Raw genomic sequence first — 115,343 nt, forward strand, 5'->3', positions numbered from 1 at the left:
GGCCTCGCGCCGCGTCGTTTGTGGAGCGCCAGGGCATTACCCACCCTGCTCGTCCAGGTCATCGGTGTCATCCTCATCGGGGCAGGTTGCTCGACGTCGGGTGCCGAACCGGCGGAAACCAGCGCCATTTCACGTCCCGACATTCCGTATTCGACCCAGTGGTCGGCCGCCGCCGGCATCGACGTCCAATCCCGACCAGCCGAGCTGGTCCGCGCCACCATCGACGGCGGCGAAATGTCTGCATGGGCAGGCGTCGACCACTCGTTTCCCGGTTACGCCGACGCCGTCGCCAATGCCCGCGAGTACTTCGGCTACTGGGGAAGCACTGACCAACCACCCACGCCCGGAAACCGGATTCCCGCGGCCGACACCGCGATGTCACGGCACATCGCGTCGATGACAACCTCCGATACCACCATCACCGCCCGCATCTGCACCATCAGACAGTCGATCAAACCCGCCTACCCGCCCCTTGAGAACACGGACGGAAGCTTCATCGGCGGGGCGCAACCACGAACGCTCGAAGTGCATCTCCGAAAATCGACTGACGCCTCCCCCGGAACCGCCGGCGAACGCGATGACTCGCCCACCGAGCACGACCCACGCGCTAGCGATCAGCCGTCCTGGAATGTTTACGGCAACTGGACCATCGACGCCATCCGCGACCTCTACGGCAAGAACAATATGTGGGGCGACGAACCCGAGTGTGTGGCCTGGTGGCACAAGAAGTTCCCAGGATGGTCGGGAACCACATCCCTGGACTTCCAACCGCCCCACCCCGTCAACGGCCCCTGGGAGTGGTACAACCTCCTCGCCCTCGACCCACCCGCACCACCGAGCTACCCCGAATGGATCGCACCCAAAGGCGCAGACGCATGATCGTGACAAGCATGGCCCAGGCATGCTGATCCGCACAGCGCCTACCCGCCCCGCTACAACGCTATTCGCCTGTGTCGTCGTCATCAGCGCATGCTCGACACCTCCACCTCAACCAGCCCCACCCAGTCCTGCTCAGCGACCCACGATTCCCTATTCGGTGCAATGGTCCGCAGCCGACGGCATCAACATCCAAGACCGGCCCGCGGAATTGGTCCGCGCCACCATCGATGCTGGCGAAATGGCCTCATGGGCAGGCACGAAAAACTCGTTTCCAGGGTTTGCGGAAGCAGTAGCCGGCACCCGCGAGTACTTCGGCAACTGGGGGAGCCCCTATCAGCCTCCAACACCGGGAAATCGCATTCCTGTTGCGAACACGGTGATGTCTCGCCACATTGCTTCGATGACTGCCACGGACACAGCTGTCACGGCACGCATCTGCACGCTGCGGCAAGCAGTCAAGCCTGCGTATCCACCCGCCGCCAACGCCGAGGGGAGCTTCATCGGCGAAGCGCGCCCTCGCACACTCGAGGTACAGCTCAGGAAACCTTCGGGCGTTTCTCCAGGCATCTCCGGCCACCGTGACGAGTCAGCTGCCAAACACGACCCCCGAGGTGACGATCAGCCGTCCTGGAATGTCTTCGGCAATTGGTCCATCGACGCCATCCGCGATCTACGGGGTGTGAACGACTTCTGGGGCACCGAACCCGAATGCATCGCCTGGTGGAAACAACTCTTCCCCGGATGGACAAGCGTGACGCGCCCCGGCGACTTTCGACCGCCCCATCCCGTCAACGGGCCGTGGGAGTGGTACAACCTCCTCGCGCTCGATCCTCCCGCACCACCGAGCTACCCCGAATGGATCGCACCCAAAGGCGCAGACGCATGATCGTGACAAGCATGGCCCAGGCATGCTGATCCGCACAGCGCCTACCCGCCCCGCTACAACGCTATTCGCCTGTGTCGTCGTCATCAGCGCATGCTCGACACCTCCACCTCAACCAGCCCCACCCAGTCCTGCTCAGCGACCCACGATTCCCTATTCGGTGCAATGGTCCGCAGCCGACGGCATCAACATCCAAGACCGGCCCGCCGAACTCATCCGCGCCACCTTCGACGGCGGTGAAATGGCCGCCTGGGCCGGAGTCGACCACTCCTTCCCCGGCTACGCCGACGCCGTCGCCCGCACCCGCGACTACTACGACAGCCTCGGCAGCACAACACAACCACCGAAACCACAAAACCTCCCACCCTGGGCATCGACCGTCCGGTACCGCCACATCACCACCCTCAACTCCACCGACACCCACATCACCGCCCGCATCTGCACCCTGCGACGGTTCATCAAACCGTTCGGCGAACCCACCCGCTACAGCGGTGACGGCAGCTTCTTCGGAGTGTCACCCCACACCCTCGACATCGTGCTGTCCAAACCCGCCGACACCTCCCCCGGCGTCCCCGGAGAACGCGACGACTCACCCGAACACGACCCACCCGGCAACAACCAACCCGACTGGAACGTGTACGGCAACTGGACCATCGACGCCATCCACGACCCCTACGGAGACAACGGCATCTTCGGGGATGAACCCGAATGCATGGCCTGGTGGCACGAACTGTTCCCCGGGTGGTCAGGAACCACATCCCTCGAGTTCGGACCGCCCCATCCCGTCAACGGGCCGTGGGAGTGGTACAACCTCCTCGCCCTCGACCCACCAACACCACCGAGCTACCCCGAATGGATCGCACCCAAAGGCGCAGACGCCTAAGCGGCTTCCTGGTTGGCGCGCCGGTCTCGTCGCGCGATCCGCCAGCGCCTCGCCAGGTGGATGAACGTGGGCACGACGATGGTGAGCACCGAGGCGATGATGAAGATCTCGATGTTGTCGCGGATGATCGGGACGTTGCCGAGGAAGTAACCGAGCAGGATGATCCCGGCGGCCCACGTGAAGCTGCCCAGGACGCTGAAGACGGTGAACGTCCGGTGGGGCATCCCGCTGAAGCCTGCGACCAGCGGCGTCAGCGTGCGGACGATCCCGATGAACCTGCCGAAGAACACGGTGAGCGGCCCGAAACGGTCGAAGTAGTGGTTCGTCTTCGCGAGGTATTCCGGCCCGATGGTCCGCATCAGCTTGCCCTCGACCACACTGCGACCCACCCGTCGCCCGATGAAGTAACCGCACTGGTCGCCGATGATCGCCGCCACTGGCACGGCCAGACACAGCAACCACAGCGGCGCGAACGGATCGGGTTGTGCCGCGAACACGCCCGCGGTGAACAACACCGAGTCGCCCGGGAAGATGAACCCGACCAGGATGCCGGTCTCCACGAAGATCAGCACGCACAGACCGATGAGGCCACCGGTGGCCACGAACGACTCGATGTCGAAGGGGTTCACCACGTCCAGAGTAGTGAAGTCCTGCCACTACCTGCGCCTTCCAGCAGCAGGATGGCCGACCTGTCGGCAGACATTCAGACGCCGGTAACCCGTCGGCGCCCGCCCCTGCGCATCCCGGCGAGCATGCCGGCCCAGCATGCGGTTTACTGGCGGGAATCAGCGCGTCGCCGACCGACCGACCCGAGCCAGGAGGAGATCACCCGTGCCGACGCAGACATCCGGGCCCACGACGACCCCGGGGCCAGCACTCCGCCCGGTCTCCGACACCGACGTCCGAGTCGAGTACCACACCATCCACGGTTACCGTCGCGCGTACCGGATCGCGGGTAGCGGACCGGCACTGCTGCTCATCCACGGGATCGGTGACAACTCGTCGACGTGGGACGAGGTCATCCCGATCCTCGCGCAGCACTACACCGTCATCGCGCCGGACCTCCTCGGCCACGGACACTCCGCCAAACCCCGAGCCGATTACTCCGTCCCGGCCTTCGCCAACGGGATGCGCGACCTGCTCGTCGTGCTGGGCGTCAGCAAGGTCACCGTGGTCGGCCACTCCCTCGGTGGCGGCGTGGCGATGCAGTTCTGCTACCAATTCCCGCGGTTCGTCGAACGCCTCGTCCTGGTCGCCGCAGGTGGGGTCACCCGCGACGTCAACCCGGCTCTGCGGTTGTTCTCACTGCCCGTCGTCCCGCAGTTGTTGTCGACCCTCCGCATCCCCGGCGTGGTACCGGGCCTCACCACCCTCGCCAGAGCGGTCGTGGCAGCGCCGGTGCCTCCGCTGTTCCCGTCCTCGGCAACACCGAGGCATCTACTCGCCGACCACGAGGACCTGATGCGCGTGCTGAGCGGACTCGCCGACCCCACCGCATCGGCGGCGTTCCTGCGCACCCTGCGAGCCGTCGTCGACTGGCGGGGTCAGTCCGTCACCATGCTCGACCGCTGCTATCTGACCGAACGCTTGCCTGTCCTCCTCATCTGGGGCGATCGCGACATCGTCATCCCCTACCATCACGGCGAACTGGCTCATTCAGCGATCCCGCACTCCGAACTCGAAACCTTCTCCGGCTCGGGACATTTCCCGTTCCACGACGACCCGGAACGGTTCTGCCGCCTCGTCATCGACTTCATCGCGCGCCACGCTCCCGTCGAGTTCGATCCGCTCAACTGGCGCCACCTCATGTCCGAGGGCGCGCATCCCGAGCAGTTCGTCGGCGACGACGACACCGTCGACGAGGTCCTCGAGGCCTTCGAGGACGAGCGCAACGCCACCTGACCCACCGCGCCATCGGGTGTGCCACCATTGCTGGATGACCCACCCCGGTAACGGCGACCACGGCACATGGCCGTTGCCGCATCAGCCGAACGCGTACGACTCGAGCCCCGGATTCGTGCCCGCGCCGGCCCAATTCCCGGCTCCCGGTGTGTTTCCCGGGCAGAACGCGCCCTACTACGACGCCGGCGCGGCAGCGCTTCCCGAGCCGCCGCTGGTCGTCATCGGCGACATCACCTGTACACAGAACTACGTGATCACGCCGTCGGGCACGTTCCCGATCGCGGGCTCCCAGTGGGAGGTCACCGACATGTCGGTGTCGACCGAACAGATGTCACAGACGGGTCTGGTGCTGGCGCTCGTCGGGTTCTTTCTGGTCTGCTTTCTGAGTCTGCTGTTCTTGCTCATGAAAGAACGTCGCACCACGGGTTACATCCAGGTGCGGGTCCGGGGCGCGGGCGGCGGGATGCACGTCACGAACATCCTGGCCACCTCGCCGTGGACCATGAGCGATGTGTCCGGACGTGTGTACTACGCGCGCGACCTGGCATCCAGGGCCTGAAACGTCCGAACAAACGAAGAAGAGTCGATCACCCACGAGGAGGACCACCCGATGACCAGTCCCGACAATCCCGGGGACAAGCCGCACGATCCATTCGTCAAGAACCCCGCGCCCTCCGACCAGAGTCAGCCGGGCACGACGCCGACCGATCCGACACAGGACTCCGGCAGCACGACCGCATTCGGCGCCGGCCAGGACTCCCAGACCCAATACGGTTCTCAGCAATTCGGTTCTCAGCCATACGGGGGTGACCAGTACGGATCCCAGCAGTACGGGTCGCAGCCGTCCGGCGCGCAGGACTTCGGGACCGGCCAGCCCTACGATGCGCAGCAGCAGTACGGGGCCCAGCAACAGTACGGGGCCCAGCCCTACGGCGCGCCGGCGTACCCCGCCCCGGGTTACGGGGCGCCCCAGTACGGTTACGGCGGAGCACCCGACCCCACCGCGCCCTACGGCCGCGATCCCGCCACCGGTGAACCGCTATCGGACAAGTCCAAGCTCGTCGCGGGCCTGCTGCAGATCTTCCTCGGCAGCCTCGGCGTCGGCCGCTTCTACATCGGCGACAACAAGACCGGCGCGATCCAGCTCGGTCTCACCGTGGTCGGTTACATCACCGCGATCGTCATCGTCGGGATCTTCATCGTCTTCGGCGTCGCCGTGTGGGCGTTGATCGACGGCATCATGATGCTGACCGGCAATGTGCGGGACAAGAACGGTCTCAAGCTCGGCAACTAGCCTCGCCCATCGACACAACCGCCCCTGAGACTCGTCCACCAGAGAGACACGGTTGACATCTCCGTCAGCCGACTCCCGGAGGGCGGATCTCAGGGGCGTTGTGCGTCAACCCCCGCAGCACCCCGTGGCCCCACGTACGTCGCGGGTCACTGTGTTGCGGGCGGCGAGGTCGTCATCGGCGGGATAGTCCACACCGACCAGACACAGTCCGCGCGCCTCGGCGACCGGCACCTCACTGCTGCGCGCCCGCTCCGCGAGAAGACCACGGCACCAGTCGATGTCGCGCCGACCATCGCCAACGCTCGCAACCGCTCCGACGAGCGAACGCACCATCGACCAGCAGAACGCGTCCGCGCTCACCTCACCGACCAGCACGCCGTCGGCATCCCGAGACCAGGAGAAGCGCTGCAGGTCGCGGATCGTCGTCGCGCCTTCGCGTCGACGACAGAACGCCGCGAAATCGTTGAGCCCCAACAACTCCGACGATGCAGCATTCATCGCGTCGACGTCGAGGGGTCGGCGCCACGTCGCCGTCGTGCGTGCCACCACCGGCTCGGCACCCCACCGTGCGTCGGTCAGGCGGTAACGGTAGTGCCGGCGCAGCGCCGAGAACCGGGCATCGAAGTCCGCCGGGACGACACGCACCGCCGTCACCCGGACATCGTCGGGACACATCTTCGCGAGGCGCCCGACGAGCGTCGACGGATCACCGCCGATCGATCTGGTCTCCAATGCCGACCGCGGAACGTCGGCGTGTGCGACCTGCCCCGTCGCATGAACACCGGCGTCGGTACGGCCCGCCACGGTCAGCCGCACGGGTACGCGCAGCACCGTCGACAGCCGGGTCTCCAACTCCTCGCAGACGCTGCGCTGACCGATCTGCCGCGCCCACCCGGCAAAATCGGTCCCGTCGTAGGAGACGTCGAAGCGGAGACGACAGAACCCGTCGGCGCCGGTATCGGCGCCGACGGGTTCGGTCAGCAATTCTCGACTCAGTCGACTACTTCTTGTCACCGTCGACGTCGGCTCCGGCTGCCTCGGCATCCGGAGCGGTCGCCGCTGTGGACTCGTCGTCGACAGCCTCGGCGACGGCCTCGGCGTTGGCGACCTGAGCGTCGGTGGCGTCGGCCTCGGCGGCCTCCACCACGTTCTCCGCAGAGTCGGAGGAGTCGCTATCGGCGACAACCTCTTCGGTGGCGTCGAGCTTGTCCTCGGCAGCCTTCTTGGAGGCGGCGACGCGGGTTGCGCGGCTTGCCTCGCTCGACGCGGTGGTCTCACGCACCAGCTCGATCACGGCCATGGGGGCGTTGTCACCCTTGCGCGGCAGCGTCTTGATGATGCGGGTGTAACCGCCGGGACGATCGGCGAAGAACGGGCCGATCTCGTCGAACAGCGTGTGCACGACGTCCTTGTTGCGGATGTCCTTCAGCACCTCACGACGGTTGGCCAGCTTGCCGGCCTTGGCGTGGGTGATGATCTTCTCCGCGTACGGACGCAGGCGCTTGGCCTTGGCTTCCGTGGTGGTGATACGGCCGTGCTCGAAGAGCGAGGTGGCGAGATTCGCCAGCATCGCCTTCTGGTGGCTGGCCGACCCGCCGAGGCGGGCACCCTTGGTGGGCTTGGGCATTGTCTTCTCCTAGGAGGACTCCGGATCGCTCGATCGTCGGAGTCGGGGGTTGGGCAGTGACAGCTACCGCCGCGTCGAAGCGACTACAGCTGCTCGGTTTCCGCGAAATCCTCACCGGAATCGGCGTCGAAGGACGCGTCTTCCGACCACGTGCCGGTGGCCGGGTCGTAACCCGCGACCTGCGACGGATCGAAGCTGGCCGGGCTGTCCTTGAGGGACAGGCCGAGCGCGTGCAGCTTGACCTTGACCTCGTCGATCGACTTCTGACCGAAGTTGCGGATGTCGAGCAGATCCGACTCGGTCCGGGCAACCAGCTCGCCGACGGTGTGCACACCCTCGCGCTTGAGGCAGTTGTAGGAACGAACGGTCAGCTCGAGATCCTCGATCGGCAGGCTGAACGACGCGATGTGGTCGGCCTCGGCCGGCGACGGCCCGATCTCGATGCCCTCGGCCTCGACGTTGAGCTCCCGGGCGAGCCCGAACAGCTCCACCAGGGTCTTGCCCGCCGACGCCAGCGCGTCACGCGCGCTGATCGAGTTCTTGGTCTCCACGTCGAGCACGAGCCGATCGAAGTCGGTGCGCTGCTCGACACGGGTTGCCTCGACCTTGTAGGTCACCTTGAGCACCGGCGAGTAGATCGAGTCGACCGGGATACGGCCGATCTCGGCACCCGACGCCTTGTTCTGCACGGCCGGAACGTAGCCACGACCCCGCTCGACGACGAGCTCGATCTCGAGCTTGCCCTTGTCGTTCAGGGTGGCGATGTGCAGATCGGGGTTGTGCACGGTGACACCGGCCGGGGGCACGATGTCGGCGCCGGTGACGGTGCCCGGACCCTGCTTGCGCACGTACATGGTGACCGGCTCGTCCTCGTCGGAGCTGACCACGAGGCCCTTGAGGTTCAGGATGATGTCGGTGACGTCTTCCTTGACCCCGGCCACGGTGGTGAACTCGTGGAGCACACCGTCGATACGGATGCTGGTGATGGCAGCACCCGGGATCGAGCTGAGCAGGGTACGACGCAGCGAGTTTCCGAGGGTGTAACCGAAGCCCGGCTCGAGCGGCTCGATGACGAACTTCGAGCGGTTCTCGGCAAGGACATCCTCGGAGAGGGTGGGTCGCTGTGAGATGAGCATTTCTTGGATATCTCCTTTGGCCGACCGCTATATGACGGCCTCGAGGGTGAACCGAACAGCTGTTGCTGTCGGGCGGTGTGTCTTACTTCGAGTGGAACTCGGCTGCGATTACTTCGAGTAGAACTCGACGATGAGCTGCTCGGTCAGCGGGACGTCGATCTGAGCACGCTCGGGCACGCTGTGCACGAGGATGCGCAGGGTCGACGGCACGACCTGGAGCCAACCCGGGACCGGACGATCGCCGACGAGCTCCTTGGCGATCTGGAACGGGACGGTCTGCAGCGACTTCGGGCGGACGTCGATGATGTCGTACTGGCTGACGCGGTAGCTGGGCACGTCGACCTTCACACCGTTGACGGTGAAGTGGCCGTGGCTGACCAGCTGGCGGGCCTGACGACGCGTCCGGGCGATGCCCGAGCGGTAGACGACGTTGTCCAGACGGGTCTCGAGGAGCTTCAGCAGTTCGTCACCGGTCTTGCCGTTGCGACGATTCGCCTCTTCGAAGTAGCGGCGGAACTGCTTCTCCATGACGCCGTAGGTGAAGCGTGCCTTCTGCTTCTCCTGCAGCTGGAGCAGGTACTCGCTCTCCTTGATCCGCGAACGGCCGTGCTGGCCGGGCGGGTAGGGGCGACGCTCGAACGCCGCGTCTCCACCGATGAGGTCGACGCGGAGACGACGGGACTTCTTTGTTGCGGGGCCGGTATAACGAGCCATGGTTTATCTCTTCCTTTCCCGCTAGACCCGGCGCCGCTTGGGCGGACGGCAACCGTTGTGCGGCTGCGGGGTCACATCGGAGATGGTGCCGACCTCGAGGCCGGCTGCCTGCAGGGAGCGGATGGCGGTCTCGCGACCCGAACCCGGTCCCTTGACGAAGACGTCGACCTTCTTGACGCCGTGCTCCTGAGCCTTGCGCGCAGCGTTCTCGGCCGCGAGCTGAGCCGCGAACGGGGTGCTCTTGCGCGAGCCCTTGAAACCGACGTGGCCCGACGACGCCCAGCTGATGATGTTTCCGCTGGGATCGCTGATCGACACGATGGTGTTGTTGAACGTCGACTTGATGTGTGCGTGGCCGTGCGGGACGTTCTTCTTATCGCGACGGCGGGTGCCCTTCTTCGGGCCTGCGCTACGTGACTTCGGAGGCATTACTTCTTCTTCCCGGCGATGGTCTTCTTCGGGCCCTTGCGAGTGCGGGCATTGGTCTTGGTGCGCTGTCCACGCACGGGCAGGCCACGACGGTGGCGCAGACCCTGGTAGCAGCCGATCTCGATCTTGCGACGGATATCGGCCTGCACCTCGCGACGCAGGTCACCCTCGACCTTCACCGAGGCTTCGATGTACTCACGCAGCTTCGAGACGTCTGCGTCGGTGAGATCCTTGGCTCGCAGGTCGGGGCTCAGGCCCGTTCCCTCGAGGATCTCCTTGGAGGTGGTACGCCCAACTCCGTAGATGTAGGTCAGTGCGATCTCCAGCCGCTTTTCGCGGGGGAGATCCACACCAGCAACACGTGCCATGTGGCGGATTTCCTTTTCGATTTCTCAGAGGTCTGCTCCCAGTCCGTCCCGCGAGTGCATGCCGAACCCTGTGTTCGGCCTCGTGGGCTCCGGCCTCTGATCCGGAGGTAGGCGGTGACGCGTCTGTCGCCGCTGGTGTTGGGAGGTCCTTTGTGTGTTCAGTTGTCGATCTTCAGTTGTTCTGACTCAAGCGACCCGGAGGGTGCGCGTGATCAGCCCTGACGCTGCTTGTGACGCAGGTTCTCGCAGATCACCATGACCCGACCGTTGCGGCGGATCACCTTGCACTTCTCGCAGATCGGCTTGACGCTCGGCTGAACCTTCACGTCAATCTCTCCTGCTCGGCTCGCCCGCGCGCACGCCTGATCGGCCGTGCACGTGGGTGTCGGTCTCCTCCCGGACGGATGTCCGAGAAGCCTGTCCCCGGCGGATGTCCGGGAAGTCTGTCCCCGGCATGGCCGGGAAAGTCTTACTTGTAGCGGTACACGATTCGCCCACGAGCCAGGTCGTAGGGCGAGAGTTCCACGACGACCCGGTCCTCGGGCAGGATGCGGATGTAGTGCTGCCGCATCTTGCCGCTGATGTGGGCGAGAACCTTGTGCCCGTTCTCCAACTCAATACGAAACATCGCATTGGGCAGGGGTTCGATCACTCGACCCTCGACCTCGATGGCCCCGTCTTTCTTCGCCATGTCCTCCGCGATTCCTGGCCGTGACCACGACATCTCGACGATGCTGCGACCGTTGGCCGGGTTGAATCAGTGTTTGTCCGTTAGGGTGTTGGCACCGGTCCGCGAGGACCTGTACCCGGTGTGAATCAGCCGGACCCGCGTGCTGACACGCCGATGCCCGGCACGCGATGCGCACCGACGATCCATGTTACGCGAACGGGCTGGCCAGGCCAAATCGCCGCAGCTCGTCCCGGGTGACACCACACAACTGGCGTCCGCCGGGCCGCGTACATCCCGTGGCAGACTGTCGCCCATGCTTGCCTTCCTCGTCCGCACCGTGCTCACCGCGGTGGCGCTGTGGGTCGCGACGCTGATCGTCCCCGGCATCGACTTCGTGGGTGGTTCGACGACCGCCGAGAAGATCGGTATCGCGCTGGTCGTCGCCGTCATCTTCGGGGTCCTCAACGCGATCATCAAACCCGTCGTGCAGATCATCGCCATCCCCTTCTACATCCTCACGCTGGGCTTGATCCACATCGTCATCAACGCGGCGATGCTCGAGCTCACCGCGTGGATCACCCGTAACACCACGCACTGGGGCCTGGAGGTCGACGACTTCTTCTGGTCGGCGATCTTCGGCGCGATCGTCGTCTCGGTTGTCGGGTGGCTGCTCGCCCTCGTCATGCGCGATCCGGCGGATCGATGAGGACCGGGAACCGAACCCGGACGGCAGTGCGGGCGTCGGCACTTGCCGTGATCGCCGCAGTGGCGGTCGTCGTGTCCGGCTGCGGGAGTGACCCGGCCGGAGATCAGCCACGGTCGGTCACCGTGGTCGGGACGGGACAGGTGACCGGCACCCCGGACACCCTGCGCGCCGACATCGGTGTGGAGGCCACCGCCCCCGACGTCACGACCGCGCTGAACGAGGCCAGCGCCAAGGTCACCGACGTCACCGATGCCGTCGTCGCCGCCGGGGTGGAGCGCAAGGACGTCGCTACACAGCAGGTATCGGTGAATCCGCAGTACACGAGCCCCTCCCCCGGCGGGACGAGCGAGGTCGGCGGTTACATCGCGTCCAACACGATCCGGGTCACCATCCGGGACATCTCGAAGGCCTCCGCGGTGCTGAGCGCTGCCGCGACCGCCGGCGGTGACAACACCCGCATCAGCAACGTCTCCTTCGCCATCGACGACGACTCGGACCTCCTCGACCAGGCCCGCGAGGCGGCGTTCACCGACGCACGCGGCCGCGCCGAGCAGTACGCGAACCTCGCCGGCGATTCCCTCGGCAAAGTCCTGACCATCACCGAGAGCACGAGTGGTCAGGAGAAGTCCGCGGCACCCGGCACCTTCGAACGCGATGTGGCGGCGGCGCCGGTCCCGGTCGAACCCGGGCAGCAGGAACTCACGTTCACCGTGAACGTCACCTTCGCCCTGGACTGAGAGCCGACACCGACATGCGCGCCGTACTCCAACGGGTCAGCCGAGCCAGTGTGAGCGTCGATGACGTGATCGTCGGCGATCTCGACATCCCCGAGGGCGGCGCCGGCCTCGTCGCACTCGTGGGCGTCACCCACGACGACACCCCCGACCACGCGGCCCGGCTCGCCGACAAGATCTGGCGGTTACGCATCTTCGACGGTGTCGACGGTCCGGAACGGGCAGCCGCCGACGTCGACGCCCCGATCCTGGTCATCAGCCAGTTCACCCTGTACGCCAACACCGCGAAGGGACGTCGGCCCTCGTGGAACGCCGCGGCCCCCGGCCCGGTCGCCGAGCCGCTCGTCGACGCGGTCGTCGAGGCGCTGCGGACGGCCGGCGCCACCGTGGCCACCGGGCAATTCGGCGCCCACATGAAAGTCGACCTCGTCAACGACGGACCGGTCACCCTCGTACTGGACGTCTGAGACCACCGGGGCGATCGGTCTCACGACTATCGTCGGTGTCGTGGGACGAATCACCGCACGCCGCCGCGTCACCCGCATCCGACGCGATGCGGAACCGACGCAGCGTGCCGACACCCTGGCCGTCGAGGAACCGCTCGAGATCCGGGTCGGCGGAACCTCGGTCTCGGTCACCATGCGCACCCCCGGGCACGACTTCGAACTCGTGGCCGGGTACCTGGTCTCCGAAGGCGTCATCACCGTCGGCTCTGACTATTCGACGGCCCGCTACTGCGCGGGCACCGACGCCGACGGGATCAACACCTACAACGTCGTCGACGTCTCACTCGCCGCGCACGTCTCGCCACCGGCGTCCGGACTGGCCCGCTCCAACACCATGACGAGCGCCTGTGGCATCTGCGGTAAGGACAGCATCGAGTCCGTGCACACCGCATCGGTGCACGATCCCGGCGCCGATCCGATGACGGTCGCCGCGAACGCCGTGCTGGATCTGCCCGATCGATTGCGCGCCGAACAGACCGTCTTCGACAAGACCGGCGGCCTGCACGCCGCAGCGCTGTTCGCCGCGGACGGAACGTTGCTGACCGTCCGCGAGGACGTCGGCAGACACAACGCCGTCGACAAGGTGATCGGGTGGGCGGTGCTCGCCGATCGACTGCCGCTCACCGGCACCGTCCTGCAGGTCTCGGGCCGAGCGAGTTTCGAACTCGTCCAGAAGGCCGCCATGGCCGGCATTCCCATGCTCTGTGCGGTGTCGGCACCGTCGTCGCTCGCCGTCGACGCCGCCGAGGACCTCGGCGTCACGCTCGTCGGTTTCTCACGCGGCGAGTCGATGGTGGTCTACACACGTCCCGACAGGATCAAGACCGCGGTCACCGAACACGCAGCGGCCGCCCCGAGTTGAGTTCGTGGCGGCTCGGATCGTCGAGTGCGACCCCGGTGACCGGATCGAACCAGTAGGTCTCGTCGACGACCGGCGTCAGTCCGATCACGTCGCCGGCCTCGATGGTTCGTCGATGGTCCACGCGTACGACGACCCGGCTGCTCCGGAGCGACAGGTCCGCGCTGCAGTACACGAACTGCTCGGCACCGAGTTCTTCCACGAGGTCCACCGTCGCGGACAGGGTGCCGGGCTGGGGAACCGCGGACACCTGCCAGGATTCGGCGCGCAATCCCACGACGACGTCGCGCGAGGTCAGCGACGAACGCACCGAGCCCGGGACCGGCACCGTCGCGTCGCCGAGGCGAATCGACCCGTTCTCGACCCGGGCGTCGGTCAGGCACATCTGCGGCGAACCCATGAAGGACGCCACGAACAGGTTGGCCGGCCGCGAGTAGATCTCCCGCGGTGTGCCGACCTGTTGCAGCACACCGTGATCGAGGACCGCCACTCGGTGCCCCATCGTCATCGCCTCGACCTGGTCGTGGGTGACGTACAGGGTCGTGATGCCGAGTTCGCGCTGCATGGACGCGATCTGGGCGCGGGTACTGACCCGCAACTTCGCGTCGAGGTTCGACAGCGGCTCGTCCATGCAGAACACCTTGGGGCGTCGGACGATCGCCCGCCCCATCGCCACCCGCTGACGCTGTCCGCCCGACAGTTTCGCCGGCTTACGATCGAGAAGCGCGGTGAGCTCCAGCATCTCGGCGACTTCCGACACCCGCCGTGCGGTGTCGTCCTTGCTCATCCCGGCGTTGCGCAGCGCGAACCCCATGTTCCCGGCCACCGTCATGTTCGGATAGAGCGCGTAGTTCTGGAAGACCATCGCGACATCGCGAGCCTTCGGGGCCACGCCGACGACGTCGACGCCGTCGATGAGGATCGCTCCGGATTCGACCGGTTCCAGGCCCGCGACCATTCGCAGGCTGGTCGACTTACCGCATCCCGACGGACCGACCAGCACCATGAACTCACCGTCGGAGACGGCCAGGTCCAGGGCGTCCACGGCCGGCTTCTGCCCGTCCGCGAAGCGTCTCGTCGCACCCTCGTAGGTCACCGACGCCACGCGTCATCCTTCCGCTCATGCTGAGCCACAACCGATTTGACGCAATCGGTCATCGCGGGAGCTTCGGCTTGATCTGGGTCTCGTAGATCTGGGCGATCTGCCGCTGCGTGTCGGCGAGGGTCGAGGCGACATCGGCGTTCTGCAGACCGATCCGCTCGTACCCGGTGCCGATGATCTTGTCGCCGCCGGGCACGAAGACGCGTGCGTAGTTCTGCGGCTGGGTCCGCGGGAGCTGCTCGATGGCGGTCGCGAAGTTCGGGTTCTTCGCCAGGAACGCGACCATCGACGGGTCGTCCTGAGCTGCCTTGCGCACCGGCATGTACCCGACGTTCTGCGAGAAGTACGACGTGTTCTCGGTATTGGTGATGAATTCGATGAACTTGAGGGCGTTGACCTTCCGGTCGTCGGACAATTTGGCCGGGATGGCGAGTCCGGCACCACCCGTCGGACATCCCGAGACGCCCGGCGGCGCAGGCAGGAATGCCGTGCCGAACTCGAACGCGGCGTTCTCGGTGATCCCCGACAGGTCGCCGGTCGACGCGATCGTCGAGGCGATGATGCCCGCGCTGAAGTCGCCTGCGATGTCGTTGGAGATCTTCGCGTAGCGCTTGGTGTTGATCGAATCGCTCAGGTACTGCGCGGCGGCGACCGTCTTGGGATCGGTGAACTTCAGTTCCCAGTCGCTGGAGTACGCACCACCGAACGTCCACGTCGGACCCTGGAAGGTCCAGCCGAGGTAGTCGACGGCGTTGCCCCACCCGTGAGCGCGTTTGTCGCCGCCGACCACGGTCTGGATCCGGGGGCCCCAGTCGTCGAACTCGTCCCACGTCTGCGGTCCGCGGTCGGGCAGTCCGGCCCGCCGCCACACGTCCTTGTTGTAGTAGAACAGCGGCGTCGAGCGGGCGTACGGCAACGCCCAGGTCTGATCGTTCCACTTGTAGTCGCCCACAAGCGAATCGACGTAACCGGCGGTGTCGACACCGGCGCGGCCGAACAGGTCGTCGAGCGGGGCGATCGCACCGATGAGCGCGAAGTTGAACCACCACACGTCGGACAGGATCATGATGTCGGGCACCGCGCCGCCGGACAGCGCCGCGTTGAACTTCTGCGCTGCTTCTTCGTAGTTCTTGCCGGCGTCGACGAGTTGGACGGTGATGCCGGGGTTGGCCGCCTCGAACCGCGAGATGAGTTCGCGCTCGACCTCGACCGACTTACCCGGGTGATTCGACCAGAAGGTGAGTTTCGAGGCGTCACCCGACGACGAGCCGCCATCGCCCGTGCCCGCGCAGGCCGTGACGAGGGCTCCGGCCGCCGCGGTCGCCGATGCGGCCAGGAAGCCGCGGCGGGACATGTTGATCATTGTCGTCTCCTGTCAGCAATTCTCATGAGAAGGCATGGCGGGTGGGAGGAGCTCGGCGGTCAACCCTTGACCGCCCCGGAGGTCAGGCCCTTGATCATGTGCCGCTGCAACGCCAGGAAGATGGCGAGCATGGGCAGCATCGTCAGCACCGTGGCCGCCATGACCGGGCCCCAGTTGGTGAGCCCGTCGCTGTTCTGCAACTGGGTGAGTCCGACGGGCAGCGTGGCGACGGTGTAGTCGTCGGCCATGAGGAACGGCCACAGGTACTCGTTCCATTCATTGACGAGTGTGATCGTCGCGAACGCGACCATCGTCGGGATGGACAGCGGCAGGACGACGCGGGTGAGGAGTCGGAAGTGTCCGGCCCCGTCCATCCGTGCGGCCTCGATGATCTCGGGTGGCAGCGAGAGAAAATGGTTGCGCATCAGAAAGGTTCCGAAGGCGACACCCGCGAGCGGGAGGATGATCCCGATGAAAGTGTTACGGAAGCCGAGCTGGGCGACGAGTGCGTAGTTCGTGATGACCGTGATCTGATTCGGGACCATCAGCGCGGCGATGATGACGACGAACACCACGTTCTTCCCGGGGAACCGCAGAAACACCAGACCGTAGGCGCTGAGCACACCCAACACGAACTTCGCGACACCGAGAACACCGGTCACGATGACGGAGTTGCGCAGGAAGGTCCAGAAGGGTACCGACGTCGTGGCCTCGGCGTAGTTTCCGGGACGCCACGTCGACGGCCACCAGACAGCCGGTTGCACGTAGATCTCCGACCGGTCCTTCAGCGACGCCAACAGGATCCAGATCAGGGGCAGGGCGATGACGAGCAACACCACTGCCATCGCGGCGTATCCACAGGCGTCGGCCAACCGTCGTCGTGTGGCCGGAGACCACCTCGAGCCGTCGGGATGTCCTCGCCTCGTGTCTGCCGATTGCCGCGACCTTCCGGTGCTGGACTGTGCGGCATCAGGTTTCGTGACCGAACCGGTGGCGACAGGCCTCATCGGGCACCCCGATCCATCAGACGGACCTGCACGACGGTGATGACCAGGAGGACGACGAACATGACCGTTGCGACCGTGGCGCCGTAGCCGGCCCGGAAGTTGACGAAGCTCTCCTCGTACACCTGGTAGACCATGGTCGTGGTGCCGTTGCCCAGCGGACCGCCGCGGGTCATCACGTTGATGATGTCGAACACCTGTAAGGAGTTGAGCAGCACGGTGATCGACAGGAAGAAGGTCGTCGGGCGCAGCTGCGGGAGCAACACCTTGCGGAAATACGTCCACCATCCGGCGCCGTCGATCGCGGCCGCCTCGTCGAGGTCGGCGCGTTTGCCCTGCAACGCGGCCAGGTAGATCACGAACGCGTACCCGAGGTTCTTCCAGATGTAGGTCACCGTGATCATGAACAACGCCCAGTGCGGCTGCTGATAGAAGTCCGGCGCGGAACCGAGTCCCAGGCGACCCATGACGTCGTTGATCAGACCGAAACTGGGGTCGAAGACGAACTGGAAGGCGATCCCCACGGCCGCGCCGGACAGCACGAACGGCGCGAAGGCCGTCGATCGCACCAGGTTGCGGCCGCGCAGCTTACGGTCGAGCAGCAGGGCCAGACCCAGCCCCGCCATCATGCTGCCCGCGACGGCGGCCACGGTGAAGATGACCGTGTTCGACACGATCACCCGCGTATCGGCACGGGTGAACCACTCGATGTAGTTGTCCAGGCCGATGAAGGTGGCCCCGGACTGGGCGATGTTCCAGTCGTAGAACGACATCCGCACGTTCTCGACGAGCGGACGATAGGTGAAGACCCCGAGCAGGATCAGGTTGGGCGCGACGAGCAACAGGAACAGCCCGTAGCTCCGCCAGGGGCGTCTGCCGGTGGCGGGCAGGACATGTTCGTCGACCGATGGCACTGGCGAAGTTTCGCCGTAGGAGACGACCGGATGGTGAACTCAGGCGACGACTCCGGTGAACGGTGCCTTCACAGCCGACGGTTCGCGATCGCCCGAAGCCGTTGCGATGTCAGACTTCTTGTGCTCGGTCCGCGAAAGTCGAAGCTGCGAGCGCCGAGTCGATGACGTTGAGCAGGGAGACGGACCTGTCGTCGCTCGTCAGCCAGCGCTGGTAGGCGTACTCGACGATGGCGAGCACCATACACACCGTCACCCCGGGACGTAAGTCGACGGCCGTGTCGAGTGACATCCGTTCCCCCGCCAGGCTGATCAACCTGGCTCGATCCTCGGCCCCGATGAGCGCAACCCTCGCGATGACCTCGGGCACGTCCGCCACAACCGCTCGCCACTGCCCCATCTCCACAGCGTCGACGTCCGCGGTCTGCGTACGAATTGCGGCGATGAGGGCCTCAGCGACCCCCGACTCCGAGGCCTGCGCGGCGAAGCCGGTGACGATGGCCGCACTGCTCGCGCGAAGCGGGCGCAGCAACAGATCTTCCTTCGTAGGCACGTATCGGTAGTACGTGCTCGGCGAGACACCGGCGGCGCGTGCGATCTCTTCCCCCGTCACCGTCGTGTACCCGCGTTCGACGAAAAGACTCAGTGCGGCGGCGTCGATATCCCGTCGCACCTGTTCCCGCTGCTTTGCACGTAGTGACGACGCCATGACACTCATGGTGCCATCTTGTGCGACCAGAGCTCAAAGTGATAGTTACTGTCATATAGACAGATACTATCAGGAGAATGTATGAGCAACGTAGACGTGGACCTGGTCGTCGTGGGGTCGGGAGCCGGCGGGATGGCCACCGCCGTCACCGCAGCGGCACAAGGCCTCTCCACGGTGATCCTGGAGAAGTCTCGGTTCTGGGGCGGTTCGACCGCGCGCTCGGGGGGAGGCGTGTGGATACCCGGCAACGACGTGCTGCGCGCACACCTTCCGCCCACCGACGCCGAGGCCGCCCGCGCCTACCTGCACGCCATCGTCGGCGACGACGTCGACCGACGCCGAATCGACACGTTCATCGATCGCGGCGGGGAAGCACTACGACACCTGACCGAGAACTCAGCTCTCGACCTGGAGTGGGTTCGCGGCTACAGCGACTATCTTCCGGAGGAATCCGGCGGCTCATCCGATGGACGCTCGTGCGAGCCACGCCCGTTCGATGCCCGACGCCTCGGGGACGACCTCGCGACCCTCCAGCCGTTCTACACTCGGACGCCACTCAATGCGGTTGTGCAGCAGTCGGATTACCGCTGGTTGAGTCTCGGTACACGACACTGGCGGGGGCCCGTGCGAGCGATCCGGGTTGGCGCTCGCACCGCTGTGGGCAGAGCGCGCGGCGCCAGACTGCTCGGCCTGGGCGGGGCACTGGCGGGTTCGTTGATGGTGGGTGTGCGACAAGCCGGCGTTCCCGTCCACCTCGAGACCGCCGCGGAAGAACTCACGATGGTCGCCGGACGAGTGACCGGCGTCCGCTGCGCGGACGGTCGATCGTTCTCGGCCCGTCGCGGCGTCGTGCTGGCAAGCGGAGGGTTCGACCACGACGCGACGATGCGCGCACGTCACCACCGTCCGCCCGCGGGACCTGAACTGTCCCTCGGCGCCGACACCAACACGGGCGACGGCATCCGGGCAGGGATCGCGGCAGGTGCGGCGACCGCACTGATGGACGACGCTTGGTGGGCGCCATCCATCCCATTGCCCAAGGGTCCGTGGTTCGCGCTCGCCGAGCGATCGTTGCCCCGCAGCATCATGATCAACGCCTCTGGGAGGCGGTTCATGAACGAGTCGTTGCCCTACGTCGAGGCGACACATCGAATCTTCGGGGGCCACCATGGCCGGGGCGAGGGTCCCGCCGACAACCTGCCCTGCTGGCTCGTCTTCGACCAGACATATCGCAACCGTTACATGTTCGCAGGCAAACCCGCGCGGACGGCGCTGCCCGCCGCCTGGTTCGACAGCGGCGCAGTGAGTTCGGCGGGGTCGATCGTCGAGTTGGCCACGAGCATCGGGGTACCGCCGGACGCCTTGACCCGGACCGTCGAGACCTTCAACCACTTTGCCTGCGTGGGCCACGATCCCGACTTTCGGCGGGGAGAGTCCGCCTACGACCGGTATTACGCCGATCCCACCAACCGCCCCAATCCCAGTCTCGGTGAGCTCACGACCCCTCCCTTCTACGCGGCCCGGATGGTGCCTGCCGATCTCGGGACGAAGGGCGGCATCGTGACCGACGAGCATGCGCGGGCCCTCACAGCGGATGAGCGTCCGATTCCCGGCCTCTATGCGGTGGGCAACGCCTCTGCCGCGCTCATGGGCCACACGTACGCGGGCCCGGGTGCGACCATCGGCCCGGCACTCGTTTTCGGGTATCTGGCTGCACTGCACGCCGCGCGCTCATCGGAATCAGTCGTGTCCTGATGCCGCCAACCGCACCAACTGGCCGGTCGTCGCGTCCGGAAGATACGCCCTCGAGACCGCGAGACCGATTCGGGGAAGATCGGATTCGTCGCGGAATGCGAGGAAGACCGGCTCATATCGGGGGTTGAACTTCTTCTTGAAGGTGTGCAACGACCGGAACCCGTAGTACGGCTCGAGCGCCGCCCCCAGGGTGTCGAGCAGTTTGTCCAGCGGCTCCGCCTCGAAGTCCCCGGTGCGCGCCAGCGGCGCGCCGGACAGCGAGATGAACTGCGCACCCTCGTCTTTGAAGGCGACCGCCGACGAGGCGATGAGATACTCCACGACAGGTCCGAACCCGTCGGTGCGGCGTCTCATGATGTCGAGCGTCCAGCCGGCCACCTCACCGCCGGGCGCATATACCGGCAGCCACGACAGCACGCCGTGAACGTTGCCCGCCGGGTCGACCGCGAGCGCGACCCGCACGGCCGGGTCCATCGCCTCCTCGACACTTCCCAGGGTGAACCCCATCTCGGGCAACCCCTTGTCCCCCACCCATTCCTCCGAGATCGCCCGCACCTGCGTCTTGACGGCGAACGACTCCTCGGACAGCGAGACCATCCGCGTCGAGATGTCCTGTTTGGTGGCCTTGTTCATCGCCGACCGCACGTGCTGCCAGGGCTTGCCCTTGAACTCCAGTCCCGGCAGGTCGACGATCGTGTCCTCGGCGATCTGCACACTCAGCCAACCGCGTTCGGTGACGATGGCCGAGGTGTCCGACCCGATCGAGAACCAACATGGCATCGCACCCGAGCTCTCGGCGAGGTCGATGAAGGCGCCGACCGCGTCGCGCAGGCGGTCGGGCGCACAGACCGGATCCGCCAGCGCCAGCATCGTCCCGACGTGCTTCCGGTAGGTCACCACGCACTGGTCGTCGAGGTCGCCTGCGTCGCCGATGAACTGGTAGCTGTTGCCGGGCCACGTCGTCATCCACGACATCGTGCCGCCGCCGTGGGTGCGCAACAGTTCTCGGACCCGTTCGACCGGGTCGTCGTCGTCTCCGAGCGAGCCCACCTGTCGCACCCGCCATGGCACGGCGAACGCGAACCGGCCCGGGATGAGGATGGCCAGCACGAGCACCCACAGGAGGGTGGTGCCCAGGGTGACGGCCCCCTCGGTCGACACGTCGGAGAAGATGACGAGGAACACCGCCAGTACGGTCACGATGACGTTGAGTGCGCCGAGAACGACGGCCACCCACCATGCCCACCGTCTGCCCCGCCGCAGTTGATCCGCGATGAGCACGTTGATCACGAGCCCGATCAGCATCGTGAACACCGAGTCGTCCCCGGAGTCGGTGGGACCGAGCGGTCCGCTGCCGGGGAACAGGAACACGAGAAGATTCGCGCCCGCGATGATTAGCAGCGCAGCACAACCCAGCATGCGGACCTCGCGCCGCGTGCGCGGAACCCAGCCGCGCTCGTTGGAGGCGAAGAACTTCTCCCCGACGATCAGCATGATCACGGCCGCGAGGACGTACTCGACCGAGGCGAGTGTCCCTTCGAACAGGAATGCCACCGAGACGATCGCCCCCAGCAGGACCCGCACGCGCAGCCGCCACGGTGAACGCACGGTCGCCGAGGCCACCGCCACCGCCGAGACGACCAACGCCCCGACCCCGGTGGCACGCGAGTCCGCCAGTTGTTCGGCCCAGCGCCAGGACGTGACCTCCGAGGACAGCAGCCACAGCAGCAGAACCGTCACCAAACATGAGATGAGGTGACCACCGACACCGACCAGAACAGCTCTGACGGTGCCCAATTGCCATTCTGCCCAGCCCATTCCGACAACGACCGCCACCACCGCCAGCAGGTACAGCCAGGGGCCGGGTTCGACGAAGGCCGACGTCACAGGCGTCCACCACCGACCCTCACGGATAGCAGGCAGTCCGAAGGCGACCTCGCGATACCAGGACTTGTCCGACGCCCGACCCCACAGCGACCCCGTCGCTGCGCCGACGATCAACAGGGCCGCCGCGAGGGCGATGGTGAACGGGAGCCGGCGCACGACAGTGAGCCATGACACGTCAGAATGCATGGTCAACCGTACGACGACACAGCCGCGACCACACGGTCATCGCGATGATCGCTCACTCCGCGGGCGCCGTACTCCAGAGTTCGTCGTCACGGCGCCAGACGGCAGGTACGTCGTCGATTCGAATGGCACCCGGGTCGAGCCACCACGTGACGTCCGGACCCCAGCCGGCCAGCACAGTCGCACCGTCCCTTGTCGCGAGCGGGATCTCAATCCCCGCGCTGGTCAGGTAACCGTTGACGCTCACATGGATCGCGTCGTACTCCTCGGCGACCGCTTGCCAGTCGGGGATGAACCAGCGACGATGTCGGCCGGTGGTGTTGTACCAGTCCCATCGCCTCGAGGCGGTCACTTCGAGGGGATGGCGGTCGACGAGCCGCCCCCAGTCTTCAGGCGCGCTGATCTCCAACACGCGGGCGGGCTCGCTGACGCACACTCCCCAGACACGGGCCTCGTCCCCGATCGATGTGTCCTCCTCGGCCACGAGTTGCAGTGCGCCGAGGCCGTTACGAGCACGCGTCGTCTGGACCGTTCCAACGGCATATGGCGTCGACCACCACTCACCGGTGAACGCGCGATGCGGATCCCGCTGATACTCCCGCTGCGAGCGCGCCTCACCGGCTTCGACGTCAGCACGCCACTCATCCCAGCGCACCCCCTTGCTGCGATACGGCAGGGTCGACTCGGGAAATTCCTCATTCGGAAACGGATAGGCGATCACGCGCTGGTGCTCTTGGTCGATCGGGTCGTCCCACCACGCGCAGGCCGGATGCCGAAGCACCGCTTCCGCGATCGGCTCGAGCAGGGCGACGACTTCCGGTGCGGCGTAGAGGGTGTCCTCCTCGTCAGGAGGCTGCCAATACCGTGCAAAATCCACCGCGTAGCCGAGTGCGCCCAGGAACTCCGGCTCCTCCGCCCCCCTGAGGTCTTGGACGTCGGCACTCCGGATCGCGTCCACCACCTCCGTTGGTGTCCGAGGCCGACGATACTGATCGACTCGTCCGATCGAGGCATAGCGGAAAGCCATGTTGGCGCAGAGGAATCGTCCGCGGGGCGAAGCCAGGATCCGTCGAGCTCGGGTCACCTCGCAGAGAATATCGGTGCCCGATGGTGCACGCCATGGGATTGCTGCTGGCTGCCCACCGAACCGTCGAACCCGCACACCCGGGTGCGGACCACTATCACACCCCACCGACAACGGGACCTCGCCACTGAATCCTCGAAACCCGTTGCACTGCAGCCAAATAACGAGTACCGTAGAACGTACATTCGAACGACACACGGGGGTGGCAGTCATGTTCGATACCCGACAGGTCGTCGACTCCGGCGCACCTTCGCCTCGTGCGGTCGAATTGGTGGCCGATCTCCACCGCATTCTCGACGAACTGCAGACCGTGGAACTGTCTCCGTGCACCGATGCCGAACTCGTCGGCGTCGCAGCGGATACCGAACGCGCCATCGCACGTCTGACCGTCGCCGGCGACCGACAGATCGATCAGGTCGAGGCTCGCGACCTTCCCCACAAGGCCGGCTGCCGAACGCTCATGCAGTTCATGACGCATCGGCTGCGTGTCTCGAATCCGATGCGTCGCCGCAAGCAGATGGACGCCACCGCCGACCGCACCAGCCTCGGCGGCGACGTCCTACCGCCCGAACACCCCTGCCTCGCCGAAGCTTTCGCTCAGGGAACGGTGGGTACGGCGCACGTCCAGGCCGTACTGGACGTCCTCGACCGCATCCCGGCGGCCGTCGAACACGACGTGCGAGTCGCCGCGGAACGCCAGATGGCCGAGATCGCGACCGACCATACCCCCGCGGACATCGCACAACTCGGCGCCCGCCTCCTGGCGCATCTCGACCCGGACGGCACCCTGTCCGACGACACCGATCAGAAGCGACGCCGCAATCTGTGGATCGGCCGGCAACGCGCCGACGGCACGGCCAAGCTGTCCGGAACCCTCAGCCCCGAACTCGTCGCCCGACTGACGATGATGCTCGCGGTGTGGGGTAGGCCCGGACTGAACAACCCCGCCGATCCCGATTCGCCCCGCGGGCCGGCCGGGCACGCCGACCCCGACGCCGTGGCAGCCGCAGCCGACCGCGACGGTCGTAGCCTCGCCCAGATCAACCACGACGCGCTCGATGCCGCACTCGCCGCAGGCTTCGCGGACGGAACCCTCGGGAAGTCGCACCGCGGACTGCCCGTGCAATTGCTCATCAAGGCCGACCTCGGCGACCTCGTCCGAGAAGCCGGACTCGCCACCACCGCGACCGGAACCCTGCTGCCCATCGGCGACGTCATCGCGCTCGCCGCGGATGCGCAGCCGTGGCTGGCGGTGTTCAAAGACGCCACCACCGTCCCTCTGCATTTCGGCCGCGGCAAGCGCTTCGCCACCCGGCACCAACGTCTCGTGTCCTTCGCCCGGCCCGACGGCGAGGTGTGCTCGGCACCGGGATGCGACCAACCGGCGACCCACGTCGACATGCATCACGCACAGCGGGATTGGGCCGAAGGCGGCCTCACCGACATCGACGACCTCGCACCCGCCTGCCCGCGACACAACCGGATGGTGGGCAAGAAACCCGGCCAGTACACCACCTGGGTGGTGCGCGACGGCCCCGACGAGGGCCGCTGCGTCTGGCGACTCAACTCCGAACCCGGCGCCCCACCCAACCCCGAACACATCAACCGCCGACCCGACATACCCAAGCGGTTGAAGGCCCACCTGGAACAGGTGCGTCGAGAGATCCACGGACGCAGCACGTCCGGCAACAGCCCGCGTCCTGAACCACGCCCAGTGTGGCCCATCATCGACTACCGGCCGGTCGTCATCCCGCCGCTGCGGCCGCGTGAAACCTACACGCGCGTCGAAGCATGTCTCGCGGACCTGCTGACACGAAACTGACTGCGCTAGAACAAGAGCACCGTCATCACGTACTACCCAGAGGCAGCGGTTGGTCAGGCTCCCGCCGGACGAGGAGTCAGAATCCTAGGGCCGTCGGCGGTGACCGCGACGGTGTGTTCCCAGTGTGCGGAGCGGGACCCGTCATCGGTGACGACGGTCCAGTCATCGTCGAGAACCGAGGTGTCCTCGGTACCGAGCGTCAGCATCGGCTCGATGGCAAGAGTCGAGCCGATCACAAGTGTCGGCCCTTTGCCGGGCTCCCCCTCGTTGGCGAGGAACGGCTCCATGTGCATCTCACGGCCGATTCCATGCCCGCCGTAACCGTCGACGATGCCGAACGGACGGCCGAACTGCTTCTCGGCGGCTCGCGTCCCGAGCTCGATGGCATGTGAGATGTCGGTGAGGCGTGCGCCGTCGACCATGGCGGCGATGCCCGCCTCCATCGACAGCCGCGTTGCCTCAGACAGTTCCGCGTCGGCCGTAGACAATTCACCGACCCCGAACGTCCACGCCGAGTCGCCGTGCCAGCCGTCGAGAATCGCGCCACAGTCGATGGACACGAGGTCGCCCTCGGCGAGAACGACATCGGCCGACGGGATTCCGTGGACCACCACCTCGTTCACCGAGCTGCAGATGGAGCCGGGAAACCCGTGGTAGCCCTTGAACGACGGCACCGCGCCCGCTCCGCGGATCACGGACTCGGCCACCTCGTCGAGGTCGAGGGTGCTCACCCCGGGCCTTGCCGCATCGCGCACCGCCACCAGCGCGGCTCCGACGATCGCGCCGGCGGCGGCCATGGCGTCGAGCTCGCCCGCACTACGGAACGGCACGACACGCTTGCGCTTACGAAAACCCATGCGTTACAGCGATTCCCCGGTGTGTCAGGAGACGCCGGCGCCGAGGGCGCTCAGCACGCGCTGGTGAACGCCCTGGATGTCACCGACAGCGTCGATGGTCTTGACCTGGTCGCCGTAGTAGGCGAGCAGCGGCGCGGTCTCGCGGGTGTAGACGTCCATCCGGTTGCGGATGACCTCTTCGGTGTCGTCGGCGCGGCCACGCGCCAGCATCCGCTCCACGACCACGTCGGTGTCGACGACGAACGACAGCACCGCGTCGAGCGAGGCGTCGAGGTTCGCCAGGATGTCGTTGAGCGCATCGGCCTGCTCGGTCGAGCGCGGGAACCCGTCGAGGATGAAGCCCTTGGCCGCGTCCGGCTCGGCCACACGGGCGCGCACCATGTCCACCGTGATCTCCGACGGAACGAGGTTGCCCGCGTCGAGGTACTTCTTCGCCTCGACGCCGACGGCGGTGCCCTGCGAGATGTTCGCGCGGAAGAGATCGCCGGTCGAGATGTGGGGAATCCCGAGTGCTTCGCTGAGGAGTTCCGCCTGGGTGCCTTTACCTGCTCCGGGCGGGCCGAGGATGACAAGTCTCACTTCAGGAACCCTTCGTACTTGCGTTGCATCAACTGACTGTTGATCTGTTTCATCGTGTCCAGACCCACGCCGACCATGATCAGCACGGCCGTGCCACCGAACGGCAGGTTCTGGACGTTGCCGCTGTTGCCGATCTCGAGGAACAGGTTCGGGAGTACGGCGATGATACCGAGGTAGATCGAGCCCGGCAGAGTGATACGGCTGAGCACATATCCGAGGTATTCGGCGGTCGGAGCCCCCGGCCTGATGCCCGGGATGAACCCACCGTACTTCTTCATCTCGTCCGCACGTTCTTCCGGATTGAACGTCACCGCCACGTAGAAGTACGTGAAGAAGATGATCATGAGGAAGTAGACGGCGATATAGACACCGTTGCTGGGATCGGTGAGGTATCGCGTGACGTACTCCTGCCACGTCGACTGCGTCCCATCGGGATTGCGCGTCAGCTCGACGATCAGCTGCGGCAGGTACAGCAGCGACGAGGCGAAGATCACCGGGATGACGCCGGCCTGGTTGACCTTCAGCGGCAGGTACGTCGACGACCCGCCGTACATCTTGCGACCCACCATGCGCTTGGCGTACTGGACCGGGATGCGCCGCTGGCCCTGCTCGATGAACACGACGCCGGCGACGATGATCAGAGCGGCGACACAGACGAGCGCGAAGACCAGGCCGCCGCGGCTGCTGAGGATGGTGCGACCCTCAGCCGGGATACGCGCGGCGATGCCGGCGAAGATCAGCAGGGACATGCCGTTGCCGATGCCGCGCTCGGTGATGAGCTCGCCGAACCACATGACGACACAGGCGCCGGCGGTCATGACGAGCACGATGATGGAGAGTCCGAAGATGCTCGAATCGTTCAGGACCTCACCGCTTGTCGCACACGACTGCGGGAGAAGCTGACCACGATCGGCGAGGGCCACGATGCCGGTCGACTGCAGCAACGCGAGGGCGACCGCGAGATAACGCGTGTACTGCGTCATCTTGGCCTGCCCGGCCTGGCCCTCCTTGCGGAGCTGCTCGAACCGCGGGATGACCACGGTGAGCAGCTGCACGATGATCGCCGCGGTGATGTACGGCATGATGCCGATCGCGAACACCGACAGCTGGAGCAGCGCACCGCCGGAGAACAGGTTGATCAGGGAGTAGACCGAACTCGACTCACCCGACGAGACCTCGTCGAGACACGCACGAACGGCCTGGTAATCCACGCCCGGAGACGGGACCGTCGCGCCCAGCCGATACAGGATGATGATGCCGAGAACGAAGAGGATCTTCTTCCTCAGGTCCGGCGTCCGAATGGCCGCGAAGAGGGGGGAAAGCACTAACTCCTCCTAGGAACGACCACGCGAGGCGTACGTCCCGGGTCGTGGGCGACCCGGTCCCCGTGTGCTCGGCAATCGACGATGATCTTGGGATGCGGCGATCTCGGGCGGATGCGGCGGGACAACGACTGCGACTCTAACAGTCACGCCGAAACGCCCCGGTCGGGCGGCAGCTCAGCTGCCCCCCGACCGCGGTGTGTTCCGTCTAGAGTTCGGTGACGCTGCCGCCGGCAGCGGCGATCTTCTCCTTGGCGGAAGCGGTGAACTTGTCGGCGGTGACGTCGATCTTCACCGACAGGTCCCCGTCGCCGAGAACCTTCACCAGCTTGTTCTTCCGAACGGCGCCGGCGGCGACGAGCTCGTCGACCCCGATGGTGCCGCCCTGCGGGAACAGGCGGGCGAGATCGCCCACGTTGACGACCTGATACTCGATCCGGTTGCGGTTGGTGAAGCCCTTGAGCTTCGGCAGCCGCATGTGGATCGGCATCTGGCCACCCTCGAAGCCGGCGGGCACGTTCTTGCGTGCCTTGGTGCCCTTGGTGCCGCGACCGGCGGTCTTGCCCTTGGACCCCTCACCGCGACCCACGCGGGTCTTGTCGGTCTTCGACCCCGGAGCGGGGCGAAGGTGATGGAGTTTGATGGTCATGCTTGAACCTCTTCGACTGTCACGAGGTGACGAACCGCGTTGATGAGGCCGCGGTTGATCGGCGTGTCCTCGCGGGTGACGGTCTGGCGGATGCCCTTCAGTCCGAGGGTCCGCAGGCTGTCACGCTGGTTGCTCTTGGTACCGATGGTGCCCTTGACCTGAGTGATCTTCAGCTGAGCCATGATCAGACCCCCTGTCCCGCACGAGCGCGGAGCATACCGGCCGGAGCGACGTCCTCGATCGGCAGACCACGACGGGCCGCGACCTCTTCGGGACGCTGCAGCATCTTGAGAGCCGCGACGGTGGCGTGCACCACGTTGATGGCGTTGTCCGAGCCGAGGCTCTTGGCGAGGACGTCGTGGACGCCCGCGCACTCGAGCACTGCACGCACCGCGCCACCGGCGATGACACCGGTACCGGGGCTGGCCGGGCGCAGCATGACCACGCCGGCCGCAGCCTCACCCTGTACGGGGTGGGTGACGGTCGCGCCGATCATCGGCACGCGGAAGAAGTTCTTGCGAGCCTCTTCGACGCCCTTCTGGATCGCGGCCGGAACTTCCTTGGCCTTGCCGTAGCCGACGCCGACCATGCCCTGGCCGTCGCCGACGACCACGAGAGCGGTGAACGAGAAACGACGTCCACCCTTGACCACCTTCGAGACGCGGTTGATGGTCACCACGCGCTCGAGCTGGTTGCGGTCCTGGTCGCGGCCGCCACGGTCGCGACGGTCACGACCGCCGCCACCGCCGCCACGACGGTCGTTGCCGCCGCCCGCGTTGTTCTGGTTGTTGTCGTTACCGGCGGGTCCGTTTCCGCCGTCACGCTGACGTCCGGGCATCAGAGGTTCCCTCCGGTGTTGTGGATATAGCTGGTGAAGATGGTCATCAGAAGCTCAGGCCTCCCTCGCGGGCGGCGTCGGCGAGCGCGGCGATCCGGCCGTGGTAGTCCTTGCCACCGCGGTCGAACACGACGGCGTCGACACCGGCAGCCTTGGCGCGGGCGGCGATAAGTTCGCCGACCTTGGCAGCCTGCGCGGACTTGTCCCCGCCTGCCGCACGCACGTCGGCCTCGATCGACGACGCCGCGGCCAGCGTCTTGCCGGCCAGGTCGTCGATGAGCTGCACGTGGATGTGGCGCGAGCTGCGCTTGACCGCGAGACGCGGACGAGCGGGGGTGCCGCTGACCTTCTTGCGGAGACGGAAGTGACGGTTGGCGGTCGCCTTGCGACGACGCGTCGAGACGTCCTTGCCGACCGGCTTGCGCACTGTCTTGGTAGCTGAATCACTCATGGCTTACTTACCCGTCTTTCCGACCTTGCGACGGATCTGTTCACCCTCGTAGCGAATGCCCTTGCCCTTGTAGGGGTCCGGACGACGCAGGCGGCGGATGACCGCCGAGATCTCGCCGACTTGCTGCTTGTCGATACCCGAGACCGAGAACTTCGTCGGGGACTCCACGGCGAACGTGATGCCCGCCGGGGCCTCGATCGGCACGGGATGGCTGTAACCGAGTGCGAACTCGAGGTCGCTGCCCTTGGCCTGCACGCGGTAACCGACACCGAAGATCTCCATCTTCTTGGTGTAGCCCTGCGTGACGCCGACGACGAGATTGTTCACGAGCGAACGGCTCAGGCCGTGCAGCGCGCGACTGCGACGCTCGTCGTTGGGGCGGGTGACGACGATGGAGTTGTCCTCCTTGGCGACCGAGATGGGCTCGGAGATGGTGAGCGAGAGCTCACCCTTCGGGCCCTTCACGGTGACGTTCTGGCCGTCGATGGTGACGTCCACGCCAGCGGGGATCTCGATGGGGTTCTTTCCGATACGCGACATGTTGTTACCTCCCCCTACCAGACGTAGGCGAGGACTTCGCCGCCCACGCCCTGGTTGGCTGCCTGGCGATCGGTGAGCAGACCCGACGACGTGGAGATGATGGCCACGCCGAGGCCGCCCAGAACCTTGGGCAGGTTGGTGGACTTTGCATACACCCGGAGACCGGGCTTGGAGACGCGGCGCAGGCCGGCGATGGAACGCTCACGGCTCGGCCCGTACTTCAGCGAGACGACGAGGCTCTTTCCGACCTCCGCGTCTTCGGTGCGGTAGTCGGTGATGTAGCCCTCGCGCTTGAGGATCTCGGCGATGTTCACCTTGATCTTCGACGAGGGCAGTGTCACCTCGTCGTGGTACGCCGAGTTGGCGTTACGCAGACGCGTCAAGAAGTCTGCGATCGGGTCAGTCATGGTCATGGGTGACCGTCAACCTTTCTCGTAGCGGTTCCCATACAGCGCCGGACGCGGGGACATCCCCGTGACCTGCGGTGGGCCTTCCACGAAGTGGATAGTTGTTTCTGAAGGTTCTCGCCGCCGATGCCCTTGGCTTTTCGCCGGCACCGGAGACTATTCAGTTGTGTCCCGGACACCTGAGGTGCACAGGCAACCGGTCTAGTGTAGGGAATCCGCAGCGTAGACCCAAATCGGCGCCGGCCGGGCCCCCGCGGGGTTCGGGCACCATCGAGATATGGACCGTCGACAGGTGCTCAGAAGCGGACTCCTCGGAGCGGGGCTGATCGCGGGTGCGGCTCTGGTGTCCGGGTGCACCGAAACCGACCCATCCCGCACCGAGGCGCCCGACGCCGGCTCGCCCGAGGTCATCGCGTCGGGGCTCGAGGTCCCGTGGGCGATCGCGTTCCTGCGCAACGGCGACGCACTGGTCACCCAACGCGACGCCGCGACCGTGGTCCGGGTCTCCCCCGACGGCGACACACGGACCGTGGGAGGTGTCGCCGACGCCGCGCCTCGGGGTGAGGGCGGCCTCCAGGGAATCGCCGTCGCACCGGGCGACGACAGTGCCGTGTTCCTCTACTACACCACCGCCACCGACAACCGGCTGGTGCGGATGGAGTTCGACGGCACGCGGCTCACCGGCCCGCGGACACTGATCACGGGTCTCGACGCCGCCTACAACCACCACGGTGGCGCGTTGCTGTTCGCTGCCGACGGCAGCCTGTTCGTCGCCGTCGGCGACGCGGCGGTACCGGAGGTGGCCCAGGACGTCCGGGCACTCAACGGCAAGATCCTGCGCGTGGACCGCGACGGGCGCCCGTGGCCGGGCAATCCGTTCGACAACGAGGTCTGGTCCTACGGTCATCGCAACGTCGAAGGGCTCGCCCTCGACGCGTCGGGACGCCTCTGGGCGAGCGAGTTCGGCCAGAACCGTCGCGACGAACTCAACCTGATCCGCCGCGGCGGCAACTACGGGTGGCCCGAGGTCGAGGGTGAGTCGGACGATCCGCGGTTCGTCGGACCGGTTGCCGGGTGGACGACCGAGGAGGCGTCACCGGCCGGACTGGCCGTCGTCGGCGGGCGTGCATACATGGCCGCGCTGCGCGGCCGGCGCATGTGGGAGATCCCCCTCGACGGCGAGTCGGTGGGACCACCGACCGCCCGGTTCACCGACGACTACGGCCGGCTCCGCGCGGTGGCGGCCGCGCCCGACGGTTCGGTCTGGTTCGGGACGAGCAACAGGGACGGACGCGGCCGGCCCATCGGGTCCGACGACCGCCTGTTCCGCATGCGTCCGGGGTGACGTGACCCAGGGTCACGCCCACCTGTGCCCGGGTCGGGGAAAGTCGCGAGACAAACCCCTGAACAATGCGACGGGTATAGCACTCGGGCGTGAATCAGCACTGCGTTCGACGACGTTCGGACCCGGTCGTGGATATCTTCGGAACGCATTCGAGAAATCGTCTCTTCACACACGTGTCCGCGAAACTCGTCGACGGCGCCATCCGATTTCCGCAATGGTCGTGTGCGCTATTCCCGGCATCGGAGAGAACCGGTACGGAGAACAACGAACAGGCCTCGATCGACCCGAACGACGTGTCGGCGCCGTCCCGCGATGTCATGGTGGAACAGTGAATTCGACCCACCTGCCCGAACTCGTCGATCAACTCCTCTCGTCGGCCCGTGAGGCGTCGAGCCATCGCGCGTCGCATACGTTGCACGGCAACTCTTCTCGCCATCTACGGCAGACCGTGATCGCCCTCACCGCCGGCGCGGCACTGTCCGATCACGAGAGCCCCACCGAGGCCACACTGCACGTCCTGCGCGGTCGCGTCGTTCTCACCACCGCGGACGGCGATCCGGACGGTTCCTGGAAGGGAGCAGAGGGCGATCTCGTGACGATTCCGTCGACGCGTCACGGATTGACCGCCGAAGAGGATTCGGCGATCCTGCTGACGGTTGCAACCCGGTGATCGGGCCGATCATGTCGATGTTCTGCACATGTGCGCCGAATGTATTCTGCGGAAACAGTCTGCGCCGTATCTGATCGACTTTTCGATTCGCGAAGTAAATTCACCACGCCGTCCGTAGGGTGACGCCTATGGCCCGGTCTGACGACATCCAGGGCACTGCAGCCACAGCCCTGCTGAACATCGGAAAATTCTTCACCCGCTGGGACGAGACGGACGACCGGCGAGCGGTCTTCCGCGAGGGTGGCCGCGCCGGCGACGTGTTCTACCGCGACCGGTGGAGTCACGACAAGATCGTCCGCTCGACCCACGGTGTGAACTGCACGGGATCGTGCTCGTGGAAGGTCTACGTCAAGGACGGGATCATCACGTGGGAGACCCAGGAGACCGACTATCCGTCGGTCGGTCCGGACCGTCCCGAGTACGAGCCGCGCGGGTGCCCGCGCGGGGCCGCCTTCTCCTGGTACACCTATTCCCCCACGCGAGTGCGGCATCCGTACGCGCGCGGGGTGCTCGTCGAGATGTATCGCGAGGCCAAGAAGCGCCTGCACGATCCCGTGCTGGCCTGGGCCGATGTGGTGGGCGATCCGCTGCGGCGGCGTTCGTACCAGCAGGCTCGAGGCAAGGGCGGACTGGTGCGGGTGACCTGGGACGAGGCCATCGAGATGGCGGCCGCGGCACACGTGCACACGATCAAGACCTACGGCCCCGACCGCTGTGCGGGCTTTTCACCCATTCCGGCGATGTCGATGGTCAGCCACTGCGTCGGCACCCGGTTCATCCAGCTCATCGGCGGGGTGATGACGTCGTTCTACGACTGGTACGCCGACCTCCCGGTGGCCAGCCCGCAGGTCTTCGGCGACCAGACCGACGTTCCCGAATCCGGCGACTGGTGGGATGCGACCTACCTGATGATGTGGGGTTCCAACGTCCCCGTCACGCGGACCCCGGACGCCCACTGGATGGCCGAGGTGCGATACCGGGGCACCAAGGTGGTGACCGTCAGCCCCGACTACGCCGACAACACGAAGTTCGCCGACGAATGGCTGCCCGCCCAGGCCGGCACCGACGGCGCCCTCGCGATGGCGATGGGTCACGTCATCCTCACCGAGTTCTTCGTGCAGCGCTCGACCGGCTTCTTCGACGACTATGTGCGGCGCTACACCGACCTCCCGTTCCTCATCCATCTCGACGAGCAGGGCGACGACCACCCTGGGCAGTTCGTCGCGGGGAAGTTCGTCACCGCCGACGAACTCCACGCGGGAGGCCGTGCGCCCGCCGACGAGGACGTGTGGAAGACCGTCTTCTGGGACTCCGAGCAGGACGGCCCGGTGGTTCCCAACGGGTCGATGGGCTTCCGGTACGCCGAGTCGGGTAAAGGTCGGTGGAACCTCGATCTCGAAGGCGCGCGTCCGGCGCTGACCCTGCTCGGCGACGCCGCAGAGCCCATCACCGTGGCCTTCCCCCTGTTCGACGCGCCCGACGGTAGCGGCACGGTGGTCCGGCGCGGCGTTCCCGCGCGGCGCATCGGCGGTCGGCTCGTCACCACCGTCTACGACTTGATGCTCGCCCAGTACGGCGTCTCCCGCGACGGTCTGCCCGGCGAGTGGCCCACCGGTTACGACGACGTCTCGGCGCCCTACACCCCGGCATGGCAGGCCGAGATCACCGGCGTCCCGGCGGCCGCCGCGATCCGCGTCGCGCGCGAGTTCGCCGCGAATGCCGAGGAGTCACAGGGCCGATCGATGATCATCATGGGGGCCGGTATCTGCCAGTGGTTCCACGGCGACGCGACCTATCGCGCGATCCTGTCCCTGCTGATCCTCACCGGGTGCATGGGCCGCAACGGCGGAGGCTGGGCGCATTACGTCGGGCAGGAGAAATGCCGCCCGATCACCGGGTGGATCTCGCTGGCGAACGCGCTGGACTGGACGCGTCCGCCGCGCACGATGACCGGTACGTCGTACTGGTACATGCACACCGGTCAGTGGCGGAACGACGGGTATTCGACGGCCTCGCTCGCCTCTCCCCTCGCCCGCGGCACGATGGACCACGAACACACCGCCGACGCCATCGCACAGTCGGCGCGACTCGGGTGGATGCCCTTCTATCCCCAGTTCTCCGCCAACCCGCTCGACGTCGGTGAGGCCGCGGCGGCCGCGGTCGACGACGGTACGGCCTCCGATGTCGCCGGCTACGTCGCCGAACGTCTGCAGAGTGGTGACCTGACCCCGGCGATCTCCGACGTCGACGCCCCCGAGAACTGGCCGCGGACGCTGGTGCTCTGGCGGTCGAACCTGCTCGGGTCGTCGGCAAAAGGCAACGAGTACTTCCTCCGCACGCTGCTGGGCACCCACCACAACGTCCTCGGGACGGAGAATCCCGACACCCCGCGCCCAGCCGAGATCCGTTGGCGTGAGGACATCCCCGAGGGCAAACTCGATCTGCTGCTGTCCGCGGACTTCCGGATGACCTCGACGACGCTGCTGTCCGACATCGTGCTCCCGGCGGCGACCTGGTACGAGAAGTACGACCTGTCGTCGACGGACATGCACCCGTTCGTCCACGCCTTCACCCCGGCGATCGACCCGCCGTGGGAGGCGAAGTCCGATTTCGAGTTGTTCCATCGGCTCGCGCGCCGACTCTCCGAGATGGCCCGGACCCATCTGGGGACGCGCCACGACCTGGTGAGCGTGCCACTGCAACACGACACACCCGGTGAGACCGCTCAGCCGCATGGACGGGTCGTCGACTGGCAGCGGGAGGGCGCGCCCGGCCACCCCGGCCGCAACATGCCCAATTTCACGGTCGTGGAACGGGATTACACGACGATCGCGGACAAACTGGCGACCGTCGGACCCCTTGCCGACTCGCTCGGCTTCACCGTCAAGAACGTCACCTACCCCCTCGAGGAGCAGACGCGGCGACTCGCGGAATCCAACGGGGTGATGCTGGGCGGGGCAGGCGACGGACGGCCGGCCATCGACACCGACGAGAAGCTCGCCGAGGCCATCCTCACGCTGTCGGGCACGACCAACGGCGAACTCGCGGTTGCCGGCTTCGAGCAACTCCAGGAACGTGTCGGGGTGCGGCTCGACGATCTCGCACGCGGTTCCGAGGAGAAGCGGATCAGTTTCGCCGACACCCAGAAGGCGCCGGTGCCGGTGATCACCTCCCCCGAGTGGTCGGGGTCGGAGACCGGCGGGCGCCGGTATGCGCCGTTCACCGTGAACATCGAGCGACTCAAGCCCTTTCACACGCTCACCGGCCGGATGCACTTCTATCTCGATCACGACTGGATGATCGACATGGGCGAGTCGTTCCCCATCTACCGGCCGCCGCTGGACATGCACCGGCTGTTCGGCGAACCCAAACTCGGCCCCGACGGTTCGCGGGAGATCACGGTCCGCTACCTCACCCCGCACTCCAAATGGTCCATTCACAGTGAGTACCAGGACAACTTGTTCATGCTGTCGTTGTCCCGGGGTGGCCCGACCGCGTGGCTCAGCCCCCAGGACGCGGCCTCGATCGAGGTGTCCGACAACGACTGGATCGAATGCGTCAACGCCAACGGGGTGTTCGTCTGCCGGGCGATCGTCAGTCACCGCATGCCTGCCGGGGTCTGCTACGTCTATCACGCGCAGGAACGCACCATCGACGTGCCGAAATCGGAGGCGACGGGGCGCCGTGGCGGCATCCACAACTCGCCGACGCGGCTGCTCGTCAAACCGACGCACCTCATCGGCGGGTACGCCCAGTTGTCCTACGCCTTCAACTATCTCGGCCCCACCGGCAATCAGCGCGACATGGTCTCGACGATCCGCAAGCGCGCACAGGAGGTGACGTACTGATGCGAGTGATGGCTCAGGTCGGCATGGTGATGAATCTCGACAAGTGCATCGGGTGCCACACCTGCTCGGTGACGTGCAAGCAGGCGTGGACCAATCGGTCGGGGACGGAGTACGTCTGGTTCAACAACGTCGAAACCCGCCCGGGACAGGGTTATCCGCGCCGTTACGAGGACCAGGACACGTGGCGTGGCGGCTGGCGGCTCAACCGCAACGGCAAGTTGCGCCTCCGCGCCGGCGGTCGACTGCAGAAACTGTTGACGCTCTTCGCCAGTCCGGTCCAGCCCACCATCGACGACTATTACGAACCCTGGACGTATGACTACCAGACCCTGATCGACGCACCACTCGGCGACGACTTCCCGGTCGCCCGGCCCAAGTCCTTGCTGACGGGCAAGGACACGAAGGTGACCTGGTCGGCGAACTGGGACGACAACCTCGGCGGCGGACCGGAACTCGCGCCGCACGATCCCGTCGTCGAGAAGCTGCGGCGCGAGTCCGAGGACGCCGTCAAATTCGGTTTCGAGCAGACGTTCATGTTCTATCTGCCGCGTATCTGCGAACACTGCCTCAACCCGAGTTGCATGGCGTCGTGCCCCTCCGGCGCGATCTACAAGCGCAGCGAGGACGGCATCGTGCTCGTCGACCAGGATCGTTGTCGGGGCTGGCGGCAGTGCATCACCGGATGTCCCTACAAGAAGATCTATTTCAACCACAAGTCCGGCAAGGCCGAGAAGTGCACACTCTGCTACCCGCGCATCGAGGTCGGTCAGCCGACGGTGTGTTCGGAGACGTGCGTCGGCCGGCTGCGGTATCTCGGTATCTTCCTCTACGACGCCGATGCGGTGACCGCGGCGGCGTCGACACCCGACGAACGCGATCTGTACGAAGCCCAGCTCGACCTCATGCTCGACCCCGAGGACCCGGAGGTCATCGCCGCGGCCACCGCCGACGGGATACCGGACGACTGGCTCGAGGCGGCACGCCGGTCACCGGTCTACGCCCTGGCCAAGAAGTACCGGGTCGCGCTCCCGCTGCACCCGGAATACCGCACCATGCCGATGGTCTGGTACGTGCCACCGTTGTCGCCGATCGTCGATCTGCTCACCGAACAGGGGCACGACGCGGAGAGCCCGGGAACCCTCTTCGGCGCGATCGAGGCGCTCCGGATCCCCGTCGAGTACCTGGCCGAACTGTTCAGCGCGGGAGACACCGACGTCATCGACGGGGTCCTCCGACGATTGGCCGCGATGCGCGCCTACATGCGTGACGTCACCCTGGGCCGGGAGACCGACCCGGGCATCCCCGCCGCCGTGGGCATGGACGAGGAGCAGGTCTACGAGATGTACCGCCTGATGGCGATCGCGAAATACGATGCGCGGTATGTGATTCCGACGGCCCACCTCGAGCAGGCCGAGAAGCTCGACGAGATGGCGTGCTCGCTGGATTACGAGGACGGTCCGGGCATGTTCGACTCCTCGGCCTTCGGTGAGGCCAGCGGGCGGCCCGCACCGGTCTCGGTGGAGACCTTCCACGCGCTCAAACAGCGCCAGACCACCGACACCGCGGCGGGCGACCATACGATGGCCGGACGGACCAACCTGTTGAACTGGGACGGAAACGGTGTTCCCGCAGGCATGTTCCCCGAACGGGAACTCCGGCACCGGGACGGCACCCCGTGAAGGCCCTACGCACCTTCGACCGCCGGCCGTCCGCTCGTCGACGGCGGCCGACCGACGCCCGCGTGATCCATCAGATCGCTTCCTGGTGCCTCGGTTATCCCGACGACGACGTGCTCGCGCGAGTCGACCTGATGCGTGCCGCGCTCGACGAGGCCGGCGATGACCCGGCGGCTCAACGGATCCGGATCACGGTCGATCACCTGGCGGCCGGCGATCCCGGGGACCTTCGGCGCGAGTACATCGACCTGTTCGATCTGTCGAGACGACAGACGCTCTACCTGTCGTATTGGACCGACGGCGACACCCGCCGCCGCGGCACCACTCTCGGTGAGTTCAAGCAGCTCTACCGGGACAGCGGATACCTCGTCGACCTCCACGGCGAGCTGCCCGACCACTTGCCCATCGTGCTCGAGTTCAGTGCCCGTGCCGATCCGGAGCGAGGCGTCGAGGTCCTCGAGAAGCACCGCGCGGCACTCGAACTCATCAAATTCTCGCTACTAGAGCACGAATCCCCCTACGCGGCGACGCTCGATGCCGTGTGCCGGACACTGCCCAGTCCGTCGCCGCCGGACCGCGAATCGGCGATGGCGATGTCGCGACCCGTCCCCACCGAGACGGTGGGACTCGAGCCGTACGACCCGCGACTCCTGCCCCTCGACCCGACCTGAACCGACCGACCGACCGAACGAGAGGTGACGACGCGTGGACATATTCCTGTGGGGCGTGGTGCCCTATGCGACGCTCGGACTGCTCATCGGTGGAACCATCTGGCGCTATCGCTACGACAAGTTCGGGTGGACGACGCGGTCGTCGGAGCTTTACGAGTCACGCCTGCTGCGGGTTGCCTCACCCCTGTTCCACTACGGCGTGCTCGTGGTGATCATCGGCCACGCGATCGGACTGCTGATCCCCGAGTCGTGGACCGAGGCCATCGGCGTCTCGGAGACCCTGTACCACTGGGGGGCGGGCGGATTCGGACTCCTCGCCGCAGTGGCGACGCTCGTCGGGGTCGGCATGCTGGTCTACCGTCGCCGCACGGTGGGGCCGGTGTTCATGGCGACCACGCGCAACGACAAGGCGATGTACCTCGTGCTGGTGAGCGCACTACTTGTCGGCACCTACATCACCCTGATCGGGACCCTCGATCCGCACGCCGAAGGGGTGAACTACCGCGAGACGGTGTCGCCGTGGTTCCGCTCGCTGTTCGTCCTGCAGCCCGACGTCTCGGCGATGGCCCAGGCGCCGTTGCGTTTCCACGTGCACATCCTGATCGGGATGCTGCTCTTCGCGATGGTGCCGTTCACCCGGTTGGTACACATCTTCACCGCACCTGTGCACTACCTGTTCCGTCCCTACATCGTGTACCGGAGTCGCGACCAGAGGTCGATGCCGGGCAATCAGCCGTACCGCCCCGGATGGGCGCCCGTCGGAGTGAAGGATCGTGATCGATGACCGCCGAGACCACCGCCACACCGCCCTCGGTCGCCGCCGGGCAGACCAAGAACCTCGTCCTGGCGACCGTGGCCTTCGCGGTCAGCTTCTGGGCCTGGAACCTCATCGGTCCGCTGGGGGTCGTCTACACCGATCAGCTCGATCTGAGCGCCACGCAGAAGTCGGTCCTCGTCGCCATCCCCATCCTGGTCGGCTCGCTGGGGCGGATACTCACCGGCGCGCTGACCGACCGGTTCGGCGGACGCCTGATGTTCACCGTGCTGCTCGTCGTGACCATCCCCTTCGTCCTGCTGGTCGCCGCCGCCGGGCACTTCGCCAGCTATGCGCTGCTCCTCGTGGCCGGGTTCTTCCTCGGTATCGGCGGGACGACCTTCGCGGTCGGCATCCCGTTCGTGAACGCCTGGTACGACAAGTCACGTCGCGGATTCGCGACCGGCGTCTTCGGCGCCGGCATGGGTGGAACGGCACTGTCGGCCTTCTTCACGCCGCGCTTCGTGTCGTGGTTCGGGTATGTCGCGACGCACGTCATCATCGCGGTCGCGCTGGCGGTGATCGCGCTGATCTGCTGGCTGTTCATGCGCGACTCACCCCGGTGGGCCGCATCTCATGACTCGGTGGTGCCCAAACTTGTCGGTGCGGCCAAATTGCCGATCACCTGGCAGCTCGGTTTCCTCTACGCAGCGGCATTCGGAGGCTTCGTCGCGTTCAGCACCTACCTGCCGACGTACCTCAAGGACGTGTACGACTTCGATCTGCAGGCAGCGGGTACTCGCACAGCGGGGTTCGCGATCGCCGCGGTCATCGCTCGCCCCCTCGGCGGCATCCTGTCCGACCGCTTCGGGCCGCGCATCATCACGGTCATCTCGTGCGGGGGTGCCGCGGTGCTCGCCGTCTGGATGATCACCAAGCCGCCGGTCGAGATACCGGCGGGCATCGATTTCGTGCTGATGGCCGTCTGCATGGGGCTCGGGTCGGGGTCGGTCTTCAGCTGGGTCGCCCAGGCTGCTCCCGCCGAACGGGTCGGTTCGGTCACCGGGATCGTGGGCGCTCTCGGTGGGCTCGGCGGGTTCTTCCCCCCGATGCTCATGGGCGCGACGTACGACTCGGCCACCCACAGCTACACGATCGGCCTGGCACTGTTGGCCGTCTTCGCGACCTGCGCGGCGCTGTTCACGGTGTTCGGCATCCGGAAGCGCGCCGACGCCTGACCGGAGCTCGGACACCCTCCTGTAGGTGTTGTGCCGCCAGACCTCTCGGTGTCGGGCTCTTGCCTGCGTGCCCGGGAATTGTCGGGACCCCGTGGTGTCATGGTCGCACCGTCGAACAAAGGAGCGATCCATGTCAGACCACGCTGCCGCGATCCGAGGTCTGCCCAGGTGGCATCCCAACCCCGTCATCCGCTCGACCATCGAGACCATCCGGCGTTGCGGATGGCAGGTCACCGCCATCGGCGAGGGCGTGCCCGAGTTCGACGAAGCGTCCACGGCCACACCGACCGAATGCTGTTTCTCCTACACCGCCGGCCTCTCGCTGCACTCGATACCCGAGCTGGCCGTCTACGGTCTCGATCCACTCACCGCCCACTACGTCCTGAACGAACTCGGCGACCTGCTGCATCGTGAGGACTGGCGCGATCTGGTCGCCCGGCGAGCCGACATCCGGCTACAGACGGTTGCGGTCACGGTCCGTCTGATCGAGCAGCTCGACGTCGACGAGCTCATCCTGGCGAACCTGTTGTTCCCGGACCAGCCGAAGCTGCAGGTGGTGTGGCCCGACGAGTACGGCCACCTGCCGTGGGAAGCCGACTACACCCTGCTCCCGATGCACCAGCCGGTGAAGGGTCTGCCCCAGCTCACCGACGCTGTCGTCGACGAGCCGCGGCTCCTCACCACCGAACCCGGACCCGACCGGACGAGACCCCGGAAGCAGCGTCGCATCTCGGGGCACTGAGCCGCGCGGGAGCCCTGTCCCGCCGGGGTTCCCGCGACACGGCTGTTGCCGTCGGAACCACACACCTGTTGCCACCGGCACGACACGCCTGTCGCCGTTGGCCCGGACAACGGGCGCTCGGGGTGCCACCATGGATGGTCGGGGGCTCGAACAGACCACGGGGGCATGAGGGAAGGCGGGTCGGGCGTGGCGTACCTCCCGGTCGTGGGTGCTGTCCTCGTCGTCCTCATTCTCGCCGGTGTCTTCGTCTCGTTCATCTACCGGCGCCCGCAGCGCGGACTGCTGGTGCTGGCCGCGCTCACGCCGCTCGACGGACTCCTCGACATCGTCCCGGTGCCGGGGATCGCCTCGGCGTGGAAAGAGGGCGTTCTCGCGCTGACGCTGATCTGTGCCGTCAACCGACGCGTTCGGCCCGCCGACCGGACCGACCCGCCCCTGCACATGCCGTGGTGGCCGGCGGCGGCGGTGCTGGTCGCCTTCGGTGTGGTGTCGGCGCTCTACGTCTACGGCCCCATCGGCCTGTACGGCGTCAAGGTGACCTTCTTCTACTTGTTCGTCGTCCTCGCCCTGTGGCTGACACCGTTCGACGCCCGCGATCGCGATCGGTTGGTGTCGATCATCATGGCGCTCGGGGTGATCACGACGCTCGTGGGGATCGGCCAGCAGCTCCTCGGTCCGGCACGGCTGGTGGAGCTCGGCTACACCTACGGCGAGCAGGTCCGATCGAGCGGCCCGTTGTTCCGGACGTTCAGCACTTTCAATCAGCCGTTCGGTTTCGGGCTGTTCGTGATGCTCGCACTCCTGGTCGGCGGGGCGGTCGCATTGTCCGACACCGGCCGCCGCCGCAATCAGTTGTTCCTCGCCTGCTGGCCGATCATGGCGGTCACGATGGCCACGTCGGTGGTCCGTGCAGCAATCCTCGGTCTGGCCGTCGGGGTGATCTGGCTGGCCGCGTTGCGGTTCCGCCGACTCATCGCCCCGCTCCTCGCACTCGGGGTGTTCGCCGTCGTGTCGTTGCCGTTCCTGCCGTCGAGCATCACCAAGGTGTTCTTCTCGTCGAGCAGCCTCAGCCAGCGCGGCTCGGGCTGGGGTGACATCTTCGCGAGCATCTGGGTGCACCCACTCGGGACCGGGCTCGCGTCGAGCGGCTCGGCCGCCGACGCGATGTCGGCGGCGCGCGGCGAGACGACACCGACCATCACCGCGGGCGCCGATGGCACGGTGCAGCAACTGTCCCGGAACTATCAACCGGACAACTACTACGTGAAGCTGCTGCTCGAGCTGGGGCCGATCGGGTTGTGGTTGTTCCTGGCACTGATCGTGACCGCGGTGATCTGGTGCGTGCAGTATTCGCGCCGCATGCCCGACCCGGATGGAGCCTTCGTCCTGGGTGTGAGTGCGTCGATGGTCGCGGCGATGGTGGCCTGCCTGGTGGCCACCTATTTCGAGATCTTCCCGCTCGACTTCTTCTTCTGGTTACTGTTGGGAGCTGCTGGATGCGCGACGGCACAACACGAATCACGTACGGTGCGCTTGCACTTCGTCCCGGAGGGAGCGGAGTCCAGACCTACATCCGCGAACTCCTGAGAGCGCTGCCGTCACATCTGACCGGCACACCTCTGTCGGCGGTGGTCCAGACCGATGCGGTGGACGAACTGCCGGAGGCGGTCACCCCGGTGGAGCGTCCCGTCGCCGACGGGGTCCGACGTGCGGTGTTCGGCGTCCTGCCCATGCGATCCGCGGGCGTGTTCCACGGTCTCGACGTCGATCTCCCGATCGCCGGGCCGTCGACGACGGTCGCGACGGTCCACGACCTGTCGGTGCTCGACATGCCCTCGGCGTCCAGCCGGTTCCGGGCCGCGGGCGAGTCGGTGCTCGTGCGTACGACACTCCGGCGCGCCGATGTCCTGATCGCGGTGTCGGAGTTCACCGCCGAACGCATTCGCGAGACCTGCGGTCGCGACGCCCACGTCACCGAACTCGCACCAGCCCCGTGGGCTCGTCCCCCGGCGAGCGCCGACGTCGAGCGTGTCCGCGCGAAATACGATCTCCCCGACCGGTTCATCATGCAGATCGGCACCGTCGAGCCGCGCAAGAACGTCGCTCTGGTCGCAGCGGTCGCACGGCGCCTCGACATCCCGTGCGTGCTCGGGGGTGCCGGGTCGAAAGGTCCTGACGCGCCGTCCTCGGCGGTGGGGCTCGGGTATGTCGACGTCGAGGATCTGCCCGCCTTGTACGCGGCGGCCACCGTCACCGCGTACGCCTCGTTCTACGAGGGATACGGGTTGCCGCCGGTGGAGGCGATGGCCAGCGGCGGCGCGGTCGTCGCGAGTGCCGTCGGCGCACTGCCCCAGGTGGTCGGCGACGGGGCGGTGCTGGTGTCCGGCCACGACGAGGACGACTGGGTCCGCGCGCTGGAACCTATCGTGCGCGACGCCGACCGACGACAGGCTCTCGTCGAGACCGGCGTCTCGGTCGCGGAGACGCTGACCTGGAAGACCACTGCCCGGCGGACGGTCGAGGCCTACCGGGCCTCGGGCATCGACATACCCGCCCCGGGGTCGCCGTGAGCCCTGACGTCACCGGCCCGCTGCCCTCCGACCTGCTCGTCGAACAGCAAGCTGTCGAGATGCAGGGCGTCGAGCAGCAGGGCGAGTCCGAGATAACTACGGGGACAACGACTTCCGACGGATCGGGCGCGCACCCGGCATCCGACGCCAGGGCTGCCGCGCGCGCGACGGCGGCGATGCTGGTGAGCCGCCTCGTCATCGCCGGTCTCGGGTGGGCGGGCAGCGTCATCATCGCCCGCACGCTCTCGCCCGAGGACTGGGGCACCTATTCGTTCGTCTTCGCGCTGTTGGGGCTCACCGCGATCTTCACCGATCTCGGGGTCGGTCGCGCGGTGATGGCACGCCTGATCTCCGACGATCCCGACGACGTGGCGAAGACGGCGTCGTCGTTCATCGCCCTCAGGGTCCTGCTCGGGTTCATCGGTTATCTCATCGCCGTGCTCTATGTGATCGTTCTGCAGTACCCGGGCGACGTCATCCGGGCGACCGTGATCGCCGGGCTCGTCGTCGTGTTCGCCACCCCGGGGCAGGCGCTGACGGTCATCTTCCAGAGCCGCCACCGACTGCTGCTGACCGCGATCGCCGAGAGTCTCGGCCAGGTCCTGCAGCTCGCCCTGACGATCGCCGCCGCACTCGCCGCCCCGGTGCTCCTGGTGTTCGTCCTCGCGCCGGTCGCCAACGAGATCTTCGCGCTCATCGTCAAGATCGTCGGCATCGCGCGCCGGTCCTCGGGCCTGCGGCCCTCACGCGTCGTCGAGTGGTCGCGCTGGAAACCGATGCTCACCGATGCCCTGCCGCTCGCGCTCGGTTTCGCGCTCACCATCGCCCTGCAGAAGATCGACGTCCTGCTGTTGAGCCTGCTCGACTCGCTCGACGCGGTCGGCATCTACAGCATCGGCTACAAATTCTCCGACATCATGGACACCCTCATCCTCGCCGCCGCCGGGCCGATCAGCACTCTGATGGTCGCGGCGTGGCCCGACAAGCCCGCCGAACTCCGCCAGCGATGCCGCACCGCCGCGATCGTCTTCGGCGCAGGCGGCGCCGTCGTCGTCGCCGCGTTCTGGCCCAGCGCCGCTCAGGTCATCGACCTGCTCTACGGAGAGCGTTTCGTGGTCGGTGCCGACGCCGCCCGGTTCCTCGTGCTCGGCGCGGCGATCATGGCCCTGGTGGTGCTGGGGATCTTCCTGCTCGCCGCCACCGGGCACGCGAGCCGGTATCCGTGGATAGCGATCGGCGGCCTCGCGCTGAATGTCGCCCTGAACGTGATCCTGATCCCGCGCTACTCCTACAACGGCGCGGCGGTGTCCACGGTCGTCACCTTCGCCGTCGCGGCGATCGCCCTGTGGGTCGTGGTCCGCCAGACACTGCCGGTCACCGGGCTGCTCCCGGTGGGCTCGCTGGCCGCGCTCATCCTGGTGACCGCCGCGGTGAGCGCAGCCGGGGTCTGGGCCGTGGACTCGGTGCCATGGCCGGTCGTCTCAGCCGTCGCCGCCCTGCTCGTCGCCGGTCCCGCAGTACTGCTCATCCGGGCGGCGACCTCGCCTCCCGGCCGACACGCGAAGGTGGTTCGATGACCGATCCCGCACAGCCGCGCACGATCGTCTTCGTCGCTCACACCGGGCAGGTCTCCGGGGCGGAAAAGGTCATGCTCGACCTGATCGGCGTCGCGATCGACCATGGTCACGCGGTACGGGTGGTCAGTCCCGACGGCCCACTGCCCACACGGTTGCCGCCGGGCGTCGACCACGTCACGATCCCACCACTCGGTCTGAGCGGCGAGCGCGGCCTGGCCCGCCTGGCCGGCGCCGGTCGACTCCTGGGCGCGTGGGTGCGGGCCGGCCGGATTCTGCGCCGCGCCACCCGGCAGCCCGGCACCTCGACGATCGTCAACTCGCTGTTCGCGCTTCCGGCAGCACGTGTCGCACGTCCGCCGGGCCGGATCTCATGGCTCGTGCACGACACCCTGTCGTCGGGCCGGCAACGGGCGGTGATCCGCATCGGCACCCCCGTCATCCGGCGTGCGGTCGCGGTGTCCGAGGCGACGGCCGCCCCGCTGCTCGAACTGGGGCTACCGGTCGTCGTCGCACACAACGGCGTCACCTGGCCGGTGCCCGCGCTGTCCACCGATCTCCACGATCCACGCGTCGTCGGAATCCTCGCGCTGCTCACCCCGTGGAAAGGGCACGCCGTGCTGCTCGACGCCGTCGCGGACGTACCCGGTGTCGAACTCGAATTCGCGGGTGGATCGTTTCCCGGCGACGCCGAACACGTTGCGGCACTGCACGAGCGAGCCGAACGCCCCGACCTGGCCGGGCGCGTCCGTTTCCTCGGCCACACCGATCTGCGCAGCGCCCTCGAGCGCTGGGATGTCGTCGTCTCGGCCAGTGTCACACCGGAAGCCGGGCCGCTGTCGGTCCTCGAGGCCATGGCCTACGGAAAGCCGGTCATCGGTACCGATCACGGCGGCACGACCGAATTCCTGCGTGATGGCGCCGGCATCCTGGTCCCCCCGTCGGACCCGGACGCACTGGCGACGGCCATCACCCGGATACTCGGCGACGACGACCTCCGACAGGCGCTGACCAGCGAAGCCCGACGTCGCATCGCCGACGGACACGACAAGTCGGTCACACTACCGCGTATGCTCGACGAGTTGCTGTCCAGCTGAGGAGAAACAGCGGCCGGACACTCTTCGCGCATTCTGCGCCCTCCCCCCAGTTAGGCAACCCATGACAAGGTCCCCGCACGCACGGCACCGGACGGTTCGATCCGCACTCGCGTACGCATGCATCGTCGTCGCCACCCTGACCACCGTCGTGCTGGTGCGCAACGACGCCCATGCAGCGCCCGCCGCATGCTCGCTCGCCGCCGGTGATCACAAGGTCGCGGCGTCGCCGGGCGCCTCCTTGCTGAGTGCATCCGACGCCGACCTCGATCGCGAGCTGTCGGTGGCCGAGGACCTCGGCATGTGGGCGGTCCGCATCGACGTCGACTGGTCGGTTGTGGAACCGCGCCGCGGCCAGCGCAACTGGGCGCCGATCGACCGGGTGGTGAACGCGGTCGTCGCACACGGCATGTGTCCGCTGGGTCTGGTGACCTACACCCCGCTGTGGGCGGCTCGGCCCGGCGACTTCCCGCGCAACAGCCACTACCGGCCCGCCGACCCGCAGGTCTTCGCCTCCTTCGCCGCCGCGGCCGCGCAACGCTACTCGCAGTCGATCGCGGTGTGGGAGATCTGGAACGAGCCGAACCTGGCGAACTACTGGCTGCCGCGGGCCAACTCGACCGAGTACGGACGACTCCTGACGGCGTCGTACTCCGCGATCAAGCGCGCGGTCCCGGGCACCGCGGTGATCTCCGGCGGCCTTGCCCCCGGCACCGACAACGGTCGCGACATCGCACCGCTGACCTTCGTGCGCAATCTCTATCAGAGCGGGTTCAACGACTCCCTGGACGCGCTCGGCGTGCATCCGTACACCTACCCGGCACTCCCGAACGATCCCGCCGCCGCGTCGTGGAGCACCGCGGCCCGCATGTGGGACATGCGGGACGTGATGGTGGCCGCCGGCGACGGTGACAAGTCGATCTGGATGACCGAGTTCGGCGCGCCCACCGGAACCGGGACCAACGCGGTCTCCGAAGAGGTACAGGCACAGAGCATCGCGATCGCCATGGGAGCCCAGAACGACGCGCCCTGGCTGGGCCCGCTGTTCGTGTACTCCCTGCGTGACGCGGGCACCGACCCGAACAACCTCGAGCACAATTTCGGTCTGGTGCGCCGCGACTGGTCGCCGAAGCAGGCGTACACGATGCTGGCGTCGCGGTGACCGCCGGGGCGTGATCGGCTCGCGCCACGCCAATCGTCGTCGACCACCATCGCGCGGGACGTTGGTTATGGTGGACTGAAAGTCGATCGAGCACTGCAATGTCCGGGGATGGTCGGGGGGGCATCCGACACCACAGGAGAGACGTGTGAGCTCCAGCCTCGATGCCGCCGGGCGGCGCGACGCGCCGCCCTCGATCGATCTGTTCGGCCACTTCCGCGACCTCGCTCGCGTTGCCGTCCCGGCGATCCTCATCGGCATCATCGTCGGCGCGTCCGTGTTCGCGTTGCGGAGCGCTCTCGTGCCGAAGGAATACTCCGCGACCGTGACCGCCGAGATCACCCCGGCCGGCACCATCATCCCGGGAGATGCCTTCGTAGAACAGCTGCGTGCGCCGTTCGTCGCCCTGTCGACCGACGAGAATGTGCTGCGACAGGTGCTCACCCAGGTGGACACGGGGTGGACCACCGGCGAGTTGAGTTCGCACGTCACCACCACGCCGGGCTCGGCGCCCACGATGATGGACTTCACCGCCACGGCACCGACGAGCGAGCAGGCCGAGGACGTGGCCCGAGCGATGGTCACGGCCATCTCGGCCGCCTCGTTGTCCAACCACGCGCGCGACATCACCCGGCAGATCGATCAGATGCGCGCGCAGGTGACCGCCGAACGCGTCCGCAACCGCGCCCTACCCGACCGCAGCGACGCCAAGGTCGAGTCCGACGCGACGCTCGCCGACCTCGACTCCCAGCTGACCCGTCTGCAGAACTCGTCCTCCGACACGCTCACGGTTCTCGCCGCACCGTCGGTGAGCGATGTGCCGGTGGCGCCCAATCCCACGCAGGAGGGCGCGGTGGCAGGTATCGCCGCGACCATCATCGCGGCCGAACTGCTCGTCCTGTTCCGTGGACGCCGGGGGCGCCGTCCGAACCCGATCTGGGCGCGGCGTGCCGCGCACCGATTCGGCGCCCAGCTCACCTACGGGAAACGCGGCGAGCCGGCGCTGCCGTCGACATTGCTGCCCGCGTTCGCCCAGCGTCATCGTCGCGCCCAGGTCGCACTGATCCTCACCGGAGAGAACGTCGACGTCCGCGGTCTTCTCGACGACCTCGTCCCCCCTCCCGGCGACACCGGAGGCGGACACCGCATGCGGGTGGTGCAGGCCGATCTCCGGGACGCCTGGTGGCAGCGCGTCGATCCCGCCGACCTCGCACTGGCCGTCGTCGTCCTCTCGTCGTCGGGGCGTGATCGGAAGGCGGCCGACGACGTGCTCTCGCAGCTCGCGGAAATCGGGTCGACGAGACATCTGATCGTGCTGCGTACGGGGAAGTCCTCAGCCGCGACCCCGCCGGAGAGCACGGACCCCGGACCCGGGCGGCCGGGACAGACCGGGTCAGCCCCGACCGCGGCGATCCCGACCGAGGCGATCCCGACCGAGGCGATCCCGACCGAGGCGATCCCGTCCCGGTCCCGCTCGAGCGCGACCGCCACCGACCCGAACGGCACCGACCCGACCGGCACCCAGTCCACCGATGTCCCGACAAGCGAGGCCTCCACGCACATGTCACGTTCGCCCGCGCACGACGACCCCGGTACCCCCCACCCCTCCGGCACCGTGGAGCCGACCGATTCCGGTCGCTTCCGGGCCGTGCCGGGCGAAGTGGACAGCAATGCCCGCTGATCACGTCGCCGTCGTCCACGAACGGCTCACCGAGATCGCGGGTTCCGAGCACGTCGTCGAGCAACTGGCCGCCACGTGGCCACGCGTCGAGGTCCACGCCCCGATCGCGCGTCCTGCCGGCATCCCGGCGGGCCTCGACGAGCCGCCGGTCACCTCGTCGCTCAACCGCATCTACCGCCTGCTCGGCGAAAAGACCTACGCGCCGCTGCTCCCGTTGATGCCGATGGCCTTCCGTCGGATGCCCCTGCGCGATGCCTCGGCCGTGGTCACCAGTCACCACGCCTTCGCCACCCAGGCGGTCCACGCCACCGATGCGCCGGTCATCGCCTACGTGCACAGTCCGGCCCGCTGGGCGTGGGACCCGTCGCTGCGCGCAGGCGAAGGCGGCGGGGCAGCAGGTGCCGCGATCCTCTCGGCGCTGTCGGTGGTGGCCCGTCGCTGCGAGGTCGAGGCGGCGCCGCGCCTGCACACGGTGGTCGCGAACTCGTCGGCGGTCGCCGACCGCATCCGCGAGCACTGGGACCGCGAGTCGGTCGTCGTGCACCCGCCGGTGGACCTCGACGGCTTCACTCCCGACCCGTCGGTGCCTCGCGAGGACTTTTATCTCCTCGCCGGGCGGCTGGTGCCGTACAAGCGCCCCGACCTCGCCATCGCGGCCGCCGCCCGCGCCGATGTGCGACTCGTGGTCGCCGGCGACGGCCGGGCAATGCAGCAATGTCGCGAACTCGCCGGCCCCAAGACGACATTCCTGGGCCGCGTACCGCACGACACCCTGCTGAACCTCCATCGCGGCGCGCGTGCGGTCCTGATGCCCGGCATCGAGGACTTCGGCATCGTGCCCGTCGAGGCGATGGCCACCGGGACCCCGGTGATCGCCCTCGGCGAGGGTGGCGCGCTGGACACGGTCATCCCGGGGTCCAGCGGCCTGCTCATCGAACCGGGAACCGACGACGAGATCATCGAGCGACTCGCCGCCGCGCTGCGGCAGTTCGATGCCGACGACTACGACCGGTCCGAGATCCGCGCCTGGGCCGAACGGTTCCGGCGCGACCGGTTCCGGGACGAGATGCGGGAGGTCGTCGATGCCGCGCGCTGACTCCTCCACCACCCGGGGACGCGCTCGTGCGTCGGTTCTGGACCGGGCGCTGTCGACCTCGCGCACGATCTCGGTGACCGGTCCGATGGCGCCGCTGGATCTCGACCTCATCCGCACACGGTTGACGCAGGCGTGCACGCCGACGTCTCGGCTCACCCTCGTCCCGGACCCGGCGTCGAAGACCTGGGCACACGACGTCACCACCGCACCGGAAGTCTGTGACCGACCCGATCTCGCCGACCTGCCCGTCGGGGAGATCATGACCCGCCTGCGCAACCGCCCGGACCCGTTGCCCCGACTGGAGGTGCTGGTGTGCGGGCACTGGCTGGTCATCGATCACACGCACGGCATGGGTGACGGCCGCCTCGGCATCGAGCAGATCGCGGGCGTGGCCAGTCGTCATGACTTCCCGATGACCGAGCGGTTCGAACGTTCACTGCCGGCCGACGCGGCCTGGCAGGCCTTTCGCCGGCACGTCCTCCGCCATCCCCGCCGACTCCGCGACATCATGCGTCTGCGATCGGCGAATGCAGCCGCACCCGCGGGTCACCCCGGGCGCAGCATCACCGACTGGCGCTCGTCACGGTGCGCCGTCACCGCCGCGATGCGGCCCGGTCAGACCGCCGAACTGAAGCGGGCCATCGCCGACACCGGTGTCCGCATGTCGTCGGCCGCGGTGACCGTGGCCCTGTGGCGCACCGCGCTGGCGGCACAGAGCGTCGCACTCGACGAGCGGACCCAGATCCTCTTCGACTGCCGACGCTATCTCGACGCCGACCACGCCGAGGATCACGGCAACTTCGCCGTCGGCATCCCGCTGCAGTTCCCTGCCGGTGCGACCCCGATGGAGATCGGCGACCGCATCCGAGCCGTCGCGGAATCCGGATGGCCGGCCGCGGTCCTCGCTGCGGGCGAGCTACGAGAACGCGTGCGCCCGTCGAAGCCGTCTTCGGACCCCCGAGCGGAGCCGGACCAGATCGAGGTGCCCGACAAGTTGCGACTGTCGGTCAGTGATCTGGGCCGGATCGCGATCTTCGGCGACATCCCCTGGGAGCCCGCGTCGGCATCACATCACCTCTTCGCCTATGTCGAGCCCGACGGCCCGGATGCGGCCAGCATGCTCGTGAGCGAGATCGACGGCTCGCGGAGCTTCACCACGACGTTCTGCAGCGACTTCGTCGGGCGGCCGGTCATCGAGGCGGCTCTGGATCACCTCTGTGAAGACCCGGTGTCCCTGCTGAATCAGGTGCTCACGCGGTCATGAGGGTGTCGTCGCGGCACCGTGCGCGCTCTGCCTCCGTGCTCGTGACAGTGCTCGTCGTGGCCGCCCTGATCACGAGCGCGTGCTCGTCCCCTGGTGCCTCGAGTTCAGATGCCGCTCCGGACACGACGGTGCCCACGGGAGCGTCCGCCGGCGATCTGGTCGGCTCCCCGATCCCGACCGAGGCCTACATCTCGCTGCGACGGATCGCCGACCGAACCGTGCGTTTCCGTTATCTGTCCACCGATGCCGTCACCGGCGACCTCACGCCGGTCTCGGCCGCGGCGTTCGTCCCCCGCGGTCGCCCGCCCGCAGGCGGGTGGCAGGTCCTGGCGGTGGGGCACCCGACGACCGGCACCGCGGGCAACTGCGCTCCCTCCCTCTACGGGAACCTGCTGGGCACCGTCAGTCTCGTCGCCTCGATGCTGGAGTTGGGATTCGTCGTCGTGCAGACCGACTACCAGGGCCTCGGCACGCCGGGGCGCCATCGGTACCTCGACCCGGCGCCTGCCGCGTACGACATCATCGACTCGGTCCGCGCGACCCGGAGAGTCATCGACGACACGAGCGACCAGTGGTGGGGATTCGGGGTCTCGCAGGGCGGCCACGCGGTGTTCCACGCCAACGAGATCGCCGGTACCTACGGCCGTGGCCTGCGCCTGCGCGGAACGGTGAGCATGAGTCCCGCGCTCGACGTCGCACCGCTGGCCGATGCGATGAACGCCGGAACTCTCACGAAACAACAGATCGCATTTCTCCCGCTGGTGCTCACGGGCTTGCAGACCATCCATCCCGAACTCGTCATCGACGACTACGTGCGCGGGCCGTTGCGCGAGGCCTTCGGCGTCTTCCTCGAGTGCGAAGACGTGGCACTGGTGCAGAAGCAGGCCGTCGTCGAGGCGACCCGGCCCGAGGACTACCGGCCCGTCGACGCCGCGGCCACCGACAGGTTGCGGACGTGGCTCCGCGAGGTGAGTCTCCCGCAGGGTCGGGCGTCGGCGCCGATGCTGATCGCCTACAGCGACGGAGACGAGGTCATCCCGGCGCCGTGGACGGCGAAGGCCATCGACCAGGCCTGCCGCCGAGGTGATGTAATCACTTCGATCCGGGTCCGCAACCAGCCGCACGGCATACTCGACATCGGCTCCGCGGCAACCGACTGGGTGGCCGCCGTCAGATCAGGGCAGCGCACGCCCGACACCTGCGCATGAATCTCGTGCGTTGTCCGGGCCGAGCCCCCGGGGCAGCGAGAGGAGTTGACGATGAGTTCGAACACCGAGGATGGTGACGCGATGGCCGGCGCCGACCCCCGCTCGCCGGACGCGGAAGCCCCAGCGCACGACGCCGAACAGCTCGCCGCGTTCTTCGAGATGTCCCCCGAGGCCGGCCTGCACGCAGTACTCGAAGCCGTCCGCGGACGCAATCCCGACGTCGAGATCGCGCTCCGGGCGATCCTGGCCGATCCGGCGCGCATGCGCGCCCTGAAGGACAGCGGACTGCTCGACGACCCGCCGACGCACAGTCTCGACGAGACCATCCGGCTCACCATCGACGCCGTCGGCGTCCCGCACGTGGCGGTCAACGTCATCACGCCGGAGGAGCAGGCAACGGCGGCCATCGCGTTCCGCTCGGGCGAACCCGAGGGTCCCAGCACCAGGGCCCTGGTCAATTCCCTGTGCGTCCTCCCCGTCGTCAGCGGCTCGCCGCTGATCATCGACGACATCGCCGACCACGCCTTGCTCGCCGACCATCCGACCGCGACCAGCGGCGAGGTCACCGCATACCTGGGCATCCCGCTCGCCGACGACGACGGTCATGTGATCGGCACGTTCTGTGCCTGGGACTCCGAGCCGCACCATTGGTCCTCCGCGGAGGTTCAGCTGATGTCCGATCTCTCGGTCCTGGTCCGGGAACTCATCTTCGGCCGTTGAGACCGGAGGACGTGCTCGTTACGGGACCGTGAACACTCCGGTTCCCAACACGTACCCGGTAGGCGCACATGAGGTGGCGGGTGCACCTACAATCGGCGGAAGCGGGGGGCCGTTTCGCGGATGGAGTGGACTTGTCGACCCGTGTATCGCAGGCCGAGAAACCAACGACTACGACGCGTGTTCAGCTGCCCGCGACGCCCGACACCAGACGGGGTTTCGACCAACTGATCCGTGACGATCCCCTGAGCACGCTCGTCACCGTGTCCATCGACGTGCTGTCGGCGTCGATCGCGGTGGCCATGGGTCTCTGGTGGACCACGAGTGGCAATGGAGCCCACCCGCCGCTGTGGACCCTCGTCCTGTACCTACCGATCCTGGTGGTCATCTTCGCCTTGCGCGGGGTGTACCGGCGCGGTCTGAACCGCCGATTCCTCGACGAGGTCGGCAAGGTCATGACCGGCTGCACGATCGCAGCGATGATCCTCCTGTGCTCCCTGCTGCTGTCGTTCTCCGACGACCGGCCCGGTGCCGCGGTGACCAAGGTGTGGGTGTCGGCGCTGTTCTGGGTGCCGTTCGGACGGTTGTTGCGCGACAACATCCAACGAAGCCTTCGTAAACACGGCCACCTCCTGTCGCCCACCCTGATCATCGGCGACGGACCGGTGACCGCCCAGGTCGTCGGCCGGATGGTCTCCGCCCCCGAGCACGGTCTCCGGCCGGTGGGTGTCCTGGCCGCCGGTGCCCCGCCCCGCTCGGATCGCGACGATGGTCCGTCCAACAAGATCGATCAGCTCGGCGGGGTCGACGACCTGGACGAGGCCATCCGCGCGACCAACGCCGAGATCCTGGTCATCGCCTTCGCGGTGACCAACGTCGAACGGTTGACCGCGGCGGTCCGCATCGCCCACCGGCACGGCGTCAAGGTCTGGATCGTGCCGCGCATGTTCGACGTCATCGGCCGACGCAGCCGCGTCGACCACATCGGCGGACTCCCCCTGATGTCCGTCCCGCACACCAATCCGCGCGGGTGGCAGTTCCGCACCAAGCACATCACCGACCGGATCATCGCGGCGTTGATCCTCACGGCGATCTCGCCGCTGTTCCTGACCCTGATGCTGCTCGTGCGCCTCAGCTCGCCGGGGCCGATCTTCTTCGCGCAGCCCCGGGTCGGCCGCAACGCGCGCGTCTTCGACTGCCTCAAGTTCCGCTCGATGCGGCCCGAGGATCCCGAGGCGGAGAAGTTCCGGCCCACCGACGGCAGCGCACCGGGTGGCGTCGAGGGCGTCGACCGGCGCACCAAGATCGGCAAGATCATGCGCTCGACGTCGATGGACGAACTGCCTCAGCTGCTCAACGTGCTCCGCGGCGACATGAGTCTCGTCGGTCCCCGGCCCGAGCGACCCGAGTACGTCTCGCTGTTCGAGGTCCAGATCCGCCGCTACGGCGAACGTCATCGCGTCAAGGCCGGCGTCACCGGATGGGCCCAGGTGCACGGACTGCGCGGACAGACGTCGATCGCCGACCGCGCCGAATGGGACAACTACTACATCGAGAACTGGTCGCTCTGGCTCGACATCAAGATCCTGTTGCTCACCGTGCTGGCGGTGTTGAAGAAGGCCGAGTGAGCATCGCGCCCGGACGGCTGCCTGAGGTGCGAGGAGCGCAGGAGTCGAGCATCGAGGGACCCGCGACCGACAGACTTCAACTCGACCGATGGACTTCGATCGAAGTCCAGCAGTCGAAGTGAAGTCTGCCGGTCAAGACCGGCGAAGGCGACGCCATTCGAATCCTCAGGGAAACGGACGCCGCGTGTCGTACGCGGCGCGGTAGGGCACCCGACCACGGTCGTCGCGGACGGTGATGATCACCGTGCGGACGATGACGACGAGCAGGACGATGCCGCTCACGATCGCGAGAAGTGCTGCGGTCACGACGACCCCCCTGTGCTCGAAAACGTTGCGCCGGAACCTGTTCGACCGACGCACGCGTGCGGGTGGATGCGGATGGCGCATCCGTGGACCCTGTGCTCGCCCATGGTCGCGCGCGGGTCGGTGTGTGCGCCACTGATTTATCGTCGACGCCGTGTGGGCACCGCCCGTGGCCGTCCCCGCCTCGCATCCCGGACGTCGGCCGTCGGCGTTGGCACAATGGACCCGTGCTCACGCTGACCGCCGGAGAGAACCGCCCACTGCCCTCGCCGGCCGTGACCGTCTCGGTGCGCTCGGTGTCGCCGGTCAACACCTCGGCGATCCTGCTGACCGACGCCGGGCGGGTCCGCTCCGATGCCGACCTCGTCTTCTACAACCAGCCTTCGGGCCCGGGCGTCTCCTATCGTTCGGCCGGCGACGCCGACATCGTCTCCGTCGACACGACCGCTCTGCCGCGCGAGATCACGACGGTGGTCATCGCGGCCAGCCTGGACGGGACGGGCCCCACCGGTTTCGCCACCGCGGGCGCGCTCACGTCGACGCTCACCGGCGGCGGCGAAGAACTCACGTTCACCCCCACCGGCCTCACCACCGAGGCCGCCGTCGTCTGCCTGGAGATCTATCGCCGCAACGATCTGTGGAAGGTCCGCGCCGTCGGCCAGGGGTACGACTCTGGTTTGGCGGGGCTGGCCACCGCGTTCGGCATCGAGGTCGACGACGATCCGGTCCCCGCACCCGCGCCCGGGCAGCCCCCGCGCATGACCGACCCGCAGCCGTGGCCTCCCGCTCCGGCGACTCCGCAGATCCCACCCGAGCACACTTCACCACCCCCACACACGCCCCCGCCACCGCCGCCCGCCCCGCCGCGGCCACCGGTCACCACCCAACCCCAGGGAGTTCCCATGCACAGCGATCTCTTCGCCCCGTCGCACGCCGAGGTCACCGGGCAGGGCATCCAGAAGCAGGGCAGCAAGATGTGCCGGGTGGGATTGTCCGGCGAGGTGATGGCCCGCACCGGTTCGATGGTCGCCTACCAGGGCGACCTGCGGTTCGAGGCCCTGGGATCCGGCGGCCTCGGGCGAATGATGCGGCAGGCCATGACCGGTGAAGGGGTCCCGCTGATGAAGGTCACCGGCCGCGGCGACCTGTTCCTCGCCAACGCCGCCTCGGACGTCCACCTCATCGATCTAGACGGCAGCGACGGCCTGACGATCAACGGCGCCAACGTGCTCGCCTTCGACTCCTCGCTGTCCTACGACATCGCCCGCGTCCAGGGCGCCGGCGCGATGAGCAACGCCGGACTGTTCAACTGCGTCTTCACCGGCCGGGGCCGCATCGCGATCACCACCGACGGCACCCCGGTCGTCCTCAACGTCGACGCCGCGACCTACGCCGATCCGCAGGCCGCGGTCGCGTGGTCGTCGAGCCTGCGCACGTCGGTGAAATCCAACGACTCGTTCAACCTCGGCACGCTCATGGGCCGTAGCACCGGCGAGCGCTTCACCCTCGCCTTCTCCGGACAGGGCTTCGTCGTCGTGCAACCGTCCGAGCTCCCGCCGGGCGGTTTCATCGGTGGGACGGGCGGCGGTGGCGCGGCCGGTTCCGGTGCGGGCGGTGTCCTGGGTGGCATCCTCGGTCGCTGACCCACCCGCCTGATTTCGTAGCGAAAACCGGTGCCATGAGCCAACTTTCGCTACGAAATCGCGGGGGCGGGTATCGTCGGCGCCATGCCTGAAGCATCAGCGACCGTCCTCGTCCAGCAGCCCGTCGCCATCGTGTGGGAGTACTGCCTGATCCCCGACCACGTCGCAGCACTGACTCCCGGCGTCGTCCGCGTCGAACGGGTCACCGACGGGCCGGTCTCGGTGGGAACCGTCTGGCGCGGCCAGATGAAGGGCCTCGGCCGCGCGGTCGACTGGACCGGCGAGTTCACGAGGGTCGATGAGCACGCGGCCACCGAGTTCACGTCCACCGAGTCACCGCTCGAGTTCGGCATCTCCGCGACCTTCGAGGAGGTTCGCCGCGGCGTCGAACTCACCTATCGAATCCGCAACGCGGGGATGGGCGGTGCCGTCGGCAAGGTCGCCGACGCGCTCGCGATCCGGGCCTACCAGCGATCACTCGCCGCCAACGCGAAGAAGCTGCCGCGTCTCGTGGACGACTGGGCCACGACCCGCTGACAGCAACAGCCCCACCTCGCGTGAGCGAGGTGGGACTGTCGCTGTTTGGCGAATCGGTAGCAGTAATGCGCGCTATGAGCGCATTGTCGCTACGAAATCCGAGGGTGACAGGTCACCAGCTGGACTTCTGCACACCCGGCAGCTCGCCGGCGTGAGCCATCTCGCGCAGGCAGATACGGCACAGGCCGAACTTGCGGAACACCGAGTGCGGACGACCGCACTTGTTGCAGCGCGTGTAGGCCCGCACGGCGAACTTGGGCTTCTTGTTGGCCTTGTTGACCAGAGCCTTCTTTGCCATCAGTTGTCCTTAACGTTGTTGTCCTTGAACGGGAAGCCCAGGGCACGCAGCAGCGCGCGGCCTTCCTCGTCCGTGGTGGCCGACGTCACGACGGTGATGTCCATACCGCGGGGCCGGTCGATGTTGTCGATGTTGATCTCGTGGAACATCGACTGCTCGTTCAGACCGAACGTGTAGTTGCCGTTGCCGTCGAACTGCTGGTCCGACAGGCCGCGGAAGTCGCGGATACGCGGGAGAGCGATGGACACGAGGCGGTCCAGGAACTCCCACATACGGTCGCCACGCAGCGTGACGCGCGCACCGATCGGCATGCCCTCACGCAGCTTGAACTGCGCGATCGACTTGCGGGCGCGACGGATCTCCGGCTTCTGACCGGTGATCTTGGCCAGGTCCTCGACGGCGCCGTTGATCAGCTTCGCGTCACGGGCGGCGTCGCCGACACCCATGTTCACGACGACCTTCACGACGCCGGGGATCAGCATCACGTTGGCGTAATCGAACTCTTTGTTCAGCGTGTCCTTGATTTCCTCGCGGTAGCGAGTCTTCAGGCGCGGCTGGATCTTCTCAGAGGTGGTCATGTCAGATGTCCTTCCCGCTCTTGCGCGAGATCCGGACCTTCTTGCCCGTTTCTTCGTCGACGCGGTAGCCGACGCGGGTCGGGTTGCCGTCGGAATCCACGACCATCACGTTCGAGACGTGGATCGAGGCTTCCTGGGTCACGATGCCGCCGGAGGAGGCACCGCGCTCGTTGGCCGACGCGGCGGTGTGCTTCTTGATGCGGTTGACGCCCTCGACGAGGACACGCTGGGTCTTCGGGAAGGCCTGGATGACCTTGCCCTTGGCGCCCTTGTCCTTGCCCGAGATGACGATCACGGTGTCACCCTTGTGAACCTTCATGTCAGATCACCTCCGGTGCCAGCGACACGATCTTCATGAACTTCTTCTCGCGCAGCTCGCGGCCGACAGGGCCGAAGATGCGGGTACCGCGGGGGTCGCTCTCACCCTTGAGGATGACGGCGGCGTTCTCGTCGAACCGGATGTAGCTTCCGTCGGCGCGACGGCGCTCCTTGGTGGTGCGCACGATGACGGCCTTGACGACCTCACCCTTCTTGACGTTGCCGCCGGGGATGGCGTCCTTGACAGTGGCGACGATGACATCACCAATGCCGGCGTAGCGCCGCGAGGAACCACCGAGCACGCGGATGCACAAGATTTCCTTGGCTCCGGTGTTGTCGGCGACTCGCAGGCGCGATTCCTGCTGAATCACTCGTAGTCTCCTTGACCTGGCTTCTTATGTGCGGCGGATTTCCGACCCGACGCACACGGTCTGCTGCCACCGAACACACGCCTGCCTGGGGTTTTGGCCCGGGATGAACACCCGGACCACCGCCACCAGTGGGTTCGTGAGCCGATTCGCGACACGTCAGTGCCGCAGGCAACCCCACAAGTGTAGGGGAACCCGCAGGTCCCGGCCAAATCTCCGCCCGTTGCCCCGGGGAGGTGTTTAGGTCGTCGTCCCCCCGGGAAACTTTTTTCCGACCGGACCCATCTGGTGCCATCGCCCGCGCGAAGCACCCATGGGACGACACAGACAACCAACACAGAACGTCCGGCACCCACGCGCCGCGTGGAGACCGGACGCGCAGTACCCGGGGGCAGCACGTGTCAGGGGGCGATCGACTCTCCGTGGAGAGCCTGTCGATTTCACCACGTCACCGGGGTCCATTGTTCAGTCCGACGCGCAAGCCGGCTCCCAGCTCCAGTGAGGGGCCATGCCGTGGTGCGCGCCAACAGGGGAGGCACGCGTGACGACCGACGACGCGATCCGGCACACCACCGACACCGATACCCGCGACTTCGACACCCGCGACACCGACACCCGCCCGGCCATTCCCATGACCGCAGCGCAACGCGGCATCTTCTACGCCCAGCAGCTCGAGCCCGACGTGCCGATGACCATCGACGCGTTCATCGAGTTCCGCGGCGACACCTCGCGACGCGGTAGCGGCGACGGCAACGACCCGCTGGTCGACGTCGACCCCGACATCATGCAGCGCGCCATCACGATGACCGGTCGCGAGACCGAGGCCGCGCTCCTGCGTCTTATCCCGACCGACGACGGCGAACCGGTCATGGTGCTCGACGAGACCCACAGCGTGGTGCTGGGCCGTCACGACTTCTCCGAGGCCGACGACCCCCGCACCGCCGCGCTCGCGTGGATCGACCGCAGGCGCTCGCAGCGCTCCGACCTGTTCGCCGACGACATCCTGGAGACCCACCTCCTGAAAGTCGGTCCCGGACACTCGATCTGGTATTGCCGCGGCCATCACATCGGTTTCGACGGTTACGCGGCGATGTACATGATGCTGCGCGTGTCGTCGCACTACACCGCGATCGTGGACGGCTCGCCCGCGCCGATAGCGGATACGGCCACCATGTCCGACATCCTCGAGTTCGACCGGAGCTACCGGTCCTCGGAGAAGTTCGCCGCCGACCGCGAGCACTGGGCCCGCCGGCTCGCCGACCTTCCGGACACGACCACCCTCACCAGCCTCTCCGACGCGGCCGCGCCGCTGTCGGAGATCCGCTCGGTGGATCTCCACGACGATGTGGTCGCCCGCATCCGCGACCTCGGGCGCGCCCACCGCGTACGCCCCGCATCGGTGATCACCGCGGCCGTCGCCGCCTACGTGGCGCGCTACACCGATCGGGACGAGGCCATGCTGAGCCTGCCGGTCGCCGCACGCGACCGCGACATCCTGCGCACCTCCGCCGGCCTGACGTCCAACGTCGTACCCCTGCGCATCCCGCTCGACGACTCGGCCACCGTCGCCGATCTGTTCACGAGTGTGAATGCGGAGATCAAACAGGCTGTGCGCCACCAGAAGTTCCGGCACGAGGACATCGCCTCGGAGATCCTGGGCGCCGCCGGGATGAAGCGCGGCTTCTTCGGACCACTCGTCAACGTGATGCTGTTCTTCGACCACATCGACTTCGGTCCGCTGCGCGGCGAGGTGAATGTGCTCTCCACCGGCCCGATCGAGGACATCTCGGTCAACGTCTACGACAGTTTCGACGGCGGCATGAGTCTCGACCTCGAGGCGAACCCCAACATCTATTCCGCCGACGAGATCTCGACGCACCACAGTCGCCTCGTCGACTTCCTCGAGCGCATCGTCCGCGCGCCCGCCGACGCCCGGCTCACGACACTGGACCTGCTCACCGACGACGAGCGGGCCGGGCTTGCAGTCCGAACCGCCGGCGAACGCGTCGACCTCGGTGACACGACACTCGTCGACCTTCTCGACGAGGCCGCACACAACCACCCCGACGAGGTGGCGATCGTCGACGCCAGCAGCGGCGAATCACTCACCCACGGGGAGTTCGCCGATCGATCGCGCGCACTCGCGGCCGCACTCGCCGGTCGCGGGATCGGCACGGAGAGCGTTGTCGCCGTGCAAATGTCGCGCAGTGTCGACCAGGTCCTCGCGCTGCACGCGGCCGTGCGCGCCGGGGCCGCCTTCCTGCCCGTCGACCCGGCCGAGCCGGCCGACCGCCTCGCCCACATCCTGGGCGTGGCCACCCCCGACCTCGTCATCACCGACGATGTCCTCGCGGAGCTCCGTGAGGAGACCGCCGGCGCCTCACCCACCGCGACACCGCGACCCGGGCATGCCGCCTACGTACTGTTCACCTCCGGCTCGACGGGCAAGCCCAAGGGCGTCGTGATCACCCATCGGGCGATCGTCAACCGGCTCGCCTGGATGCAGGCGCGCTACTCGTTGTCGGCCGACGACCGCGTGCTGCAGAAGACCCCCTCCACGTTCGACGTGTCCGTGTGGGAGTTCTTCTGGCCCTTCACCTCCGGCGCCGGCCTCGTCGTACCGACACCCGACGGCCACCGTGACCCCTGGTACCTGCGCGACGTGATCGCCGACAACGGCGTCACCACGGTCCATTTCGTCCCGTCGATGCTCGCCGCGTTCGCGGCCGCACTGCAGTCCCCCGTGCCCGGTTCCGGCGACTCGACGCACCTGGCCACCCTCCGCCAGATCTTCACCAGCGGTGAGGCACTGACACCCGCGACCGTCGCCGCCACCGCGCGGCTCACCGACGCCCCGGTCCACAACCTGTACGGCCCCACCGAGGCCGCCATCGACGTGACGCACCACGACGCCTGCCGCGCCGACGCCGCGATCGTCCCCATCGGGAAGCCGGTGTGGAACACCACCATCCGGGTGCTCGACCATCGACTTCGTCCGCAGCCCGAGGGCGCGATCGGCGAACTCTACCTCGGCGGTGTCCAGCTCGCACGCGGCTACCGCGCGCGGCCCGACCTCACCGCGGCACGCTTCGTCGCCGGTGAGGACGGCGAGCGCCTCTACCGGACCGGCGACCTGGTCCGGATGATGTCCGACGGCTCGCTGGAGTACCTGGGCCGCACCGACTCCCAGGTCAAGATCCGCGGCCAGCGCGTCGAGCTGGGCGAGATCGAGTCCGCGCTGAGCCGGCTCGACGGCGTGACCGCCGCCGGCGTCGTGGTCCGCGACGACATGGTCGCCGACGAGTCGACGCTGGCCGGTTACGTCACCGGCTCCGCGCTCGAAGACCGGGACCTGCGTGGCGAACTCCGTTCGGCGCTGCCCGACCACATGGTCCCCTCGGCCATCATGGTGCTCGACGAGCTGCCGACGACCGCGAACGGCAAGCTCGACCGGCGCGCACTGCCGCGCCCGGAGCTGCGCACGCGCCGCGAGTTCGTGGCACCCCTCACCCCGCTTGCACATCTCGTCGCCGACACCATCGCCGAGGTGCTCGACCTGCATGACTCCGACACCGACGTCGAGTCGTCGAGGATGTCGTTGCGCGACAACTTCTTCGAGATCGGCGGCACCTCCCTGTCGGCAACCCGGGTCGCGACGCGGTTGTCGCGCGCCACCGGAGAGCGGATCGGGATCCGGACGATCTTCGACGCCGGCGACCTCGGCGGCATCGTCGACGCCCTCGCCGACCTCGGCGTGGACGTGGAGGCGCCCACCGGAACGGGCACGCACGAGGCCGCCGCCGGTGACCGCGCTCCCCGGTCCGGGCCCGTCCCGCTGTCGCCCGCACAGCATCGTCTGTGGCTCGCGACACGACTCGACCCGGCAGCGTCGGCCACCTATAACATGCCGTTCACGGTCCGCCTCGTCGGCGACCTCGACCCCGAGGCGTTGCGCCTCGCCCTCGTCGACGTCGTTCGCCGCCACGAGCCACTGCGCAGTGTCGTGGCCGAGATCGACGGCGCCGCACGCATCGCCGCGACTCCCCCGGAGTCGGTCACGCTCGAACTCCCCGTTCTCGACGCGGCCGACGCAGCACGGGTGACCGATCGCGAATTCGCCTCCGAGCCCTTCGATCTGGGCTCCGACCTGCCGATTCGCGCACGGTTGGTCCGCACCGCGCGCGACGATCACCGGCTGACCGTGGTCGTCCACCACATCGCGGCCGACGGGTGGTCGTTCACCCCGCTGGCCGGCGACCTCGCCATCGCATACCGCGCGCGGCGCGACCACACCGAACCCGGGTGGGACGAGTTGCCCGTCACCTACTCGCAGATCAGTGCCGAGCGGCACGCCTGGCTCGCCGAGAGCGACCACGCGGCAGCCGAACTCGACTTCTGGCGGGGCATCCTCGGCGACGTCCGGGGCGAGACCGAGCTACCCCTCGACCGGCCGCGCACGCGCAACGCGGGGAATTCCGGATCGTCGGTGAGCGCGACGATCTCCGCCGACGCCCACCGCGCGGTCCGCGAACTCGCCGCCGGTTCCGATGCCACCGTGTTCATGGTGCTGCATGCCGCCGTCGCCTCGCTGCTCCGCGGCCAGTCACAGGCCGATGACGTCGTCATCGGGACACCGGTGTCCGGACGCGGGGACGCCGACATCGACGGTCTCGTCGGCATGTTCGTCAACACGCTCGCGCTGCGGACCGACGTCGACAAGGACATGGCGTTCGCCGATCTGGTGGCGCGGGTCCGCGACACGGACCTGAGCGCCTTCGACAACGCCACCATCCCGTTCGACCGTCTCGTGACCGAACTCAACCCGGAGCGCTCGGGCAACGTCCATCCGTTCTTCCAGGTCTCGCTCGCGCTCGAGGACCGGTCCGCGATCCGGCTCGACTTCGCCGGTCTCACCGCGACCGCGGCGCGCGTCGACACCGGCCGCGCGACGTTCGACCTGCAGTTCACCTTCACCGAGCTGCGCGAGGACGACGGCGAACCGTCCGGTCTCGCCCTCGAGATCGGTTATGCGACAGCGCTGTTCGATCGCCACACGGTGGCGGGTCTGGCCTCGCGCCTGACCAGGATCCTGCACGCCGCGACGACGGACCCCGGTGCCGCGGTGGGCGATCTGCCCGTCTTGGACCTACACGAACGCCTCGACCTCGTCCCCGCCGTCGGCGAGGGCCGACGACCGGTCGAGCACCTCACCGGCCTGCTGTCCGCAGCCGCGGAGTCGGCGCCGGACCGGGTCGCGGTGACCGACGGCACCCGTTCACTGACCTATCGTCAGCTCGACGCCGCGTCGAACCGGTTGGCGCGTGTGCTCATCGGCGAGGGCGCCGGCCCGGAACGTCATGTCGCCGTAGCGCTGCCCCGCGGGGTCGACTGGATGATCGCGATGTGGGCGATCGCGCGCACCGGCGCGGCCTGGGTGCCGGTCGACCCGGCCTACCCCGCGCAGCGCATCGACCACATGCTTGCTGACTCGGGAACGCGGCTGCTCGTCACCGACCGGGCCTCCGATCCGCATTCCGGCTCCGATCCGTCCGGCACCGACTTGCGCACGGTCGTCCTCGACGACCCCGCCGTCATCGACCGGGTAGCCGCCGCTTCCGCGGCGCCGCTGTCGGATTCGGAGCGGCACGGGGTACTCGACGTCGACCAGCCCGCCTATCTGATCTACACGTCGGGCACCACCGGGACGCCGAAGGGCGTCATCGTCAGCCACCGCGGCCTCGCCGATTTCGGGGCCCAGCAGGTCACGCAGTACGGCATCACCCCCGACAGCCAGACCATGCACATGGCCTCGCCCAGCTTCGACGCGTCGGTTCTCGAGATCCTCATGGCCATCGCGGCAGGATCGACGATGCACATCGTGCCGCCGGGCATCGTGGGCGGCGCCGAACTCGCCGACCTCATGCGCGATGCACACATCACCCACGCGTTCCTCACCCCCTCGGTGCTGACCACGATGTCCCCGCAGGACGTGCCGGATCTGCAGGCGCTCGTCATCGGTGGAGAGCACCCGAACCCCGAGGTCGTGCGTACGTGGTCTGCCGGACCCCGGCTGTTCAACGCATACGGCCCGACCGAGACCACGGTCGTCGCGGCGGTCTCGTCGCAGATCAGCCCCGACTACACGACACTGACGATCGGACGCCCGATCCGCGGCATCTCCGCGGTCGTGCTCGACGAGCGTCTGCGCCCGGTCGCGCCCGGAGCCGTCGGCGAGTTGTACATCGCCGGTGAACATCTGGCCCGCGGTTACCACGGCGTCCGCCCACTGACCTCCAAGCGGTTCATCGCCAACCCGTTCGGCGAGCCCGGCGAACGGATGTATCGGACCGGCGACCTCGTGCGCTGGACCGTTGACCACGAACTCGAGTTCCGCGGCCGCGCCGATCACCAGACCAAGATCCGCGGCCACCGCATCGAGCTCGGCGAGATCGACGCCGCCCTGGTCGCGGACGAGGCGGTGCGCGCTGCGGTGACCACCACACACGGCGAGGGCGACCGGGCATACCTCGTCTCCTACGTCACGATGACCGACGCGGCCTCCGGGGGCGCGGCCGACGTGCGTGAGCGGCTCGCCGAACGGCTGCCCCGGCACATGATCCCCTCGGCGGTCATCGAGCTCGACGAGATCCCGACGACCCCCATCGGCAAGGTCGACCTGCGCGCGCTGCCCGCACCGGACGCGTCGTCTGCCGCAGGCACCGTGCACTATGTGGCGCCCTCGACCCCGGCCGAGCAGGCCGTCGCCGACCTCATCGCCGAACGTCTGGACCTCGAGCCCGGCACCGTGGGGCGTCATCACGACTTCTTCGACCTCGGCGGGAACTCGCTGCTGGCCACCCAGATCGTCGGCGCACTGGAGAATCTGACGGGCCGGCGCATCCCGGTCCGGGAGATCTTCGACCATTCGACGGTGGCCGGGATCGCCCGCCTGAGCGGCACGCTCGAGGGCGGCGCCGACACATTCCCCGAATCCCGGACCCTGCCGCAACTGCGCCACGACCCCGAGGCCCCGGTGCACCCGGGACCCGCCCAGCAGCAGCTGTGGTTCCTCAACCAGCTCGCGATCGGCAACGATCCGATCGGCTCCTCACCGCAGGTGATGACCGAGCCGTCTGCGGCGGAGACCATCGAGCTGGAACTGCCCGATGCCGTGATGGCCGGTCAGAGCGATTCGGCCACAGCCGATTACGCCATCGCCTTTGCCTTGGACATGCGCGGTGACCTCGACATCGACGCGCTGTCCGGCGCGATCCGGCATGCCGTCGATCGCCACGAGATGCTGCGTACCGTCTACCCCGATCACGACGGACGACCCGTACTCGACGTCCGCCCCGCCGGCGAGGTGCACCTCGACTTCGACGTCGTCGACACCCCCGCCGCCGACTGGCCGGACCACGCCCGGGCGCTGGCCCGGCGGCCCTTCGACCTGACGGTCGACGTGCCGCTGCGTACCGCGCTCCATCGCATCGACGGCGACGCCTCGCACCACAAGTTCACGATCGTCATCCATCACATCGCGGCCGACGGTTGGTCGATGGCGCCCCTGCATCGCGACATCACCCGCGCCTATGCGGAACTGCGCGCCGGTGCGGACGAGGTCACCGCGACCCCGTTGCCGATCGACTACCGCGACTATCTGCGCTGGCAGGCCGACCACCTCGACGCCCAGACCGATCTCACCGACTGGTGGCGGGCCGAGCTCGACGGGATCGACGTCGGCCCGGCACTCCTCCCCGACGTCCCGGCAGGCGCGGTCCGGTCCGCCGGCGTCGTCGAGGTCGACTTCGAACCCGAACTGCGCCGTCAGCTGACCGATCTCGCCGACGGCCGGGCGACCGAGTTCCAGAGCGTCCACGCCGTGCTCGCGGCCGTGCTGCACCGTCTGCACGCCGATCCGCAGGTGCACATCGCGGGCACACCGTCGGACATCGTCATCGGTACCCCGGTCGCCGGTCGCACCGATCCCCGCCTCGCCGGCATCGTGGGCATGTTCGTCAACTCCGTCGTCCTGCGGACGCCGGTGAACGGGCGCGAGGGCTTCGCGACCCTGCTCGACTCGGTGCGGCACCGCGACCTCGAGGCACTCTCGCAGGCCGACATGCCCTTCGAGCAGATCGTCGCCATCCTCAATCCGCCGCGGACCGGCCATCACCCCGTGTTCCAGATCGCGCTGGCATTCGACGCCGGGACCTCCGACGGACCCGGCGCACACAACCGGGTGGAACTGCCCGGGGTCGAGATCACGGTCGAGGAGATCGACACCGCCGCAGCGCGTTTCGATCTCGAGCTGCGTCTGCGCGACGGTCGGGCGCGCTTCACCTACGCGACCGACGTCTACAGTCAGGAGCGCATCGCCGCACTGGCACGGATGTTCGTCGACCTGGCGCGCGCGGTCGTCACCGATCCGACGGCGCCACTGGACGACCTGGCCCCGCATGCGCCGGCCCGCACCCCGGCCGACGCCGACCGCGACAACCCCGTCGAACCGCGCCACCTCGCCGACATCATCGCCGACACGGTGGCGGCCCATCCCGACCGGATCGCCGTCGAGGACGGGACCCGCACCCTCACCTATGCCGAGATGGACCGCGTCTCCGGGCGCTGGGCCTCGACGCTGCTCGAACTCGGCATCGGCACCGAGGACGTGGTCGCGATCGCCGTCGACCGCAGCCTCGAATCGGTCCTCGCCACCTGGGCCGTCGCCAAGACCGGTGCAGCCGCCCTGCCGATCGACATGCGTTACCCGACAGATCGTGTCGCACACATGATCTCCGACTCCGGCGCGTTCATCGGCATCAGCAGCACCGACCACCGCGCCGACGTGCCGCACGACATCTGGTGGCTCACCCCCGAGGACCTGCGCACCGGCGCGGTTCCCGAAGGGCCGCACAGCGACCGGCACATCGACTCGGTGGCTTACATCGTCTACACGTCGGGTTCGACCGGAGCCCCCAAGGGTGTCAGCGTCACCCACCGCGGCCTCGCCGCGTTCAGCGCGACCCAACGCGACCGCTACGCGGTGGGCCCGGGAGACCGCACGCTGCTCTTCGCCTCCCCCGCATTCGACGCCTCGATGCTCGAATTCCTCCTGGCCGTCGACTCCGGCGCGACGATGGTGGTCGCACCGACGACCATCTACGGTGGCGACGAACTGGTCGAGTTCCTCGACGAGCAGGCGGTGACGCACGCGTTCATCACCCCGTCCGCGCTGGCCGCGGCCGCACCGCATCCACTGCCCCACCTGCGGAGCCTGGGTGTCGGCGGCGAGGCGAGCACACCGGAACTGGTGTCGCGCTGGGGAACCGGACGCCGCTACATCAACGCCTACGGACCCACCGAGACCACCATCGTGGCCACGATGTCGGCACCCCTGCGTCCCGGTGGACCCATCACGATCGGTACACCGGTCCTCGGCTGCACCGCACTCGTCCTCGACCACCGGCTGCGTCCGGTCGCCGACCACGTCCCCGGCGAGCTGTACCTCGCCGGGCCCGGGGTGGCGCGCGGATACCTCGGACGACGCGGACTGTCCGCGGGCAGGTTCGTCGCATGCCCCGGCGCAGACGGCGGCGTCATGTACCGGACGGGCGACATCGTCCACCGCGACGCCGACGGCACGCTCACCTATCACGGGCGCAGCGACAACCAGGTGAAGGTGCGTGGTTTCCGCATCGAACTCGACGAGGTCAGCGCGGCCCTCGCGGCTGCCGACGGCGTCGACTTCGCGACCACCGTCGTACGGGGTGAGGGCGCATCGGCCACCCTCGTCGGTTACGTCACCCGGGCCGGCGAGACCTTGGACACCACCGACGTCCTCGACACGGTCCGTCGCCTGCTGCCCCGCCACATGGTGCCGTCTGCGCTCGTCGTACTCGACGAGATCCCGTTGACCGACAACGGCAAACTCGACCGGCGAGCACTGCCCGAGCCGTCGTCGAGCAGCGTGTCCACGACCGGCCGCGCACCGCGGACCGACACCGAGGCCGCCCTCGTCGAGGTGGTCGCCGACGTCCTCGGTCTGCGTCCCGGCGACCTGGGCGCGACCGACGACTTCTTCCTGCTCGGCGGGACCTCGCTGCAGGCGACCACGCTCGTCAGCCGCATCAACCGGGTCCACGCCGGCGAGCGGTTGCGCGTCCGCGACGTGTTCGACCATCCGACGCCCGAGGCCCTCGCCGAGCTCGTCATCCTTCCCGCGGACTGGGAACCCGCCGGTGACGCACCCGCCCCGCGGGCACCGAGGCCCGACCGCTTCCCACTCGCACCGATCCAGCGTCGTCTGTGGTCGATGGCCGCGGCCGATCCCACCTCGACCGAGTACCTGATGCCCTTCGTGCTGCGTCTGCGCGGCGAGCTCGACGTCGACGCCCTGCGCGGTGCGCTGGTCGACGTGGTCACGCGACACACGAGCCTGCGGACCGTCTTCGAACCCGGCGAGAACGGGCCCGCCGGAAGGGTTCTCGACGATGCGTCCGCAATCGTCGGAGAGCTCACCCCGGTGACTCCCGAGACACCGAGCACCGACAGCCTCCTGGCGGAGGTCGCTCGATGCGCGACGATGCCGATCGACCCGACGCGTGAGGCGCCGCTGCGCGCGACTCTCCTCGTCGACCCCGACGACCACGGCCCGGGCGGACACCTGCTCGTGCTCGTCGTCCACCACATCGCGGCCGACGGCGCGTCGATGCCGATCCTGGTCAGCGATCTCGCGCAGGCGTACCGCGAGCGGCACGCCGGTCGCGTCGAGAGCTGGACCGAGGCGGAGATCGACTACCGCGACCATGCCCTGGAGAGCGCCGCCGACCCGGCATCGGAGGACGACCTACGGTTCTGGACCGACCACCTCGCCGGAGCACCCGCGGAGACGACCGTCGAACCGCGGACCGGTGCACGGACCTCGAGCGGAGCCCGCTCGGTGACGATGCAGCTGCCGGCACACACCCGGGCCGGCCTCACCGCCTTCGCCCGCGAGCAGTCGACGACGCCGTTCTCGGTGATGCACTCCGCACTGGCCATCCTGCTGCACCGGATGGGCGTCGGCGACGATCTCGTCATCGGCAGCCCGGTCGCCAACCGCACCGGCACCGCGGATGCGGTCCGCGACTACGGAGACGTCGTCGGCATGTTCGTGAACATGGTGCCGCTGCGCACTCAGCTGCACAGCGCGGAGACCGTCGCGGCGGCCGTGCGCCGCATCCGCGACGCCGACATCGACGCGCTCGATCATCGCAGCACGCCGTTCGACGACGTGGTGAGCGCACTCAACCCCGAGCGCGCACACGGGCGCCACCCGATCTTCCAGGTCGCGTTGTCGGTGCACGACTACGCCGGAGGCGCACCCGCGCCGATCGAGGGTGCGCACGAGCTCACCGGGACCATCATCCCGATGGCCGACGGACTGACCGCCGACGTGGCCGAATTCGACTCCCCCGCCGCCAAGTTCGATCTCCAGTTCACCGTCACCGGCATCAATGCCGGCGCCGCGGACACCGACGGCGGGAACGCCGCCGCGCTGCAGATCACCTACGACGCGTCGCGCTACACCCACGACGACGCACAGCTGCTGGGCACTCGCCTCATGAGGGTCATCCGGGGCATCCTGGGCGACCCCGGCCGCGCTGTCGGCGACCTCCGCATCACCGATCCCCTCGAGGTCGCCGAGCGCACCCCGGCGCTCGGTCCGCGTGCCAAGGCGCCGGCCACGTTCGTCGAGCTGATCGCCGACGCCGTCCACCGGAATCCGGACGGGCTGGCCGTCATCGGGGAGCCCACGGAACCCAATGGCGAGCCCGAGACGCTCACCTACGCCGAACTCGACGCCCGTTCCAACCGACTGGCACGCGTGCTGCTCGGCCGCGGCATCGGCGGACACGACGACTCCGACGACACGGCCGCGCCGCGCGAGCCGGTGGTCGCCATGGCCGTCGAGCGTTCCATCCATTCACTGGTGGCGATCTGGGCGATCCTGAAGGCGGGCGCCGCCTACGTACCGGTCGACCCCGCCTACCCCGCCGACCGCATCGCCCACATGCTCGCCGACAGCGGTGCGCAGCTGGTCGTGACGACCTCCGCCTCCCGGGACCGGGTCGCCGAGAGCGCGGCCGGAGACGCCATCCCGACACTGGTTCTCGACGAGGCACCGACCCGCACGCGGATGAAGCACTCCTCGCCGGCACCGATCACCGATGCCGAACGGGCCTCGACGATCCGGCCGGACCAACTGGCGTACATCATCTACACGTCCGGATCCACCGGCCGACCCAAGGGCGTCCTGGTGCCGCACTCGGGTCTGCGTGCCGTCCACGACGAACTGGCCGAGCGGATGGGGCCCGGTCCCACATCGCGCGTCTTGCATTTCGCCTCACCGAGTTTCGATGCATCGGTCCTCGAGATGCTGCTGGCCCTGGCCGGCGCCTCGGCTCTGACCGTCGTCGGATCGCAGGTGTTCGGCGGGGAGGCGCTCAGCGAGTTCATCGACTCGCGGCAGGCCACCCACGCCTTCATCACCCCCGCCGCGGTCGCCAGCATGGACCCGGCCGCAGTGCCGTCGCTGCGCGTCCTCGCCGTCGGCGGCGAGGCCTTCGGCGCCGACCTGGTCCGACGCTGGTCCCCCGGCCGGACGATGCTGAACGTCTACGGCCCCACCGAGACGACGATCATCACGACGGGCAGCCGCTCGCTGACCCCGAACACGCCGTTGACCATCGGCACCCCCAACAACGGGGTCGGCGCGCTGGTCCTCGACGAACGGTTGCATCCGGTGCCGCCCGGCGTCACCGGCGACCTGTACCTGATGGGTGCGCAGGTCACCCGCGGGTATCACGGACGTCCCGGACTCACGTCCCTGCGGTTCGTGCCCGCCCCGATGGTGACCGGACCCCGGTTCGCCGGCCAGCGGATGTACCGCACCGGTGACGTCGTCCGCTGGACCGACGACGGCCAGATCGTCTACGTCGGCCGCAGCGACACCCAGGTCCAGGTCCGCGGCTTCCGCATCGAACTCGGCGAGATCGACGACGCGCTCGCCGCCGAACCCGACGTCGACTTCGCCGTCACCTTGGTGGACGGTTCCGGCGCCCAGGCCACGCTGCGCAGTTACGTGACCGCCACCGCCGGTGCCGAACCCGAACCGGCGGATCTCCGGCGCCGGGTGGCACGTCGTCTGCCGCGTCACATGGTCCCGGTGTCGATCTCCGTGCTCGACGTCATCCCGCTCACGCCGACCGGCAAGCTGGACCGTGCGGCGCTGCCGACCCCCGCGGTCGACACGTCGCGCCGACGGCCGGCCCCCGGCATCGAGGAGACGGTCGCACGCGTCTTCGCCGAGGTCCTCGACATCGACGCGGACCGCGTCGGAGCCGACGACGGCTTCTTCGACCTCGGCGGCAACTCCCTGATGGCCACCTCGGTGACCAGCCGGCTGACCGAGCTGACCGGACGCGACGTCGCGGCACAGGTGCTCTTCGGAGCGCCGAGCCCGGCCGAACTCGCCGCCCTGCTCGACGGGCCGACAGCGCAAACGCAGACCGCAGGCGCCGCGTCGACGTCCGGCCTGGACACCCTGTTGCCGTTGCGACGCGGTCCCCGGCACTCCGACAAGGCCGCCGAGCCGCCGCTGTTCGTGGTCCACCCGGCCATCGGGCTGTCGTGGAGCTTCACCTCCGTGCTGCCCCACGTACCCGCCGGTCGCGCCGTCTACGGCCTACAGCATCCGGCGCTGTCCGGCGAACCGTGCCCGCGCACCATCGCGGAGCTGGCCGCGGCGTACGTCTCCCGAATCCGGTCGGTGTCCCCGCACGGTCCGTACCACCTGCTCGGCTGGTCGCTCGGCGGATTGATCGCCCATGAGATGGCCGTGCAGCTCCAGGACGCCGGCGAGACCGTCGATCGGCTCGTCGTGCTCGACAGCTACGTCGTCGCCGAGCGGCCGGACCTCGACACCGAGGCCTCGATCGCCGAGCTGATGCGCGAGTTCGGGCTCGATGTGCCCGAGGCCGAGACATCGGAGATCGCGGCGGACGAGGGCGAGCCCACCGTCGCCGACGCCTACCGGATCATCTCCCAGGCCGGGGGTGCACTCGGGGGTCTCACGGAGGAGATGCTCACGACGGTCCACGAGGTGTTCCGCCACGCCTCACCCCTGGCCCGCGACTGGCGGCCACGGGTCTTCGACGGTGACCTCACCTTCGTGACCGCGACCGAGGACGCGCACGACGGACCACCCGCCGTCGCCGACTGGGCCAACAAGGTCACCGGCCGGGTCGTCGAGGTCGAAACAGCCAGTACTCACGCACGCATGCTGTTGCCGGAGAACGTATCCGAATGGGTACACGTAATCGGCCGACCGGATTCCCCGGGGGCCACAGTGCAGGAAAGGGAGTCATGACCAATCCGTTCGACGACACCGAGGGGACCTTCCGCGTCCTCGTCAATCACGAGAACCAGCACTCGCTCTGGCCGGACTTCGCGCCCGTGCCCGACGGCTGGCGCATCGTCTTCGGCCCGTCCGGCCACGACGAATGCCTGGAGTACGTCGAGGAGAACTGGCGAGACATGCGTCCCGCCAGCCTCATCCGGTCGATGGAACGTTCGCAGAACAGTGAGAGGGAGGCCATTCATGGGGCGGCACAGTATGGATGAGGGCAAGCCCGGCACAGAGGACGGCACGGCGGTCGATGGTTCCGAACGCACCGCTGTGCAACGCAATGCCCTGGAATTGCGCGGATTGCGCAAGACCTTCCGCACCGGGCTCTTCGGCCGGGGTCGAGCGGTTCACGCGCTGGACGGCCTCGACCTGACGGTGCCCGCGGGAACCGTGCACGCCCTGCTCGGACCCAACGGTGCGGGCAAGACGACGACGGTGCGCGCGGTCGCCACCCTGATGGTCCCCGACGAGGGCACAGTCACGGTCGACGGTGTCGACGCCATCGCCGATCCCGGAGCGGCCCGTAAGATCATCGGCGTCTCCGGACAGTACGCAGCCGTCGACGGCAACCTGACCGGCTTCGAGAACCTCCGGATGGTCGGGCAGCTGTACGGACTCTCCCGCGGCGAGTCCTCCACGCGTGCAAGGGAATTGATCGCCAACCTCAACCTGGAGGATGCCGCGGACCGCCCGATGCGCACCTACTCCGGCGGCATGCGCCGCCGACTCGACCTCGCGGGCGCGCTCATCAACCGCCCCTCGCTGGTCATCCTCGACGAACCCACCACCGGGCTCGATCCCCGAGGACGCCGCCAGATGTGGGAGGTCATCACCGACCAGGTCGCGAACGGCGCGACGGTCCTGCTGACGACCCAGTACCTCGAGGAGGCCGACGCGCTCGCCGACGAGATCACCGTCATCGACCACGGCACCATCCGGGCTCAGGGAAGCGCCGCCGATCTCAAGGCGGCCACCGGCGGGTCGATCCTCACCGTCGAGGTCGACGCACGCTCGGGAACAGCGGACCACCCGCAGGACGAGCTCGTCGCCACGACGCTGGCCGAGATCGGTCTCGGCATGCCCGAACGACTCGAGGCCGACACCGCCCCCCATCCGGGATCGAGCGGCACCCGTTGGTCGGTTCCCGTCGACAACGGAACGCGCAGCGCCGTCGAGGCCGTCCGCGCCCTCGACGCCGTCGGCATCGACGTCGTCGATGCCACGGTCGCCACCCCGACGCTCGACGACGTGTTCCTGACACTCACGGAACGGGACACGCACGCGAGCGGCGGCGACCGCGGTGTCGAGAAGAAGGCAAAGGTCGACGCCGACGCCGAGACCACCGTCATCCCGAAGGTGTCCGACACCGATCCCGACCTCTCCCACGCCCCGACGACCAGATCGGATCGACTCCATGCTCACTGACACCGCAGTTCTGGTCGAGCGGAACCTGCTGACCGTCAAGCGCATTCCGACCCTGCTCATCAGCGCCACCGTGCAACCGCTGATGTTCGTGTTCCTCTTCGCCTACGTCTTCGGCGCCACACTGGGCGGCGGCACATACCGCGAGTTCCTGATGGCCGGCATCTTCACGCAGACTGTGGTGTTCAATGCGGCCTTCACGACCGTGGGCCTTGCCAACGACACCTCCGACGGCATCGTCGACCGCCTCCGCTCCCTGCCGATGTCGCGCCTCGGAGTCATCAGCGGACGGGTCACCTCCGACATGCTGCTCGGCATCGTCGGACTCGCCGTGATGGTGGCCTGCGGCCTCGCCATCGGATGGCGGGTTCAGGGCAGCGCGGGCGACGCCGCACTCGCCTTCGGCATCATCGGACTGTTCGCCCTCGCGATGGCCTGGGTGGGCGCGGTGACGGGACTGGCCGCACCCAATGTCGAAGCGGCGCAGAGCATCGGCTTCCTCTGGATGTTCCCGGTCACGTTCTTGTCGAGCGCGTTCATCTCCGCCCAGAGCCTCCCGGGCCCCCTTCGCGCGATCGCCGAGTGGAACCCGGTGACCGCGGTGGCGACGGCATGCCGGCAGCTCTTCGCCAACGAGGCTCCGCCGACGTTCCCCGAGGCGACCGGCTGGGTCGCCGACCACGCGGTCGCCTACTCGGTGGGCTCCGCGCTCGTCATCCTGGCGGTGTGCATCCCTGCGTCACTGATTCTTTACCGACGATCAGCAAATCGGTGATCCAGGATCGCCGGAGAAAACACGATGCGTTCGTTACCGTGGGATTGTGACACCGGACGATGGCAGCGCGACCGCCGACGCGCACCACGGACGCGGGGGGGAAGCACGGTTGTTGCGGGATCTACTCTCATCCGCATCGCTGGGGGACCGAGCCGCGTTCACGCACCTGTACGACCTGACGAGTTCACGGATCTACGGACTCGCCTTCCGGGTCGTGCGCGACCGGCAGTACGCCGAGGAGATCGTGCAGGAGGCCTACCTGCAGTACTGGCAGAAGGCCGGCGACTACCACCCCTCGCGTGGCTCGGTCATCACCTGGATGATGACCATCGCGCATCGGCGCGCCGTGGACCGGGTCCGGACCGAGCAACTGCAACAGAACCGCATGTCGGACTATGGGGCGCGCACCGTGGAAACGCCGCGCAACATTCCGTTGGAGGTGGTTGTTCACGCGGACGAGGCGCGTACGCTACGAACATGTCTCGGCGCGCTCACGGACCTGCAACGGAGTTGCATCGAGATGTCGTATTTCGGCGGCTTGACCTATCCGGAGGTCGCGAGGAAGACCGACACCCCGTTGCCAACCATCAAGTCTCGGATCCGAGACGGACTGCGCCGGCTGAAGACGTGCCTGGGAACGCAGGAGGATGCCTGATCTCGCCATGACGACACCCGATGCGGCGTCCGGGGACCGGGAATCCGACTGGCTCGACGAACACGTCGAACTCCATGCCGTCGGAGCGCTGACCCCCGAAGAATCCACCCGTGTGGAGCAGGAGCTCGCCGCCCTGCCACCCGAGAAACGCGCGGTGTACGAAACGTGCATCGCCGACATCCAGGCCGCGATGGCCGGATTCGCCACCACCTATGCGCTCGATGCGCCCACCGACCTACGGCATCGGGTCCTCAGTCACGTCTTCGAGGGGGCCTCGGTCGGCATCGATCCCCGGGACGACTCGACATTCATCACAGATGCCGACGTACCCGGGTCGGCGCCGTCCCAAACCGGCACGGGTGACCTCGGTACACACGAGCACGGAGAACACCGCCCGAACAACTCGGGTACCGTCGCCCGCCGGTCGCTGGGCCGGCGCCTGGGGCAGCACAGCCGGGGGCAGCACAGATCGGGCGATCCGGCGCCGCGCCCGGCCCGGGCGACCGCGATCCTGGCTGCCGCCGCGGTCACGGTGGCCGTCGCGCTCGGCGCGGGCGTGCTCATCGGCCGCACGACCGCTCCCGAGTCGTCGACGACCACCACCGCGCTGAGCGACTCTCAGCGCCAGGTCCTCGGCGTGCTCACCGCCGCGGACGCGACGGTGTCCGTCGAGCCGCTCGCCGGGGACCGCGGCACGATCTCGGTCGTCACCTCGAAGTCGGCCGATCAGGCGATCGCGCTGCTCCGGGATCTCCGCAAGCCCATTCCGTCCGAGAGCACCTACCAGCTCTGGCTCGTCGGAGCTGCCGAGCAACCCGTGTCCGCAGGCCTCATCCCGGGCGACGACACCGCTCCGGTGGTGGTCGACAACGTGGATGGTTCCAGCGTGTTGGCCGTGACGATCGAACCCGCCGGCGGCTCCCCTCAGCCGACGACGCCGATCCTGGCCCAGGTCGCCCTCTGACGCGCCGGCCCTCGCGATTTCCACGCGAGAGCCGACGCGAGATTCGATCCGTCGGGGGACAGCTGTATCGATCCGCCGGCCTGTGACGATCCCTACACTGAGGGACCAGCAGCTAGGGGGACCAGCAGTTGGGGACCGATCAGCGGTATCAGCCGGCGGTGCACCAGTTGCAGTGCGGAGAACGGTGGGTGTGGTGTGACGAGGAACAGCCGGTCGAACACGAGAGATGTCCGACGCCGGTCGCGCCCGACGGTCGTGCTCCGACTGTTGGCGCTCGCAGCGGTGATCGCCGGTCTCGTGGTGGTGCCGGTGGCCCCGGCAACCGCAGCGCCCGCCCCACGGCAGGCGGAAGGCGGCTCCCGCATCGTCGACACCTTCGACGACGATCCGCAGCAGGTCACCCTGCTCGTCTACTCGGGTTCAATGCGCCGCACCGTCGCGGTCACGGTTCTCACCCCGCGCGACCGTTCACGTCCGGCACCCACCCTGTACCTCCTCAACGGCGCGGGTGGCGGTGAGGACTCCGCGACCTGGGATGCACGCACCACCTACAAGCGCTACTTCGCCGAGAAGCACGCCTATGTCGTCACCCCGATCGGCGGGGCCTACTCGTACTACACCGACTGGCAGCGCGACGACCCGGTGCTCGGCCGCAACAAGTGGCAGACGTTCCTCACCCGAGAACTCCCACCGCTCATCGACAGCACCTTCGACACCACCGGGGTCAACGCGATCGCCGGGATCTCGATGGCGGGTACGTCGGTGCTGAACCTGGCCATCGCGGCTCCGGGCCTCTACCGTTCGGTCGCCGCCTTCAGCGGCTGCGCCCGCACCAGCGACCCGGCCGGCCAGCAGTACATCCGCCTGGTGGTCGAGGATCGGGGTCAGGCGAACATGGAGAACATGTGGGGACCGCTGAACGGTCCCGGGTGGCGCGCCAACGACCCCTACCTGAACGCCGCGAAGCTGCGCGGCAGCAAGGTCTACATGACGACCGGCACGGGCGCTCCGGGAGTCCACGAACAACTGACCGACCCCAGCATCGAAGGCGACCCGTTCACCCTCGCCAACCAGGCGATCGTGGGCGGCGGCATCGAGGTCGCCATCGACATCTGCACCAGGCAGATGGTGCAGCGCATGCGCTCGATGAACCTGCCGGTGCACGTCGCGCTCCGGCCCACCGGCACCCACTCGTGGGGTTATTGGCAGGACGACCTCTACCGCACGTGGCCCCTCATCGCACGCGATCTGCGCTGAGGCCCGGTCGGGGCGGACCGATCCGGACCCGAGGATGTTGCTCGGGTCCGACGATCACCAGGAGTCGAGACCGGTGTAGCCGTCCTGCAGCGCCCGCGCGAACAGATGCGTCTTCGTCGGAGCCCCACGGCCGACCGCGGTGTACTTCGCCCGGATCCGGGCGAGGTGGGTGCTGACCGTCGACGCCGAGATGAACAGGCGGGCGGCCGCATCCTCTTTCGAGTCGGCGGCCAGCCAGGCGAGGAGAACCTCGACCTCACGGTCGGACAGGCTCGGCCGCACGATGGCCGGACGCTCACCGGTTACCCGGTAATCCGCCAGCCGGGCAACAGTTTTCGAAGCGTCAATGTCTGCGGATTCAGCGCCTCGCGCTCCCGATGGCACGGTGGTCCGGAAAAAATCTGAAGTGACCGTCACTGGTCCATCCCCTTTTTGATCGGCGCATTGCTCACGTCCCCGACGCCGCACGCTTCACGCGTCATCATCGTTGTTCCCAAGGTAGGTCGGCCGACTACCGGTCGGTAGACCCAGAATTGGGGACTCCTCCGAGCCTCGAAGAACCCCTCTGTCGATTCCCCCACCGATCCCCCTGCTCGTCGTTCCCGTGCGGAAGCCCACACGGAAACGTCGTCGGCGCCACGGATTCTGCTCACCGTCGCCGCCGCAGAACATCACCGAGCGTCGCCGTCGACGCCGCCCTGCGCTGCGGGACCGGCAACCAGCCGTCCTCCACCGCGCGTTTGAACAGGTCCACCTTGGTCCTGGTGGGCCTGCCCGCGTCCGCATATTTCTGGCGGATCCGCTTGAGATACTCGTTCACCGTCTCCGCGGACACGCCCAGAGCCGCCCCCACTCTCGCCGACGTCTCCCCGGATGCGTACAGCGCCAACACCTTCTGCAGCTGAGGAGAGAGGTCCACCGCCGCGAGCTCGGGATCGCCGTCGATCGCGGCGGCCCACTCGGTGGTCAGCACCACTCGCCCCTGCGCGGCGGCACGGATGGCGTCGATGATGATCGATTCGTCGGCGGACTTCAGCACCACGCCTAGCGCGCCGGCCCGGGCGGCCGAGCGCAGCAGCGCCGGATGCTCGCCGGAGGTGTAGACGACGGTCGCCACACCGGCCGCCGACAGCGCGTTGACGTTCTCCCGGGGCGTGGTGCCGTCGTCGAGGCGGAGGTCGAGCAGGACCACATCGAGTGGGACCCTGCTGCCGAGCACCCCGGCGACCGTGGCGGCCGAGCAGACCAGGGCGATGTCGGCGACCGGGTCGAGCACTCGCTCGATTCCCCAGATCGGCGAGCGGTGGTCGTCGACCATGCCCACGCGGATGAGGTGCGCATCGCCCAACGGGGAATCACCCGTCATGACGTCCACCCCCTCGATCTGGTCGTCGACAGCACACCCACCCGTGCCGGGCGGCGCTCGCCCACGCCGTTCGCTCCCCTGCTCGGCATCACCTGCGGTTCTCAGCAATTACACAGCCGTGCGGAGGTGCGTACCCGGCGAACCGTAGTCGAGTTCGTGGTCGTCAGCGGCCCCAAGAGCCCGACCTGCGGCGATCTGTCTCAAACTGACACCGCCTGTGTCCACATGTTTGGGGACACCGACACCCGTGGTCATGAACCGCACCTCCATGCAAGACTAGAACATGTTCTAGAAATGTCGTTCCGGCGACGGTCCGAGACCGGTTCGCGACCGGAGACCATCCTGCGAAGGAGCCCACGTTGAGCGCACCATCGACCCACGACGTCCTCGGGACCACGGTGACCATGCCCGTCGAGATTCGGCACGCACGGTGCTTCGTCGCCGGGTTCACCGCCGATGCGGCCGCGGTCGCCCGCGCCGTCGACGCCGAGTCCGGCGGGCGTCCCGGAACGCTGCGCCCTCTGCGCATCCGGCCCGGGCGCACCATGTGCATGCTCGTCTTCGTCGACTATGTCGACGGCGATCTCGGACCGTACAACGAGTTCGGGGTGTGCTTTCTGGTCGAGGATCCGTCGACTCCCCCGGCGTCACCCCTCCGGGCGTTGCGCTCGCTGCTCAAAGGCGATGCCCGTGCCCTCGTCCACCGGCTCCCCGTCGACGGCGACTTCACCTTGGCCGCCGGGCGCGGGATCTGGGGATTCCCGAAGACCCTGGCCGACTTCGACGTCGATCACGACTCGGCCACCAAGCACGGGCGCCTCGAGGCCGACGGCACCCTCATCGCCGACCTACGGGTCAAACCCGGCATCGCGGTCCCCGACTCCACCGCCGACACCGTCCTGCACGCGTACTCGCAGCTCGACGGGACCACCCGGATGACACCGTGGCGTCTCACCTCCACCACCGGGACCCGCACGAGGATCGGCGGCGCGAACCTCACGCTCGGCGACCACCCCATCGCCGACGAACTCCGCTCGCTGCGCCTCGGCCGGCGCGCGCTGATGTCGAGTTCGGTCGATCGGATCACGATGCGCTTCGAGGACCCGACGCTGGTCTGACGACACGCGGGTGCGGGTGGCCGCGACGCAACCGGCCGCGGACAATGGGTCCATGAGCAATCTCGAAACCGACCCCGCCGAGGTGGAGTGCCGCGGCGACGCCGGTGTGGCCACCGGATCGGGACACCTCCGCATGGAGGTCCTCACCGCGCGCGACGTGCCCCTGGGCGGACCCCGCGCGATGACCGTGCACCGGACGCTGCCGCAGCGGGCACGATCACTCATCGGGGCGTGGTGCTTCATCGACCACTACGGACCCGACGACGTCGCCCGCAGTGGCGGCATGGATGTACCGCCGCACCCCCACACCGGGCTGGCGACGGTCAGCTGGTTGTTCACCGGAGAGATCGAACACCGGGACACGATGGGCAATCACGCGATGGTCCGACCCGGCGAGATCAACCTGATGACGGCCGGGCACGGCATCGCCCACACCGAGGTGTCGACCCCCGAGACCACGACACTGCACGGCGTCCAGCTGTGGGTCGCACTTCCGGCCGCCGACGCCGGCACCTCACGTGACTTCGCGCATCACCGCCCGGACGCACTCGACATCGATGGCGTCACCGCTCGGGTCTTCCTCGGCGAATTGCTCGGTACACGTTCACCGGTGCACACCTTCACGCCGCTCACCGGGGCCCAGCTCGACTTCGAACCGGGCGCCTCGATCGACATCGACGTCGACCCGGCACACGAGCACGGCATCCTCGTCGACTCCGGGATCATCGCGGTCGGCGGCACCGAAGCCGCGCCGCTCGCGCGAACCGAACTGGGCTACATCGGACTCGGGGCCCGGCGGATCACCCTCACCAACGTCGCCGACCAACCGGCGCGGGTGATCTTCCTCGGCGGTGCGCCCCTGGACGAAGACATCGTGATGTGGTGGAACTTCATCGGGCGCAGCCACGATGACATCGTCGCCTCCCGGGCCGAATGGGAGGCCCACAGCGAACGGTTCGGACAGGTCGAGGGTTATGTCGGCGAAATCCAGCACCTGCCGGCGCCGCCACTGCCGCACTCGCGACTGCGGTCTCGGGTCAACACGCCAGGACGCGCCTGAGAGGCGTTGCCTCTCAGGCGCGTCGGCGTTCACCTGCGCCCGTCGACGGGCGCGCCGGTCACGTCGTGCCGAGCAACTTCGCGAAGTTGGCGATCCCGGCGGCCTCGACCGACTGCTGCCGCGCCGACACCGCGGTCGGGCCGTCGTGCGCGCGGCGGTCAGCGCCGGCACTCACCGGCGCGCTTCGCGGCGTGAGCAGGGACACGAGTTCGCCTGCGGCACGGCCGAACCGATCATGCAACGTGGTGGTGTCACCCCCGGCACCGGCCCAGTCGGCCGACGCGGCGTACACACCGGTCGGAAGAACGACGGCACGCAGGTAGGCGAACAACGGCCGCAACGCGTGGTCGAGCACCATCGAGTGTCGGGGGCTTCCGCCGGTGGCACCGATGAGCACGGGCTTGCCGGTCATGGCGTCGATGTCGACGAGATCGAAGAACATCTTGAACAGCCCGCTGTAGGAGGCGTTGAACACCGGCGTCGCCACGATGAGCGCGTCCGCGCCCTCCACCTCGTCGAGGGCGGTCCGTGCCCGGCCGGTGGCGAAGCCCACGGTCATCGCCTGACCCAGTTCGGCCGCCACGTCACGCAGATCGATGACCTGTATGTCGATCGGGCCGTCGAATCGTTCGGTGACCGCCGCGACCATGCGATCGATCAGCAGGCGGGTCGACGACGGCTCGGACAGGCCCGCGTTCACCGCGACGATCCGGGTCGTCATGACGACACCTCCACATTCTCCTTCGCCACACCGTCGTCTGCCGCGTCGCGGGCGGCGACGAGCGAGGAGTGCGTGGGCGCGTCGGGGACGTCGGCCGGACGCCCCTCGGCGAAGCCGGCCCGCAGATCCGGCAGGACCTCGCCGAGCAGATCGAGCTGCTCGAGCACGGTCTTGAGCGGCAGGCCCGCATGGTCGACGAGGAACAGCTGGCGCTGGTAGTCGCCGTAGGTCTCGCGGAACCCGAGGGTCTTGTCCACGAACTCGGCGGGACTACCGACCGTGAGCGGCGTCTGCGAGGTGAATTCCTCCAGCGACGGCCCGTGCCCGTAGACCGGCGCGTTGTCGAAGTAGGGGCGGAACTCGCGCACCGCATCCTGCGACTTCGGGCGGATGAAGAACTGTCCGCCGAGCCCCACGATGGCCTGATGCGCCTTGCCGTGGCCGTAGTGCTCGTAGCGCTCCCGGTAGAAGCCGATCAGCCGCTGGAAATGCTCGTTGGGCCAGAAGATGTTGTTGGCGAAGAACCCGTCACCGTAGTAGGCCGCCTGCTCGGCGATCTCGGGACTGCGGATCGAACCGTGCCAGACGAACGGTGCGACACCGTCGAGCGGGCGCGGGGTCGAGGTGAAGGACGTCAGCGGGGTGCGGAACTGTCCCTCCCAGTCCACGACGTGTTCGGTCCACAACCGGTGGAGCAGGTGATAGTTCTCGATGGCCAGCGGGATGCCCTGCCGGATGTCCTGCCCGAACCAGGGGTACACCGGACCGGTGTTGCCGCGTCCGAGCATCAGGTCGACTCGACCGTCCGCGAGATGCTGCAGCATGGCGAAGTCCTCGGCGATCTTCACCGGGTCGTTGGTGGTGATCAGGGTGGTTGCCGTACTGAGCTGCAGGCGTTCGGTCTGCGCCGCGATGTAGGCGAGGGTCGTGGTCGGCGACGACGAGAAGAACGGCTCGTTGTGGTGCTCGCCGATGGCGAACACGTCGAGCCCGATGTCCTCGGCCTTCTTGGCGATCTCGACGATCGCCTTGATCCGCTCGTGCTCCGTCGGCTCTTTCCCGGTGGTCGGGTCGACGGTGATGTCGCTGACGCTGAAGATTCCGAACTGCATGTCGCGCCTCCCTTGTCGTGGTCTCATCCACTCTAACCGGACCGCGGTCCGATTAATTCCGCCGCGCGGTGAGTTAGTGTTGGCTCACATTCCCCACTGGGAAGTGCCGGGATAACCACCGCTTCGAGGAGAGTTGCATGAAGATCCGGAAGTCCGTCGCCGCCATCACCCTCGCCGGGGCCGCGCTGTTCGTCGCCACCGGTTGCTCGGAGTCCACCGACACCGTCGACGAGGCCACCAGCGCGGTGTCCACCGCCGTGGAGACCGCCGTCAGCGAGGCCGAGACCGCAGCAAGTGATGCCGTCGACGAGGTCACCGGACTGAGCAAGGACGACGCACAGGAGACCCTGCGCAAGGCCATCGACCCCGACACCCCGGCCGGTGAGATCGGTGAGGTCGTCGACCTGAGCAACCCGGCCACCCAGCCGGCCGCGATCGCGTTCGCCAAGGGCGCGACCGCCGCGGGGTACACACCGGAGGCCTTCTCGGTCACCGAGGTCACCGAGAACGGCGACGACAAGGCCACCGCAACCGTCGCGGTGAAGAGCCCGCACGCTCCTGCTCCGGTCGACATCCAGCTCGCCTTCGTCAAGGTCGACGGCGACTGGAAGCTCAGCGGCGATGCGATCAACCAGCTGATCAGCATGGGCGGCCAGCGCGGCTGACGCCCGCTCCGGGCCGACACGCCCGGCCTCATACACCTCCTCGCCTACACTCGAACGGGTGCGGCCCGACCCCGGAGCCGAACGGCGAGGAGGTGTACGTGCGTACCGAGAATCCGACTCATCCGTTCGCGCCGCCGGTGACCGAACGACACGAGCGCTGGCCGCTCGTCAACGATCTCGACGACACCGCACTGCCCGAACCTCCCGGCCGCCGCCGTACAGCGGTCCTCGAAGCCGGGCTGCCCGACGAGCCCCCGGTCCGAACGACTCCGCCTCGGTCACCCGTGAGCAGTCCGGTGCACAACGGCACCCGGCTCGAGGCCCGGGCCCCCGCGCGCGTCCACGGCGCGTTGCCGCCCGTCGGCGACTTCTGGGATCTGCAGAATGCCGGCCGGATCGTTCCGGCCGCCCCTCTACCCCGACCCGCCGCGTACCTGTCTCGACCCGCCATGCGGCGGACGGTGACGCCTGCGGCGTCACTCGCGCTGACCACCGGCCTGATCTCGATCCCCCTGACGCTCGCGCTGGGCCTGGGCGCGATACTCGGCCTGGTCGCCGTGGTGTCGGGCGCCGTCGCGATCCGACAGGTGCGCTCCGCGCCCGCGGACCGCAAGGGGACGGGTCGCGCCATCACCGGGATCGTCGCCGGGACGGGCAGCATGATCGTGGGCGGTCCGATCCTCTTCCTCGTACTCCTGCTCGCCGGCTTGTAGAAGCGGCGTCGCGCCGAGGCCACTACCGACAAAGACAACGAGACCCGCCGATGGCGGGTCTCGTTGTGGGTGGGTGCAGCAGTCGAGCCGAAGGCCCCGATCCCGGCGTGCCGGGTCGGGCGATCGGACCTGTCAGCTGACGGCGCGCAGGCGCGGGCGAGCGGAGGCGACCTCGCCGCGTTCCCGGCCGAGCCAGGCGTGGATTTCTCCGAGCACCTGCAGGCGGGCGTCGACGGGGTCGATGTCCGCGAGCGACGGCATGCAGTGCATGAGCGCGGCGTAGAACGCCGAGGAGTCTGACATTCCGAACTCGGAGAGCACGGTTCCGTAGTCTTCGACGCGATCGGCGAGTTCACCGTAGGTGAGTGCCTCATCGCCCAGCCGAACTGCGGTCAGATGAGGCGTGATCGCCCCTCGGGTCTGGATGTCGTCCAGTAGCTGGTCCATGGTTTACTGCCTTCCCGCCCGTGAAGCGTCGACCGCAGTACCCTCGCCTCCCCTGACGCTGGCCCTCTACGATCCTTCAACCCAGTGTGCCCTACCCCATACGAGTATCAGAACACCGGTTCAACATGTGTGGGATATTCCACAACATTTCTCGTAACAATGCGCACTTTCATGTTACGGCTGTGACTGTCGTTGCGACAGGGGCTCAGATGGCCGGTTCTTGACCTGTTACCCATGCGCAACTCTCCCGACATTCGAGGCAATCCGTGCGTGTCGCCCGAATCCGTCCGCGAAGGGACAGCTCAGGCGTCGGTCTTCTTGTCCGCTTCCATGGCCTCGATGAGGCTCTTCGGTCGGAGGTCGGTCCAGTTCTGTTCGACGTACTCCAGGCACGCCGCCCGGCTGTCCTCGCCGAAGACCTTCGTCCAGCCGGCCGGGATGTCGGCGAACGTCGGCCACAGCGAGTGCTGGTTCTCGTCGTTGACGAGTACGTAGAAGCGGCCGTCCTCGTCGTCGAATGGATTCGTCATGTGCGTCCTTTCTCCGTCGGCGCGGCGACTGGGTCACCCACCTGCTCTTGTCGTGCCGGGCCGTCTCGGCGAGCGCCCGGGTTCACTGCTCTGGTCAGAACCTAGCTGTTGTCTTGTCGATCATGTCACGCGACGCCCCTCATTCCGGGACATCCTCGCCGGTCAGCGGCTGCGATCCACCTCCTCGAGACGGTCCGTGGGCGTCCGCGGCGCGGCTCGGCTCGTCGACTCGCGACAGCTGCGCGTCGAGCGCGGGCCCGACCACGGCGAGCGCGTCCGCGTTCGCCATTCCGAGGTGGTGGGTCGCGACGTCGACGTTGTCGATGGCACCGGTGACGAACGGACGCCATGCCGCTGCCAGCGCAGCCGGATCGTCCTTGTCCTCGGTGGCGGTGAACACGTGGATGTCCCCGGCGTAGACGTCGGGCCGATAGTCCAGCACGACCTGGGTCGACGACTCGAAGCTGTCCATGATCCGCTCCACCTGATCCTCGGCGAGCAGACCCATTCCCGAGATCTGCTCACGGATGATCGCGGTGACCTCCTCACCCGTGGACGCCTTGACGTCGTCACCGAGATCGAACAGATCGCGCCATCCGCCGAGCACGTCGACGACCGTGGACGCGTTCGGCTCGACGGGTGCGGCCGTCTCGGCTGCTTCCGGGGTCGCCGTGCCGGATTCCGAGGCGGTGGACTCGGGCGCGGTGGGGCCGCTGCGCTGTCCCTCGTGTCCGACGACGACCGGTTCGTCCTCCGGCCGCGAATCCATGATGCCCAGGTACGCGACGCTCTCACCGAGTTCGACCAGGTGCGTGGCCATGGCGTGAGCGATCACGCCACCCACCGACCAGCCGAGCAGATGATAAGGACCGTGCGGCTGGACCCGACGGATCTCCTCGACGTACCGCCGGGCGAGCTCGCGGGCATCGGTGACGCTCGGCTCCCCGGTGACCACGTGCGGGTCCTGCAGGCCGAAGATCGGCCGGTCTCGCAGATGCGGTGCGAGGCCGCCGTAGAACCAGGCGAGTCCACCTGCCGGGTGCACGCAGAACAGCGGCGGACGGTTCCCCTCCCCGCGCAGGGTGATCACCACGTCGCTGCTGACGTCGTTTCCCTCCGCCACGTGGCGTGCGAGGCCACGGACCGTGGGGTCGTTGAACAACCACCCGAGTTCGATGTCGAAGCCGTTGCGATCACGGAGCAGGGCCGCCACCCGCGTGGCCGACAGTGAATTGCCGCCCAGGTCGAAGAAGCTGTCGAGGGCTCCGGCCCGCTCCACACCGAGGATCTCCGCGTAGGCGTCGGCGATGGCCTGCTCGACCGGGGTGGCCGGCTCGACGAACTCCTCGGAGACGATCTCGGGACGGGGCAGCGCCGCGCGGTCCAGCTTGCCGACCGGCGTCAGCGGGAACTCGTCGACCACCGTGATCGATGCCGGGACCATGTGTGCCGGGAGCCGGCGGGTGAGCAGCCCGCGGACCTCGTCCACGGCGATCCCGTCGCCGGTCACGTACGCGGCGAGCGACGACGGCGCCGAAGTCGGCTCCCCCGAACTCCCGACACCGAGCACGACCGCGGAACGTACACCGGGAGCCGAGCGCAGCACCGCCTCGATCTCGCCCAGTTCGATGCGCAGTCCGCGCAGTTTGACCTGATCGTCGCTGCGGCCCGAGTACTCCAGGGTGAGGATGCCCGACGCGCTCTCGCGCCAGCGCACGACGTCGCCCGTGCGGTACATCCGTCGCCCGGCGCCCGCGTACGGACTCGCGACGAACCGGGACGCGGTCAGCTCCGGTTTGTCGAGGTATCCCCGGGAGAGCGCGGGCCCGAGAACGTAGAGCTCGCCTGCGACGCCGACCGGAACCGGCCGCAGGTGCGCGTCGAGAACGAGGAACTCGACACCGGGCAGCGGACCGCCCAGACGGACCGGGTCGCCCGGCACGGCGCGCTCACCCACCGCGACCATGATCGTCGTCTCCGTGGGGCCGTATCCGTTGTGGATTCTGGTGTACGGCGACCAGGCGTCCATCACCGACTGCGGAACCGCCTCGCCGCCCACCGAGACCGCCTGCAGGCTCGGGAGGCTCGACGGATCCAGGGTCGAGAGCACGGACGGCGTCAGGAAGGTCGTCGCGATCTCGTGCTGACGGATGAAGTCCTGCAGCGCCTCGCCACCGACCGCCGTCGCGGGCCGGTAGACCAGGGTGCCGCCGTTGACGGTCGCGAGGAGGTATTCGAGCACGGACGCGTCGAAGCTCGGTGACGCGAATCCCAGGACCACCACGCCGTCCTCGGTCTCGAGAGCCCGGGACTTGGCCAACGCGAAGTTGCGCAGGCCCGAGTGGGACACGGCGACGCCCTTGGGCCGGCCGGTGGACCCCGACGTGTAGATCACGTAGGCGATGTTGTCGATCCGTACCGGGCCCGACAGTTCCGTCGGCTCGACCTCGGTGTCCGGCGTGCGATCCACCCCGTCCGCGATCTCGGGGTCGTCGAGCCGTATCCAGTCGAAGCCCTCGTCGGGCAGTTCGCCGACCGCGGTGACCGACAGTCCGAGCCGGGCGCCCGAATCCTCGACCATCGTCGCGACTCGTTCGGCGGGATAGTCCGGATCGATCGGCACGTATCCGCCGCCGGTCTTGGCGACCGCCCAGATCGCGACCAGGAGGTCCACCGATCTCGGGATCGCAAGGGCGACCAGGGTCTCCACGCCGACCCCGCGTGCGATCAACCAGCGCGCGAGCCGGTTGGATCGCGCGTGGAGCGCGGAGTAGGACAGGGTCGCACCGGTCGCGTCGACCACGGCGGTGCGGCGACGGAATCGCGTACCCGCCGCGCTGAAGAGCTCGCTGAGCAGCACCGGCTCGGCGGCCTCGCCGGTGTGCACCGGCAGTAGACGCTCCGCCTCACCCTCGAGGAGGATGGACGTCGCGGCCACCGGCTCGGCGGGGTGCGCGGTGAGCGCGTCGAGCAGGCCGACGAGTCGCGCGGTGAACCCGGTCGCGGTGGATTCGCCGAAGAGATCGGTGGCGTACTGCAGTGCCGCCGACCACGGGCGTCCGGCCTCCGACCGGGACACCGAGAACAACAGATCGACCTTCGCCGGTACCTCGCCGGCATCGAGCGGGGTCACCGAGACGCCACCGAGATCCGCACCGAGATGCGCACCCGCGAGTTCGGGGACCGCGTTCTGGTCGAGGGTCAGCCAGACCTGGGTCAGCGGCGCGAAGGCCTCCGACCGGGTCGGGTTGAGACGGTCGACGAGCGTCTCGAACGGCACGTCGGCATGGGCGAACGCATCGAGATCGACCGTGCGGACGCGGCGGAGGACATCGGCGAACGTGTCGCGCGGTGCGTGTGCGGTCCGGAGCACCAGCGTGTTGACGAACATCCCGACGAGCGGGTCGAGCACTTCGGCGCCGCGGCCGGCGACGGGGGTGCCGATGGCCACGTCGTCGGTGCCCGCCAGATCGGAGAGCAGCACCGCCAACGCGGCGTGCATGACCATGAACGGGGTGACGCCGTGATCGTCCGCGACGGTGTCGATCCGTCGGGTGATCTCGGCGGGGATCGTGAACGACACCCGCGCTCCGCGCTGCGACGCCACCGGCGGCCGGGGCCGGTCGGTCGGCAGCTCCAGCAGGTCCGGCATCCCGGCCAGCTGCGCGGTCCAGTAGGCGAGCTGTCCGCCGATCGCCGACGTCGCGTCGTCGACATCGCCGAGAACCCGGCGCTGCCAGATCGCGAAGTCGGCGTACTGCACCGCGAGCGGCTCGAACCGCGGCTCGTCACCGGCGGCGCGTGCCAGGTAGGCGGTGGTGAGGTCGGCGACCAGGGGCGCGAGCGACTCACCGTCGGAGGCCACATGATGAAGGACGACCGCCAGCACGAACTCCCGCGAGCCGGGGTCGTCGCCGCCGATCTCCAGCAGCCGGGTCCGGACCGGCCAGTCGACCGAGAGGTCGAAGCCGGTGGTGACCGCGGCGAGCACGACCCGGCCCCAGTCGTCCGGACCGGCGGTCGCGTACTCGTGGTCGAGAGTCGACGGGATGTCCTCGACACCGGCGATGAGCTGCACCGGCTCCCCGTCGATCTCCGGGTACGTCGTCCGCAGGACCTCGTGCCGTGCGACGACGTCGGCGATCGCGGCGCCCAGCGCATCGGGGTCGAGGTCGCCACGCAGACGCAGCACCGCGGGGATGTTGTACGCCGCGAGGGACGGGTCGAAGCGGTTGATGAACCACATCCGCTGCTGCGCGTAGGACAGCGGGATGCGATCCGGGCGAGGACGCACGGCGACCACGGGTGCCAGTCCGCCGCCGCGCCCGCCCAGACGCTCGGCGAGCAAGCGGGGCGTCGGAGCCTCGAAGACGTCACGAACCGTCACCTCGACGCCGAGCGCGTCGCCGACACGGGCGGCAGCCCGCATGGCCGACAACGAGTTTCCGCCGATGTCGAAGAAGTTCGTCGTGGCGCCGACGTTCTCCGGCGACATCGACAGCAGTTCGGCGAAGACCGCGGCCACGGCGGTCTCGCGTCCACCGACCACCGGGACCACGGCCGCCGCGTCGACACTCGGGGCGGGAAGCTCCTGGCGCACGATCTTTCCGGCGCTGCTGAGCGGCATCTCGTCGAGCAGCACCCACATGCCGGGCCGCATGAACTCCGGCAGGGCTTGCGCCACGGCATGTTTGACGGCGTCGAGATCGACGCTCGCCGGGGCGAGGTAGGCGACCAGTTGCTGGCCGGCGGGTGTCTCGACGACCGCCGCCGCCGCATGGACCACCGCGGGGGCCGAGGTCAGCGCCGACTCGATCTCGCCCAGCTCGATCCGCTGACCGCGCAGCTTCACCTGGAAGTCGGTGCGGCCCTCGTATTGCAGTTCTCCGTCGGATCGCCAACGGACGAGGTCGCCGGTCCGGTACAGCCGGCTGCCCGGTGCACCGTAGGGGTTGGGGACGAACCGTTCCGCGGTCAACGCGGGACGGGAGGTGTAGCCGCGGGCCAACTGGAGTCCGCCCAGGTAGAGCTCTCCGGTGAACCCCGGGGCCACCGGACGCAGGCGATGGTCGAGGACCAGCGCCGTGGTGTTGGCCACGGGCCGTCCGATGGAGACCTCGTCCCCGCCGACCCGTGCCACCGTGGCGTAGATGGTCGCCTCGGTGGGCCCGTACTGGTTGCTGATGGGTGCGTGCGGGATCCGTTCACGGACCGCCCGGGCAACGCTCCCCGGCAACGCCTCGCCACCGGTGTGGAGGAACCGCAGGCGCGAGAGCTGCTGCAGCCGAACGGGATCGGCGACCTCGATGAGCACCGCGAGCATCGACGGAACCAGGGTCGCCGAGGTCACGCCGAAGTCGGCGAGATAGCGCAATACCGCGGCCGGATCCCGGTGTTCGCCGGGGGCCATGACGACGAGCCGTCCGCCCGACAGCAGTGGCCGCAGGATCTCGCCGACCGACGGGTCGAAGGTCAGCTCGAGGACCTGGAGGAACACGTCGTCGGGGCCGAATTGATAATCGGCGCGGTCGTGTTCGAGATGCGAGCGCAAGGTGGTGTGTCCGACGGTGACCCCCTTGGGGCGGCCGGTCGAACCCGACGTGAAGATCGTGTACGCGGGGTTGTCCCCGGCGACCGGTGCTCGACGTTCGGACGGGGCGAACGGCGCGACCTCGATCTCGGCGGGCCCGGTCCCGACGGCCTCGACGTGCACTCCGGTGTCGAGAGCGTCAATCCCCGCGGGCCGGTCTCCGTCCGCGACCAGTACCGCGGCGACCTCGGCGGTGCGGGCGAGGTAGTCGATGCGGTCGGCGGGCGCCTGCGGGTCCATCGGGACGAACTGGCCGCCGGCGACCAGCACCGCGTGGACGGCGACGATCATCTCCACCGAACGCGGCATGCAGACGCCGACGGCGACCTCGGGCCCCACTCCCAGCTGGACGAGCCTGCGGGCGAGAACTCCGACCCGCCTGCCCAGTTCGTCGTAGGTGAGCGACTCCGACGCCGTCACCACGGCGACGTCCGACGGCGATGCCGCGACGCGTTCGAGGAGCAGATCCGCGACGTGTGTCCCGGTGAGTGCGAGGTCCGGGCCGGACGACCACGTGTCGAGCAGGGACTCGTCGTGTCCGGACATCGCCGGGATGTCGGCGATACGAGCCTGCGCGTCCTCGGCGATGGTCTGCAGGATGCGGATGAGGGAGCGCGCGAAGACCGCGATCTCGGCGTCGTCGAAGGCGTCGGGCAGGTACGTCAGGCGTACCGCGATACCCGCGGCGCTCGGCGAGGTCGCGAGATTGAGCGGGTAGTGGGTCGCGTCGGACACCTCGACATCGCGGATCGCCAGTCCCACAGCGGCGTTGGCGGCCCCGCCGGCCAGCGAGTCGTTGTCGACCGGGTACGACTCGTGGACGGTCAGTGTGTCGAACAGCGCGGGACGGCCGACGTGCGTGAGGATCTCGGGCAGACCGATGTGCTGATGGTCGAGGACCGCCGTCTTGTCGGCCTGCAACCGGCCGAGGACCTCGGCGATCGTGGCGTCCGGGTCCACGTCCACGACGGCGGGCAACGTGTTGATGAACAGCCCCACCATCGACTCGATGCCGTCGAGACCGGCGGGACGGCCGGACACCGTCTCGCCGAACGTCACCACCCGGTTGTCGGTGAGCCGCGACAGCAGTACGGCCCACGCCAGCTGTAGCACGGTGGCCACGGTGGACCCCGACTGTCGCGCCGTGCGTTCGAGGCCGGAGACCAGATCGGTGTCGAGCACCCAGCGATGCTCACGCGGGAGGTGTTGTGCCGCCGAGTCCCCGGCATCGGTGTCGACGGATGTGCCGGTGAGCCCGGGAGCCACGAGGGTCGGGCTGTCCACGGGTGCAAGCACCCGTTCCCACGCCGCGAGTCCGGCTGCGACGTCGGTCTCGGCGATGCGCGCGAGGTAATCGGCGAAGTCCGTGCGCCGCGCGGCGCCCTGACCGGTGAACGGACTTCCGGTTGCGTAGAGCGCGAGCAGATCGGCCAGCACCAGCGGTCCCGACCATCCGTCGAAGAGGATGTGGTGATTGGTGATGACGACACTGGAACCCTGTGCGTGCCGGACGATCACGGCCCGCAGCAGCGGCGGGTCGGCCAGGTCGAACGGTTCGGTGCGCTCGGACGCGGAGATCTCGTCGACCTGCGACCGGACCTGCGACTCGGTCGACGCGGCGACGTCGACGACCCGCCAGCGCAGCGGGACGGTGGACGGCACGACGGTGACGACACCTCCGCTCGGCACACGTACGAAGCCGGACTTGAGGGTGCGGTGATGATCGAGCAAGGCCACCACGGCACCGCGCAGACGATCGAGGTCGACATCGCCCTCGAGGTGCAGCACCGCTTGCGTCACATAGACATCGACCTCGTCGGCACCGGCCAGTTGCGACTGGAAGTACAGCCCGCGCTGCAACGGCGACAAGGCCCAGACCTTCGCGCCCGGAAAGCGCTCGGACACGGCGTCGAGATCGGCCTGGGTCACGTCGGCGCCGGGTACGTCCGACGGCGACAGACCCACATCGGCGCCGTCGGCGACGATCCGCACGAGTCCGGTCAGCTCGTCGGTCCACCGCGTCGCGATGTCGCGGACATCGGCCTGCGACAGGATCGCCTCCGGGAACTGCAGGTTCGCCGACAACACGCGACCCCTCGGCGAGGCGCCGGCGCTGGCGTTGATGGTCAGGACGCTCATCGCGGCAACACCCGGTGACACCGTGGCCGGCAGGAACGGCGCATCGGGGGCCGGAAGGAAGGCCGTCCCGGCGGTCGTCGAGATGTCCTCGGGCGGCACGGCACCCGGCTGTGTGGGATTCGACCCTGTGGAATCCGACCCTGTGGAATGCGACTCTGTGGAATCCGACTGGGCAGGTGACGCCTCACCCGCACCGCTCGTGGCTCCGCGTGTACCGAGGTAGTTGAACGCGATCGACGGCAGCGGTCGCGAATGCAGCTGCGCGGCATCGTGACCGGCTTCGCCCCCCGCGTACCGCAGCAAGCCGTATCCGATGCCCTGGCCCGGGAGGCCGAGACGTTCTTCCTTGGCCGCCTTGACCGCGTGCACGGCGTCGTCGGCCGGATCGACCAGGAGGGGTGCGAGGGAGGTGAACCATCCCACCGTGCGAGACAGGTCCGCTCGACGCGGGTCCTCACCGTCGAGAAGCACCTCCTCGTACCGGCCGTGGCCCTCGGTGAGGACGGTGACCGGTGCCTCGTCGGCGATCGCTCGGTCGCGCTGCCACGACCGGACCGCCCGGGCGAGCGCACCGAGCAACACGTCGACGACCGAGGCCGAGAACGCTTCGGGGACAACGGTAGTCAGCGGATCGGCGATCGCCGGGTCGATGCGGTGCACGAGAGAAGACAGGGTGCCGTAGCGGTCACGATCGGGGTCGAGCGAGGCACCGAAGTCGGTGGTCGAGGCCGGCGAACGGTCCAGCCAGTAACGCGCCTCCCCGGCGCGCGCGTCGAGCTGCCCGGCGAGTGCCGCCTGCCACGCGCGCTGAGAGGTCTCCTCGGCGCGGACTGCCACCGGTTGTCCGGCGGACAACTGCGCGTGGACGGTCAGCAGATCCTCGACGAGGATCGGCCAGGAGACGGCGTCCACGCCGAGGTGATGGAGGACGAGAACGATGCGGCCGGCACCGGCCGGATCGGTGACGATGGTGGCGGCGACGAGGCGTCCGGCGGCGGGATCGAGACGACGCGCTGCCTCGGTGTGGGCGGCGGTCACCGCCGCGGCGAACTCTGTTGTCCCCGCGGCCGAGTCGACCGAGGTTGTGGCGATCGACGCGTCGGCGTCGAACGGTGTCCCGGTGGTGAGGCTCACGCCGCCGTCGCTCATCTGCAGCTGGGCGGTCAGCATGGGGTGAGCGGCGACGACGGCACCCAGCACTTCGCCAAGATGCGCGGCGGTGAGGCCGGCCGGGGCGGTGAGGACCATCGACTGGTTGAAGTCGGCGAGATCGGCGGGGGTCCGCGCCGCCTCGACGAGCCACGACACGATCGGCGGCAGCACGACATCACCGGTCGCGGCACCCTCGGGTTCGGCGAGCATCGGCGGTCGGGCATCGCCCGCGGCGGCCACCCGGGCCATTCCGCGAACGGTCTTCTGTTCGAAGATCTCCCGCGGGGACAACGACAATCCCGCGGCCTTGGCCGCGGAGGCGAGCTGGATGGACATGATCGAGTCCCCGCCGAGGGCGAAGAACGAGTCGGTGACCGAGACGGCGTCGACGCCGAGGAGCCCGGCGATGATCGCCGCCAGCGTCTCCTCGCCGATGGTCGCGGGTGCGACGTATCCATCGGCGGGGGTGGTGAACTCGGGTGCGGGCAACGCACGCCGATCGAGCTTTCCGCCCGGGGTGACGGGCAGTTCGGGCAAGACGACGGCGTGGTGCGGGATCATGTGTCCGGCAAGGCGATCCGCCGCGCCTGCGAGGACCGCGTCGGCGTCGAGGCCGTCCGGTGCGACGGTGTCGTCGCCGACGAGGTAGGCGACGAGGCGGGTCCGGCCGGAGTCGTCGTCGACGCCGAGGACCACGACCGACGCCACGCCGGGCTGATCGCCGAGTACCGTCTCGATCTCGCCGAGCTCCACGCGCTGACCGTTGATCTTGACCTGATGGTCGGCACGGCCGGCGAATTCGATCTCGCCCGCCGCGGTGACCCGCACGAGGTCGCCGGTGGCGTACATGCGGCGGCCGGGTTCGCGGGCGAAGGGGTCGGCGACGAACGACGCGGCGGTGAGGTCGGGCCGGCCGAGGTAACCGCGCGCCAGGGAATCCGGACTCGCGAGGTAGAGCTCACCGACGACGCCCTGCGGCACCGGGTGCAGACGACCGTCGAGCACATAGGCCGCGAACCCGCGCACCGGGCGGCCGATGGTCACCGGCCGGTTCGGTTCGGACCGCCCGGTGGTCGCCCACACGGTGGCCTCCGACGGGCCGTAGAAGTTGAACATCCGCCGGCCGGTGTCCGGGGTGGCCCACCGTGCGATCAGCTCGGGTGGGCAGGCCTCGCCGCCGGTGACGAGGTTGCGCACGAAGCGGCCCCGGCGCGGGTCGACACTGGCGAGGACCGTGGGGGTGATCAGGGTGTCGGTGACCCTGTCACGCTCCAGGATTCGGCCGAGCGCGTCGCCGGCGTACTCCGCGGCGGGCGCGACGACCAGGGTGTGCCCGAGGGCGATCGACCACATCATCTCCAGGACGGAGGCGTCGAAGCTCGGCGACGCGACGTGCAGCACGCGGGTGTCGGGTGCCTGCGCGGGCGTCCCGGTCACCTCTGCCAGTGCGTCCACGAAGTTCGCGACACCCCGGTGGGTGACGCCGACGGCTTTCGGACGGCCGGTGGAACCCGACGTGTAGACGAGGTAGGCGAGATCGTCGAGCCGGACCGGGGCGCGGCGTTCGTCGTCACCGACCGGGGCGCCCGGTGTCGCCGGGTCGTCGAGGCCGTCCAGGTCGAGCCACTCGCACGCCGACTCACCCAGCCGATCACGAGTCGAGGCGTCGGTGATCCCCAGTCGGACACCGGAATCGGTGACCATATAGGCGATGCGGTCGCTCGGATAGGCGGGATCGATCGGCACGTAGGCCGCACCCGTCTTGATGACGCCGAAGACGGCCACCACCGAGCCGATGGATCGTTCCAGACCCACGGCGACCACGTCCCCGGCACCCACGCCGCGCGAGATCAGTTGCCGTGCCAGCCGATTGGTCCGGGATTCGAAGTCTGCGTAGGAGATCTCGACGCCGTCGCTGACGAGGGCGGGACGCTCCGCGTCGAGGTCGCGGCGCGCGAGCAGGCCGGGAAGCGGTACCGGCACACTGATCCCGCCGTCGGCGGCGGGATCGGTCTCGCCGACGGAGTTGCGGCTGGGGGCGCTCAGCGCGGTCGCATCGATGCCGACGATGTCGATGTCGCCGACCGGCAGTGCGGGATCGGTGGCCATCGACGCGATCACCTGCAGCCAGACATCGGTGAACCGGCGCACGGTCGCGGCGTCGAACAACGAAGTGGCGTAGAGGAAGTCGGCGCGCATCGGCGACGAGGGGGTGCGTTCGGTGACCGAGACGGTGAGGTCGAACTTGGCGATCGGATCTGCCACGCCGAGCGGTTCGGCGCTCAGCCCCGACATCTCGACGCGGTCGATCTCCTCGGGCCGCCCGGCCGCGGACACCAGCGTGTAGGCGATCTGCACGAGCGGCGGGTAGGCCGTGGACCGTTCGGGCGCCAATTCCTCGATGAGATCGTCGAATTGCACGTCGGCGTGCGCGAAGGCATCCAGATCGGCTGCGCGCACGGCGGCGACGAGGTCGTTCATCGACGACGCCGGGTCGACCTCGGTACGCAGGACGAGGGTGTTGACGAACATGCCGACGAGGTCGTGCAGGGCTGCGTCGGGGCGACCCGCGACCGGCGTGCCGATCACCACGTCTTGGGTGGAGGCGAGTCTGGCCACGGTGACGGCCAGCGCCGCATGCAGGACCATGAACAGGGTGACGTCGTGGTCGCGTGCCAACCGCTCGAGAGCGGCGGCGAGGGCGTCGTCCACGGTCACCGACTCGACGGCGGCCGCGGTGTTCAGAACCGCCGGGCGCGGCCGGTCCATCGGCAGATCGGTCACGGCGGGCAGGTCGGCGAGCACGTGGCGCCAGTGATCGAGCTGGCGGCCCATCGGCGCACCCGGATCGTCGGCCGCACCCAGGTACTCCCGTTGCCAGAGCGCGAAATCCGCGTACTGGACGGCCGGCGCGGAGACCGCCGGCCCGCCTGCGGTGCGATGCAGGTACGAGGCGAGGAGATCGCGGACGAACACCGGCGTCGACTCACCGTCGAAGGCGATGTGGTGCACGGTGAGCACCACGTCGACCGCGTCGTCCCCGCGACGGAGGACCCGGCCACGCAGCGGGAATTCCGCGGCCACGTCGAATCCGGTTGTCGCCGACTCGAACAGATCGCGCTCGGACTCCACGACCTGCCAGTCCAGCCGTGCGCGTGCGGTCTCCGGGTCGGTGATGAGCTGGACCGGTCCCTGCTCGTCGCTGGGGTAGGTGGTCCGCAGGATCTCGTGGGCGGCGACGACGTCGCCGACCGCGGCCTGCAGTGCCGCGAGATCCAGTGCGCCGGTGAGCCGCAGTGCCATCGGGATGTTGTAGGCCGGCGAGGTGGTGTCGAACTGGTTGATGAACCACATGCGGCTCTGCGCGGTGGACAGCGGGAGCCGGTCGGGTCGGGGCATCGCGGTCACCCGCGGGACACTGCGTCCGCGTCCGGACACCAGCGCGGCGAGCTCGCGCACCGACGGCGCGTCGAACAGGTCGCCGACGGACACGTCGACGTCGAGCAGGTCGGCCACCCGGGCCGCCACCCGCGCCGCCGACAGCGAGTTGCCACCGAGATCGAAGAACGACTGCGTCACGCTCACCCGGTCGGCGCCGAGCACGTCGGCCACGACCGCCGCGATGGACGTCTCCACATCGGACTCGGGTGCCGCGAACTCCTCGACCGTGAGTTCCGGTGTCGGGAGCTGACGGCGGGCGACCTTGCCTGCCGAGTTGAGCGGCAGGCGGTCGAGCGTCATCCACACGCTGGGCCGCATGTAGGCGGGCAAGGCCTGCGCCACCACCGATTTGACGGCGTCGAGGTCGACGGACTCCGGTGAGACGTACGCGACGAGATGCGACTGACCGGAGACCGTCGCGACCGACGCGGCGGCGTGCAACACCCCCGGGGCCGACATCAGGACGGATTCGACCTCGCCGAGCTCGAGACGCTGGCCGCGGAGCTTGACCTGGAAGTCGGTGCGGCCCAGATACTCCAGCTGCCCCTTGGCGTTCCAGCGGACCAGGTCACCGGTCCGGTAGAGCCGCTCGCCGGGGTCGCCGAATCCGGCGTCCCCGGGCGGGTCGGTGGAGAACGGATTGGCGATGAATCGTTCGGCGGTCAGGCCGGCCCGTGACGCGTAACCACGCGCGAGCTGGACGCCGCCGAGGTACAGCTCCCCCGGCACCCCCGAGGGCACGAGCTGCAGGCGCGAGTCGAGGACGAAGGTGGTGGTGCTGGGGACCGGCACACCGATCGGTACCGACGACTCCCCCGCGCGCACCTGGTGCGCGGTCACGTCCACGGCCGCCTCGGTCGGTCCGTAGAGGTTGTGCAGTTCGGCGTCGGGCAGCGCGGCGACCAGTGCCTGCGCGACCGTGGCCGTCAGCGCCTCGCCCGAGGTGAACGTCAGCCGCAACGACGACAGTTCGGCGACACGGTCACCCAGGACGTCGAGGAACACCGACAGCATCGACGGCACGAAGTGGATGACCGACACCCGCTCGGCCGCGATCAGGTCCGCGATGTACCGCGGGTCGCCGTGCCGATCGGGTTCGGCGACCACGAGTGTCGCGCCCACGGCGAAGGGCAGGAACAGTTCCCAGACGGACACGTCGAAAGTGATCGGCGTCTTCTGTACGAAGACATCGGAGTCCTTGATCGAATACCAGTCCCGCATCCATTCGAGCCGGTTCACGATCGCGCGGTGCGAGACCGTGACTCCCTTGGGACGTCCGGTCGACCCGGAGGTGAACAGGGTGTAGGCGGCGTCGTCGGGGTGCAGCGGCGTGAGTCGTTCGGCGTCGGTGACGGCGGGCGTCGTGAGGTCGATCTCGGCGTCGGTGTCGATGACCACGACGGTCGGCCCCTCGGGCAGGGCGGTCGGGGAACCCGCGGCGACGAGGACGAGTCGCGCACCCGCGGTCTCGAGCATGTACCGCGTGCGTTCCACAGGTGCGTCGATGTCGAGCGGGACGTAGTGTCCGCCGGCGGCGACGATGCCGTGGATGGCGACGAGCAGCTCGACCGAACGCGGGATGGCGACGCCGACGGCGACGTCGGGTCCGACACCGAGCGAGATGAGGTACCGGGCGAGCGAGTTGACGCGGGCACCGAACTCGGCGTAGCCGACCCGACGCGGACCGAACACGATGGCCGGCACATCGGACATCGTCGCCACATGAACCACATCGGTCACCGTTGGGCCTCCATCTCGCTTCGTCGCCTACCGTCTCGTGCTCTGTTCCCCGTTCCCCCCGTGTCTTCTGTTCTCTCAGCCATCCCCGCCGAGACCGTCGTCGCCCGCCGGCTGCGATGGCGAACCACCCGCATCCAGACGACGGCGGCCGATGATACCCGGCAGCGTGTCGTCCACCCCGTCTGTCGCCGGACGTACCGGCCTGCCCGACGACCACGCGAGCACGCGCTCCCGTTCGCCGGGTGTCACGATCGGACACGCACCCACCGGGGCCCCCGGCTGTGCCGTGAGCCCGTCGAGGAGCGTAACCAAGCGCTGCGCGAGCAACTCGATGGTCCCCTCGTCGAAGAGGTCGGTCGCGTAGACCATCGATGCCGACCACGACCGGTTCGCCCGTGCGGCGACCGCGACCGTCAGATCCAGCTGCGCCGAGGTGACCGGCGACTCGAGCGCCGAGACGCGCAGGCCGTCGGCCTCGATGACCGGCGACGCCGCTCCGGTGTTGGTCAGCGTGAGCATGACCTGCGCCAGCGGCGAGAACGCCCTCGACCGGGTCGGGTTGAGGCGGTCGACGAGTGTCTCGAACGGCACGTCGGCGTTGGTGAACGCATCGAGGTCGACGACCCGCGTCTCGTCGAGCAGCTCGTCGAAACTCATCGCCGGGTCGACCTCGGCCCGCAGGATCAGGGTGTTGACGAACATGCCGATCAGCTGGTCGATCTCGGCGCGCCCGCGACCGGCGATCGGGGTCGCCACCGCGATGTCGTCGGTGGCGGTGACCCGGGCGAGCAGTACCGCCAGACCGGCGTGCACGACCATGAACGGTGTCATGCCGCGCTCGCGGGCGAGCGTGGTGATCCGGGTCGCGACGTCGAGAGGGATCTCGAAGTCCACCCGGGCGCCCCGCAGAGACGCCACCGTCGGCCGGGGACGGTCCGCGGGCAGTTCCAGCACGTCGGGAGCCCCGGAGAGCTTGCGCATCCAGTACGCGAGCTGCCGTCCGACCACGGACGTCGGATCGTCGACCGCGCCCAGTTCGCGCTGCTGCCACAGTGCGTAGTCGGCGAACTGAACGGGCAGCGGCGGCAACTCCGGCGCACGACCCGCCGCCCGTGCCTGATAGGCAGCGGCGACATCGCTCATCAGCGGCACCATCGACTCGCCGTCGCCGACGATGTGGTGCAGCACGGCGAGCAACACCCAGGTGTTCTCGTCGCGTCGCCACAACCGGATGCGGGCCGGGATCTCGGTGGTCACGTCGAAACCGGCGGACAGGGCCTCGAGGAGCTCGCCCTCCGTCGCGCACTCGACCAGCGTCGGCAGGTCCGCGGACCCGGCGGCGGCGTGGACGACCTGGGTGGGCCGCCCGTCGACCGCGGGGAAGGTCGTCCGCAGGATCTCGTGCCGCGCGACGACGTCGTCGACCGCGGCGGCAAGGGCGGCTGCGTCGAGATCCCCGCTGAGCTGGACCCCGATCGGCAGGTTGTAGGCCGTCGAGGTGGGATCGAGCCGGTTGATGAACCAGATCCGCTGCTGCGCGAACGACAACGGGATCGACTCCGGCCGTGGTTCGACCCGGGTGACCGGCGCACGCAGGCCACCACGATGTTCGCCGAGGGCGGCCAGCGCCCGCGGCGTCGGGGACTCGAACACGTCCCGGACCCCGATGTCGGCGTCGAGGGCGTCCCCGACCCGCGCCGCGAGGCGGGTGGCCGACAACGAGTTGCCGCCGAGATCGAAGAAGTCACCGGTGACCGACACGGCGTCGACGTCGAGCAGATCGGCGAAGATCGCGACCACCCGGGCCTCGCTGGGCGTCTCCGGCGCCACGAGATCCTCGGTGCGGGTCGCGGGCACGGGCAGCGCCCGCTTGTCGAGCTTGCCGGTCGGGGTGAGCGGCAGGCTCGCCAGGACCGTGATCGTCGACGGGATCATGTACGACGGCAACCGGTCCGCGAGATGGTCGCGGAGGCCGGGGATCTCGGCGCCTGCGACGGCCCCGTCGATCGCACCGTCGGCGGGCACCACGTAGGCGGCCAAGGCGGTGGCCACCGACCCTCCGACCCCGATGACCACCGCGGTGGCGACGTCGGGGTGCGACGACAGGGCGTTCTCGATCTCGCCCAGCTCGATGCGCAGACCCCGCAGCTTGACCTGGTCGTCGGCGCGACCCAGGTACTCCAGGACCAGCTCGCCGTATGCCGTGCGGACCCACCGCACGCGATCGCCGGTGCGGTACATGCGTTCGGATTCGCCGTACGGCGACGCGACGAAGCGTTCGGCACTCAGCCGGGCACGGCCCAGGTACCCGCGTGCCAGCGAGGCGCCGGTGGCGTAGAGCTCGCCGGCCATCCCGACCGGAACCGGGCGCAGACGCTGGTCGAGCACCAGCAGACCCGTCCCCGGGACGGGACCACCGATGTGCACCGGCTCATCCGGCGAGAGTGGTCCGCTGATCGTGACGGCCACCGACGTCTCGGTCGGACCATAGGCGTTGTGGAACCGCACCGACCCCGCCCACCTGCGGACCAGCGCGGCGGAGACCGCCTCACCACCCGAGGCCAGGACCCGCAGCGACGGCAGTCCGCCCGGCTCCACGGTCGCCAGGACGCTCGGCGTCAGGAACACGTGCGTCAGCTCGTGCTCCCGCAGGAACCGGGTGAGGACCTCCCCGCCCACGACGTCGTCGGGCCGGTAGACCAGCGTCGACCCCGATGTGGAGGCGAGCAGCCATTCGAGCACCGAGGCGTCGAAACTCGGTGACGCGTAACCGAGTACCCGGGAACCGGGGGCGATGCCGAACCGCTGCGCCTCGGCGGTGGCGAAGGCGTGTGCACCCCGATGGGTCACCGCGACGCCCTTGGGGACGCCGGTGGACCCGGACGTGTAGATGACGTAGGCGAGTGCGTCGAGGTGCGGTGTTCCCGCGGTCTCCTCGGGACGCACCGGTCCCCCGTCGACATCACGCACGGCATCGGCGAGTGCGAGGGTGTCGATCCACTCGGCTCCCCCGTCGAGGGTCTGCGGTCCGGCACCGATGATCAGCCGCACGCCCGAATCGGAGACCATGTGAGCGATCCGCTCGGTGGGAAGCGTCGGGTCGATGGACAGGTACGCCGCGCCGAGTTTGGCCAGCGCCCACTGGGCCACGATGCGGTCGACGGTGCGACCCACCGCGAGCCCGACCACGGAGTCCACCGCGATGCCGCGACCGATCATCCACCGCGCCAGGCGGTTCGACTGTTCGTCGAGCTCGGCGTAGGTGAGCGACGCGCCGGTGCCGTCGGTGACGGCCACGGTGTCGCCGTGTTCGGCGGCGACCTCGGCGAAGACCTCGGCCGGCATCCGCGGTGCCGGTGCGGAGGCCCCGCGGACGGGCGTGAGTTCGGCGGCGGCGGCATCGTCGAGCAGCGCGATCGCCGACGTCGGCAGATCGGCGTCGTCGACCGCGGTGCGCAGGATCTCCCGCAGCGCCGCCCCGAAGACGCGGACCTGGTCCTCGGCGAACGCCGAGGGCAGGTACTTCAGCTTCAGCAGCAGCCGGTCACCCGACGGCGAGGAGGCGAGGTTGAGCGGGTAGTGCGTCGAGTCGTCGGCGTCGACACCGACGATCTGCAGACCGCCGGCCAGCGAGGTGTCCGCGGTCGACAGCGAATCGGAGTCCACCGGGAACGACTCGAAGACCGTCAGCGTGTCGAAGAGCGCACCGATCCCGGCCAGCGCGGTGATGTCGGCGAGACCCACGTGCTGGTGGTCGAGGACCGCGACCTTCGCGGCCTGCATGGCGCCGAGCACGTCGCCGATCGGTGCCGACGGATCGACGTCGACGACGGTCGGCACCGTGTTGATGAACAGGCCGACCATGCCCTCGGCACCCTCGAGATCCGACGGGCGGCCCGAGACCGTCTCGCCGAACGCGACCACCTGGTTGCCGGTCATGCGTGAGAGCAGCACGGCCCATGCGAACTGCAGGATCGTGCTGACGGTGACGCCGCGCGACCGGGCCAGCCGGTTGATCGCGGCGGTCACCTCGGCGTCGAGCCATTCCTCGTGGTTGCGCGGCAGCGACCGGGTGGTGGCCTCGTCGCCGTTCGCGACCATCGTCGGCTCGTCGAGCGGCGCGACCACCTGGCGCCATGCGGCCAGTCCGGCCGCCGAATCGGAGGCGCCGAGCCTGCGCACGTGGTCCCCGAAGTCGGACTCCCCGGCGAGGGTCGCCGTATACGGTCCGACCCCGGCGTAGAGGGCGAGCAGATCGGCGAGCACCAGCGGACCCGACCACCCGTCGAGCAGGATGTGGTGGTTCGTGACGATCAGGCTCAGCGTCGCCGTGGCGTCGCCGTCCCCGCTGCCGCGCTCCACGCACACGAAGCGCATCAGCGGCGGCGAGTCGAGATCGAAGGGTGCGATCCGTTCGGCATCGGCGATCTCGCGGACACGACGGTCGACGCCGTCGGCATCGAGCCCCGGTTCGAGGACCACGTCCGACCACGGGAGCTCCACCCGCGGCGGCACGACGGCCACGAGCGCCCCACCGGCCGTGCGCACGTAACCGCTGCGCAGCACCCGGTGATGAGCCACGAGTTCCTCTGCCGCAGAACGCAACCGCGCGCGGTCCACATCGCCGCCGAGGTGCAGGACGGCCTGCGTGACGTAGACGTCCACGCCTCCGGCCGAGTGCACACCGTCGGCCCCCGACGGGTCCCGCGCGGTCATCTGCGACTGGAAGTACAGACCGGCCTGCAGCGGCGTCAGCGGCCAGACGTCGGCACCGGGGAATCGCACCGCGAGCGTGTCGAGTTCGTCCTGGCTGATCGAGCTGCCCGGTACATCCGACGGCGATCGTCCCGGGTCCCCGACCGTGTCGATGTGCTGCACGAGCGAGCCCAGCTCGTGCGCCCACAGTCCGGCGAGGGCCGAGATGTCGTCCGCGTCGAACAGTGCCTCGGGGAACGTGAAGTTCACGCTGAGGCGCCGCTCGTCGCCGTCGCGACGAGTACTGACGTTGACGCTCAACGGGTTCAGGGCGACCATGGCGCCCGACACCGACGGCGGCATCCCCGGGGCGCCCGGTGCTCCGGTGAACGGGATGACCTCCGCCGGTTCCTGCGCGATGGACCGGCCTGCGCGTCCGGCGCCGAAGAAGTTGAACCCGATGCTCGGCAGTGGCCGATGCGTCAGCTCTGTATCCCGGGCGTACCGCAGCACACCGAAGCCGAGTCCGCCGTCGGGCTGGCCGAGACGCTCCTCCTTGGCCGACTTCACCGCGTGGGTCACGTCGGTGGAGGGATCGACCGAGACCGGGGCGATCGTGGTGAACCAGCCGACGGTCCGCGACAGGTCGACGGCGCGCCGGCCGTCGGCCGTGTCGATGTCGTCCTGTCGGCCGTGTCCCTCGACGAGGACGGTCACCGGTGCGACGTCGGCGATGCCACGGGCCGACTGCCACGCGCGGACCGCGCGGGCAAAGGTACCGAGCAACACGTCGTTGGCGTTGCCGCCGAAGGCTTCCGGGACCACGGTCAGGGCGGCCTCGGTGACGTCGGCATCGAACGCGTGGGTCACCGACACCTCGGTCGAGAACCGGTCGCGAGCGGGGTCCAGCACGGCCCCGAGATCGGTGGGCCGGGCCGGGAGACGGTCCAGCCAGTACGGCAGTTCCGCGTCTCGCCGCTGCGCCTGCTCCGAGACGGCATGCGTCCAGGCGCGTTCCGAGGTCGATTCGGGACGCAGGGCGAACGGCTGGCCGGCCGCCTGCTGCGCCCAGCCCGTGACGAGGTCCTCGATGAGGATCGGCCACGACACGGCGTCGACACCGAGGTGGTGGATCGCCAGCACGATCCGTCCCTCACCCGCGGAGTCCTCGACGATGCCGGCCGCCACGAGGGCACCGGTCGCCGGGTCGAGATGCGCCAGGGCCTCGGCGTGGGCGGCACGCAGGTCATCGGCGTAACCGGCTTCGTCGACCGTCGAGGCGGACCGATGCGTGAACACATGGGGCGCGGGGGACGTGACCTCACCGGGATCGGCGTCCTCGTGCCGGTCCGACCCGGCTTCGAGGTGCCAGGTACCGCCGTCGGCGATCAGCCGTGCCGACAGCATCGGGTGTACCGCGACGAGCTCGCGCAGCAGGTCCGACAGCGCCTCCGGGGTGATTCCCTCCGGTGCGTGCAACACCCGGTACTGCGAGAAGTCCGCGAAATCCGCGGCGTCGGTGGAGTGTTCGATCATCCACGACATGACCGGCAGGAGCGGCATCTCGCCACGCGCCCCGCCTGCGGGTTGCCCGAGTGCGGGCAGGCGATGCGCCTCCCCCGCGACGACGCGGGCCATCCCCCGGATCGTGCGTTGCTCGAAGATGTCTCGCGGCGTGAGGGTGAACCCGGCCGCGCGGACCGCCGAGGCCAGCTGGATGGACATGATCGAGTCGCCGCCGAGCGCGAAGAACGACTCGGTGACCGACACCCGCTCGAGCCCGAGGAGTCCGGCCACGATCGTGGCCAGCGTCTCCTCGACGGCATTGGCCGGCGCCACGTAGTCGGCGTCGAGCCCGGCGAAGTCCGGAGCGGGCAGTGCCCGGCGATCGAGCTTGCCCGCGCTGTTCAGCACGACGTCGTCGATGCGCATCCACAGTGTCGGGCGCATGTACTCCGGAAGTGCCTGGGCCGTCGCCTCCCGCAGGACGTCGAGGTCCACGCCCGACGGCGCGACGTAGGCGACGAGGTGCTGCCCGCCGCCCGGCGCATCGGCGACCGTCACCGCAGCGTGGACGACGCCCGGCGCGGCCGCGACAACCGACTCGATCTCGCCGAGCTCGATGCGCTGACCGCGCAGCTTGACCTGGAAGTCGGTGCGGCCCAGGTACTCGATCTCCCCATCGGCGTTCCAGCGCACCAGATCGCCGGTGCGGTACAGACGTGCACCGGGCGGGCCGAACGGATCGGCGACGAAACGTTCCGCCGACAGTCCGGGTTGTGCGGCGTACCCGCGGGCGATCTGATGGCCGCCGAGGTACAGCTCCCCCGGCACACCGGTTGCCACGGGCTGCAACCGTGCGTCGAGGACATAGGTCGTCGTGTTCCACACCGGCACGCCGATCGGCACGACCGACTCCGCTTGCGTCACATCGGCATACGCCACCTCGACGGCGGCCTCGGTGGGACCGAACAGGTTGACGATCTGCACGTGCGGCAGCAGCGAGTGGGCGCGTGCGACGACACCCGGCGGTAGCGCCTCGCCGGAGGCGAACAGCCAGCGGAGCGTACTCAGCCCCGAGATCACCTCGGCGGGAACGACGTCGAGGAACACCGAGAGCATCGACGGCACGAAGTGCACCGAGGTGGCGTGTGACCGCTCCACCAGTTCGGCGATGTAGAGCGGGTCGGCATGGCCGCCGGGCTCGGCGACGACCATCGTCGCACCGGTCAGCAACGGCCCGAACAGTTCCGGCACCGAGACGTCGAAGGTGTACGGCGTCTTCTGGATGATCCGGTCGCCGGCAGTCCACGGGTACTCGTCCAGACCCCACCGCAACCGGTTCATCACCGCGGCGTTGGAGACCGTCACGCCCTTGGGCCTGCCGGTGGATCCGGAGGTGAACAACGTGTACAGCGCGTCGTCGCCGCGCATCGGGCGGACTCGTTCATCGTCGGTGACCGGAGGCGTCGACAGATCCACCTCACGTGTGGAATCGACCGTGACCCGCCGGATCTCGTCTCCGAGACCGTCGAGGTCGGCCTGCACCGGACGCGGCCCGACGAGGAGGAACCGCACCCCGGCCGTGTCGACCATGTAGCGCACACGATCGGCGGGCGCCGCGGTGTCGATGGGTACGTACTGCCCGCCGGCCGCGACCACGGCATGGACGGCCACGACCATCTCCACGCCGCGATCGATGCACACGGCCACGGCGACATCTGGGCCAACGCCCAGACTCAGCAACTCGCGCGCGAGTTCGGCGACCCTGGCGCCGAACTCGCCGTAGGACAGCTCACGGTCGGCGAAGGTCAGCGCGATCGCGTCGCGCGACCGCGCCGGGCGAAACGAGATGGCATCGGCCACCGATCCCGCCGGGATGGCGGTGTCCGCGCCGCGCGAGCGGCGGAGTATCTCGTCGACCTCCGCGGGTTCGAGGAGGGCCGCGTCGGCGACGGGTGCCTCCGCCCGCGTCGTGAGCTGATCGAGCAGCCCGACGAATCTCCGGGCCAGCTGCACCACGGTGTCCTCGTCGAACAGGTCACGCGCGAAGACCAGTGAGATGGGCCAGTCGGCCTCGTCGTCGGGAACCGTCACGCCGAAGGTCAGATCCACCTTCGCCGGCGGTTCGGTCGGCGGCATGGGCTCGATGTCGAGTCCGGCGACGGCCGCGGGCGCGGTGTCCGCACCCATCTCCGGCAGAGCCGTCTGTCCGAAGGTCAGCATCACCTGGGCGAGGGGCGCGAACGCCTCCGATCGGACCGGGTTGAGCTTCTCGACCAGCATCTCGAAGGCGACGTCTGCATTGGCGAACGCTTCCAGATCGGTCTCGCGCGCCTGATCGAGCAACTCCGCGAACGACATCGACGGATCGACCCGGGCGCGCAGCACCAGGGTGTTGACGAACATGCCCACCAGGGGATCGAGCACCCGCTGGCCGCGCCCGGCGACCGGTGTGGAGATCGCGATGTCCTCGCCCGCCGACAGCCGCGCCAGCAGGACGGCGAGCGCGGCGTGCACCACGATGAACGGGGTCGCGTCGGCCTCTCGAGCCAGTTCGCGGATCCGAACGCCGATCTCGGCCGGGATCGCCGCGGCCACGCGGCCACCGCGCTGCGACGCGACGAGCGGCCGGGGCCGGTCGAAGGGCAACGTGAGGACCTCGGGCAGATCGGCGAGTTTGTCTGTCCAGTAGGACAGCTGGGCACCGACGACAGAATCGGGGTCCGATCCGTCACCGAGGACGTCGTGCTGCCAGAGCGCGTAATCGGCGAACTGCACCTCCAGCGGTTCGAAGTCGGGTGCGCGACCCGACACCCGTGCGTCGTAGGCAGTCAGTACGTCGGTCAGCAGCGGATTCATGGATTCGCCGTCGGCCGCGATGTGGTGCACGACCACCGCGACGACCGCACGATCCGGCGCGATCTGCCAGACCCGCACGCGGATCGGCCAGTCGGCGGCGACGTCGAAGCCCGCGACGACCGCGGCCTCGAGGTGTCGCTGGTCGGTCACGACATCCCAGTCGAGCCGGTCGGCGATCTGCTCGCGCGGCGCGACGAGCTGATACGCCACACCCTCGACGGACGGGAACGTGGTGCGCAGGACCTCGTGGCGCTCGATCACGTCGATGATCGCCAACCGCAGGGCGTCGATGTCGAGGGGTCCGGCCACCTGTAGGACAACGGGGATGTTGTAGGTCGGCAGCGACGGGTCGAACTGGTTGATGAACCACATCCGCTGCTGCGCGAACGACAACGGGACGAGCTCGGGCCGTTGCGGATTCGCGACGATCGCCGGCAGGGCCTCGGCATGACCGGACACCTCGCCGACCAGGGCGCGCACGGTCGGCGCCTCGAAGAGGTCGCGAACCGAGGTCTCGACGCCCAGCACCTCGCCGACCCGGGCCGCCACACGGGTGGCCGACAGCGAGTTGCCGCCGAGGTCGAAGAACGACTCGGTGACGCTGACCCGTTCGAGTCCCAGGACGTCGGCGAACACCGCGGCGACCGCGGCCTCCTGCTCGGTCTCGGGTTCGACGATCTCGCCGATCTCGATGACCGGTTCGGGCAGCGCGGCCTTGTCCAGCTTGCCCACCGGGGTGAGCGGCAGCGCGTCGAGCACAGCCACCGAGGCGGGCACCATGTGCGCGGGGAGGCGTTCGCCGACAAAGGTTCTCAGCTCCGCCGTGTCGATCTCGGCGGACCCGGAGCCGGTGTCGACGGCCACCACATAGGCGGCGAGCGCGGTGGCGACCGAACCGCCGACACCGATCACGACGGCCGACCGGACGGCGGGATGTTCGGCCAGCACGGATTCGATCTCGCCGAGTTCGATGCGGAGGCCGCGCAGCTTCACCTGGTCGTCGCTGCGCCCGGAGTATTCGAGAACGGGCGCACCGGTCGAGTCCTGCCGCCACCGCACGATGTCACCGGTGCGGTACATGCGATCACCCGGGTGCCCGTGCGGGTTCACCACGAACCGGTCGGCGGTCAGTCCCGGACGGTCGAGGTAGCCGCGCGAGAGCGCTCCCCCGCTGACGTAGAGCTCACCGGCGACCCCGATGGGCACGGGGCGCAGTTGCGCGTCGAGCACCATCAGGCCGACTCCGGCGAGCGGGCCGCCGAGGGCGACGGGCTCTCCCACCGCCATCGGCGCGCTGATCGTCACGCCGATGGTCGTCTCGGTGGGTCCGTAGAGATTCTGGATGCGACGGAACGGCGCCCAGCTGTCCTTGAGCGCCTGCGGTACCGCCTCACCACCGGCGTAGACGACGCGGAGCGCCGGCACGGCCTGCGGCTCGATCGTCGCGAGCACGGTCGGGGTCAGGAAGGTGTGGGTGATGGCCTGACGCATCATCAGGTCCTGCAGCGGCTGTCCGCCAACGGCTTCGGCGGACCGGTAGACGAGCACGCCGCCCGAGACGATCGCGAGCAGGTATTCGAGCACCGAGGCGTCGAAGCTCGGCGAGGCGAAGCCGAGGACCCGGGAGTACTCGTCGGCACCGGACCGGCGGATCTCCTCGGCGGCGAAGTTCGCCAGACCCGAGTGCGTCACCGCGACGCCCTTGGGCCGTCCGGTGGAACCGGACGTGTAGATGACGTAGGCGACGTTGCTCACCCGGACCGGCGCGAGACGTTCGGTGTCCGCCACGGTCGCATCGGATTTCGCGGCGATCTCCGCCGCCACTCCGGTGTCGTCGAGCCGGACCCAGTCGAACCTGTCGCCCGGCAATTCGCCGGAGGCCCCGACCGCCAGGCCCAGGATCGCACCGGAGTCCTCGACCATGTTCGCCACGCGGTCGGCCGGGTAATCCGGGTCGATGGGAACGTAGCCTGCGCCGGTCTTGGCCACCGCCCAGATCGCGGTGAGCAGTTGCGCAGACCGTCCGATGGCCAGCGCGACCAGCGTCTCCGCTCCGATGCCGCGCTCGATCAGCCAGCGCGCCAGGCGATTCGACCGGGCGTCGAGCTCCGCGTAGGAGAGCATCACGTTGTCGGCGTCGACGACGGCCTGACGCGGACCCCACTTCGCGGCGGCCTGGGTGAAGATGTCGGCGAGGACCACCGGTTCGGTGCCGGCCCCACCGGTGACGACCGCGTCGGAGTCGGCGATCGAGACGGTCTTCTGCGGCTCCGGTTGCGCCGCGGCGCGGGCGAGTTCGGCCACCGACATGGTCGTCTCGCCGAGGGAGATCTGCCGCAGCGGCACCTCGGGCTCCGCCAGGGCCTCGGTCAGCAGCGTCACGAGCTGTTCGGCGAGACGTGCCACCGACGGTTCGTCGAAGAGATCGGTCGCATAGGTGATCGCACCCGACCAGTCCTCGGATCCGGCCGGTTGGGAGAGCGCGACCAGCAGGTCGACGCGAGCCGGGATGCGTTCGGTGGTCACCGAACTCACCTGCAGCCCCGCGACCTCGCCGATCGACAGATCCGGACCTGCCAGTTCGGGGAGGGTCGATTGGTCGAACGTCAGCCACACCTGGGTGAAGGGTGCGAACGCTGCCGACCGGTTCGCACCGGCCGCATCCGCGACCACGTCGAACGGTACGTCGGCGTTGGCGAAAGCAGCCAGGTCGGCGTCCTTGGCCGCGTCGAGCAGGTCGGCGAAGCCGCGGTCGCGGTCGACGGTAGTCCGCAACACCAGGGTGTTGACGAACATCCCGACGAGCGGATCGAGCACGCGCTGCCCCCGACCGGCGATCGGTGTGCCGACGGCGATGTCGTCGCTGGCCGACAGCCGCGACAGGAGGGCGGCCAGTGCCGCGTGGACCACCATGAACGGGGTGGTTCCGGTCTCCTGGGCGAACCCGGCGATGCGATCGCCGACCGACGCGGGGACGCCGAACAGGACGCGGCCGCCGCGCTGGCTGGCCCGCGCGGGCCGGGGACGGTCGGTGGGCAGCTCGATCACGTCCGGCAGGCCGGCGAGGCGGTCGGTCCAGTAGGTGAGCTGACGGCCCACGACGGACTCGGGATCCTCCGGCGAACCGAGTACCTCGTGCTGCCAGATCGCGAAGTCGGCGAACTGGACGTCGAGATCGGCGAATTCCGGGTCGGTGTCGGCGGACTCGGCGAGGTAGGCGGTCACGACGTCACGCACGAGCGGCGTCATCGACTGCCCGTCCGAGGCGATGTGATGGGTGATCACCGCGAACACGTGTTCGTCGGGTGCCACCTCCCAGATCCGGGCGCGGATGGGCCACTCCCGCGAGACGTCGAAGCCGGCGGAGACCGCCGCCTCGATCTCGGCCTGCGAGGACACTTCCTGCCAGTCCAGCTTGGCCGCGACCGACGTCGCACGGTTGATCTTCTGGTAGGGCATGCCGTCGGCCGACGGGAACGTCGTCCGCAGCGACTCGTGGCGCGACACCACGTCGATCAGCGCGGCGTGCAGGGCGTCGGTGTCGAGGGCGCCGGACAGCCGCAGCACGATCGGGAGGTTGTAGGCCGACGAGGTGGTGTCGGCCTGGTTGACGAACCACATCCGCTGCTGGGCGAATGCCAGCGGGATCCGTTCGGGCCGCGACTCGACCGCCACGATCGGAGCGCGGGCGGAGTCGAGACCGGAACTGACACGCGTCAATTCGCGCACGCTCGGGGCGTTGAAGAGTTCGCGGATCGAGATCTCGGTGCCGGTCACCTCGCCCACGCGGGCCACGAGCCGCATCGCGGCGAGCGAGTTGCCACCGAGGTCGAAGAACGAGTCGGTCACGCTGACGCGATCGACACCGAGGATGTCGGCGAACACCTCGGCGACCGCGGCCTCCGCCTCACCGGCGGGAGCGACGTACTCGCCCGCGGTGAAGACCGGCTCCGGCAGTGCACGCCGGTCGATCTTGCCGGCCGTGTTGAGTGCGATGTCGTCCACCGGCATCCACACGGTCGGTCGCATGTACCCCGGAAGCGCTTCGGCGACAACGGCCTTGACCCTGTCCAGGTCGATGCGCTCGCCCGGGACGCCCGCCAGGTAGCCGACGAGGTGTTCCCCGCCGCCGGGCACGGTGGCGACCGTCGCCGCGGCGTGGACGACGCCGGGAGCCGAGGCGATGACCGCCTCGATCTCGCCGAGTTCGATGCGCTGGCCGCGGAGCTTGACCTGGAAGTCGGTGCGTCCCAGGTACTCCAGGACGCCGTCGGGGCGCCGGCGCACCAGGTCGCCGGTGCGGTAGAGCCGCGAACCCGGTTCGCCGTACGGATCGGCGATGAACCGTTCGGAGGTCAGGTCCGGGCGGGCCGCGTAACCGCGGGCCAGTTGCACCCCACCGAGGTAGAGCTCACCGGGGACACCGGCGGGCACCCGGCGCAACCGGGCGTCGAGCACGACGGCGGAGGAGTTCCACACCGGGACGCCGATCGGCACGGTCGGGTCGTCGGCGGCGACCGAGTGGATGCGTTCGAAGGTGATCTCCACCGCGGCCTCGGTCGGGCCGTACAGGTTGAAGAACCATGCGTCCGGCCAGATCTCGCGGACCGGTGCCGCGACCGCGGGCGGCAGCGCCTCACCTGTGGTCGAGATGATGCGGATGGTGTCGAGCGCGGCGAGCTGCTCGCGGCCGACGACCTCGAGGAAGACCGACAACATCGACGGCACGAAGTGGATCATCGTCGTGCCGGTGCGGGCGATCTCGTCGGCGACCTGACGCGGGTTCAGATGTCCGCCGTCGGCGAGGACCACCAGGCGGGCACCGATCGACAACGGCGCGAACAACTCCGGCACCGAACAATCGAACGTGTACGGCGTCTTCTGCATGACGACGTCGTCGGGACCGATGGGCAGGGCGTCCAATCCCCACCACAACCGGT

The 115,343-nt window shown here is 68.5% G+C and carries 82 protein-coding genes (2 of these 82 cut by a window edge); 44 read left to right on the forward strand and 38 right to left on the reverse strand.

Features of this window, described 5'->3' with window-relative positions; genetic code table 11:
- From ACSUZC_RS17240 to ACSUZC_RS17250, 3 genes are all read left to right on the forward strand, one after another.
- Positions 1-879 carry the 3' portion of a hypothetical protein gene (locus ACSUZC_RS17240; RefSeq protein WP_439029713.1) on the forward strand. The gene continues 42 nt to the left of window position 1, outside the view, so 879 of the gene's 921 nt are visible here — the last part of the coding sequence; the start codon falls outside the window, past its left edge; it ends in the stop codon at positions 877-879.
- Between the two features lie 157 nt (positions 880-1,036).
- Entirely contained in the window at positions 1,037-1,765 is a 729-nt protein-coding gene (locus ACSUZC_RS17245) for a hypothetical protein (RefSeq protein ID WP_439029714.1), read from the forward strand.
- Positions 1,766-1,922: 157 nt separating this feature from the next.
- A complete protein-coding gene (locus tag ACSUZC_RS17250) occupies positions 1,923-2,645 on the forward strand; it encodes a hypothetical protein (RefSeq protein ID WP_439029715.1) in 723 nt (240 codons plus the stop codon).
- On the opposite strand, the gene ACSUZC_RS17255 is transcribed toward ACSUZC_RS17250, so the two are convergent.
- The gene (locus tag ACSUZC_RS17255) at positions 2,642-3,274 is read right to left on the reverse strand and encodes a DedA family protein (protein ID WP_439029716.1); all 633 of its coding nucleotides are present in this window, start codon (positions 3,272-3,274) and stop codon (positions 2,642-2,644) included. The two genes, ACSUZC_RS17250 and ACSUZC_RS17255, sit on opposite strands and share 4 nt — an antisense overlap.
- Positions 3,275-3,476: 202 nt before the next feature.
- Between ACSUZC_RS17255 and ACSUZC_RS17260 the strand changes: the two genes are divergently transcribed.
- From ACSUZC_RS17260 to ACSUZC_RS17270, 3 genes are read left to right on the forward strand one after another with little or no spacing between them, the layout of a single operon-like run.
- Positions 3,477-4,547 carry an alpha/beta fold hydrolase gene (locus ACSUZC_RS17260; protein WP_439029717.1) on the forward strand — a complete coding sequence of 357 codons (1,071 nt, stop codon included), beginning with the start codon at positions 3,477-3,479 and terminating at the stop codon, positions 4,545-4,547.
- A 34-nt stretch (positions 4,548-4,581) separates the two neighbouring features.
- Positions 4,582-5,106 carry a hypothetical protein gene (locus ACSUZC_RS17265; RefSeq protein WP_439029718.1) on the forward strand — a complete coding sequence of 175 codons (525 nt, stop codon included), beginning with the start codon at positions 4,582-4,584 and terminating at the stop codon, positions 5,104-5,106.
- A gap of 51 nt (positions 5,107-5,157) precedes the next feature.
- Positions 5,158-5,841, forward strand: a complete 684-nt coding sequence (locus ACSUZC_RS17270) for a TM2 domain-containing protein (protein ID WP_439029719.1) — start codon at positions 5,158-5,160, stop codon at positions 5,839-5,841.
- Positions 5,842-5,946: 105 nt separating this feature from the next.
- Here ACSUZC_RS17270 and truA read toward each other — a convergent pair whose 3' ends face one another.
- The 8 genes from truA to infA all read right to left on the reverse strand — a co-directional run bounded on the left by truA (position 5,947) and on the right by infA (position 10,806).
- Positions 5,947-6,885 (reverse strand): tRNA pseudouridine(38-40) synthase TruA, encoded by a 939-nt coding sequence (gene truA / locus ACSUZC_RS17275; protein ID WP_439029720.1) that lies wholly within the window; start codon positions 6,883-6,885, stop codon positions 5,947-5,949.
- The gene (rplQ, locus tag ACSUZC_RS17280) at positions 6,842-7,468 is read right to left on the reverse strand and encodes a 50S ribosomal protein L17 (RefSeq protein WP_439029721.1); all 627 of its coding nucleotides are present in this window, start codon (positions 7,466-7,468) and stop codon (positions 6,842-6,844) included. Before rplQ ends, truA begins: the two co-directional genes overlap by 44 nt.
- Positions 7,469-7,551: 83 nt before the next feature.
- The gene (locus tag ACSUZC_RS17285; protein WP_439029722.1) at positions 7,552-8,604 is read right to left on the reverse strand and encodes a DNA-directed RNA polymerase subunit alpha; all 1,053 of its coding nucleotides are present in this window, start codon (positions 8,602-8,604) and stop codon (positions 7,552-7,554) included.
- 108 nt (positions 8,605-8,712) lie between these two features.
- On the reverse strand, positions 8,713-9,318 hold the full coding sequence (rpsD, locus tag ACSUZC_RS17290; protein ID WP_086534445.1) for a 30S ribosomal protein S4: 606 nt from the start codon (positions 9,316-9,318) through the stop codon (positions 8,713-8,715).
- A gap of 21 nt (positions 9,319-9,339) precedes the next feature.
- Complete coding sequence (gene rpsK / locus ACSUZC_RS17295) at positions 9,340-9,747, reverse strand: 30S ribosomal protein S11 (protein WP_004023536.1); 408 nt, start codon at positions 9,745-9,747, stop codon at positions 9,340-9,342.
- Positions 9,747-10,115: a 30S ribosomal protein S13 gene (gene rpsM, locus ACSUZC_RS17300; protein ID WP_004023537.1), complete on the reverse strand. Its 369-nt coding sequence runs from the start codon at positions 10,113-10,115 to the stop codon at positions 9,747-9,749. The genes rpsK and rpsM overlap by 1 nt, the downstream gene beginning before the upstream one ends.
- Before the next feature lie 212 nt (positions 10,116-10,327).
- A complete protein-coding gene (gene rpmJ / locus ACSUZC_RS17305; RefSeq protein WP_005207978.1) occupies positions 10,328-10,441 on the reverse strand; it encodes a 50S ribosomal protein L36 in 114 nt (37 codons plus the stop codon).
- Positions 10,442-10,584: 143 nt separating this feature from the next.
- A complete protein-coding gene (infA, locus tag ACSUZC_RS17310) occupies positions 10,585-10,806 on the reverse strand; it encodes a translation initiation factor IF-1 (protein WP_004023539.1) in 222 nt (73 codons plus the stop codon).
- Positions 10,807-11,098: 292 nt separating this feature from the next.
- Between infA and ACSUZC_RS17315 the strand changes: the two genes are divergently transcribed.
- Genes ACSUZC_RS17315 through fdhD form a run of 4 tightly spaced genes read left to right on the forward strand, consistent with a single transcriptional unit; the run spans position 11,099 to position 13,593 of the window.
- Positions 11,099-11,491 (forward strand): phage holin family protein, encoded by a 393-nt coding sequence (locus ACSUZC_RS17315; protein WP_238422494.1) that lies wholly within the window; start codon positions 11,099-11,101, stop codon positions 11,489-11,491.
- The gene (locus tag ACSUZC_RS17320) at positions 11,488-12,228 is read left to right on the forward strand and encodes an SIMPL domain-containing protein (protein WP_439029723.1); all 741 of its coding nucleotides are present in this window, start codon (positions 11,488-11,490) and stop codon (positions 12,226-12,228) included. Before ACSUZC_RS17315 ends, ACSUZC_RS17320 begins: the two co-directional genes overlap by 4 nt.
- Before the next feature lie 14 nt (positions 12,229-12,242).
- Entirely contained in the window at positions 12,243-12,692 is a 450-nt protein-coding gene (dtd, locus tag ACSUZC_RS17325; protein WP_439029724.1) for a D-aminoacyl-tRNA deacylase, read from the forward strand.
- 40 nt (positions 12,693-12,732) lie between these two features.
- Entirely contained in the window at positions 12,733-13,593 is an 861-nt protein-coding gene (gene fdhD / locus ACSUZC_RS17330; protein ID WP_439029725.1) for a formate dehydrogenase accessory sulfurtransferase FdhD, read from the forward strand.
- Here fdhD and ACSUZC_RS17335 read toward each other — a convergent pair.
- From ACSUZC_RS17335 to ACSUZC_RS17355, 5 genes are all read right to left on the reverse strand, one after another.
- The gene (locus ACSUZC_RS17335; RefSeq protein WP_439029726.1) at positions 13,562-14,695 is read right to left on the reverse strand and encodes an ABC transporter ATP-binding protein; all 1,134 of its coding nucleotides are present in this window, start codon (positions 14,693-14,695) and stop codon (positions 13,562-13,564) included. The two genes, fdhD and ACSUZC_RS17335, sit on opposite strands and share 32 nt — an antisense overlap.
- 49 nt (positions 14,696-14,744) lie before the next feature.
- Entirely contained in the window at positions 14,745-16,055 is a 1,311-nt protein-coding gene (locus ACSUZC_RS17340; protein WP_439029727.1) for an ABC transporter substrate-binding protein, read from the reverse strand.
- Between the two features lie 59 nt (positions 16,056-16,114).
- Positions 16,115-16,900 carry a carbohydrate ABC transporter permease gene (locus ACSUZC_RS17345; RefSeq protein ID WP_439029728.1) on the reverse strand — a complete coding sequence of 262 codons (786 nt, stop codon included), beginning with the start codon at positions 16,898-16,900 and terminating at the stop codon, positions 16,115-16,117.
- 158 nt (positions 16,901-17,058) lie between these two features.
- Positions 17,059-17,973 (reverse strand): carbohydrate ABC transporter permease, encoded by a 915-nt coding sequence (locus ACSUZC_RS17350; RefSeq protein ID WP_439029729.1) that lies wholly within the window; start codon positions 17,971-17,973, stop codon positions 17,059-17,061.
- Between the two features lie 109 nt (positions 17,974-18,082).
- A complete protein-coding gene (locus tag ACSUZC_RS17355) occupies positions 18,083-18,688 on the reverse strand; it encodes a TetR/AcrR family transcriptional regulator (protein ID WP_439029730.1) in 606 nt (201 codons plus the stop codon).
- 72 nt (positions 18,689-18,760) lie between these two features.
- On the opposite strand from ACSUZC_RS17355, the gene kstD reads away from it, so the two are divergent.
- Positions 18,761-20,434 (forward strand): 3-oxosteroid 1-dehydrogenase, encoded by a 1,674-nt coding sequence (gene kstD, locus ACSUZC_RS17360; RefSeq protein ID WP_439029731.1) that lies wholly within the window; start codon positions 18,761-18,763, stop codon positions 20,432-20,434.
- Here kstD and ACSUZC_RS17365 read toward each other — a convergent pair.
- Complete coding sequence (locus tag ACSUZC_RS17365) at positions 20,420-22,507, reverse strand: bifunctional lysylphosphatidylglycerol flippase/synthetase MprF (protein WP_439029732.1); 2,088 nt, start codon at positions 22,505-22,507, stop codon at positions 20,420-20,422. The two genes, kstD and ACSUZC_RS17365, sit on opposite strands and share 15 nt — an antisense overlap.
- A 52-nt stretch (positions 22,508-22,559) precedes the next feature.
- Positions 22,560-23,588 carry a hypothetical protein gene (locus ACSUZC_RS17370; RefSeq protein ID WP_439029733.1) on the reverse strand — a complete coding sequence of 343 codons (1,029 nt, stop codon included), beginning with the start codon at positions 23,586-23,588 and terminating at the stop codon, positions 22,560-22,562.
- Between the two features lie 211 nt (positions 23,589-23,799).
- Between ACSUZC_RS17370 and ACSUZC_RS17375 the strand changes: the two genes are divergently transcribed.
- A complete protein-coding gene (locus tag ACSUZC_RS17375) occupies positions 23,800-25,410 on the forward strand; it encodes a DUF222 domain-containing protein (RefSeq protein ID WP_439029734.1) in 1,611 nt (536 codons plus the stop codon).
- A gap of 53 nt (positions 25,411-25,463) precedes the next feature.
- Here ACSUZC_RS17375 and map read toward each other — a convergent pair whose 3' ends face one another.
- The 9 genes from map to rpsH all read right to left on the reverse strand — a co-directional run bounded on the left by map (position 25,464) and on the right by rpsH (position 31,059).
- Positions 25,464-26,267, reverse strand: a complete 804-nt coding sequence (gene map, locus ACSUZC_RS17380) for a type I methionyl aminopeptidase (RefSeq protein ID WP_439029735.1) — start codon at positions 26,265-26,267, stop codon at positions 25,464-25,466.
- Positions 26,268-26,291: 24 nt separating this feature from the next.
- Entirely contained in the window at positions 26,292-26,846 is a 555-nt protein-coding gene (locus ACSUZC_RS17385; protein WP_238422481.1) for an adenylate kinase, read from the reverse strand.
- Complete coding sequence (gene secY, locus ACSUZC_RS17390) at positions 26,843-28,171, reverse strand: preprotein translocase subunit SecY (protein ID WP_439029736.1); 1,329 nt, start codon at positions 28,169-28,171, stop codon at positions 26,843-26,845. Before secY ends, ACSUZC_RS17385 begins: the two co-directional genes overlap by 4 nt.
- A 205-nt stretch (positions 28,172-28,376) precedes the next feature.
- Positions 28,377-28,817: a 50S ribosomal protein L15 gene (rplO, locus tag ACSUZC_RS17395; protein WP_238422479.1), complete on the reverse strand. Its 441-nt coding sequence runs from the start codon at positions 28,815-28,817 to the stop codon at positions 28,377-28,379.
- Positions 28,814-28,999, reverse strand: coding sequence for a 50S ribosomal protein L30 (rpmD, locus tag ACSUZC_RS17400; protein WP_058251976.1), 186 nt, complete (start codon positions 28,997-28,999; stop codon positions 28,814-28,816). Before rpmD ends, rplO begins: the two co-directional genes overlap by 4 nt.
- A 2-nt stretch (positions 29,000-29,001) precedes the next feature.
- Positions 29,002-29,655: a 30S ribosomal protein S5 gene (rpsE, locus tag ACSUZC_RS17405; protein ID WP_439029737.1), complete on the reverse strand. Its 654-nt coding sequence runs from the start codon at positions 29,653-29,655 to the stop codon at positions 29,002-29,004.
- A 46-nt stretch (positions 29,656-29,701) separates the two neighbouring features.
- Positions 29,702-30,106: a 50S ribosomal protein L18 gene (gene rplR, locus ACSUZC_RS17410; RefSeq protein ID WP_238422477.1), complete on the reverse strand. Its 405-nt coding sequence runs from the start codon at positions 30,104-30,106 to the stop codon at positions 29,702-29,704.
- 3 nt (positions 30,107-30,109) lie between these two features.
- Positions 30,110-30,646 carry a 50S ribosomal protein L6 gene (gene rplF / locus ACSUZC_RS17415; RefSeq protein WP_439029738.1) on the reverse strand — a complete coding sequence of 179 codons (537 nt, stop codon included), beginning with the start codon at positions 30,644-30,646 and terminating at the stop codon, positions 30,110-30,112.
- Between the two features lie 14 nt (positions 30,647-30,660).
- On the reverse strand, positions 30,661-31,059 hold the full coding sequence (gene rpsH / locus ACSUZC_RS17420) for a 30S ribosomal protein S8 (protein ID WP_010842213.1): 399 nt from the start codon (positions 31,057-31,059) through the stop codon (positions 30,661-30,663).
- Positions 31,060-31,330: 271 nt separating this feature from the next.
- On the opposite strand from rpsH, the gene ACSUZC_RS17425 reads away from it, so the two are divergent.
- The 19 genes from ACSUZC_RS17425 to ACSUZC_RS17515 all read left to right on the forward strand — a co-directional run bounded on the left by ACSUZC_RS17425 (position 31,331) and on the right by ACSUZC_RS17515 (position 55,988).
- The gene (locus ACSUZC_RS17425; RefSeq protein ID WP_439029739.1) at positions 31,331-32,398 is read left to right on the forward strand and encodes a PQQ-dependent sugar dehydrogenase; all 1,068 of its coding nucleotides are present in this window, start codon (positions 31,331-31,333) and stop codon (positions 32,396-32,398) included.
- Between the two features lie 328 nt (positions 32,399-32,726).
- Positions 32,727-33,068 (forward strand): cupin domain-containing protein, encoded by a 342-nt coding sequence (locus tag ACSUZC_RS17430; protein WP_010842215.1) that lies wholly within the window; start codon positions 32,727-32,729, stop codon positions 33,066-33,068.
- Between the two features lie 128 nt (positions 33,069-33,196).
- Positions 33,197-36,916, forward strand: coding sequence for a nitrate reductase subunit alpha (locus ACSUZC_RS17435; protein ID WP_439029740.1), 3,720 nt, complete (start codon positions 33,197-33,199; stop codon positions 36,914-36,916).
- Positions 36,916-38,595 (forward strand): nitrate reductase subunit beta, encoded by a 1,680-nt coding sequence (gene narH, locus ACSUZC_RS17440; RefSeq protein WP_439029741.1) that lies wholly within the window; start codon positions 36,916-36,918, stop codon positions 38,593-38,595. The genes ACSUZC_RS17435 and narH overlap by 1 nt, the downstream gene beginning before the upstream one ends.
- Entirely contained in the window at positions 38,592-39,263 is a 672-nt protein-coding gene (gene narJ, locus ACSUZC_RS17445; protein WP_439029742.1) for a nitrate reductase molybdenum cofactor assembly chaperone, read from the forward strand. Before narH ends, narJ begins: the two co-directional genes overlap by 4 nt.
- Positions 39,264-39,297: 34 nt before the next feature.
- Positions 39,298-40,047, forward strand: a complete 750-nt coding sequence (gene narI, locus ACSUZC_RS17450) for a respiratory nitrate reductase subunit gamma (protein WP_439029743.1) — start codon at positions 39,298-39,300, stop codon at positions 40,045-40,047.
- Positions 40,044-41,255, forward strand: coding sequence for a nitrate/nitrite transporter (locus ACSUZC_RS17455; protein WP_439029744.1), 1,212 nt, complete (start codon positions 40,044-40,046; stop codon positions 41,253-41,255). The genes narI and ACSUZC_RS17455 overlap by 4 nt, the downstream gene beginning before the upstream one ends.
- 130 nt (positions 41,256-41,385) lie before the next feature.
- Positions 41,386-41,997, forward strand: a complete 612-nt coding sequence (locus ACSUZC_RS17460; protein WP_439029745.1) for a DUF4262 domain-containing protein — start codon at positions 41,386-41,388, stop codon at positions 41,995-41,997.
- 186 nt (positions 41,998-42,183) lie between these two features.
- On the forward strand, positions 42,184-43,584 hold the full coding sequence (locus ACSUZC_RS17465) for an O-antigen ligase family protein (RefSeq protein ID WP_439029746.1): 1,401 nt from the start codon (positions 42,184-42,186) through the stop codon (positions 43,582-43,584).
- A gap of 32 nt (positions 43,585-43,616) precedes the next feature.
- On the forward strand, positions 43,617-44,567 hold the full coding sequence (locus ACSUZC_RS17470; protein ID WP_439033162.1) for a glycosyltransferase family 4 protein: 951 nt from the start codon (positions 43,617-43,619) through the stop codon (positions 44,565-44,567).
- The gene (locus tag ACSUZC_RS17475) at positions 44,564-46,144 is read left to right on the forward strand and encodes an oligosaccharide flippase family protein (protein ID WP_439029747.1); all 1,581 of its coding nucleotides are present in this window, start codon (positions 44,564-44,566) and stop codon (positions 46,142-46,144) included. The genes ACSUZC_RS17470 and ACSUZC_RS17475 overlap by 4 nt, the downstream gene beginning before the upstream one ends.
- Positions 46,141-47,238, forward strand: a complete 1,098-nt coding sequence (locus ACSUZC_RS17480; protein ID WP_439029748.1) for a glycosyltransferase family 4 protein — start codon at positions 46,141-46,143, stop codon at positions 47,236-47,238. The genes ACSUZC_RS17475 and ACSUZC_RS17480 overlap by 4 nt, the downstream gene beginning before the upstream one ends.
- 61 nt (positions 47,239-47,299) lie before the next feature.
- Positions 47,300-48,397 carry a beta-xylosidase gene (locus ACSUZC_RS17485; protein WP_439029749.1) on the forward strand — a complete coding sequence of 366 codons (1,098 nt, stop codon included), beginning with the start codon at positions 47,300-47,302 and terminating at the stop codon, positions 48,395-48,397.
- Between the two features lie 145 nt (positions 48,398-48,542).
- Positions 48,543-50,075: a hypothetical protein gene (locus tag ACSUZC_RS17490; RefSeq protein ID WP_439029750.1), complete on the forward strand. Its 1,533-nt coding sequence runs from the start codon at positions 48,543-48,545 to the stop codon at positions 50,073-50,075.
- The gene (locus tag ACSUZC_RS17495) at positions 50,065-51,171 is read left to right on the forward strand and encodes a glycosyltransferase (RefSeq protein ID WP_439029751.1); all 1,107 of its coding nucleotides are present in this window, start codon (positions 50,065-50,067) and stop codon (positions 51,169-51,171) included. The genes ACSUZC_RS17490 and ACSUZC_RS17495 overlap by 11 nt, the downstream gene beginning before the upstream one ends.
- Entirely contained in the window at positions 51,158-52,435 is a 1,278-nt protein-coding gene (locus ACSUZC_RS17500; protein WP_439029752.1) for a hypothetical protein, read from the forward strand. The genes ACSUZC_RS17495 and ACSUZC_RS17500 overlap by 14 nt, the downstream gene beginning before the upstream one ends.
- A gap of 56 nt (positions 52,436-52,491) precedes the next feature.
- Positions 52,492-53,643, forward strand: coding sequence for a lipase family protein (locus ACSUZC_RS17505; protein WP_439029753.1), 1,152 nt, complete (start codon positions 52,492-52,494; stop codon positions 53,641-53,643).
- Between the two features lie 51 nt (positions 53,644-53,694).
- A complete protein-coding gene (locus tag ACSUZC_RS17510) occupies positions 53,695-54,363 on the forward strand; it encodes a GAF domain-containing protein (protein ID WP_439029754.1) in 669 nt (222 codons plus the stop codon).
- A 131-nt stretch (positions 54,364-54,494) separates the two neighbouring features.
- Entirely contained in the window at positions 54,495-55,988 is a 1,494-nt protein-coding gene (locus ACSUZC_RS17515; protein ID WP_439029755.1) for a sugar transferase, read from the forward strand.
- 165 nt (positions 55,989-56,153) lie between these two features.
- On the opposite strand, the gene ACSUZC_RS17520 is transcribed toward ACSUZC_RS17515, so the two are convergent.
- Complete coding sequence (locus ACSUZC_RS17520) at positions 56,154-56,294, reverse strand: hypothetical protein (protein ID WP_439029756.1); 141 nt, start codon at positions 56,292-56,294, stop codon at positions 56,154-56,156.
- 224 nt (positions 56,295-56,518) lie between these two features.
- Here ACSUZC_RS17520 and ACSUZC_RS17525 point away from each other — a divergent pair, with 224 nt between their 5' ends.
- Both ACSUZC_RS17525 and ACSUZC_RS17530 read left to right on the forward strand, forming a co-directional pair.
- The gene (locus tag ACSUZC_RS17525) at positions 56,519-57,934 is read left to right on the forward strand and encodes an AIM24 family protein (protein ID WP_439029757.1); all 1,416 of its coding nucleotides are present in this window, start codon (positions 56,519-56,521) and stop codon (positions 57,932-57,934) included.
- An 84-nt stretch (positions 57,935-58,018) separates the two neighbouring features.
- Positions 58,019-58,471 carry an SRPBCC family protein gene (locus tag ACSUZC_RS17530; RefSeq protein ID WP_439029758.1) on the forward strand — a complete coding sequence of 151 codons (453 nt, stop codon included), beginning with the start codon at positions 58,019-58,021 and terminating at the stop codon, positions 58,469-58,471.
- Between the two features lie 112 nt (positions 58,472-58,583).
- Here the strand turns inward: ACSUZC_RS17530 and ACSUZC_RS17535 are convergent, their stop codons facing one another.
- From ACSUZC_RS17535 to rplN, 4 genes are read right to left on the reverse strand one after another with little or no spacing between them, the layout of a single operon-like run.
- Positions 58,584-58,769, reverse strand: a complete 186-nt coding sequence (locus ACSUZC_RS17535) for a type Z 30S ribosomal protein S14 (protein ID WP_232718887.1) — start codon at positions 58,767-58,769, stop codon at positions 58,584-58,586.
- On the reverse strand, positions 58,769-59,347 hold the full coding sequence (rplE, locus tag ACSUZC_RS17540) for a 50S ribosomal protein L5 (protein ID WP_439029759.1): 579 nt from the start codon (positions 59,345-59,347) through the stop codon (positions 58,769-58,771). Before rplE ends, ACSUZC_RS17535 begins: the two co-directional genes overlap by 1 nt.
- 1 nt (position 59,348) lies before the next feature.
- A complete protein-coding gene (gene rplX, locus ACSUZC_RS17545; protein ID WP_005197643.1) occupies positions 59,349-59,666 on the reverse strand; it encodes a 50S ribosomal protein L24 in 318 nt (105 codons plus the stop codon).
- Position 59,667: 1 nt separating this feature from the next.
- Positions 59,668-60,036, reverse strand: a complete 369-nt coding sequence (rplN, locus tag ACSUZC_RS17550; RefSeq protein ID WP_004019493.1) for a 50S ribosomal protein L14 — start codon at positions 60,034-60,036, stop codon at positions 59,668-59,670.
- Between the two features lie 538 nt (positions 60,037-60,574).
- On the opposite strand from rplN, the gene ACSUZC_RS17555 reads away from it, so the two are divergent.
- The 7 genes from ACSUZC_RS17555 (at position 60,575) to ACSUZC_RS17585 (ending at position 79,552) form a co-directional block, all read left to right on the forward strand.
- Positions 60,575-74,440 (forward strand): amino acid adenylation domain-containing protein, encoded by a 13,866-nt coding sequence (locus ACSUZC_RS17555; RefSeq protein WP_439029760.1) that lies wholly within the window; start codon positions 60,575-60,577, stop codon positions 74,438-74,440.
- A complete protein-coding gene (locus ACSUZC_RS17560) occupies positions 74,437-74,694 on the forward strand; it encodes an MbtH family protein (RefSeq protein WP_439029761.1) in 258 nt (85 codons plus the stop codon). Before ACSUZC_RS17555 ends, ACSUZC_RS17560 begins: the two co-directional genes overlap by 4 nt.
- Positions 74,672-75,904 carry an ABC transporter ATP-binding protein gene (locus ACSUZC_RS17565; RefSeq protein WP_439029762.1) on the forward strand — a complete coding sequence of 411 codons (1,233 nt, stop codon included), beginning with the start codon at positions 74,672-74,674 and terminating at the stop codon, positions 75,902-75,904. The genes ACSUZC_RS17560 and ACSUZC_RS17565 overlap by 23 nt, the downstream gene beginning before the upstream one ends.
- Positions 75,894-76,676, forward strand: coding sequence for an ABC transporter permease (locus ACSUZC_RS17570; protein WP_439029763.1), 783 nt, complete (start codon positions 75,894-75,896; stop codon positions 76,674-76,676). Before ACSUZC_RS17565 ends, ACSUZC_RS17570 begins: the two co-directional genes overlap by 11 nt.
- A gap of 46 nt (positions 76,677-76,722) precedes the next feature.
- A complete protein-coding gene (gene sigK / locus ACSUZC_RS17575; RefSeq protein WP_439029764.1) occupies positions 76,723-77,331 on the forward strand; it encodes an ECF RNA polymerase sigma factor SigK in 609 nt (202 codons plus the stop codon).
- Positions 77,332-77,338: 7 nt separating this feature from the next.
- Complete coding sequence (locus tag ACSUZC_RS17580) at positions 77,339-78,295, forward strand: anti-sigma factor (protein WP_439029765.1); 957 nt, start codon at positions 77,339-77,341, stop codon at positions 78,293-78,295.
- 267 nt (positions 78,296-78,562) lie between these two features.
- Complete coding sequence (locus ACSUZC_RS17585) at positions 78,563-79,552, forward strand: alpha/beta hydrolase (protein ID WP_439033163.1); 990 nt, start codon at positions 78,563-78,565, stop codon at positions 79,550-79,552.
- Positions 79,553-79,606: 54 nt separating this feature from the next.
- Here ACSUZC_RS17585 and ACSUZC_RS17590 read toward each other — a convergent pair whose 3' ends face one another.
- Both ACSUZC_RS17590 and ACSUZC_RS17595 read right to left on the reverse strand, forming a co-directional pair.
- On the reverse strand, positions 79,607-79,936 hold the full coding sequence (locus ACSUZC_RS17590; RefSeq protein WP_439033164.1) for a response regulator transcription factor: 330 nt from the start codon (positions 79,934-79,936) through the stop codon (positions 79,607-79,609).
- A 265-nt stretch (positions 79,937-80,201) separates the two neighbouring features.
- Positions 80,202-80,918: a LuxR C-terminal-related transcriptional regulator gene (locus ACSUZC_RS17595; RefSeq protein WP_439029766.1), complete on the reverse strand. Its 717-nt coding sequence runs from the start codon at positions 80,916-80,918 to the stop codon at positions 80,202-80,204.
- Positions 80,919-81,277: 359 nt separating this feature from the next.
- Between ACSUZC_RS17595 and ACSUZC_RS17600 the strand changes: the two genes are divergently transcribed.
- Both ACSUZC_RS17600 and ACSUZC_RS17605 read left to right on the forward strand, forming a co-directional pair.
- Positions 81,278-82,036, forward strand: a complete 759-nt coding sequence (locus tag ACSUZC_RS17600; protein ID WP_439029767.1) for an acetoacetate decarboxylase family protein — start codon at positions 81,278-81,280, stop codon at positions 82,034-82,036.
- A 52-nt stretch (positions 82,037-82,088) separates the two neighbouring features.
- On the forward strand, positions 82,089-83,096 hold the full coding sequence (locus ACSUZC_RS17605; protein WP_439029768.1) for a pirin family protein: 1,008 nt from the start codon (positions 82,089-82,091) through the stop codon (positions 83,094-83,096).
- A gap of 58 nt (positions 83,097-83,154) precedes the next feature.
- On the opposite strand, the gene ACSUZC_RS17610 is transcribed toward ACSUZC_RS17605, so the two are convergent.
- Both ACSUZC_RS17610 and ACSUZC_RS17615 read right to left on the reverse strand, forming a co-directional pair.
- Entirely contained in the window at positions 83,155-83,817 is a 663-nt protein-coding gene (locus ACSUZC_RS17610; RefSeq protein ID WP_439029769.1) for a CE1759 family FMN reductase, read from the reverse strand.
- On the reverse strand, positions 83,814-84,929 hold the full coding sequence (locus tag ACSUZC_RS17615; protein ID WP_439029770.1) for an LLM class flavin-dependent oxidoreductase: 1,116 nt from the start codon (positions 84,927-84,929) through the stop codon (positions 83,814-83,816). Before ACSUZC_RS17615 ends, ACSUZC_RS17610 begins: the two co-directional genes overlap by 4 nt.
- A gap of 137 nt (positions 84,930-85,066) precedes the next feature.
- Here ACSUZC_RS17615 and ACSUZC_RS17620 point away from each other — a divergent pair, with 137 nt between their 5' ends.
- Both ACSUZC_RS17620 and ACSUZC_RS17625 read left to right on the forward strand, forming a co-directional pair.
- Positions 85,067-85,594 carry a DUF4878 domain-containing protein gene (locus tag ACSUZC_RS17620; RefSeq protein ID WP_439029771.1) on the forward strand — a complete coding sequence of 176 codons (528 nt, stop codon included), beginning with the start codon at positions 85,067-85,069 and terminating at the stop codon, positions 85,592-85,594.
- 98 nt (positions 85,595-85,692) lie between these two features.
- Positions 85,693-86,307 (forward strand): DUF4190 domain-containing protein, encoded by a 615-nt coding sequence (locus ACSUZC_RS17625; protein WP_439029772.1) that lies wholly within the window; start codon positions 85,693-85,695, stop codon positions 86,305-86,307.
- 132 nt (positions 86,308-86,439) lie between these two features.
- Here ACSUZC_RS17625 and ACSUZC_RS17630 read toward each other — a convergent pair whose 3' ends face one another.
- The 4 genes from ACSUZC_RS17630 to ACSUZC_RS17645 all read right to left on the reverse strand — a co-directional run.
- On the reverse strand, positions 86,440-86,754 hold the full coding sequence (locus ACSUZC_RS17630; RefSeq protein ID WP_439029773.1) for a hypothetical protein: 315 nt from the start codon (positions 86,752-86,754) through the stop codon (positions 86,440-86,442).
- A 302-nt stretch (positions 86,755-87,056) separates the two neighbouring features.
- Positions 87,057-87,284, reverse strand: a complete 228-nt coding sequence (locus tag ACSUZC_RS17635) for an MbtH family protein (RefSeq protein ID WP_238421307.1) — start codon at positions 87,282-87,284, stop codon at positions 87,057-87,059.
- A 139-nt stretch (positions 87,285-87,423) separates the two neighbouring features.
- A complete protein-coding gene (locus ACSUZC_RS17640; protein ID WP_439029774.1) occupies positions 87,424-101,346 on the reverse strand; it encodes an amino acid adenylation domain-containing protein in 13,923 nt (4,640 codons plus the stop codon).
- Between the two features lie 75 nt (positions 101,347-101,421).
- Positions 101,422-115,343, reverse strand: partial view of a non-ribosomal peptide synthase/polyketide synthase gene (locus ACSUZC_RS17645; RefSeq protein ID WP_439029775.1) — the 3' end only. It continues 26,332 nt past the right edge of the window; only the last 13,922 of its 40,254 coding nucleotides appear in the window; the start codon falls outside the window, past its right edge; its stop codon occupies positions 101,422-101,424.

The sequence above is a fragment of the Gordonia terrae genome (assembly GCF_051789125.1).
GTDB classification, from domain to species: Bacteria; Actinomycetota; Actinomycetes; order Mycobacteriales; family Mycobacteriaceae; genus Gordonia; species Gordonia terrae_A.

Excerpts from the sequence above, each read along its gene's own strand:
- ACSUZC_RS17265 (WP_439029718.1), top strand. The coding sequence starts at position 4,582 with ATGACCCACCCCGGTAACGGCGACCACGGCACATGGCCGTTGCCGCAT.
- ACSUZC_RS17270 (WP_439029719.1), top strand. The coding sequence starts at position 5,158 with ATGACCAGTCCCGACAATCCCGGGGACAAGCCGCACGATCCATTCGTC.
- truA (WP_439029720.1), bottom strand. The coding sequence starts at position 6,885 with ATGCCGAGGCAGCCGGAGCCGACGTCGACGGTGACAAGAAGTAGTCGA.
- rplQ (WP_439029721.1), bottom strand. The coding sequence starts at position 7,468 with ATGCCCAAGCCCACCAAGGGTGCCCGCCTCGGCGGGTCGGCCAGCCAC.
- ACSUZC_RS17285 (WP_439029722.1), bottom strand. The coding sequence starts at position 8,604 with ATGCTCATCTCACAGCGACCCACCCTCTCCGAGGATGTCCTTGCCGAG.
- rpsD (WP_086534445.1), bottom strand. The coding sequence starts at position 9,318 with ATGGCTCGTTATACCGGCCCCGCAACAAAGAAGTCCCGTCGTCTCCGC.
- rpsK (WP_004023536.1), bottom strand. The coding sequence starts at position 9,747 with ATGCCTCCGAAGTCACGTAGCGCAGGCCCGAAGAAGGGCACCCGCCGT.
- rpsM (WP_004023537.1), bottom strand. The coding sequence starts at position 10,115 with ATGGCACGTGTTGCTGGTGTGGATCTCCCCCGCGAAAAGCGGCTGGAG.
- infA (WP_004023539.1), bottom strand. The coding sequence starts at position 10,806 with ATGGCGAAGAAAGACGGGGCCATCGAGGTCGAGGGTCGAGTGATCGAA.
- ACSUZC_RS17315 (WP_238422494.1), top strand. The coding sequence starts at position 11,099 with ATGCTTGCCTTCCTCGTCCGCACCGTGCTCACCGCGGTGGCGCTGTGG.
- ACSUZC_RS17320 (WP_439029723.1), top strand. The coding sequence starts at position 11,488 with ATGAGGACCGGGAACCGAACCCGGACGGCAGTGCGGGCGTCGGCACTT.
- dtd (WP_439029724.1), top strand. The coding sequence starts at position 12,243 with ATGCGCGCCGTACTCCAACGGGTCAGCCGAGCCAGTGTGAGCGTCGAT.
- ACSUZC_RS17340 (WP_439029727.1), bottom strand. The coding sequence starts at position 16,055 with ATGATCAACATGTCCCGCCGCGGCTTCCTGGCCGCATCGGCGACCGCG.
- ACSUZC_RS17345 (WP_439029728.1), bottom strand. The coding sequence starts at position 16,900 with ATGGCAGTGGTGTTGCTCGTCATCGCCCTGCCCCTGATCTGGATCCTG.
- ACSUZC_RS17355 (WP_439029730.1), bottom strand. The coding sequence starts at position 18,688 with ATGAGTGTCATGGCGTCGTCACTACGTGCAAAGCAGCGGGAACAGGTG.
- kstD (WP_439029731.1), top strand. The coding sequence starts at position 18,761 with ATGAGCAACGTAGACGTGGACCTGGTCGTCGTGGGGTCGGGAGCCGGC.
- ACSUZC_RS17365 (WP_439029732.1), bottom strand. The coding sequence starts at position 22,507 with ATGCATTCTGACGTGTCATGGCTCACTGTCGTGCGCCGGCTCCCGTTC.
- ACSUZC_RS17375 (WP_439029734.1), top strand. The coding sequence starts at position 23,800 with ATGTTCGATACCCGACAGGTCGTCGACTCCGGCGCACCTTCGCCTCGT.
- map (WP_439029735.1), bottom strand. The coding sequence starts at position 26,267 with ATGGGTTTTCGTAAGCGCAAGCGTGTCGTGCCGTTCCGTAGTGCGGGC.
- rplO (WP_238422479.1), bottom strand. The coding sequence starts at position 28,817 with ATGACCATCAAACTCCATCACCTTCGCCCCGCTCCGGGGTCGAAGACC.
- rpmD (WP_058251976.1), bottom strand. The coding sequence starts at position 28,999 with ATGGCTCAGCTGAAGATCACTCAGGTCAAGGGCACCATCGGTACCAAG.
- rpsE (WP_439029737.1), bottom strand. The coding sequence starts at position 29,655 with ATGCCCGGACGTCAGCGTGACGGCGGAAACGGACCCGCCGGTAACGAC.
- rplR (WP_238422477.1), bottom strand. The coding sequence starts at position 30,106 with ATGAGTGATTCAGCTACCAAGACAGTGCGCAAGCCGGTCGGCAAGGAC.
- rplF (WP_439029738.1), bottom strand. The coding sequence starts at position 30,646 with ATGTCGCGTATCGGAAAGAACCCCATCGAGATCCCCGCTGGCGTGGAC.
- rpsH (WP_010842213.1), bottom strand. The coding sequence starts at position 31,059 with ATGACCATGACTGACCCGATCGCAGACTTCTTGACGCGTCTGCGTAAC.
- ACSUZC_RS17425 (WP_439029739.1), top strand. The coding sequence starts at position 31,331 with ATGGACCGTCGACAGGTGCTCAGAAGCGGACTCCTCGGAGCGGGGCTG.
- ACSUZC_RS17435 (WP_439029740.1), top strand. The coding sequence starts at position 33,197 with ATGGCCCGGTCTGACGACATCCAGGGCACTGCAGCCACAGCCCTGCTG.
- narH (WP_439029741.1), top strand. The coding sequence starts at position 36,916 with ATGCGAGTGATGGCTCAGGTCGGCATGGTGATGAATCTCGACAAGTGC.
- ACSUZC_RS17455 (WP_439029744.1), top strand. The coding sequence starts at position 40,044 with ATGACCGCCGAGACCACCGCCACACCGCCCTCGGTCGCCGCCGGGCAG.
- ACSUZC_RS17460 (WP_439029745.1), top strand. The coding sequence starts at position 41,386 with ATGTCAGACCACGCTGCCGCGATCCGAGGTCTGCCCAGGTGGCATCCC.
- ACSUZC_RS17480 (WP_439029748.1), top strand. The coding sequence starts at position 46,141 with ATGACCGATCCCGCACAGCCGCGCACGATCGTCTTCGTCGCTCACACC.
- ACSUZC_RS17485 (WP_439029749.1), top strand. The coding sequence starts at position 47,300 with ATGACAAGGTCCCCGCACGCACGGCACCGGACGGTTCGATCCGCACTC.
- ACSUZC_RS17495 (WP_439029751.1), top strand. The coding sequence starts at position 50,065 with ATGCCCGCTGATCACGTCGCCGTCGTCCACGAACGGCTCACCGAGATC.
- ACSUZC_RS17500 (WP_439029752.1), top strand. The coding sequence starts at position 51,158 with ATGCCGCGCGCTGACTCCTCCACCACCCGGGGACGCGCTCGTGCGTCG.
- ACSUZC_RS17510 (WP_439029754.1), top strand. The coding sequence starts at position 53,695 with ATGAGTTCGAACACCGAGGATGGTGACGCGATGGCCGGCGCCGACCCC.
- ACSUZC_RS17530 (WP_439029758.1), top strand. The coding sequence starts at position 58,019 with ATGCCTGAAGCATCAGCGACCGTCCTCGTCCAGCAGCCCGTCGCCATC.
- ACSUZC_RS17535 (WP_232718887.1), bottom strand. The coding sequence starts at position 58,769 with ATGGCAAAGAAGGCTCTGGTCAACAAGGCCAACAAGAAGCCCAAGTTC.
- rplE (WP_439029759.1), bottom strand. The coding sequence starts at position 59,347 with ATGACCACCTCTGAGAAGATCCAGCCGCGCCTGAAGACTCGCTACCGC.
- rplX (WP_005197643.1), bottom strand. The coding sequence starts at position 59,666 with ATGAAGGTTCACAAGGGTGACACCGTGATCGTCATCTCGGGCAAGGAC.
- ACSUZC_RS17560 (WP_439029761.1), top strand. The coding sequence starts at position 74,437 with ATGACCAATCCGTTCGACGACACCGAGGGGACCTTCCGCGTCCTCGTC.
- ACSUZC_RS17565 (WP_439029762.1), top strand. The coding sequence starts at position 74,672 with ATGGGGCGGCACAGTATGGATGAGGGCAAGCCCGGCACAGAGGACGGC.
- ACSUZC_RS17570 (WP_439029763.1), top strand. The coding sequence starts at position 75,894 with ATGCTCACTGACACCGCAGTTCTGGTCGAGCGGAACCTGCTGACCGTC.
- ACSUZC_RS17580 (WP_439029765.1), top strand. The coding sequence starts at position 77,339 with ATGACGACACCCGATGCGGCGTCCGGGGACCGGGAATCCGACTGGCTC.
- ACSUZC_RS17595 (WP_439029766.1), bottom strand. The coding sequence starts at position 80,918 with ATGACGGGTGATTCCCCGTTGGGCGATGCGCACCTCATCCGCGTGGGC.
- ACSUZC_RS17605 (WP_439029768.1), top strand. The coding sequence starts at position 82,089 with ATGAGCAATCTCGAAACCGACCCCGCCGAGGTGGAGTGCCGCGGCGAC.
- ACSUZC_RS17610 (WP_439029769.1), bottom strand. The coding sequence starts at position 83,817 with ATGACGACCCGGATCGTCGCGGTGAACGCGGGCCTGTCCGAGCCGTCG.
- ACSUZC_RS17615 (WP_439029770.1), bottom strand. The coding sequence starts at position 84,929 with ATGCAGTTCGGAATCTTCAGCGTCAGCGACATCACCGTCGACCCGACC.
- ACSUZC_RS17620 (WP_439029771.1), top strand. The coding sequence starts at position 85,067 with ATGAAGATCCGGAAGTCCGTCGCCGCCATCACCCTCGCCGGGGCCGCG.
- ACSUZC_RS17630 (WP_439029773.1), bottom strand. The coding sequence starts at position 86,754 with ATGGACCAGCTACTGGACGACATCCAGACCCGAGGGGCGATCACGCCT.
- ACSUZC_RS17635 (WP_238421307.1), bottom strand. The coding sequence starts at position 87,284 with ATGACGAATCCATTCGACGACGAGGACGGCCGCTTCTACGTACTCGTC.